At 57.7% G+C, this 115,343-nt stretch carries 100 protein-coding genes and 2 pseudogenes (1 of these 102 running past the window's edge); 54 read left to right on the top strand and 48 right to left on the bottom strand.

Annotation, left to right across the window (positions count from 1 at the left end):
• From QPL95_RS07370 to QPL95_RS07350, 5 genes are all read left to right on the top strand, one after another.
• On the top strand, window positions 1-349 hold the 3' portion of the coding sequence (locus QPL95_RS07370; RefSeq protein WP_303290340.1) for a PEP-CTERM sorting domain-containing protein. 257 nt of this gene lie to the left of the window's left edge; the window shows 349 of its 606 coding nt (coding positions 258-606); its start codon lies off the left edge, out of view; the stop codon is at window positions 347-349.
• 305 nt (window positions 350-654) lie between these two features.
• Window positions 655-1,992, top strand: coding sequence for an alkane uptake protein AupA (gene aupA / locus QPL95_RS07365; protein WP_303290339.1), 1,338 nt, complete (start codon window positions 655-657; stop codon window positions 1,990-1,992).
• Window positions 1,993-2,005: 13 nt separating this feature from the next.
• The gene (locus tag QPL95_RS07360; RefSeq protein WP_303290338.1) at window positions 2,006-5,266 is read left to right on the top strand and encodes an Ig-like domain-containing protein; all 3,261 of its coding nucleotides are present in this window, start codon (window positions 2,006-2,008) and stop codon (window positions 5,264-5,266) included.
• Between the two features lie 178 nt (window positions 5,267-5,444).
• Entirely contained in the window at window positions 5,445-7,742 is a 2,298-nt protein-coding gene (locus tag QPL95_RS07355; protein WP_303290337.1) for a molybdopterin-dependent oxidoreductase, read from the top strand.
• A 25-nt stretch (window positions 7,743-7,767) separates the two neighbouring features.
• The gene (locus QPL95_RS07350; RefSeq protein WP_303290336.1) at window positions 7,768-8,226 is read left to right on the top strand and encodes a DUF2489 domain-containing protein; all 459 of its coding nucleotides are present in this window, start codon (window positions 7,768-7,770) and stop codon (window positions 8,224-8,226) included.
• Window positions 8,227-8,504: 278 nt separating this feature from the next.
• Here QPL95_RS07350 and QPL95_RS07345 read toward each other — a convergent pair whose 3' ends face one another.
• From QPL95_RS07345 to QPL95_RS07335, 3 genes are all read right to left on the bottom strand, one after another.
• Window positions 8,505-9,872: an HDOD domain-containing protein gene (locus QPL95_RS07345; RefSeq protein WP_303290335.1), complete on the bottom strand. Its 1,368-nt coding sequence runs from the start codon at window positions 9,870-9,872 to the stop codon at window positions 8,505-8,507.
• A 114-nt stretch (window positions 9,873-9,986) separates the two neighbouring features.
• The gene (gene recG / locus QPL95_RS07340) at window positions 9,987-12,062 is read right to left on the bottom strand and encodes an ATP-dependent DNA helicase RecG (protein WP_303290334.1); all 2,076 of its coding nucleotides are present in this window, start codon (window positions 12,060-12,062) and stop codon (window positions 9,987-9,989) included.
• A gap of 8 nt (window positions 12,063-12,070) precedes the next feature.
• Window positions 12,071-13,030 carry a hydrogen peroxide-inducible genes activator gene (locus QPL95_RS07335; RefSeq protein WP_303290333.1) on the bottom strand — a complete coding sequence of 320 codons (960 nt, stop codon included), beginning with the start codon at window positions 13,028-13,030 and terminating at the stop codon, window positions 12,071-12,073.
• Between the two features lie 76 nt (window positions 13,031-13,106).
• Between QPL95_RS07335 and QPL95_RS07330 the strand changes: the two genes are divergently transcribed.
• Window positions 13,107-13,976: an NAD-dependent epimerase/dehydratase family protein gene (locus QPL95_RS07330; RefSeq protein WP_303290332.1), complete on the top strand. Its 870-nt coding sequence runs from the start codon at window positions 13,107-13,109 to the stop codon at window positions 13,974-13,976.
• Here QPL95_RS07330 and QPL95_RS07325 read toward each other — a convergent pair.
• From QPL95_RS07325 to gmk, 4 genes are all read right to left on the bottom strand, one after another.
• Window positions 13,969-14,355, bottom strand: a complete 387-nt coding sequence (locus QPL95_RS07325) for a RidA family protein (protein ID WP_303290331.1) — start codon at window positions 14,353-14,355, stop codon at window positions 13,969-13,971. The two genes, QPL95_RS07330 and QPL95_RS07325, sit on opposite strands and share 8 nt — an antisense overlap.
• 78 nt (window positions 14,356-14,433) lie before the next feature.
• Window positions 14,434-16,575, bottom strand: a complete 2,142-nt coding sequence (locus tag QPL95_RS07320) for a bifunctional (p)ppGpp synthetase/guanosine-3',5'-bis(diphosphate) 3'-pyrophosphohydrolase (protein WP_303290330.1) — start codon at window positions 16,573-16,575, stop codon at window positions 14,434-14,436.
• 175 nt (window positions 16,576-16,750) lie between these two features.
• Window positions 16,751-16,963 carry a DNA-directed RNA polymerase subunit omega gene (gene rpoZ, locus QPL95_RS07315; RefSeq protein ID WP_303290329.1) on the bottom strand — a complete coding sequence of 71 codons (213 nt, stop codon included), beginning with the start codon at window positions 16,961-16,963 and terminating at the stop codon, window positions 16,751-16,753.
• 110 nt (window positions 16,964-17,073) lie between these two features.
• On the bottom strand, window positions 17,074-17,706 hold the full coding sequence (gene gmk, locus QPL95_RS07310) for a guanylate kinase (protein WP_303290328.1): 633 nt from the start codon (window positions 17,704-17,706) through the stop codon (window positions 17,074-17,076).
• 147 nt (window positions 17,707-17,853) lie between these two features.
• Here gmk and QPL95_RS07305 point away from each other — a divergent pair, with 147 nt between their 5' ends.
• On the top strand, window positions 17,854-18,732 hold the full coding sequence (locus QPL95_RS07305; protein ID WP_303290327.1) for a universal stress protein: 879 nt from the start codon (window positions 17,854-17,856) through the stop codon (window positions 18,730-18,732).
• 46 nt (window positions 18,733-18,778) lie between these two features.
• Here the strand turns inward: QPL95_RS07305 and QPL95_RS07300 are convergent, their stop codons facing one another.
• Window positions 18,779-19,648 carry a YicC/YloC family endoribonuclease gene (locus QPL95_RS07300; RefSeq protein ID WP_303290326.1) on the bottom strand — a complete coding sequence of 290 codons (870 nt, stop codon included), beginning with the start codon at window positions 19,646-19,648 and terminating at the stop codon, window positions 18,779-18,781.
• 183 nt (window positions 19,649-19,831) lie between these two features.
• On the opposite strand from QPL95_RS07300, the gene rph reads away from it, so the two are divergent.
• Window positions 19,832-20,548, top strand: coding sequence for a ribonuclease PH (gene rph, locus QPL95_RS07295; RefSeq protein ID WP_303290325.1), 717 nt, complete (start codon window positions 19,832-19,834; stop codon window positions 20,546-20,548).
• Window positions 20,549-20,706: 158 nt separating this feature from the next.
• Here the strand turns inward: rph and QPL95_RS07290 are convergent, their stop codons facing one another.
• Window positions 20,707-21,513 (bottom strand): exodeoxyribonuclease III, encoded by an 807-nt coding sequence (locus QPL95_RS07290; protein ID WP_303290324.1) that lies wholly within the window; start codon window positions 21,511-21,513, stop codon window positions 20,707-20,709.
• Window positions 21,514-21,594: 81 nt separating this feature from the next.
• Between QPL95_RS07290 and pyrE the strand changes: the two genes are divergently transcribed.
• Window positions 21,595-22,233 (top strand): orotate phosphoribosyltransferase, encoded by a 639-nt coding sequence (gene pyrE / locus QPL95_RS07285; protein ID WP_303290323.1) that lies wholly within the window; start codon window positions 21,595-21,597, stop codon window positions 22,231-22,233.
• A 3-nt stretch (window positions 22,234-22,236) separates the two neighbouring features.
• Window positions 22,237-22,890 (top strand): DUF4124 domain-containing protein, encoded by a 654-nt coding sequence (locus QPL95_RS07280; protein WP_303290322.1) that lies wholly within the window; start codon window positions 22,237-22,239, stop codon window positions 22,888-22,890.
• 73 nt (window positions 22,891-22,963) lie between these two features.
• Here the strand turns inward: QPL95_RS07280 and QPL95_RS07275 are convergent, their stop codons facing one another.
• Entirely contained in the window at window positions 22,964-23,374 is a 411-nt protein-coding gene (locus QPL95_RS07275) for a hypothetical protein (protein ID WP_303290321.1), read from the bottom strand.
• 387 nt (window positions 23,375-23,761) lie between these two features.
• Here QPL95_RS07275 and QPL95_RS07270 point away from each other — a divergent pair, with 387 nt between their 5' ends.
• A complete protein-coding gene (locus tag QPL95_RS07270; protein WP_303290320.1) occupies window positions 23,762-24,208 on the top strand; it encodes a fibronectin type III domain-containing protein in 447 nt (148 codons plus the stop codon).
• Between the two features lie 24 nt (window positions 24,209-24,232).
• Here the strand turns inward: QPL95_RS07270 and QPL95_RS07265 are convergent, their stop codons facing one another.
• On the bottom strand, window positions 24,233-24,571 hold the full coding sequence (locus QPL95_RS07265) for a DUF2782 domain-containing protein (RefSeq protein ID WP_303290319.1): 339 nt from the start codon (window positions 24,569-24,571) through the stop codon (window positions 24,233-24,235).
• A gap of 87 nt (window positions 24,572-24,658) precedes the next feature.
• Between QPL95_RS07265 and polA the strand changes: the two genes are divergently transcribed.
• Together polA and QPL95_RS07255 are read left to right on the top strand one after the other, a co-directional pair.
• Complete coding sequence (polA, locus tag QPL95_RS07260; protein ID WP_303290318.1) at window positions 24,659-27,415, top strand: DNA polymerase I; 2,757 nt, start codon at window positions 24,659-24,661, stop codon at window positions 27,413-27,415.
• Between the two features lie 86 nt (window positions 27,416-27,501).
• Window positions 27,502-27,867 (top strand): hypothetical protein, encoded by a 366-nt coding sequence (locus QPL95_RS07255; protein WP_303290317.1) that lies wholly within the window; start codon window positions 27,502-27,504, stop codon window positions 27,865-27,867.
• A gap of 37 nt (window positions 27,868-27,904) precedes the next feature.
• On the opposite strand, the gene QPL95_RS07250 is transcribed toward QPL95_RS07255, so the two are convergent.
• The 3 genes from QPL95_RS07250 to QPL95_RS07240 all read right to left on the bottom strand — a co-directional run bounded on the left by QPL95_RS07250 (window position 27,905) and on the right by QPL95_RS07240 (window position 31,680).
• Window positions 27,905-29,335 carry an OmpP1/FadL family transporter gene (locus QPL95_RS07250; RefSeq protein ID WP_303290316.1) on the bottom strand — a complete coding sequence of 477 codons (1,431 nt, stop codon included), beginning with the start codon at window positions 29,333-29,335 and terminating at the stop codon, window positions 27,905-27,907.
• 151 nt (window positions 29,336-29,486) lie between these two features.
• Window positions 29,487-30,608, bottom strand: coding sequence for a PilT/PilU family type 4a pilus ATPase (locus QPL95_RS07245; RefSeq protein WP_303290315.1), 1,122 nt, complete (start codon window positions 30,606-30,608; stop codon window positions 29,487-29,489).
• A 37-nt stretch (window positions 30,609-30,645) separates the two neighbouring features.
• Window positions 30,646-31,680, bottom strand: a complete 1,035-nt coding sequence (locus tag QPL95_RS07240) for a type IV pilus twitching motility protein PilT (protein WP_303290314.1) — start codon at window positions 31,678-31,680, stop codon at window positions 30,646-30,648.
• Between the two features lie 52 nt (window positions 31,681-31,732).
• Between QPL95_RS07240 and QPL95_RS07235 the strand changes: the two genes are divergently transcribed.
• From QPL95_RS07235 to QPL95_RS07190, 10 genes and pseudogenes are all read left to right on the top strand, one after another.
• The gene (locus QPL95_RS07235; RefSeq protein WP_303290313.1) at window positions 31,733-32,446 is read left to right on the top strand and encodes a YggS family pyridoxal phosphate-dependent enzyme; all 714 of its coding nucleotides are present in this window, start codon (window positions 31,733-31,735) and stop codon (window positions 32,444-32,446) included.
• A 63-nt stretch (window positions 32,447-32,509) separates the two neighbouring features.
• Window positions 32,510-33,304, top strand: a pseudogene (gene proC, locus QPL95_RS07230) (pyrroline-5-carboxylate reductase); the annotation flags it as partial.
• A gap of 60 nt (window positions 33,305-33,364) precedes the next feature.
• Entirely contained in the window at window positions 33,365-33,949 is a 585-nt protein-coding gene (locus tag QPL95_RS07225) for a YggT family protein (protein ID WP_303290311.1), read from the top strand.
• A gap of 221 nt (window positions 33,950-34,170) precedes the next feature.
• Window positions 34,171-36,135 (top strand): dynamin family protein, encoded by a 1,965-nt coding sequence (locus tag QPL95_RS07220; protein ID WP_303290310.1) that lies wholly within the window; start codon window positions 34,171-34,173, stop codon window positions 36,133-36,135.
• A gap of 173 nt (window positions 36,136-36,308) precedes the next feature.
• Entirely contained in the window at window positions 36,309-37,457 is a 1,149-nt protein-coding gene (locus QPL95_RS07215; protein WP_303290309.1) for a homoserine O-acetyltransferase, read from the top strand.
• Window positions 37,454-38,056, top strand: coding sequence for a methionine biosynthesis protein MetW (gene metW, locus QPL95_RS07210; RefSeq protein ID WP_303290308.1), 603 nt, complete (start codon window positions 37,454-37,456; stop codon window positions 38,054-38,056). Before QPL95_RS07215 ends, metW begins: the two co-directional genes overlap by 4 nt.
• Window positions 38,056-38,505 carry a DUF4426 domain-containing protein gene (locus QPL95_RS07205; RefSeq protein ID WP_303290399.1) on the top strand — a complete coding sequence of 150 codons (450 nt, stop codon included), beginning with the start codon at window positions 38,056-38,058 and terminating at the stop codon, window positions 38,503-38,505. Before metW ends, QPL95_RS07205 begins: the two co-directional genes overlap by 1 nt.
• A gap of 3 nt (window positions 38,506-38,508) precedes the next feature.
• The gene (rdgB, locus tag QPL95_RS07200; protein WP_303290307.1) at window positions 38,509-39,108 is read left to right on the top strand and encodes an RdgB/HAM1 family non-canonical purine NTP pyrophosphatase; all 600 of its coding nucleotides are present in this window, start codon (window positions 38,509-38,511) and stop codon (window positions 39,106-39,108) included.
• Window positions 39,109-39,112: 4 nt separating this feature from the next.
• A complete protein-coding gene (gene hemW, locus QPL95_RS07195; protein WP_303290306.1) occupies window positions 39,113-40,261 on the top strand; it encodes a radical SAM family heme chaperone HemW in 1,149 nt (382 codons plus the stop codon).
• Window positions 40,261-40,809: a hypothetical protein gene (locus QPL95_RS07190; RefSeq protein ID WP_303290305.1), complete on the top strand. Its 549-nt coding sequence runs from the start codon at window positions 40,261-40,263 to the stop codon at window positions 40,807-40,809. The genes hemW and QPL95_RS07190 overlap by 1 nt, the downstream gene beginning before the upstream one ends.
• A gap of 12 nt (window positions 40,810-40,821) precedes the next feature.
• Here the strand turns inward: QPL95_RS07190 and trmB are convergent, their stop codons facing one another.
• The 3 genes from trmB to QPL95_RS07175 all read right to left on the bottom strand — a co-directional run bounded on the left by trmB (window position 40,822) and on the right by QPL95_RS07175 (window position 43,485).
• Window positions 40,822-41,547, bottom strand: a complete 726-nt coding sequence (trmB, locus tag QPL95_RS07185; protein ID WP_303290304.1) for a tRNA (guanosine(46)-N7)-methyltransferase TrmB — start codon at window positions 41,545-41,547, stop codon at window positions 40,822-40,824.
• 88 nt (window positions 41,548-41,635) lie between these two features.
• Complete coding sequence (locus QPL95_RS07180; RefSeq protein ID WP_303290303.1) at window positions 41,636-43,168, bottom strand: YifB family Mg chelatase-like AAA ATPase; 1,533 nt, start codon at window positions 43,166-43,168, stop codon at window positions 41,636-41,638.
• A 65-nt stretch (window positions 43,169-43,233) separates the two neighbouring features.
• Complete coding sequence (locus QPL95_RS07175; RefSeq protein WP_303290302.1) at window positions 43,234-43,485, bottom strand: accessory factor UbiK family protein; 252 nt, start codon at window positions 43,483-43,485, stop codon at window positions 43,234-43,236.
• 373 nt (window positions 43,486-43,858) lie between these two features.
• Here QPL95_RS07175 and glnK point away from each other — a divergent pair, with 373 nt between their 5' ends.
• Window positions 43,859-44,197 (top strand): P-II family nitrogen regulator, encoded by a 339-nt coding sequence (glnK, locus tag QPL95_RS07170; protein ID WP_224850878.1) that lies wholly within the window; start codon window positions 43,859-43,861, stop codon window positions 44,195-44,197.
• 70 nt (window positions 44,198-44,267) lie between these two features.
• Entirely contained in the window at window positions 44,268-45,539 is a 1,272-nt protein-coding gene (locus QPL95_RS07165; protein WP_303290301.1) for an ammonium transporter, read from the top strand.
• Between the two features lie 55 nt (window positions 45,540-45,594).
• Here QPL95_RS07165 and speE read toward each other — a convergent pair whose 3' ends face one another.
• Window positions 45,595-46,476 carry a polyamine aminopropyltransferase gene (speE, locus tag QPL95_RS07160; protein WP_303290300.1) on the bottom strand — a complete coding sequence of 294 codons (882 nt, stop codon included), beginning with the start codon at window positions 46,474-46,476 and terminating at the stop codon, window positions 45,595-45,597.
• 139 nt (window positions 46,477-46,615) lie between these two features.
• On the opposite strand from speE, the gene speA reads away from it, so the two are divergent.
• On the top strand, window positions 46,616-48,526 hold the full coding sequence (speA, locus tag QPL95_RS07155) for a biosynthetic arginine decarboxylase (protein WP_303290299.1): 1,911 nt from the start codon (window positions 46,616-46,618) through the stop codon (window positions 48,524-48,526).
• A gap of 3 nt (window positions 48,527-48,529) precedes the next feature.
• Here the strand turns inward: speA and QPL95_RS07150 are convergent, their stop codons facing one another.
• Entirely contained in the window at window positions 48,530-49,576 is a 1,047-nt protein-coding gene (locus QPL95_RS07150; RefSeq protein ID WP_303290298.1) for an AraC family transcriptional regulator, read from the bottom strand.
• A 257-nt stretch (window positions 49,577-49,833) separates the two neighbouring features.
• Between QPL95_RS07150 and QPL95_RS07145 the strand changes: the two genes are divergently transcribed.
• Both QPL95_RS07145 and QPL95_RS07140 read left to right on the top strand, forming a co-directional pair.
• A complete protein-coding gene (locus QPL95_RS07145) occupies window positions 49,834-50,433 on the top strand; it encodes a sigma-70 family RNA polymerase sigma factor (protein ID WP_303290297.1) in 600 nt (199 codons plus the stop codon).
• On the top strand, window positions 50,430-51,068 hold the full coding sequence (locus QPL95_RS07140) for a ChrR family anti-sigma-E factor (protein ID WP_303290296.1): 639 nt from the start codon (window positions 50,430-50,432) through the stop codon (window positions 51,066-51,068). Before QPL95_RS07145 ends, QPL95_RS07140 begins: the two co-directional genes overlap by 4 nt.
• 51 nt (window positions 51,069-51,119) lie before the next feature.
• On the opposite strand, the gene QPL95_RS07135 is transcribed toward QPL95_RS07140, so the two are convergent.
• Window positions 51,120-51,857, bottom strand: coding sequence for an SDR family oxidoreductase (locus tag QPL95_RS07135; RefSeq protein ID WP_303290295.1), 738 nt, complete (start codon window positions 51,855-51,857; stop codon window positions 51,120-51,122).
• A gap of 192 nt (window positions 51,858-52,049) precedes the next feature.
• On the opposite strand from QPL95_RS07135, the gene QPL95_RS07130 reads away from it, so the two are divergent.
• Window positions 52,050-53,825: an acyl-CoA dehydrogenase C-terminal domain-containing protein gene (locus QPL95_RS07130; protein WP_303290294.1), complete on the top strand. Its 1,776-nt coding sequence runs from the start codon at window positions 52,050-52,052 to the stop codon at window positions 53,823-53,825.
• Window positions 53,826-54,023: 198 nt separating this feature from the next.
• Here the strand turns inward: QPL95_RS07130 and QPL95_RS07125 are convergent, their stop codons facing one another.
• The gene (locus QPL95_RS07125; protein ID WP_303290293.1) at window positions 54,024-55,181 is read right to left on the bottom strand and encodes a helix-turn-helix transcriptional regulator; all 1,158 of its coding nucleotides are present in this window, start codon (window positions 55,179-55,181) and stop codon (window positions 54,024-54,026) included.
• A gap of 232 nt (window positions 55,182-55,413) precedes the next feature.
• Here QPL95_RS07125 and QPL95_RS07120 point away from each other — a divergent pair, with 232 nt between their 5' ends.
• The 3 genes from QPL95_RS07120 to QPL95_RS07110 all read left to right on the top strand — a co-directional run bounded on the left by QPL95_RS07120 (window position 55,414) and on the right by QPL95_RS07110 (window position 59,529).
• On the top strand, window positions 55,414-56,700 hold the full coding sequence (locus QPL95_RS07120; protein ID WP_303290292.1) for a hypothetical protein: 1,287 nt from the start codon (window positions 55,414-55,416) through the stop codon (window positions 56,698-56,700).
• 141 nt (window positions 56,701-56,841) lie between these two features.
• On the top strand, window positions 56,842-57,648 hold the full coding sequence (gene tcdA / locus QPL95_RS07115) for a tRNA cyclic N6-threonylcarbamoyladenosine(37) synthase TcdA (RefSeq protein ID WP_303290291.1): 807 nt from the start codon (window positions 56,842-56,844) through the stop codon (window positions 57,646-57,648).
• Between the two features lie 21 nt (window positions 57,649-57,669).
• On the top strand, window positions 57,670-59,529 hold the full coding sequence (locus QPL95_RS07110; protein WP_303290290.1) for a sodium:proton antiporter: 1,860 nt from the start codon (window positions 57,670-57,672) through the stop codon (window positions 59,527-59,529).
• A gap of 22 nt (window positions 59,530-59,551) precedes the next feature.
• On the opposite strand, the gene QPL95_RS07105 is transcribed toward QPL95_RS07110, so the two are convergent.
• The 4 genes from QPL95_RS07105 to QPL95_RS07090 form a co-directional block, all read right to left on the bottom strand.
• Window positions 59,552-60,532 (bottom strand): NADP-dependent oxidoreductase, encoded by a 981-nt coding sequence (locus QPL95_RS07105; protein WP_303290289.1) that lies wholly within the window; start codon window positions 60,530-60,532, stop codon window positions 59,552-59,554.
• 81 nt (window positions 60,533-60,613) lie between these two features.
• Window positions 60,614-61,084 (bottom strand): thioesterase family protein, encoded by a 471-nt coding sequence (locus tag QPL95_RS07100; RefSeq protein ID WP_303290288.1) that lies wholly within the window; start codon window positions 61,082-61,084, stop codon window positions 60,614-60,616.
• Window positions 61,081-62,166: an SMP-30/gluconolactonase/LRE family protein gene (locus QPL95_RS07095; RefSeq protein WP_303290287.1), complete on the bottom strand. Its 1,086-nt coding sequence runs from the start codon at window positions 62,164-62,166 to the stop codon at window positions 61,081-61,083. Before QPL95_RS07095 ends, QPL95_RS07100 begins: the two co-directional genes overlap by 4 nt.
• A 65-nt stretch (window positions 62,167-62,231) precedes the next feature.
• A complete protein-coding gene (locus tag QPL95_RS07090) occupies window positions 62,232-63,023 on the bottom strand; it encodes an alpha/beta fold hydrolase (protein ID WP_303290286.1) in 792 nt (263 codons plus the stop codon).
• 389 nt (window positions 63,024-63,412) lie between these two features.
• On the opposite strand from QPL95_RS07090, the gene QPL95_RS07085 reads away from it, so the two are divergent.
• Genes QPL95_RS07085 through QPL95_RS07075 form a run of 3 tightly spaced genes read left to right on the top strand, consistent with a single transcriptional unit; the run spans window position 63,413 to window position 66,618 of the window.
• Window positions 63,413-64,456 carry an AraC family transcriptional regulator gene (locus tag QPL95_RS07085; RefSeq protein WP_303290285.1) on the top strand — a complete coding sequence of 348 codons (1,044 nt, stop codon included), beginning with the start codon at window positions 63,413-63,415 and terminating at the stop codon, window positions 64,454-64,456.
• Window positions 64,453-65,889: a cardiolipin synthase gene (gene cls, locus QPL95_RS07080; protein ID WP_303290284.1), complete on the top strand. Its 1,437-nt coding sequence runs from the start codon at window positions 64,453-64,455 to the stop codon at window positions 65,887-65,889. Before QPL95_RS07085 ends, cls begins: the two co-directional genes overlap by 4 nt.
• A gap of 21 nt (window positions 65,890-65,910) precedes the next feature.
• Entirely contained in the window at window positions 65,911-66,618 is a 708-nt protein-coding gene (locus QPL95_RS07075; protein WP_303290283.1) for a GntR family transcriptional regulator, read from the top strand.
• Here the strand turns inward: QPL95_RS07075 and QPL95_RS07070 are convergent.
• Both QPL95_RS07070 and QPL95_RS07065 read right to left on the bottom strand, forming a co-directional pair.
• Complete coding sequence (locus QPL95_RS07070) at window positions 66,612-68,879, bottom strand: patatin-like phospholipase family protein (RefSeq protein ID WP_303290282.1); 2,268 nt, start codon at window positions 68,877-68,879, stop codon at window positions 66,612-66,614. The genes QPL95_RS07075 and QPL95_RS07070 overlap by 7 nt on opposite strands.
• The gene (locus QPL95_RS07065; RefSeq protein ID WP_303290398.1) at window positions 68,836-69,441 is read right to left on the bottom strand and encodes a hypothetical protein; all 606 of its coding nucleotides are present in this window, start codon (window positions 69,439-69,441) and stop codon (window positions 68,836-68,838) included. The genes QPL95_RS07070 and QPL95_RS07065 overlap by 44 nt, the downstream gene beginning before the upstream one ends.
• 240 nt (window positions 69,442-69,681) lie before the next feature.
• Between QPL95_RS07065 and QPL95_RS07060 the strand changes: the two genes are divergently transcribed.
• Window positions 69,682-70,047 (top strand): hypothetical protein, encoded by a 366-nt coding sequence (locus tag QPL95_RS07060; RefSeq protein ID WP_303290281.1) that lies wholly within the window; start codon window positions 69,682-69,684, stop codon window positions 70,045-70,047.
• Window positions 70,048-70,053: 6 nt separating this feature from the next.
• Here the strand turns inward: QPL95_RS07060 and QPL95_RS07055 are convergent, their stop codons facing one another.
• The 8 genes and pseudogenes from QPL95_RS07055 to QPL95_RS07020 all read right to left on the bottom strand — a co-directional run bounded on the left by QPL95_RS07055 (window position 70,054) and on the right by QPL95_RS07020 (window position 81,313).
• A complete protein-coding gene (locus QPL95_RS07055) occupies window positions 70,054-72,777 on the bottom strand; it encodes a transporter substrate-binding domain-containing protein (RefSeq protein WP_303290397.1) in 2,724 nt (907 codons plus the stop codon).
• A gap of 69 nt (window positions 72,778-72,846) precedes the next feature.
• Window positions 72,847-74,244 (bottom strand): GGDEF domain-containing protein, encoded by a 1,398-nt coding sequence (locus QPL95_RS07050; protein ID WP_303290280.1) that lies wholly within the window; start codon window positions 74,242-74,244, stop codon window positions 72,847-72,849.
• An 11-nt stretch (window positions 74,245-74,255) separates the two neighbouring features.
• Window positions 74,256-75,200 carry a tyrosine recombinase XerC gene (gene xerC, locus QPL95_RS07045; protein ID WP_303290396.1) on the bottom strand — a complete coding sequence of 315 codons (945 nt, stop codon included), beginning with the start codon at window positions 75,198-75,200 and terminating at the stop codon, window positions 74,256-74,258.
• 23 nt (window positions 75,201-75,223) lie between these two features.
• The gene (locus QPL95_RS07040; protein WP_303290279.1) at window positions 75,224-75,979 is read right to left on the bottom strand and encodes a DUF484 family protein; all 756 of its coding nucleotides are present in this window, start codon (window positions 75,977-75,979) and stop codon (window positions 75,224-75,226) included.
• Between the two features lie 17 nt (window positions 75,980-75,996).
• Window positions 75,997-76,911 (bottom strand): diaminopimelate epimerase, encoded by a 915-nt coding sequence (dapF, locus tag QPL95_RS07035; RefSeq protein WP_303290278.1) that lies wholly within the window; start codon window positions 76,909-76,911, stop codon window positions 75,997-75,999.
• A 14-nt stretch (window positions 76,912-76,925) separates the two neighbouring features.
• Window positions 76,926-78,176: a diaminopimelate decarboxylase gene (gene lysA, locus QPL95_RS07030; RefSeq protein ID WP_303290277.1), complete on the bottom strand. Its 1,251-nt coding sequence runs from the start codon at window positions 78,174-78,176 to the stop codon at window positions 76,926-76,928.
• 119 nt (window positions 78,177-78,295) lie between these two features.
• Window positions 78,296-78,376, bottom strand: a pseudogene (locus tag QPL95_RS07025) (lipoprotein); the annotation flags it as partial.
• 87 nt (window positions 78,377-78,463) lie between these two features.
• Window positions 78,464-81,313, bottom strand: a complete 2,850-nt coding sequence (locus QPL95_RS07020; RefSeq protein ID WP_303290276.1) for a class I adenylate cyclase — start codon at window positions 81,311-81,313, stop codon at window positions 78,464-78,466.
• Window positions 81,314-81,443: 130 nt separating this feature from the next.
• Here QPL95_RS07020 and QPL95_RS07015 point away from each other — a divergent pair, with 130 nt between their 5' ends.
• Complete coding sequence (locus QPL95_RS07015; protein ID WP_303290275.1) at window positions 81,444-83,897, top strand: EAL domain-containing protein; 2,454 nt, start codon at window positions 81,444-81,446, stop codon at window positions 83,895-83,897.
• A gap of 58 nt (window positions 83,898-83,955) precedes the next feature.
• On the opposite strand, the gene argH is transcribed toward QPL95_RS07015, so the two are convergent.
• Window positions 83,956-85,365, bottom strand: coding sequence for an argininosuccinate lyase (gene argH, locus QPL95_RS07010; protein ID WP_303290274.1), 1,410 nt, complete (start codon window positions 85,363-85,365; stop codon window positions 83,956-83,958).
• A gap of 183 nt (window positions 85,366-85,548) precedes the next feature.
• Between argH and QPL95_RS07005 the strand changes: the two genes are divergently transcribed.
• From QPL95_RS07005 to QPL95_RS06980, 6 genes are all read left to right on the top strand, one after another.
• Window positions 85,549-86,538, top strand: coding sequence for a sensor histidine kinase (locus tag QPL95_RS07005; RefSeq protein WP_303290395.1), 990 nt, complete (start codon window positions 85,549-85,551; stop codon window positions 86,536-86,538).
• Window positions 86,535-87,290, top strand: a complete 756-nt coding sequence (locus QPL95_RS07000; RefSeq protein ID WP_303290273.1) for a LytTR family DNA-binding domain-containing protein — start codon at window positions 86,535-86,537, stop codon at window positions 87,288-87,290. Before QPL95_RS07005 ends, QPL95_RS07000 begins: the two co-directional genes overlap by 4 nt.
• Before the next feature lie 96 nt (window positions 87,291-87,386).
• Window positions 87,387-88,328, top strand: a complete 942-nt coding sequence (gene hemC / locus QPL95_RS06995; RefSeq protein WP_303290272.1) for a hydroxymethylbilane synthase — start codon at window positions 87,387-87,389, stop codon at window positions 88,326-88,328.
• Entirely contained in the window at window positions 88,309-89,124 is an 816-nt protein-coding gene (locus QPL95_RS06990; protein ID WP_303290271.1) for a uroporphyrinogen-III synthase, read from the top strand. Before hemC ends, QPL95_RS06990 begins: the two co-directional genes overlap by 20 nt.
• Window positions 89,125-89,134: 10 nt before the next feature.
• Complete coding sequence (locus tag QPL95_RS06985) at window positions 89,135-90,244, top strand: uroporphyrinogen-III C-methyltransferase (RefSeq protein ID WP_303290270.1); 1,110 nt, start codon at window positions 89,135-89,137, stop codon at window positions 90,242-90,244.
• On the top strand, window positions 90,241-91,482 hold the full coding sequence (locus QPL95_RS06980; RefSeq protein WP_303290269.1) for a heme biosynthesis HemY N-terminal domain-containing protein: 1,242 nt from the start codon (window positions 90,241-90,243) through the stop codon (window positions 91,480-91,482). The genes QPL95_RS06985 and QPL95_RS06980 overlap by 4 nt, the downstream gene beginning before the upstream one ends.
• Window positions 91,483-91,486: 4 nt before the next feature.
• Here QPL95_RS06980 and QPL95_RS06975 read toward each other — a convergent pair whose 3' ends face one another.
• The 3 genes from QPL95_RS06975 to rho all read right to left on the bottom strand — a co-directional run bounded on the left by QPL95_RS06975 (window position 91,487) and on the right by rho (window position 95,618).
• Entirely contained in the window at window positions 91,487-92,479 is a 993-nt protein-coding gene (locus QPL95_RS06975; RefSeq protein WP_303290268.1) for a 2Fe-2S iron-sulfur cluster-binding protein, read from the bottom strand.
• 13 nt (window positions 92,480-92,492) lie between these two features.
• The gene (gene ubiD, locus QPL95_RS06970) at window positions 92,493-93,980 is read right to left on the bottom strand and encodes a 4-hydroxy-3-polyprenylbenzoate decarboxylase (RefSeq protein ID WP_303290267.1); all 1,488 of its coding nucleotides are present in this window, start codon (window positions 93,978-93,980) and stop codon (window positions 92,493-92,495) included.
• Window positions 93,981-94,355: 375 nt separating this feature from the next.
• Complete coding sequence (gene rho / locus QPL95_RS06965; protein WP_303290266.1) at window positions 94,356-95,618, bottom strand: transcription termination factor Rho; 1,263 nt, start codon at window positions 95,616-95,618, stop codon at window positions 94,356-94,358.
• A 359-nt stretch (window positions 95,619-95,977) separates the two neighbouring features.
• On the opposite strand from rho, the gene moaB reads away from it, so the two are divergent.
• Genes moaB through QPL95_RS06945 form a run of 4 tightly spaced genes read left to right on the top strand, consistent with a single transcriptional unit; the run spans window position 95,978 to window position 98,487 of the window.
• Complete coding sequence (gene moaB / locus QPL95_RS06960; protein ID WP_303290265.1) at window positions 95,978-96,550, top strand: molybdenum cofactor biosynthesis protein B; 573 nt, start codon at window positions 95,978-95,980, stop codon at window positions 96,548-96,550.
• A gap of 11 nt (window positions 96,551-96,561) precedes the next feature.
• The gene (gene glp / locus QPL95_RS06955) at window positions 96,562-97,776 is read left to right on the top strand and encodes a gephyrin-like molybdotransferase Glp (RefSeq protein WP_303290264.1); all 1,215 of its coding nucleotides are present in this window, start codon (window positions 96,562-96,564) and stop codon (window positions 97,774-97,776) included.
• A gap of 2 nt (window positions 97,777-97,778) precedes the next feature.
• Window positions 97,779-98,039 (top strand): molybdopterin converting factor subunit 1, encoded by a 261-nt coding sequence (gene moaD, locus QPL95_RS06950; RefSeq protein WP_303290263.1) that lies wholly within the window; start codon window positions 97,779-97,781, stop codon window positions 98,037-98,039.
• A 1-nt stretch (window position 98,040) separates the two neighbouring features.
• On the top strand, window positions 98,041-98,487 hold the full coding sequence (locus QPL95_RS06945; RefSeq protein WP_303290262.1) for a molybdenum cofactor biosynthesis protein MoaE: 447 nt from the start codon (window positions 98,041-98,043) through the stop codon (window positions 98,485-98,487).
• Window positions 98,488-98,556: 69 nt separating this feature from the next.
• Here QPL95_RS06945 and trxA read toward each other — a convergent pair whose 3' ends face one another.
• Complete coding sequence (gene trxA / locus QPL95_RS06940; RefSeq protein WP_011784020.1) at window positions 98,557-98,883, bottom strand: thioredoxin TrxA; 327 nt, start codon at window positions 98,881-98,883, stop codon at window positions 98,557-98,559.
• A gap of 320 nt (window positions 98,884-99,203) precedes the next feature.
• Here trxA and ppx point away from each other — a divergent pair, with 320 nt between their 5' ends.
• The gene (gene ppx / locus QPL95_RS06935) at window positions 99,204-100,685 is read left to right on the top strand and encodes an exopolyphosphatase (RefSeq protein ID WP_303290394.1); all 1,482 of its coding nucleotides are present in this window, start codon (window positions 99,204-99,206) and stop codon (window positions 100,683-100,685) included.
• 27 nt (window positions 100,686-100,712) lie between these two features.
• On the opposite strand, the gene QPL95_RS06930 is transcribed toward ppx, so the two are convergent.
• Complete coding sequence (locus QPL95_RS06930; RefSeq protein WP_303290261.1) at window positions 100,713-102,659, bottom strand: ATP-binding cassette domain-containing protein; 1,947 nt, start codon at window positions 102,657-102,659, stop codon at window positions 100,713-100,715.
• Between the two features lie 17 nt (window positions 102,660-102,676).
• Between QPL95_RS06930 and QPL95_RS06925 the strand changes: the two genes are divergently transcribed.
• The 3 genes from QPL95_RS06925 (at window position 102,677) to QPL95_RS06915 (ending at window position 104,379) form a co-directional block, all read left to right on the top strand.
• Window positions 102,677-103,174 (top strand): DUF2390 domain-containing protein, encoded by a 498-nt coding sequence (locus tag QPL95_RS06925; RefSeq protein ID WP_303290260.1) that lies wholly within the window; start codon window positions 102,677-102,679, stop codon window positions 103,172-103,174.
• Window positions 103,168-103,551 (top strand): DUF4124 domain-containing protein, encoded by a 384-nt coding sequence (locus QPL95_RS06920; protein WP_303290259.1) that lies wholly within the window; start codon window positions 103,168-103,170, stop codon window positions 103,549-103,551. The genes QPL95_RS06925 and QPL95_RS06920 overlap by 7 nt, the downstream gene beginning before the upstream one ends.
• Window positions 103,552-103,674: 123 nt before the next feature.
• Complete coding sequence (locus tag QPL95_RS06915) at window positions 103,675-104,379, top strand: FKBP-type peptidyl-prolyl cis-trans isomerase (RefSeq protein ID WP_303290258.1); 705 nt, start codon at window positions 103,675-103,677, stop codon at window positions 104,377-104,379.
• 87 nt (window positions 104,380-104,466) lie between these two features.
• Here QPL95_RS06915 and rsd read toward each other — a convergent pair whose 3' ends face one another.
• Window positions 104,467-104,946: a sigma D regulator gene (gene rsd, locus QPL95_RS06910; protein WP_303290257.1), complete on the bottom strand. Its 480-nt coding sequence runs from the start codon at window positions 104,944-104,946 to the stop codon at window positions 104,467-104,469.
• 104 nt (window positions 104,947-105,050) lie between these two features.
• The gene (locus tag QPL95_RS06905) at window positions 105,051-105,557 is read right to left on the bottom strand and encodes a disulfide bond formation protein B (protein ID WP_303290256.1); all 507 of its coding nucleotides are present in this window, start codon (window positions 105,555-105,557) and stop codon (window positions 105,051-105,053) included.
• Window positions 105,558-105,616: 59 nt separating this feature from the next.
• On the opposite strand from QPL95_RS06905, the gene QPL95_RS06900 reads away from it, so the two are divergent.
• Complete coding sequence (locus QPL95_RS06900; protein WP_303290255.1) at window positions 105,617-106,087, top strand: flagellar basal body-associated protein FliL; 471 nt, start codon at window positions 105,617-105,619, stop codon at window positions 106,085-106,087.
• A gap of 4 nt (window positions 106,088-106,091) precedes the next feature.
• Here the strand turns inward: QPL95_RS06900 and QPL95_RS06895 are convergent, their stop codons facing one another.
• The 4 genes from QPL95_RS06895 to QPL95_RS06880 form a co-directional block, all read right to left on the bottom strand.
• Window positions 106,092-106,310: a ribosome modulation factor gene (locus QPL95_RS06895; protein WP_303290254.1), complete on the bottom strand. Its 219-nt coding sequence runs from the start codon at window positions 106,308-106,310 to the stop codon at window positions 106,092-106,094.
• A 113-nt stretch (window positions 106,311-106,423) separates the two neighbouring features.
• The gene (gene gshA / locus QPL95_RS06890) at window positions 106,424-107,980 is read right to left on the bottom strand and encodes a glutamate--cysteine ligase (protein WP_303290253.1); all 1,557 of its coding nucleotides are present in this window, start codon (window positions 107,978-107,980) and stop codon (window positions 106,424-106,426) included.
• Between the two features lie 66 nt (window positions 107,981-108,046).
• Complete coding sequence (locus tag QPL95_RS06885; protein WP_303290252.1) at window positions 108,047-110,374, bottom strand: Tex family protein; 2,328 nt, start codon at window positions 110,372-110,374, stop codon at window positions 108,047-108,049.
• A gap of 50 nt (window positions 110,375-110,424) precedes the next feature.
• Window positions 110,425-112,158, bottom strand: a complete 1,734-nt coding sequence (locus tag QPL95_RS06880; RefSeq protein ID WP_303290251.1) for a bifunctional diguanylate cyclase/phosphodiesterase — start codon at window positions 112,156-112,158, stop codon at window positions 110,425-110,427.
• Between the two features lie 142 nt (window positions 112,159-112,300).
• Between QPL95_RS06880 and rep the strand changes: the two genes are divergently transcribed.
• Window positions 112,301-114,319 carry a DNA helicase Rep gene (rep, locus tag QPL95_RS06875; protein WP_303290250.1) on the top strand — a complete coding sequence of 673 codons (2,019 nt, stop codon included), beginning with the start codon at window positions 112,301-112,303 and terminating at the stop codon, window positions 114,317-114,319.
• Window positions 114,320-114,370: 51 nt separating this feature from the next.
• Here the strand turns inward: rep and QPL95_RS06870 are convergent, their stop codons facing one another.
• On the bottom strand, window positions 114,371-114,787 hold the full coding sequence (locus QPL95_RS06870) for a cytochrome c5 family protein (RefSeq protein WP_303290249.1): 417 nt from the start codon (window positions 114,785-114,787) through the stop codon (window positions 114,371-114,373).
• A gap of 206 nt (window positions 114,788-114,993) precedes the next feature.
• On the opposite strand from QPL95_RS06870, the gene QPL95_RS06865 reads away from it, so the two are divergent.
• The gene (locus QPL95_RS06865) at window positions 114,994-115,332 is read left to right on the top strand and encodes a hypothetical protein (protein ID WP_303290248.1); all 339 of its coding nucleotides are present in this window, start codon (window positions 114,994-114,996) and stop codon (window positions 115,330-115,332) included.
• Window positions 115,333-115,343: the final 11 nt, after the last annotated feature.

Here is a 115,343-nt window from a genome sequence, read left to right as displayed (position 1 = left end):
GGGCGATCTGGCCGGCTTCACGCTGACCGCTGGCAGCGGTAGTAACGGCTACCTGTTTTCTTACACACTCACCGTTCCCCAGAGCTGGGTAGGTACAACCGTCGACTGGGTTCTGGGCATCAAGCAGTCCAATGACAGTTTCGTCAGCTACCTGTTCGAAGGCGTCGTTCTTGGCATTGATGGCAACTTCAACAACTACTGGTTGAACCCTCAAGGCAAGCCGGTCAACGACTACTCGTTTGCAGCAGGCTTCATTCGCACGGTCACCGTGCCTGAGCCTGGCACTCTGGCTTTGTTTGGTTTAGGTCTTGCAGGTCTGTTTGTTGCCAGGCGCAACCGTAAAGCCTAACCCTGACTTGTCAGAATTTTTTACATCCTGAAAGCTCCCTGCGGGGAGCTTTTTTATGCACTAGATCCCATCCCCCGAAACAATTCGCAACAAAAAAATACACGCCGGGCCCATTAAGCCCATGAGATTCCGTCATTTTTACTCAATACTCAGGCATACGTGGTACTGCAGACACGACTCTGTGTCAAAAATGCCAACGTCCTGATGTAACAAGCCCAATACACTTAAACCTGAACAAGCGTACCAGTCCCCGTTCCCAAACTGCGGGGCTGAGCACAACAACAAAGAGCGAACGGAGTGTATCAATGGTTCTTCCCACCCGATTTTCTGTACGGGCGGTGTCCCTTGCAGTTGCAGCAGTTTCCGCCACCCTCTCCATGACCGCCAGCGCCAGCATGGGAAACCTCGGTACCAGCTATGGAGTTATGCCTGTAGATGTTGCCACGGCCCAATCGCTGTCCATGTTTAATGATCAGGTTTCCGCCACCTACTACAATCCTGCGGCCCTGACCAAAGATAGCCGTGGTGAACTGACCACCGGCATTCTGCACGCAGAGCAGGAACTCCGCTCGGCCAACCCGAATGCCAGTGGCGATGTGCTGTCCAGCTCACCCAGCCAACACGTTCTGATTGGTATGAAAACCAATCTTGGCTCTCTTACCCGGTTCAAGCACCCGCTTTACCTGGGGTTCATTGCCGGCGTTGAGAAATACGGTAAGGAAATGCTGGCGTTCAGCTCCGAGACCACCGAAACCGGCCAGTACCTGCAATACGGGAAGGAACCCCTGTTCCTTAACGTAGGTGGCGCCACCCAGCTGTGGCGAGGTATCTCCGGAGGCGCTTCCGTACGCGTCACACTCGACGCCGCAGCACAGCTCGACGCGGTTTCCACCCTAGGTGGTGAAACCAGCCGAGAGCGGCTCTCGGTGAACGCCGAACCCTCCCTGAAAACAATCCTGGGTACGAATATTGATTTCGGCAGCACATTTTGCCCGGACAGCGAGTGCTTCATGACCGGGTGGGAAGCCGCAGTTACCTATCGGACCAAGTCTGCTGCCTCTACCTCCGTCGATTCGAACATCATCGTGACCCAAACCATCCCGGACCCGGGTCTGAGCCTGGCGGTGTCCACCATCGATTCATTCCAGCCGGAAACCCTGGCCATTGGTGCACAGTACTCCGGCGACGGCTGGCGTATCGGCGGCAGCGTTGAGCAGCAGAACTGGTCTGAACTGGAAAAAGAGTTCGGTAATGACAGCATCAAAGACCAGGGCTCAGTGTCCCCCGCCAACCGTATCGGCTTCGACGACATTCTGGTTCCCCGGCTGGGTGCGGAGTACCAGCTCAACAAAAATTTCGCGGTACGGGGCGGACTGGCGCTCGAAGAATCACCACTGAAGACCACCCGCAATCCGGAACTCAACTACCTGGATACTGACAAGATTGTGGTGGGCCTCGGCATCAGCGCAACCTATGATCGCACCCGCCTGCTCGCCCACCCGGTGCGGCTGGACCTGGGTTACCAGTATCAGCAACTGCAAGAGCGAGATTTCACATTGGTCGACTATGACGGCACGGAAACCAACGTCACTGCCGATGGCGAAATCCACGTAATCAGCGGCTCCATCACCCTGAAGTTCTGAGGAGAAGCAGGCCATGAAATACAATAAAACACTGGCACTGATCCCCGCCATTCTGCTTGCAGCCTGCGGGGGCGATGAACAGGTCGTCAAAGAAAAAGTCACTCCCGGCTCCGTCGTGTACTCCTACCCCATGGACGGGCAGGCGGATGTCAGCCCGAAAGCCGACATCGTTCTGCGCTTCTCCCACGCCATTGTGGATGATGAAGAAACACTGGCAGGGAAGATTCAGCTTGCGACCGAAACCGGCTCGCCCACGTTCACTGTCAAAAAAATAGACGGTGGCAAAAGCCTGAAGCTGGAAATCGCGGACGACCAGAAACTGGCAAGCAAAGCCAGCTACGCTGTAACCTTCAATGAGCCTCTCGCTGCCGAAGGCGGGCGTGCTATTGGCACCCCCAACGCGAGCGGCGAAGCAGGCATTCAGTTCAACACACGTGCTGAGTTTTCTGGCATTGCTGACCTGGCAACCACGGCCGACCGGTTCCAGGTCGCCTGGCAGGTGCCGGCTACGGGCAGCCAGTTCCAGGCTATGAATTTTTCCACATTCCGGTTAGCCATGACCCACCCGGTTCACCCCCGGTGGAAAGACCTTGAGGGATCTATCGAGCTGCTGGATGGAAACGGAGCAACCGTTCCTGCCACGGTTCTGGTGAAAGGCAATCGCATTACCGTTGACCCCTGCATAACGGAAGACCCCCAGCAGTGCGGCAGCAAAGCCGACATTCTGAATGCCGGCGAAGCTTACACCCTGAAGCTCAGCAATCTGGCCAGCCTGACCAACGGCCCAGATGGTGAGCGCTTCAACCAGGAATTCACCTTTACGCCCCGGGATACCGGCCCGACGGTTGTCCTGCAGCAGTCAGCTGTCGACTCAAACGGCGGGGCGGTCAGCTCGGTGCTGAACGACCAAGCCATCAACGCTGTTACTCTGAACTCAGTTCTCCAAGGTGTTGCGGGCCCGTCGCAACAAACCGGTGATTTGTTTGCCGAACTGGCCTACGCCCCGGCTTTTGGGGCTGACGAGGCATTGCCCTTGCGCATTCCGAAAGGCAGCGTGTTAACGAGCACCAGCCTCGATGTGCTGGTTGGCGGCAAAGTGCCGGTACTCGATGCCGCAACCGGGCTGCTTCAGACCACAGGTGATATCAAAGTCACCATGCTTTCAGATGCCTCCGGCTACATGAGTCCAAACCAATACACGGACGATATCAACGCACCGCGCCACATTACCCTGTTTATGGACGTTTCCATGAACACGGTCGAAGCACAACCCAACGCCGCCCTGTCCCAGGATCTGATGGGCGTTGAGCTAAGGGGCATCGCCATGGTGCAGAACGGCGTGTTGACGATCGACGCCATCGGCATGGTCGAGCCCAACCTGCTTGGCCAGGAATACACCGATTCAACCATCGCCTTTCACCTGCAGGCCGCGACGGACGTCGACTCCGTTCTCGATGCCGAAATGCTGCGCGAGATGGACAATACGCCACCTCAACTGGTGAGCTGGATGCCCGGGGCAGAAGACGCGATTCCGGCCACCCGCCAGTCCATGCAACGGCCGGGAGACCCGGTGATTCTGTTTTTCGATGAGCCGCTGGATCCAGCGTCGATCGAAGGCTCAGTCGTACTGTTTGGCGATAATCAGGAAGTTGGATCAGTGCGCGCGCAACTGGACGGGACTACATTGGCTCTTCAACCAAGCGATGGCTTACAGCATGGAGTAGAGTATCAACTGCAAATAAGCGGCATTACCGACATTGCGGGTAACGCTGCATCCCTTTCACCACTGACGTTTTCTTTACCTGAGACTGATGACGATAGCGGGACAATTACCCAGCAGTCACCGTTTGCCCTGACGACCTACCCGGGGTACCCCTGTGTAACAGAAGGATACGATCTGGCGAATAATTCACACGGCTACTGTAAGGACGCCGCCGGTGAAAATCTGCCGAACGACAACTCAGGTAACGCACAAAGCCGTGAGGTTCTGCCCCTCACAACACTCCCGGCAGACCGACCCATTGTCGTCGTTTTTTCACAGTCCATGGACATGGACTCAATTCGGCTAAATGATACCTTCCTTGTTGAGAAAGTGGACACCAATGGCAACGTTGAAACCTCTGTGGCTGGGCGCCTGGAGAAGAACCATCAACGTATCCGCTTCTACCCGGATGAACGATGGGAACCAGGTGCTTTGTACCGCTACACTCTTGTTTCAGCGGTAAATGGAAATTGCCAAGAAGTAATCTGTGGAGCTAACGGCCGCGCATTTCAGACCGATCTTTTGCTCGATCCAGAAGACAATGGCGGTGCGCCGCTGACCATATTCTTCCGGGGCAATGAAAGCGTATCCACGGTTTTCACACCTTTAAGGAATCTACCAATCCGGGATGCCAACTCCAACTACTATATTGAAGAGTTCGAGACCTTTAATTTCGTAAACGCAAAAGATGAAACGGGGCAACTCCTTGCGAATTACGAAACACCCCCAAATGCAGCACGACTTGCGATGAACGGAAACGCTGTTGTACTGGGAAATAATGGTGGTTCGGATGCGAACGCACGAGTTGGCTGCTCCTATGAAGAAAGCGAACAGTGCTGGGATAAAAAATACATATACCAGACCTATGGACTGAATACCGAAGTTGTCGGACCGGAAATCGACCCGGAAACAGGGAAGGAAACAGGCAACATCAAGGTTCTCCTATACCCAACGATGCTTGTAACCACCCCAGCAAAAGTCTGGTACAACCTTCTCGGCCCCTCAGAGTCCGACACTGGTCCCCAGATTCTTAGAATGCGATACCAGGAGCCGTCAGGAGACAACCCTCTAGGTTTAGTTGAGGGCCTCATCATAACCGGTGAAAACGGTGCCCCACGCTTCCAAGTCAACGCGGATCTTCTACTTGATGCGCCAAATCTTCACCTACCGATCGAAGGGTTACTGGCTCATAACCTATTCAGCTATCCATTCACTTTAGAACTCGATGGTGCGATCACATTCTTTGACGATGGCCGGATGCAGATCGAGCAAAGAAACACCAATACACCACTCATTACTGTAGATGTCGCGGGCTCTAGCGATGCCACATCAGGGCTCCTTGGTTTCGTGAGCTGCCTCGGGAGTATCTTCACAGGCGGTGGCTTAGGAGCCTGCGAGGAACTCGCCAGCGGCACAAGCAAGGCTGTACAGCTTCCATTGAAAATTCCGCCACAAGGCGTCTACCTCAATTTCGTCTCCAACCCGGTAAAAGACCTGCCCGCCCAGCAGTAATTCAGGCTTCCCTCTCCTCTGGCCAGCCCCTTCGGGCTGGCCTTTTTTAGGGCATTTTCGTGATTCATCCGGCAATCACTTTTTCACCTTGCCATCATTTCCTGCTAATCTGGTTTCACTTTGAAACCAAGATCACAGCAGCCTGCGAAATCAGCACAAAAACAATTCGGGAGTTTCCATGGAAAACGGCACCCATTACCGCACCTGCCACCTTTGTGAAGCCATGTGTGGCGTTGCCATTGAAGTTCAGAGTGGCAAGATTGCAACCATCAAGGGTGATGACAACGACCCGCTGAGCCGTGGCCATATCTGCCCGAAGGCGGTGGCGCTGCAGGATCTGCATGAAGATAGGGACAGGTTGCGCAAGCCGATTCGCAAAACCGCCACTGGCTGGCAGGAAATGTCCTGGAACGACGCCTTTGATCTGGTTGCACGGCGCCTCCATGAAGTCCGCAAAGCCCACGGCAAGAACAGTGTCGGCGTTTATCTGGGCAACCCGAATGTGCACAATCACGGCGCACTGATGACCACCACCACGCTGCTCCGGGCGATTGGCACCCAGAACCGTTTTTCGGCGACATCAAACGATCAGCTGCCACACATGCTGGCCAGCCTGGAGATGTTCGGGCACCAGGTGCTCTTTCCGGTACCGGATATCGACAACACCGACCTGTTTATCTGCATAGGCGCTAACCCGATGGCGTCCAACGGCAGCCTTATGACCGTGCCGGATGTCCGCGGACGTTTGAAGGAGCTGAATCAACGCGGTGGCAAGCTGGTGGTGATCGACCCTCGCCGCACGGAAACCGCCCGTATTGCGGACGAGTTCCATTTTATCCGCCCGGGCACCGATGCTCTGCTGCTGATGGCCATGGTCCATACGTTGTTTGAAGAGAACCTGGTGAACCTGGGCGCCAGCACGCCACTGGTCAAAGATTCAGACCTGTTACAACTGGCCTCCCTGAGCTTCACTCCGGAGCTGGTTGCTGAGCGTACGGGCATCAGTGCCGAGACCGTTCGCCAGCTGACCCGAAAGCTGGCCACCACCCCCAAAGCTGCGCTTTACACCCGCATGGGCACCAGCACGCAGGCCTTCGGCGGCACCACTACCTGGCTGGCCTATTGCCTGAACATTCTCACCGGTAAGTTGGACGTTCCCGGTGGCATGATGTTTACCCAGCCAGCAGTCGATCTGGTGGCCTTGGGCGCCATGGCGGGGCAGGCTGGGCATTTTGGCAAACGTCACAGCCGGGTGCGCAAGCTGCCGGAGTTTGGCGGCGAGTATCCCGCCAGCACCATGGCAGATGAAATGCTGACCCCGGGCGAGGGGCAAATCCGTGCCTTTGTTTCCATCGCCGGCAATCCAGTACTCTCAAATCCCGACGGCCAGAGAATGGATGAGGCTCTCGCCGGGCTGGATTTTATGGTGTCGGTGGATTATTACCTGAACGAAACCACCCGTCATGCCGATGTTATTCTCCCGCCTACCGCCGCCCTCGAGCGCAGCCATTACGATCTGATCTTTAACATGGTGGCGGTGCGCAATGTGGCCAAATACAGCGAAGCCCTGTTCGAGCCGGCGCCGGATTCCCGCCACGACTGGCAGATCATGCTGGAACTGACGCACCGACTGGAGCGACAGCGTAAGGGCGGCAAATTACCCTTGAGAACAGAGTTGGGCTGGAAGGCTTTCAAAAAACTGGGGCCTGACCCGCTGCTGGATATGATGCTGCGTACCGGCCCCTACGGTGCCGACCCTGGCCGGATGGGCGCGATAATCCAGCCCGCCGTAGACCTGGTGCTGGACATACTGCCTGACCGCCACCCACTCAAAGCCCTCGCCCGCCTGAGCCCGCTCAACCGGCACTGGCACAATCTGCCCAAAGGGCTGTCACTGTCCGCACTGAAGCAAAACCCCAGTGGTATCGATCTGGGCCCAATGCAGCCCACCCTGCCCGACCGATTGTATACCCGGGATGGCAAGATCAATCTGGCACCACGCCGTTACCTGGCCGATATGGAACGCCTGCAGGCTCTGCTGGAAAATTCTTCCAAAGGAGACAGCCTGACGCTCATCGGCCGACGGCATGTGCGCAGCAACAATTCCTGGATGCACAACAGCCGCCGACTGGTAAAGGGCAAGGACCGCTGCACCCTGATTATTCACCCGGACGATGCGCGGGCGCGGAAACTCGAACCGGGCATGCAGGCACAGATCTGCAAGGGCGAAAAGTTCATCGTGCTGCCCGTCGAGGTTTCCGAAGACATCATGCCAGGTGTGGTGTCTATTCCTCACGGCTGGGGCCACAACCGGCCCGGCACAGGGCAATCGGTGGCCGCGGCCCATGCCGGGGCCAGCATTAACGATTTGCTGGATGACACCCATATAGATCCCGTATCCGGCACTTCCGTGCTGAACGGGCAGGCAGTGGAGGTGAAAGTCTGGCACACTGACGCCCTTGCCAAACAGGCCTGATTCATCCAGTACAGGGATATTTATAATGCCGAGAGGACTGCAACTGAGCTTTATTATTTTCGGGCTGGTGGTTATCGGCATCCTGCTGTTTTATATCTGGCGGCAATCGCGGGTTCTCGCGGAAGAGCGCCTGCGCCAGAAGAAAGCGGAAGAGTTTCAGGCCAAACGCCGCGATGAAATGATTGAAAGCATCCGGATTATTGCGATGGCCATTGAGGAGAAGCAGGTCGAGTATTCAGAAGGCTGCCTTCGCATCAAGGGGCTGCTGGATTATGTGGCGCCCGACCTGCTTACTCAGGAGCCCTACCGGGTGTTTCGGGAGGTTCATGACAAGCTCAGCCATATGCCCACACACCGGGCAAGAAAAACCGCAGAGCCAGAGGTGATCCAGAAAATGGACATGGAACGGTTTGAGGTAGAGAAAGCGCATGCCGACGATATTCGCCGCGCCGCGACCGCCATTCGCCACTTTCGCTTTGATTAACCCGGAAGTTTTGTAACGCTTTGTAACGAGAAAAGAGCCTGTTTACTATTTTTTCACGTTAATTCAATGGGTTTGTCGCCGGACCAAAATTGAGACGCCGTTCACCTTTTTTCCGGCAGTCATTGTCCCTTTCCTTTTCCGAAGCTTTGTCTAAATTTAAATCAGGAGTGTGGCCTTGGCGCTTAAGGCGCGGCTCCTGCGTTGTTTTCTCCTGATAAGTTGGGACGACTCTGTAAAATGCGGATGATCTTGCCGGCCTTTTGAGCCGGCTTTTTTCATCAGCCTGGCGTCATCATGCCAGCCATCGCCATGATGCTGTCTTTACTGCGCACCAACTCATCAAAGTGGCTTTCCACCGCTTCACGATCCAGCCCCAGTTCTTCGAACACCTCATCACCCACAGGCTCTCCCGCACCGAGCGCGACACCACGGCTGGTCAACAGCTGACGGCCTAGCCACAGTATCCGGGCATAGTCACTGTGAGGGCCGTCATAGGCCGGGTTCTTCTGGTAGCGGATGGCCAGGGTGACTTCATCCGGCATGCCCCAGTTTTCCATGAGTTGCGCCGCAATCTGTTCCCGGGTGATCCCCAGCAGGTAATGCTCAATCACACTCGAATCGATGTTCGGATTAACTTCCAGTGACCGGCACACCAATTTGAAGTGCGGCGGAAACACCTGAGCTAACACGAGGTGGCCAAAGTTGTGCAGTAAACCAGCCAGGTAGGCCAAACCGAATAGTGGCCGCTTACCCCGGGGCATCAGGCTGGCCAGAATGCCTGCCGATTGCGCCTGCCAAATGGCCTGCTGCCAGTAATCCACATAGCCGTCCGGGTGGTCTTTCGGGTGTTTCAGTGCCCGGCCGAGCGCCAAGCCCATGGCCAGGTTCATCACCAGATCAAAGCCCAGAACCCTTGAGACGGCATCGTGTACCGAACTCACCTGCCCGGCAGCGGCATAAAAGGAAGAGGAGGCCCAACTGACAACCTGCGCGGCCAGGCTCGGATCACTCTCTACAACATCGACAAGGTCACCCATGACGGCATTCGGATTTACCCTCAAGTGAATGATGCGCTGCGCCGTCTCCGGCAAGGGCGGAAGCTCCAGGGTATCTTCCAGCCTTTGCTGGATGCGCAGCCCAGTAAACTTTTTCAGGGCCGAGTGGAGCTGGTCCCGGTCTGCGCTGTGATTATCCAGGTTGACGGATATCGAGTGGGTTTCCACCGCAAAATCATCCCGGTCGGCCTTGGCGGTCAGCTGCTGGAAATCGTCGATCGGCATCATGATGGCAAGGCCCTGCTCAGTCAGCTCAAGGGCGATACATTCAAGCTGGTCTACCCGGCGATCAATCACCGTCGGCCAACCGGTCAGTGACGGCAATGCTGGCAGCTCCTGGAGGCCTGCACGCTGGCGCACGCGGACTTGCTCACGGCGCTGCATCAAACGCAAATCACGGCCGAGGCTTTTGTTCAGCGCTTCCAGATCAAGCAGGTCGTCACGGCGGCAGATGGCCTGCAAATTACCCTGGCTATCATTCAGCAGCACCATTCTTAACAAATGGCCTGGTTTAACCTGGCTCACGCTTCGCAGAGAGACGCCCAAGGCGCTCTCACCTAAAGCTTGTTGAACCACAACGGGGAGTTCCATTGATGCCTCCGTGTGAGCATTTAAATTCTATGTAAGTGCATTCTGCAGTGAATATACGGCCATTAACAGGCAAATATTGGCAAGAGGAGGCCAAAGTCACGATTTCCCCGGGGCTCAGACTTCGCCGTAACGGATTTTCTCGCCCAGCCAGCGCCGAATCAGGGCGTCAACCACCCGGGGCTGCTTCATCAAAGCCGGCGCCATCTCTTTAACCGGCTCGATCCAGCCTTTGTCTCGCTCAAAATCCGCCAGCCGGAATTGCATCAAGCCGGTCTGCCGTGTACCCAGCACTTCGCCGGGCCCCCGGATTTCCAAATCTTTTTCAGCAATGACAAAACCATCCTGGCTGTCTCGCAATGCCTGCAGCCGGGCCTTGCCATTGCTGGACAGCGGGGGATGATACATCAACACACAAAAACTGGCCTGCTCCCCCCGGCCGACCCGCCCCCGGAGCTGGTGTAACTGGGCAAGCCCCAGACGCTCCGGGTTCTCGATAATAATAAGGGAAGCATTGGGCACGTCGACACCCACCTCAATCACCGTGGTTGCCACCAGGAGGTCCAGCTCACCATTTTTAAAGCATTCCATGACATCCGCTTTTTCCTGAGCTTTCAGGCGGCCGTGAACCAACCCCACTTTAAGGCCTGACAGGCGCTCCGTTAATTCCTGAGCCGTCACTTCTGCCGCCTGACATTGCAGGGCTTCAGATTCCTCAATCAGAGTGCAGACCCAATAAGCCTGACGACCGGCGCGACAGGCACCGCGCACCCGTTCGATGATATCTTCCCGGCGACTGTCCGGTAACACGATGGTTTCGATTGGCTTACGGCCAGGGGGCAGCTCATCAATGATGGACGTGTCCAAATCGGCGTAGGCGCTCATGGCCAGGGTGCGCGGAATGGGGGTGGCGGTCATGATCAGTTGGTGGGGCGCCAGCGTTCCGCCCACGCCTTTTTCCCTCAGTGCCAGGCGTTGATGGACACCAAAACGGTGCTGCTCGTCCACAATCACCAGTGCCAACCGATGAAACTGCACGTCATTCTGGAACAGCGCGTGCGTGCCAATAGCCACCTGTGCCACGCCATTTGCTACCGCTTCCAGCGCCTGCTGACGGGCCTTGCCTTTTACCTTGCCAGATAACCACGCCAGCTGAATCCCCAACGGCTCTAACCAGCCCCGGAAGTTGTTGTAATGCTGCTCGGCGAGTATTTCAGTGGGCGCCATCAAGGCAACCTGAGCGCCGGCCCCCAAGGCTTGCAGTGCAGCCAGAGCGGCCACAACCGTTTTGCCTGAGCCAACATCACCCTGTACGAGGCGCAGCATCGGTATTGGCTGGCTGAGATCCTGCCGGATCTCACGCATAACCTGCCTCTGGGCACCCGTAAGGCCGAACGGCAACTCTTCCAGAAAACGCTCGGTCAGATCTCCGGTTGGCAGCAACGGCAATGCTTCCCTGGCCTGAATCTGTTCCCGCACCTGCAGCAGGCTGAGCTGGTGCGCGAGCAGCTCCTCCATGACCAGCCTTTGCTGAGCGGGATGGCGCCCTTCCACCAATTGATGAACGGGCGCACCCGCAGGGGGAGAGTGCACGAGTTTTACGGCATCGGTAATGCCCGGCAGCTGATAATCCGCCAGTAGTTCAGGCGGCAGCCAATCTTGGATCGGATAGCGTTCGAGATACTGCAGGGCTTGCTGGCACAGGCTTCGCACCCTCGGTTGCTGAATACCCTCGGTCAGCGGATAGACCGGGGTCAGCGTGGCTTCGGAGGCCGGAGGCATGGGGGGTGGGTTGATCTGATACTCCGGATGGTAAAACTCGTAACCGGCCCGGCCGGGACGAACCTCGCCGAAGCATCGAACCCTCGCACCGTCACTCAGCTGGTTTTTTTGTGCTGCATTAAAGTGAAAGAAACGCATCACCAGAAACCCGCTGCTGTCCTTCAGGGTTACCTGAAGGCTGCGCCGACGGCCCATAATCAGGTCGGCTTTCATCACCTCCCCTTCCACCACCGCGATATCACCAATACGCAGGCTGCCCATGGGCACAATCCGTGTTCGGTCTTCGTATCGATAAGGCAGATGGAACAGGAGGTCCTGCATGGATTGGATGCCCAGTTTGGCAAGCTTCTCTGCCAGGGCGCTTCCTACGCCCTTGATCTGGGTGACGGAAATGTCGTCCAGTGACGTCATGGGGGGCCTCAGGCTTTCCTCGGGGCCACCGGCGTGTCTTTCTTCGCCTTCTCAATGACACGACACTGGCTGGCCGCCAGAGACAACACATCGATCGCCTTGGGCCGCGGAAAGGTTACGCGCCAGGCCAGAGCCACCGTGCGGAAGGGCACAGGAGCCGCAAATGGGCGAACCGCCAGAATATCTTCCTGATACTTGATCGCCGTCGCCGCAGAGAGTGGCAGTACCGTAATGCCCAGTCCAGAGGCCACCATGTGACGGATGGTTTCCAGGGAGCTACCTTCAGTCACGAGTGCCGGCCGGCCGTTATCGGAACGCTTGGTAATGGCATCCACCAGAGGTGGGCAGGATTCAAGCACCTGATCACGGAAACAATGGCCGGGGCCCAGCAACAGCAACTGTTCTTTCGCCAGCTCTTCTGCCGTCACCTCGTCCTTCTCGGTCAACGGGTGGTCCGCTGGCAACAGCACAACAAACGGCTCGTCATACAGTGGCAGGGTGACCACTTCCGGCTCTTCAAACGGCAACGCGATAATGATCGCGTCGAGATCTGAGTGCCGCAGCTTCTGGCGCAGATTCGCGGTGTAGTTTTCCTCAATGTACAGCGGCATTTCCGGGGCCGCCCGGCGCAACTCAGGTAACAGGTGCGGGAACAGGTAGGGGCCGATGGTATAAATGGCACCCACTTTCAGCGGCGAATTGAGCTGGTTCTTGCCATCCTGAGCCATATCACGGATAACGCCAACCTGATCGAGAACCCGCTGGGATTGTTCAATGATCCGCTGCCCCACTTCGGTAACCCGAATGCTGCTTTTGCTGCGCTCGAACAGTGAAATACCGAGCTCGTCTTCCAGTTTTTTCACCGCCACGCTCAGAGTAGGCTGGCTGACGTGACAACGCTCCGCGGCGCGCCCAAAATGCCTTTCCCGGGCAAGCGTAACAACGTATCGTAACTCGGTGAGGGTCATGGTGGGCTCCGGTCGGATTGTTCAGGTCGAAGTTGCACTTACTTTATCAGCCAAAGGATAAGGATTGAAATTGTCTATGGCAATGACGAAGCACAAGCAATTGACGCGAATTCTGGTGGCCGGCTGCGGCAAACTCGGCGGAGACATTGCCAGGGAGCTTTCCGGCACCGGGCAGGTGTTCGGGCTGCGCCGCAATCCAGACAAGGTTCCAGAAGGTATAACCGGGATCGGCGCTGACCTCACTCGGCCCGAAACCCTGCAGGGCAAACTCCCGGAAAACCTCGACATCGTCATTTACTGCCTGACGCCATCCAGTTATGACGAGCAGGGTTACCACGATGCCTATGTGACCGGATTACAGAATTTGCTGGACGCGATCGGGGACAAACCTCTTACCCGCCTGTTTTTTATCAGCAGCACCAGCGTATACGCCCAGAACGACGACAGCTGGGTGGACGAAACCAGCCAGACCAACCCGGACAGGTTTACCGGCAAACAGATTCTTTTGGGTGAACAAACGGCGATTAACAGCCTGCACCCCGCAACCGTTGTGCGGTTCAGTGGCATCTACGGGCCCACGCGGCAACGCTTTCTGGAAGAAGTTCTCGAAGGCCGGATGAACCCGCAACCACCGGCCCCTTTCAGCAACCGGATTCATGAACAGGACGCCGCCAGAGCCGTGGCGTATCTGAGCGAGCAGGCACTGAGCGGCAAGGCTCTGGAGAATCTGTATATTGCCAGTGACTGCGAGCCGGTGAGGCTGGATGACGTGGTTGAGTGGGTTCGGCAACAGGTGCCGTGCAAAGCTCCGGTGGAGGGCGCACGCAAGGGCGGCAGAGCAGGAAGCAAGCGGTGCAATAATGAGCGTTTACGGGCGAGCGGGTTCGAGTTCCGGTACCCCGACTATCGGGCAGGGTACCGGGAAATGATCAAGGGCCTTAGCTGAGCACCATGACGGCTTCCATTTCCACCGGAACCCCTTTCGGAAGCGCGGCCACACCGACGGCGGCGCGAGCCGGATAGGGTTCCTGAAAGTAAGTCGCCATCACTTCGTTGACGGTGGCGAAATTGGCCAGGTCGGTCATGTAAATGTTCAGCTTTACAATATCCTTCAATTCACCACCGGCCGCCTCACAAACCGCCTTCAGGTTTTCAAACACCTGACGGGTTTTGGCTGCGAAGTCGCCCGCCACCACTTCCATGGTTGCCGGGTCCAGCGGAATCTGGCCAGACAGATACACGGTATCTCCGGCTTTCACTGCCTGGGAGTATGTGCCGATCGCCTGTGGGGCGTTTTCGGTCTGGATGACAGATTTGTTGCTCATGACCTGTAATTTCCTCTCGTGCAAAACGCCAATCGTCACCCTTCACCGTGGCCACTGTCAACCACGCGAAGGTCGCAATCAGTGGCGAACACGGCTTATGTGGGTTACCGCACGAATGTTCCGCACACGCCGCATCACACGGGCCAGGTGCCGCCGGCCATGGACATGCACAACCAGACTGACGATGCCGAATTTCGCATTCTGATCCTCAACGTTGATCCGCTCGATGTTGCCATCGGCCACGGCTACCGCGTTGGCCACTTCGGCAATAACACCGCGCTGGCGTTCAAGCTCGACTCGCAACTCCACTGAAAACTCGTCGGTAATATCCTTGGCCCATTTGAGATGGGTTAACCGGGCCCTGCCTTCGTCATCTTCGGGCAGCCGCGAGCAAGTATCAGAATGAATGACCATGCCATTACCGGAATCCATAACACCCACCACCGGGTCGCCGGGGATGGGTTTGCAGCAAGAGGCAAAGCGCAGCAACAGGCCTTCGGTTCCTCGGATCGTAACCGGGCCTGGCTGGTCTGCCCGCTGGCTCTCAAGGCTCACCGGCGCTTCCGCGCCGTCATTTCCGGTAATCAGCTGGCGGGCAACCAGGTAAGCCATCCGATTGCCAAGGCCAATGTCGCTGATCAGATCATCAAAACTGTTCACCTGGTTATGGTTCACCACCGCCTGCTTCTGTGCATCGCTGATGTCCGCCAGCCTGGCGCCGAAGCCCTTGAGGGATTTCTTGAGCAGCGCGCGGCCTAACTCCAGAGACTCAGCCCGCTTACGGGTTTTCAGAACGTGCCGGATGCTGCTGCGAGCCTTACCGGTGGTCACAAAACTGAGCCAGGCCGGATTAGGCCGGGCACCGGGCGCAGTGATCACTTCCACAGTCTGGCCACTTTGCAGCGGCTGACTGAGCGAGGCCAGGTTGCGGTTAATGCGACAGGCTACCGTGGCATTGCCAATATCCGTGTGGATAGCATAGGCGAAATCAACCGGGGTAGCACCGCTGGGCAACTCCATAATCCGCCCTTTGGGTGTGAACACATAGATTTCATCCGGGAACAGATCAACTTTTACGTTCTCGATAAACTCCATGGAGTCATCAGCCCGCTCCCGCATTTCCATCAGCCCTTTCACCCAGCGGTCTACTCTGGACTGATTGATGTTAGTGGCACCCGGCTCCTCGTGCTTGTACATCCAATGGGCCGCAATGCCGTTGTTGGCGATGTGCTCCATTTCTTCCGTGCGGATCTGGATTTCGATATTCACATGCATACCAAACAAAGTGGTGTGCAGAGACTGATAGCCATTAGCCTTGGGCATGGCAATGTAGTCTTTGAAACGCCCGGGCAGCGGCTTGTAAAGGCTGTGAACGGCGCCAAGAATGCGGTAACAGTCGTCTTCGGTGTCGGTGATGATACGGAACGCGTAAACGTCCATGATTTCATGGAAGGACTTCTGTTTGAACTTCATCTTGTTGTAAATGGAGTTCAGATGCTTTTCACGGCCCAGAATGCGCCCGGGCAGACCGCGCTCCTCCAATTTTTCCTGGAGCTTCCCACGAATGTCACCGATGATTTCCCGGTGGCTGCCCCGCAGTTTTTCGACCGCCTTGGAGATGTATTTCGACCGCATCGGGTACAACGAGGAGAACCCCAGATCCTCCAGCTCTGTGGAGATAGAGTGCATGCCTAACCGATTGGCGATGGGGGCATAGATATCAAGGGTTTCAGTGGCGATGCGCTGGCGCTTTTCATAGGGCATGGGGCCCAGAGTACGCATGTTGTGCAGGCGGTCTGCCAGCTTCACCAGGATAACGCGAATGTCCTTGGCCATAGCCAGGGTCATTTTCTGAAAGTTTTCGGCCTGTGCTTCGGCCCTGGAACGGAACTCAATCTGGGTGAGCTTCGACACGCCGTCCACCAGTTCAGCGACGTCTTCACCAAACTGCTCTGACAGGGCATCCTTGGCAATGCCGGTGTCTTCAATAACGTCGTGCAGCATGGCGGCCATCAAGCTTTGGTGGTCCAACCGCAGATCCGCAAGAATGTGGGCTACCGCCAGCGGATGAGTGATGTAGCGATCGCCACTTTTGCGCATTTGCCCCTCATGGGCTTGCTCAGCGTAATAGTAGGCCCTTCGCACCTGATTGATGCGACTGGTATCCAGATATGAACTGAGCTCTTTGGCCAGCTCTTCTACCGTTGCCTCTACCGACACCGCGCCTCCACAACATTCTGTTTACCAGGGACAAAAAAAGCCCGAATGCATGCATCCGGGCTCTTCCTTGTCGTTCCGGCTGGTTTCTATAGTGACACTATAAAACCGCAGAGACAGATTTCAATGTTTCTCAACCGCAAACAGGTGATTCTACGAACACCTGCCGCATGCCGCTTTACTCGTCGTCGTCTTCGGTGAGCAAGCTACGGGAAACCTTGCCTTCGGCAATTTCGCGCAAAGCGATAACCGTTGGCTTGTCGTTCTCTTCCGGCACCATCGGCTCAGCACCCTTGGTGGCGATCTGGCGCGCGCGCTTGGTAGCCAGCATAACCAGCTGGAATCGGTTATCTACGTGTTCCAGACAATCTTCAACGGTAACTCGTGCCATTATCTTCCCCGAAAAAATAACAAGTGCTTATACAAGACCGCGTAGTTTACTGCTCACGGCTCAATTTGTATACAGTGGAAACGATCGTCGAAAGGATGTGCCGGCAACCGCTAGCCCTGTGACGACAATCCCGCAAGCAAGCTTCCGTGCCGCACTTGCTGAACCGCCATCTTCAGCCGATGGCTGCGCACAATTGCCAACAGATCCACCAGGGCATCCTGGAAGTCGTCGTTTACCACCAGGTAATCAAATTCCACAGCGTGGCGGCACTCTTCTTCCGCTTCAGCCAGACGGCGCTCCACCACGTCCGCGGCATCGGTACCCCGCCCTACAAGGCGTTGGCGCAGCACGTCCGCTGACGGCGGCACGATGAAGATACTGACGCATTCCGGCAGCAAACGTCGAACCTGCTCGGCACCCTGCCAGTCAATTTCCAAAATGACATCCTGCCCTTTGGCCAGGGTGTCACGCACCCACACCTGAGATGTGCCGTAGTAATTGCCGAAAACATCGGCGTGCTCCAGAAAATCACCCTGACCGATCATCGCCTCGAATTCGTCACGGCTGACGAAGTGGTAGTTCACGCCGTCATGTTCCCCTTCGCGCATGGGGCGGGTGGTGTGAGACACCGACACACCCAATTTCGAATCCTGACGGAGCATTTCCGACACAAGGCTGGTTTTACCCGCTCCCGAGGGCGCGGAAATCACAAACAGGGTACCCTGCCCACCGGCCTGACTCATGCTTCATGCCTCCTGAACGGCGATTTACGACCACTGACGCGGCCAGAAAGCGGCAAATTATACGGGGTTTGACTTATCTCCGCATCCCGACCGGATTCCAGCTGATACTATTGAGTGAAATACCCCGAGAACGAACGGATCAAGAACATGGAAAAACTGCTGATCATCATGGACCCCACACAGAAAAACCAGGTAGCCCTGGCCCGGGGCGCGGATCTGGCCCGGGCCACCGGTGCCAGCCTGGAAGTTGTGGCGTTTGTGCATGAGTATCTGGACGCCCTGCCGGCAGACCCGGTAGTCCAGAACACCGCCAAAGAAGCGTTGATTGAGCACCGGCAGAAATGGCTGGAGCAGATGCTGGCACTGGCTGACTACGGCGACCTGACCGTCAGCGCACAGACAGTATGGGAAAAGCAGATTCACCTGTGGATTATTGCCCGCTGCCAACGGGAGAACATCAGTGCGGTGGTGAAAACCGGCAACCGGTCGGAAACCTTTCTGTACACGCCCACCGACTGGCACCTGATCCGCGAATGCCCGGCCCCGGTGATGCTGGTCGCAGACCACAAGTGGAACAAGGCGCGCCCGGTACTTGCCGCCGTCGACCTCAGTTCAGACAAACCAGTGAAAAAAGCTCTGAACAACCACATTATTGACCGCGCCTGGCACCTGGCCAAGGCCATGGGCACCGAGCTGCACCTGGTCCATGCCCTGCATACGTCGGTAGTGCTGGCCGACCTGGACATCATCGACCCCGTCGCTCATGCCCGCAAACGGGAACAAGCCCTGAAACCGAGGATTGAACACCTGCGCAACACCTGGCACCTGACGCCGGAGCAAATACACATCGTCTCCGGCCCAGCCCAGAAGGTAATTCCCAGCGTGGCCAACAAGATCAAGGCCGACATGGTGGTGATTGGTACCACTGGCAAAACCGGCCTGACCGCACGGGTCATTGGCAATACCGCGGAGAAAGTGCTTATTCACTTGCGGACGGATTTGCTGGCGATCAAACCGGCGGAATAACCGGTGGGCATCCTACGGGGCAGGCCAGCCTGCCCCGAGCTCTGCGTTACTCAAGATTCTGCACCTGCTCCCGCATCTGCTCGATCAACACCTTCAGATCCACCGCAATGCGGGTTACTGCGGCATCGATGCTCTTGCTGCTGAGGGTGTTGGCCTCACGGTTCAGCTCCTGCATCAGGAAATCCAGGCGCCGCCCGATGGCATCGTCGTTCTTCAAGGTATCGGTGACCTCACTGACGTGGGCATCCAGCCGATCCAGCTCCTCCGCCACATCACTTTTCTGGGCCAGCATCACCATTTCCTGGGCAACACGTTCCGGATCCAGTTCCACGTTCGCCTTCTCGAAACGGTCTTTCAGATTCTGCTCCTGCGCCGCCAGCAGATTCGGCATTTTCTCACGCACCTCCGCCACCAGCTTGGCCATGGTGGTCAGACGATCCTCGAATAGCGGTCTAAGGCGCTCCCCTTCCCGCTCGCGCACACTCATCAGCTCAGCCACCGTGTCTGCAAACAGGTCCGCCGCCGCATCTTTCGCCGCGCTATAATCCTTTTCCGGCAGAGACAGCACGCCCGGCCAGCGCAAAATATCCAGAGCATTGATGTGGGCCGGGTTATCCAGCATGCGGTTGATATGATTTGCCGCCTCGTTCACTGCCCTGGCCATCTCATCACTGATTTCAAAGCTCTGAACCTCATTCTCAGTCGACTGCAGGCGCATGGAGATATCAACCTTGCCCCGCTTCAGCCCCTGCGAGCGCAACTCCTCCCGAAACCTGTTTTCCAGCTCACGGAAAGCCTCCGGCAGCCTGAACGATGGCTCCAGATAGCGGTGATTCACGGTACGAATCTCACAGGTGAGAGTACCCCAGTCACCACGGGTGTCTTTGCGGGCAAAAGCAGTCATGCTGCGGATCATACTGGCTCCAATACGGGTCAATGATTGCTTAAGTCTAACAGGCTCCCGCCCCGAGCGGCGAACCCGACCAAAGATGAAAGACCAGCCGCCGCCCCCTTGCCTCACCGTGCTATACTCGCCGACCTTTCAACGATACCGACCGGCGCCACGCCGGACACTCACCATTCACAAACAGGACACACTATGCGACCCAGCGGCAGAACGCCCGAGCAACCCAGAGACGTCCGGATCACCCGCAACTACACTCGCCACGCCGAAGGCTCGGTACTGGTTGAGTTTGGCGACACCAAAGTGATCTGTACCGCCTCCGTGGAAAACAAAGTACCGCCTTTCCTGCGCGGCGAAGGCAAAGGCTGGATCACCGCCGAATACGGCATGCTGCCCCGCTCCACCGGCAGCCGCATGGGCCGAGAAGCCGCCCGCGGTAAACAAGGTGGCCGCACCGTAGAAATCCAGCGCCTGATCGGCCGTTCCCTTCGGGCAGCCGTCGATATGCAAGCCCTGGGCGAGCACACCATCACCATCGACTGCGACGTCATTCAGGCCGATGGCGGCACTCGCACCGCAGCCATCACTGGCGGCTGCGTAGCACTGGTTGATGCACTGAACCACCTGGTTGCTACCAAGCGCCTGAAAAAATCACCGCTGAAGCAGATGGTGGCGGCAATCTCCGTGGGCGTTTACAAGGGCACTCCGGTCGCCGATCTGGACTACCCGGAAGACTCCGAAGCCGAAACCGACATGAACGTGATCATGACCGATCAGGGCGGCTTCATCGAGATTCAGGGAACGGCAGAAGGTGCGCCGTTTGAGCAGTCCGAGCTGGACAGTATGCTGGCACTGGCACGGCAGGCGATTGATCAGTTGTTTGAAATTCAGAAAGAAGCTCTGGCTTCCTGATCATTTAAGATCGGCGCCCGCGGGCCCGGAGGGGGAAACCTTTCCGGGACACGCTACAAGCACATCCCTGTGCGCTCGACTCCGGCCGTCCCTGGCCGGAGACGGTCCCGGAAAGGTTTCCCCCTCCGGGCCCACTACGTCACACTATGCCATCAGGCTCAGATGCCAATCTCGATATCGTAATCCATGATCACCGGAGCGTGATCAGAAAAGCGGGTATCGTCGTCAATCCAGCCATCGCGGATGGCTTTACGAATACCCGGCGTCAGCAAGTGGTAATCCACCCGAATACCCGCCTTCTTGCGAGAACCTTCGGTCTGCTCCGGCCACCAGGTGAACTGACTGCTTTGCTTGTTGATCTCGCGGAACGCATCCACGCAACCCATCTCATCAAACAAACGGTCCAACCAGGCACGTTCGTGCGGCAGGAAGCCAGAAAAGTCGGTCTTATGGTATAGCGGGCTGGCATCTGTTACGTGGTGAGCCGTCTGCAGGTTCGCACAGACAATAAACTGGCGGCGCTTACGCAACGTCTTCTGCATGTGAACGCCAAACGCTTCCATGAATTCGTCCTTGTGATCAAGAACGGTCAGATCGTCCTCGCCAACAAGCTCTTCCTCGCGACCGAGCGCACACGGGGCCAACACACAGGCCACAGACACCTTGTCGAAATCCGCCTGAATAAAGCGACCTTCGCGGTCAGCCTGCTCATTGGCAAAACCGTACATAATCGCTTTTGGGAAATGACGGGTATAAATACCCACTCCACCATGCTCATTCAGCTCACCGTCGATAAAGTAAGCCTCATAACCTTCCGGAATCAGATTTTTATCTTCAACCTCATAAGCGCGCATACGGTGATCCTGCACGCACACCACGTCTGCATCCTGCTCCGCCAGCCACTCGAAAAAGCCCTTTTCAACAGCCTGCTCCAGACCATTGACGCTGATTGATACTACGCGCATACGTGTTCCCTGATTCGGTTTGTGTGTATGATACCGTTTTTACGCTTTAATTAAAGATCAAACCCCGCCAGAAGCCTTGTCATGCACGACTATCAGCAAAAATTTATCGAGTTTGCCATCCAGCGGAATGTTCTGCGTTTTGGAGAATTCACACTCAAATCCGGGCGCACCAGTCCGTACTTTTTCAATGCCGGACTGTTCAACACCGGAGACGACCTGTTGCAGTTAAGCAGGGCCTACGCCGCCGCGATAGAACGCAGTGGTCTGGATTATGACATTATTTTCGGACCCGCCTATAAGGGCATTCCGTTGGCCACGGTCACCGCCATGGCCCTTGCAACAGACGGTAACAGCAAACCATTTGCCTTTAATCGAAAAGAAAAGAAAGATCATGGCGAGGGTGGCAACATCGTTGGCGCCCCGCTAGAGGGTAAGGTGTTGATTGTTGATGATGTCATCACCGCCGGCACCGCCATCCGGGAATCCATTAACATAATCCGTGGTGCCGGAGCCGAGCCGGCCGGCGTGCTGATCGCCCTGGATCGCCAGGAAAAAGGCAATGGCGAACTTTCAGCCATTCAGGAAGTCGAACAGGAGTTCAACATTCCCGTGGTGAGCATCATTCGCCTTGAACAGGTACTGGACTACCTGAAGTCCAACCCGGAGTTTGCTGGCCACGCGGAGAACGTAGCCAACTATCGGGACCGCTACGGAGTCTGATAAATGCCACATCGCCTGACCATTTCTCCGGTTGTCGCAGGGCTTGCCGGCCTCGGCCTGCTTGTTTCAGCCAGCGTACAGGCCGGCATGTATCGTTACACGGATGACAACGGCCAGCTGGTAATCAGCAATACCATTCCGCAAGAAGCCACCAAGCGTGGCTACGACATTCTCGGCAACAATGGCCGGGTGGTAGAAACGATCCCACCGGCACCGACCGCCGAGGAGCTGGCTGCCCGTGAAGCAGAAAAGGAACGGCTCAAACAACTGGAACGCCAGGCAGAGCAGGATCGGCAATTACTGAAACGTTACAGCCATCCAGACCAGGCCGTCCGTGCCATGTATCGAAAAATTCGGGAGATGGAAGGCCTTATCCAGCTCAAGCGCGGGAACATTTCAGTTATTTCAAGCCAGCTCGACAGCGAACAAAGCCGTGCAGCGGATTTGGAACGTGCCGGCCGAGACATTCCGGAGTCCACCCTTGAAAAGATCCGAAGGCTGGAGTCACAAATACGGGATATCGAACGGGAAATATCCGCTCAACGACAAGACATTGATGCCATAACGAAAGGCTTCGTGGAAGATATCGAGCGCCTGGAAGAGATCACCGATTCAGAACGAACCCTTCCCCTGAATCCCGCCTCAGAAAATCAGTAACAACAGCGCACACAAAAAAAGAGCGCTTACAGTGAAGCGCCCTTTTTACATCTACCGGCTGCCCTGGAAGTGATCAGGCAGAAGCAGTTTCCTGCTTGGCAGGTGCTTTACGTGCAGGCTTGCGCGCCGGCTTCTTGGCAGCTACCGCCTTCTTTGCGTCTTGAGCGGCATCAGACACGTCGTCAGCGAGCTCAGAAACGGCATCAGCGCCTTCAGCAGCTTCTTTTTCAAGCTTGGCAACCAGCTCAGCGGCAAAGTTGCCGAAACGGCTGTTCAGGCTGCGCAGCTGGCCAAACAGGTTTTCGGAATAGCCGTTGTAGCGCTTGCGCAGAGTTTTGACGCTGTATTCGCGAGCTTCTGCTTCAAGCTTTTCAGCGTACTCAAAAGGCTTTGCTGCCAGTTTCTTCTGCTGCTCTTCAGCGGCATCGATACCCTTCGCAACGATATCCTGAAGTTGTTCCTGGTAGGATTTCAGCTTACCCATGATAAATCTCCTTGGTTTGTCGTTTCTTTGCGGCCCTGGTTCCGGAGTCATTCCGGTGGCCTTTGGTAACTTTCATGATCCAAGGTACGGGTAAAAATTAGAATGTTCATACTAAAAGAACTGCTTCGGGTTTTACGGATAATTCACTTGAACGCATTTCGTCGGCTGGCATAATCGCAAGCTGATTTTTCAAGCCCGTCTCCCGGTATTATTCAGGCTTCATACGCACAAACCAGAGGGCCACCTACAGGCCCCGAATGCGAGTGAACCATGAGCTTCCCCAGACTTCGTGCACGACACAAATCCTTGCGCGCGCTGCCAGCGCTTGCCTTCGTTTTGACTGCTTTGACCATGGCAGGTTGTCAGGAGGACACCCGAGCTTCAAAAATGGACGCCCAACGCGCCTCCCAGGTGGCAGATTCCAGGCTAAAGCAGGCTCAAAGCAATCTGCTGGCAACGTTCGAAAAACCGGCTACTGCGGATTCAGGGCAAGCTGCAACTCAGCCTGCACAGAACGCTGACAGCCCCGCTTATCGCGCACCGGCAGATCAGGAGCGCATCGCCGACGCACCGCCAAAGACACTGGTGTGGAGCGCCCCGCTAACCCGCGAAGACGGCTCGTCTCTGGCCCCCGGGCAGATTGCCGAATACCGGATTTATTACCGGCTTAAGTATAGAGACAGCTTCGATGTGATTGCCCTCAAGGACGCAGGCATAACACGTTACGTTCTCGACGCCATGCCTCCCGGTGCCTATGAGTTTTCCATTACGACAGTCGATGTGGAAGGGCTGGAAAGCCGCCGTTCCGATCCGGTCGAGATTAACCTGATCTGAACGGCAGGGTGAGAGGCGGCCCACTTACCAGCGAAAAATGACCCAGCTGGGGACCAGCAGATCAGAGTCGGTATCCTGGACCCAGCCACCACCATCGGCTGGCACCAGGTAGTACTCCGGGCCCACCTCCGGCACCACTTTGATTTCCATCAGCTGGCCATTCACCCGGTATTCATAGAACACTTCCTTGTCACCCGGGCGAATGACAATTTCCGGCCCACCCTCTGGCGCCTGATAATCCGAAATCACCACCGGCGCCTGCGGGGTAACCACTGGAGCAGCATCCAAAGCCCCGTCATCCTGGGCTAACAGGGGCGTAGACAAACAGCCCAGCAGCAGGGCAGAACAGGCGATTCGTTTCATTTTCGTGGTACCCTTCAAGTCACTTTTATACTGACAGATTTGCACAAGCCAACCCACGCTTCAATCAGAATCCGGACCTGTTTTGACATGACTGACAAAAAAGCCCCACCCGTGGTCCTGGTAGATGGATCATCCTACCTGTTCCGTGCCTACCACGCGCTGCCACCCCTGACCACCAGCAAGAACCACCCCACCGGCGCCATCAAAGGTGTAATCAGCATGCTGCGCCGGCTGGATCAGGACTTTCCGGGCTCTAAAGTGGTGGTGGTATTCGACGCCAAGGGCAAAACCTTCCGTCATGACATGTACGAGGAGTACAAGGCCAACCGGCCCCCCATGCCGGAAGACCTGGCCATGCAGATTGATCCGATTCACCAGATCGTTCGCGCCATGGGTCTGCCGCTGTTAATCGTGCCCGGCGTGGAGGCCGACGATGTCATCGGCACCCTGGCCCATGAGGCAACCAGCAAGGGCATCGACGTGGTGGTGTCGACTGGCGACAAGGACATGGCTCAACTGGTGAGCGATCACGTTACCCTGATCAACACCATGACGGAAACCGCCATGGACCGGGATGGCGTATTTGAAAAGTTTGGTGTGAAGCCGGAGCAGATCATCGACTACCTGGCTCTGGTAGGTGACAAGGTGGACAACATTCCGGGCGTGAACAAGTGCGGCCCGAAAACCGCCGTGAAATGGCTCGAGACCTACAACAACCTGGACAACCTGATCGAGCACGCCGCTGAGATCAAAGGCAAGATCGGCGAATACCTGCGGGATGCCACCGACACCCTGCCCCTGAGCCGGGAACTGGCCACCATCCGCCTGGACGTCGATCTGGATTTTGGCCTGGAAGATCTGCAGGAGCGTGAACAAAACGATGCATCGCTGCTTGAACTGTTCCGCGAATACGAATTCCGCGGCTGGATCAACGAACTGGAGAATGCAGGCTCCCATCAGAGTAAACCAGCGGCTGACGGCGCCGCAGCCGATTCCGCAGGGCCCGCCCTGCAGAGCACGCCCGAAGCCCCAAACAAAGAATACTCCGTCATCACAGATCAGGCCGAGCTGGATCAATGGCTGAAGCGCCTGAGTGCCGCCGACCGGTTTGCCTTCGACACCGAAACCACCAGCCTGCGCTACATGGATGCGGAGATCGTTGGCGTCTCCTTCGCCATCGAACCCGGCAAAGCGGCCTACGTACCGCTCGGCCATGATTACATGGGCGCCCCCGACCAGCTTGACCGGGACGACGTGTTAAGCCAGCTCAAACCGCTACTGGAAGACCCAAAGCTGAACAAGATCGGCCAGAACCTGAAGTACGACAAAAACGTGCTGGCCAACCACGGCATTCACCTCGAAGGCATCGCTGACGACACCATGGTGGAGTCCTACGTGCTCAATTCGGTAGCCACCCGCCACGACATGGACAGCCTGGCCCGGGAGTATCTTGGCGAGCAGACCATCACGTTTGAATCCATCGCCGGCAAGGGCGCCAAGCAGCTCACCTTCAACCAGATTGATCTGGAAAAAGCGGGCCCCTACGCCGCCGAAGACGCCGACATCACCCTGCGCCTGCATCAGGCCCTGAGCCCGAGGCTGAAAGAAACCGGCAAACTGGAATCCGTGTACCGGGACATCGATCTACCCCTGGTGCCCGTGCTGTCTCACATGGAACAGCGAGGCACCCTGATCAGCGCCAGCACCCTGCGCCAGCACAGCCAGGAACTTGCCGAGCGCATGGCGGAGCTGGAGAAGGAAGCCCACGAAGTAGCCGGCGAAAGCTTCAACTTAGGGTCTACCAAGCAGCTGCAGGCGATTCTGTACGACAAGTTCGGCCTGCGGGTGATCAAGAAAACCCCCAAGGGCGCGCCATCCACCGCCGAGCCGGTATTGCAGGAACTGGCCCACGAGCACGAACTGCCCCGGCTGATTGTGGAACACCGCAGCCTGAGCAAGCTCAAATCGACTTACACCGACACCCTGCCGGAACTGATTCATCATCGGACCGGCCGGGTGCACACGTCGTATCATCAGGCAGTCACCGCCACCGGCCGGCTGTCGTCCTCTGAGCCGAACCTGCAAAACATCCCCATCCGTACCCCCGAGGGCCGTCGTATTCGTCAGGCGTTTATTGCGCCGAAGGGCTACAAACTGCTCGCGGCGGATTACTCCCAGATTGAGCTCAGGATCATGGCACACCTGTCTGGCGACAAGGGCCTGCTGAAAGCGTTTGAGCATGGTGAGGACATCCACAAAGCCACGGCAGCCGAAGTCTTTGGCGTGAGCCTGATCGAAGTCAGCTCCGACCAACGCCGCAGCGCCAAGGCCATCAACTTCGGCCTGATCTATGGCATGTCGGCCTTCGGCCTGGCCCGCCAGCTGGGCGTAGAAAGAAAAGTCGCCCAGGAGTACATCGACCGTTATTTCGAGCGCTACCCGGGCGTACTCAAATACATGGACAACATCCGCAAGCAGGCCCACGACGACGGCTACGTGGAAACGCTGTTTGGCCGCCGCCTTTACCTGCCGGAAATCAACGCCCGCAACAAGCAGATGCAGCAGGCCGCCGAGCGCACCGCCATCAACGCGCCCATGCAGGGAACCGCTGCAGACATCATTAAGCGGGCAATGATTGACGTGGACCAGTGGCTGCAAGCCGAGCACCATGATGACGCATGCATGACCATGCAAGTGCACGACGAACTGATCATTGAAGTGCAGGAAGATGCCGTAGACAAGGTGCGCGAGGGACTGGTGAAACGTATGTCGGCCGCGGCAAAGCTGGACGTACCACTGCTGGTAGAAGCCGGCGTGGGCGATAACTGGGACCAGGCCCACTAACCTGGCGCTCGCATGGCATAAAAGCTGCACCGGCCCCAGGGTCCGGGGTAACACCCGATGCAGTGACATCCATGCGAGGCCTTTCCATGAATTCCGTAACGAGTGAACGCAACTGGTTGTTTGACCCCTCCTTGTTGAAGCTGGTGCACCAGTGCCGGCGCCTGATTCAGTCCGAGTTCGGAGTAAAGCTTCATCTCAATGAAGCCGGGCTGGAGCATCACCTGGCCGACTACGCCGGCAAAACCCGCTCAACGCACCTGGTCCATACCTGGGAAGCACTTAAGCAACGAGTACCGGAACTGAACACGAAGCATGAAGAAAGCCCTGCACCAAGAATGTACCGGGGGCAACCTATCTTTGAGGATGTGAGCAAAAGAGGAGAGGATACTGCGCAGCCTGAACCCTGCTCCCGGCAGAAGAAAGTGATCTACCGGGGGCAGGTGGTGGGCTGATTTCGAAGGGAATCAGCCCAAGGCTGGGTTCAGCACATTAGAAAGCCTTGCTGAACTCAATGGCGGCGCTCCAGGCACTCAGATCGTATTCGGCCTGGTAATTGGACGCACCGGAAGCCGGATCTTTAGTGGCAGGAGCGTCGTGGAGATACTGGTATTCGTCAACCTTGGCATCATCTGCAAAGATCAGCGTGCCAATAGCCGCGTCAATCGTCCAACCACTCTGCGCATCTTTCCATTGAGTTCCCAGGGCCAGCCAATGGCGATCCTCTGAGGGAATCCGCGCAGTAACGTATTGATCAACTGGCGATTCATCAAAGGCATAACCGGCCTTGACGGCCCATTCTGGTGTTGCCTGCCAGATACCACCAAGGTTGAACTGCCAGGTATTTTTCCATTCTTCAGTAATGTGGGTGATCGGGTCGCCAACCATTCCTGAGATCTGGCCGCCACCACCTTCACGGCTATTGATATCAAGCTCTTCAAAGCGACTCCAACGAGCGTAAGTCGCACCGGCCAGGAGGGTCACGTCACCTGTTAACTGGTGGCGAAGGCCGAGGGTAGCGCTCTCGGGAATGGCCAAAGGAACCTCTACGCGTTCATTTAGCGTGACTGGGCTTATACCAAGAGGGGGTTGCCCGGTAGCAACTGGGTAACCTGAAAGCTCGATATCGCCTTTCAAATTAAATTCGGTACCAGTCTGACCCGTAAAGCCGATCTGGGTTTCCTCCGACAACTCGTACAGAAAACCGACCCGAAAATTAACGGCAACATCATCACCTTCTATGTCTGCATAAGGTGCTCCGAACGCGGCCTCATACTGACTGGCGGCCTGGCCCGCAGCCTGTGGCGACAACCCTTGCTGCACAAGGCCAAGACGGATATCTTGATACTTCGTCAGGCGCCCTTCAGCATACATAATATTCAGAGCCACCCCCATCGAGAGGCCCTTCCCATTATTTACGGAGACTGCGGGCGTAAATGAAATCGCTGTCAGCTCAGTCTTGTCAGCAAAATAGCGCCCCACAAAGTCATCTTCATAGTCCGCAGCCAGCCCATATGGGGCATGAATACCAAAGCCGACGTCGATGGAATCGTTGATCTCGTGAGTAAGATAAAAATTCGGGAGTACCGCTGGATCAGCAATATCCCCTCCGGATGACCCTGTTACAGCGCCTCCGAGCTGATTGCGTGCTGATGCACCGTCTTTCGCCTCAGCATCAATATCCAGAACCGCCGCACCAAACGAAATATTGGTGCCAGACAACTGGCTCATACCCGCAGGGTTGAACAGCACAGTGGTGGCATTTTCAGGGTTGGCAGCAGCACCTGCGTTGGCAACGCCCATCTGGCTGGCGCTCTGCTCGTTCAGTGAGAAACCACCGGCCATTACGCTGGCGGGCGCGGCAACGGCGGCCAGGGTTGCAAGGCGGATGGCTTTTACGAGTGCGTTGGTATTCTTGTGCATGGTGTCTCCTTTTAGTTTCGCGCGGAGTATACGCAGCACAGGGTAGCGGCCTCAAATGCTATACCTACCTATTCGCCAGGCTAATCATTTACGACTTTCGTCTTAACCAAAAAAAAGCCCCTGATCGGGGCTTTTTTAACGGGCAAATAACTCAATCGTCCTGAATGGTGAGCTTGTCGACCGAAGACGACAACTTGTCTGCCCCCTGGGCATCCGCACCCAGTTTGATCATCAGACGCAGATCGTTCGCTGAGTCTGCATGGGCAAGCGCATCTTCATAGGTGATGGAGCCCTCAGCATAGAGCCGGTATAGCGCCTGATCAAAGGTTTGCATTCCGGACTCATTAGATTTGGCCATCAACTCTTTGAGCTTGTGGACTTCGGCCTTGCGAATCAGGTCCGCCACCAGCGGTGTATTAATCAAAACTTCGATAACCGCTTTCCGGCCTTTACCGTCCGGTGTGGGCACCAGCTGTTGGGCCACAATGGCTTTCAGGTTGAGAGACAAGTCCATCCAGATCTGGTTGTGCTGCTCCGGCGGGAAGAACTGGATGATCCGGTCCAGCGCCTGGTTGGCGTTGTTCGCGTGCAAGGTGGCCAGACACAGGTGGCCGGTTTCCGCGAACTGCACCGAATACTCCATGGTCTGGCGGGTACGCACCTCACCAATCAGGATGACATCGGGCGCCTGGCGAAGCGTATTCTTCAAGGCGACCTCGAAGTTTTCGGTATCGATCCCCACTTCGCGCTGGGTCACGATACAGCCCTGGTGCTGATGCACGAATTCGATAGGGTCTTCGATGGAAATGATGTGCCCGCGGCTGTTCCGGTTTCGGTGGCCAAGCATGGCCGCCAGCGAGGTGGACTTACCGGTGCCGGTGGCACCCACAAACATGATCAGGCCGCGCTTTGTCATCGCCAGGTCTTTCACGATTTCAGGCAAGGACAGGTCGTCGATCTGGGGAATTTTCACTTCAATGCGACGTAACACCATGCCGCACAGGTTGCGCTGGAAGAAAGCACTTACCCGGAAACGACCTATGCCGCGTGCGCTGATGGCGAAGTTACACTCGTGCGTCTCTTCAAATTCAGCGCGCTGCTTCTCGTTCATGGCGCCGTAGACGAACTCTCGTGTCTGCTCCGGCGTCAGGGCATTCTTGGTGACGGGCAGCACTTTGCCGTTCACTTTCATGCTCGGCGGCACACCTGCAGTGATAAACAGGTCGGAGCCCCCTTTTTCCACCATCAGCCGCAACAGTTTTTCGAATTCCATGTATCTACCTACTCATCAACGTGTGGTGCCAACCAACCTAGAAGTTATCCGGCATTTTGGCTTTGGCCCGGGCTGCATCGCGGGAGATCAGGCCCTTTTGAAGCAAGCGCTCCAGGCACTGATCAAGCGTCTGCATACCAAGAGACCCACCGGTCTGGATCGACGAGTACATCTGGGCAATCTTGTCTTCCCGGATCAGGTTACGGATGGCCGCCGTACCAATCATGATCTCGTGAGCCGCGATGCGGCCGCCGCCCATTTTCTTCATCAGCGTCTGGGAGATAACCGCCTGCAAGGATTCCGACAACATGGAACGAACCATGGATTTTTCTTCAGCCGGGAACACGTCAACCACCCGGTCAATGGTTTTGGCGGCGGAGGTGGTGTGCAGAGTGCCGAATACCAGGTGGCCGGTTTCCGCCGCGGTCAGTGCCAGGCGGATGGTTTCCAGATCCCGCAACTCACCCACCAGGATGATGTCCGGATCTTCCCGAAGCGCTGAGCGAAGCGCCTCGTTGAAGCCGAGGGTGTCCCGGTGCACTTCGCGCTGGTTGACCAGGCACTTTTTGGATTCGTGGACGAATTCGATGGGGTCTTCGATGGTCAGCACGTGCTCGTAGCGGGTATCGTTGATGTAGTCGATCATCGCCGCCAGGGTTGTGGACTTACCGGAACCTGTTGGCCCGGTCACCAGCACAAGCCCACGGGGAACCGAAGATACATCCTTGAAAACCTGGCCCATGCCCAGATCTTCCATGGTCAGTACTTTCGAAGGGATGGTACGGAAAACCGCGCCGGCGCCACGATTCTGATTGAAGGCGTTCACCCGGAAACGGGCAACACCGGGCACTTCGAAAGAGAAGTCGGTTTCGAGGAATTCTTCGTAATCCTTGCGCTGCTTGTCGTTCATGATGTCGTAAATCAGCCCGTGCACTTCTTTGTGCTCCATGGGCGGAAGGTTGATACGGCGCACATCGCCGTCAACACGAATCATCGGTGGCAGGCCAGCAGACAGGTGCAAATCCGACGCACCCTGTTTGGCCGAAAAGGCAAGCAGTTCAGTAATATCCATAGGATTCCTCGGAAGGCTTTTTCTTTTAGTCCAGAAGCGGCAAACTCACACTATGAGCAGCATAGCAGACAACATCGAGAGCGTAACCCGACGCATACAAAAAGCAACATTGCAGGCGGGCCGGGAGCCCGGCAGCGTGCGGCTTCTGGCCGTCAGCAAGACCCGCCCTCCGGAAGATTTACTGGCCGCGACCCAGGCCGGGCAAATGGCGTTCGGGGAGAATTATGTACAGGAAGCGCTGGATAAAATGACCGCTCTGAACGCTGTTGAAGGCATTGAGTGGCACTTTATCGGGCCTATCCAGTCCAACAAAACCCGGCAGATTGCGGAGTCGTTTTCCTGGGTACACAGCGTGGATCGCCTGAAAATTGCCCGAAGGCTCAGTGAGCAAAGACCCAAGAGCCTGGGGCCGTTGAATCTGTGCCTGCAGGTCAACGTTAACAGCGAAGACACAAAGTCAGGCTGCTCACTGGCGGAACTGCCAGAACTGGCGGCAGCCATAGGCGAGTTACCGAACCTGAATCTGCGGGGTCTGATGGCCATCCCAGATCCCGACCAGAGCGAAGCCGAGCTCCGGAAGAGCTTTCGGCAGCTGGCCAACGCACTGACTGATCTGAAAGAAAAATATCCCGAAGCAGGGCAATTCGATACCCTATCGATGGGCATGTCAGATGATCTTGAGGCGGCCATCGCGGAAGGGGCAACCTGGGTCAGAGTCGGTTCCGCACTGTTCGGGAACCGGCCAACAAAACAGAGCCAGAGCTGAATCAGCCCGTTCCTGCTATCATCCTGAACAAAGAATCAACCGGGCAACCCCCTGGAGTGAACCTTGAGCAAATCACCCACCATTTCGTTTATCGGTGCCGGCAATATGGCCAGCGCCATCATCGGAGGCATGCTGGACAGCGGCTTCCAGGCCGGAGACATCTGGGTCAGCGCCCCGGACGACAGTCATCTGCAGTCCATCCGCAATCGATTTGGCGTGAGCATAACCACCGACAACCGTTATTGCGCCCAGCAAGCTGACATGGTGGTACTGGCCGTAAAACCCCAGGTAATGGCCGACGTATGTCGGGATATCGCGCCAGTGGTACAGAACACGCAACCCCTGATCGTCTCCATAGCTGCTGCCCTGAATGCGGACACTCTCGATGAATGGCTCGGCGGTGGGCTTCCGGTGGTACGAGTCATGCCGAACACGCCTTCACTGGTCGGCAAAGGTGCCGCAGGGCTGTTTGCCAACGAGAAAGTGTCGAAAGAACGGAAAGCCATGGTGCAGACTGTTTTTGAAAGCATCGGCACGGCACTCTGGGTGGATGATGAAGCCCTGATTCACGGTGTGACAGCGCTTTCAGGCAGCGGCCCTGCGTACTTTTTCCTGATGCTGGAAGCACTGGAAGCTGCCGCTACGGACGCCGGCATAGAGCCCGCCACGGCCCGCAAACTGGCCATACAGACCATGGCCGGTGCCGCCGAAATGGCCGCTCGCAGCGAGCATGACCCGGCTCAGCTCAAGCGCAACGTAATGTCTCCCGGAGGGACCACCGAGCGGGCCATCAATACCTTTGAGGATGGCGGCATGAGGGATCTGGTCAAGAAGGCCTACGACGCCGCCTTCGAACGCTCCCAAGAGATGTCAAAAGAACTGGCAGATAAACAGTAACCGTTACGGAGACACAGCTTCATGCTGGCAGAAATTCTGATTACGATTCTGATGATCGCATCCACCTTCTACATGACGGTGGTGCTGCTGAGATTCCTTCTGCAACTGGCCCGGGCTGATTTCTACAACCCCATTTCCCAGTTTGTTGTAAAGGCCACCAACCCTCCGCTACGCCCGCTGCGCCGGATCATCCCGGGCTGGGGTGGCATTGACGGTGCGGCGCTGGTATTGGCCATCATCATTCAGGCCATCACCCTTTTCCTGATCGTGATCGCGTTGAACAGTGGCATTCCGTCCATCAACCCTCTGACTGTGCTGGTCTGGGCGGTACTGAACGTGGCCAGCCTGATCGTCAAGATCTACTTCTGGTCGGTCATCGCGGTGGTGGTTGTCAGCTGGATAGCCCCGCAGAGTGGCCACCCCGCCATTCAGCTGGTTGCCCAGATCACCGAGCCGGTCATGCGCCCGGTACGCAACATCATGCCGTCCATGGGGGGCCTTGACCTGTCGCCCATCGTGGTCTTTCTGATCCTCAACGTTCTTGATGTGGTGCTGAACCACATGAAAGTGGCCGCAGGCATGGGATTTCTGGGCGCAGGAATGTAACCTGTGTCCCATATATACATTTAGTTACATTTTACACAAGTGCCGAATATCAGCAGGCCAGTTGATCAAGCCATTGATTAACTGGTCTTTTTTGTTTTCGAACACATCGATGCCTGGAATAACGCCGGCGCCCCGCAGGTAAACGTTTGGGCAAACACGCTATTATTACTGCCATTTAATTTGGGGCTAAATGCCCGGAAGTCGCGCAGAAGGATTATCCAATGAGTCAGCAGGGAACTCTGTCGCAGCAGGTTGAAGCCTATCACGACTGGAAAAAGGATCTTATCCGGCAGATTGGCCGCTATCGGCTGTGGTTGCAGGACAACAATCTCTTCTCGGAAGACATCAGCACCCGTATTCGCCACGGCTTGGAGTTGCTGATTGAAGACGAGCTCACCATTGCCTTCGTCGGCGAGTATTCCCGCGGCAAAACGGAGCTGATCAACGCCCTGTTCTTCGCGGACTATGGCCAGCGCATGCTGCCCTCACAGGCGGGGCGCACCACTATGTGCCCCACCGAGCTGTTTTTCGACCGCAGCGCCAACCAGAATTACCTGTTGCTGCTGCCAATCGAGACCCGCACCGGTGAGCTCTCCCTGCAACAACAACGCAAACGGCCAGACAATTGGATAAGGCACGAGCTGGACGACCGTGATCCGGACGTTATGCGCGAAGTGCTGGCCGAAGTTGCCCGGGTTAAAAGCGTCACCATCGACGAAGCCAGAAAGCTCGGCTTTGATGAAGACATGCTGGAACAGGACCGGGATAACCCGGGTAACGTTCTTGTACCGGCCTGGCGCAACGCCCAGATCAGCATCCGACACCCCCTGTTTGAACGAGGCCTGCGGATTCTCGATACGCCGGGCCTGAACGCCCTGGGTTCCGAGCCGGAACTGACCATCAGCATGCTGCCACGCGCTCACGCGGTGATCTTTGTCTTGAGCGCCGACACCGGCGTGACTGCCAGCGACATGACCATCTGGAAAGAGCATATCAATACCGAACACGCCGACCACCGGGCCGGTCGCTTTGCGGTACTGAACAAGATTGACGTGCTGTGGGATGACCTGCAGGGCGAAAAGCACACCCAGGAATCCATTGAGCGCGTACGCACCTACACGGCCAACCACCTGGGCATCCACCAACAGGATGTTATCCCACTGTCTGCCAAGCAGGGCCTGCTGGCCAGAGTGCGCAATGACACCAACCTGTTCGACCGTTCCAATCTGGGCCTGCTTGAACAACTGATTATCCAGCGCATCCTGACCCACAAAGAACAACTGATCACCCAGAATCTGATCAGTGATCTGCTGGGCATGCTGCAGAACAGCCAGGCCGCCATGCAGTACCGGCTTGAGGCCCTGGAAGAAGAACGCAAAGCCTGCGCCGGCGCAACCATGGACAAGGCCGCACTTGGCCGGCTGGCGGAACGGGCTCAGAAAGACTACGACTTTTACTACAAGAAGCTGATTACGCTGCGTTCTTCTCGCCGATTAATGGGTTCTCAAGGCGACATTCTTAACAAGCTGGTCAGCGAAGAGCGCTTTGAAGAACACGCATCCAAAGTTCGTGAAACCATGTCCAAAAGCTGGACGACGGCCGGCATGAACCGTGCCATGGACCACTTCTTTGAACTATTGGAAAGCGACCTGACCAATTTGCTCGCCGAGGGCAAGCTGGCGGAAAAGATGGTGGGCGCCATTTACCGTCGGTACAACGAGGATACCCGGGCCAGGCATCTTGAACCCATCCCGCTGAGAGCCGGGCGCCACGTTATTGCCATTCGGGAATTGCGCAAGAAAGCCAGGCGCTTCCGCATCAGCCCGAAAAATCTACTCACCGAGCAAACCATACTGGTACGCCGATTCTTCAACGTGATGGTCGGTGAAGCCCGAACCCTGCACGGCCGGGTACGCAGCGATGTTGAGCGCTGGCCCCAGGAAGCACTGCTGCCGATCATGCAGTATTCCATGGAGCAGAAACAGCTTCTTGAGCACCAGATTCGCCGGCTCCGGGACATGGTTCGCACCGACCGCGACAGTCGCTCCGAGCGGGAGCGCCTGGACAATGCCATTACCGATCTGCGCAAGCAGCTTGAACTGGCCGACGCCATGATGCGCCAGATTCGCAAACCTGCACCCACGACCATCCAGCAGAAAGTCGTCAACATCTACGGCACTGTCTGAGCATCAGAGGGCTGCAGCAGTGAGAGCCTGCAGCCCTCTGAAGGTCACAACCCGCACACGCTGGTTGCAGCAACCCACCCCCGCCTTTAAACTGCCATGCTGGTGCGGATTTACGCGCCATCCAAGGCCTGTGGCCTGATACATGTGGACCGGACCAGGAAATCAACACACTCATGCCCGACTCCCTGCCCTCGGATTCCCTGGGCCTAGTTAGCCCGCAAACCATACACTTCGGAGCTCCCATTGAACTGGCCTGCGGCCAGACTCTGGAAAGCTATGACCTGGTAGTTGAAACCTACGGCAAGCTCAATGCCGACGCCAGCAACGCGGTGCTGATTTGTCATGCGCTCAGCGGTCACCATCATGCCGCCGGCTACCACACGCTTGACGATAAAAAGCCGGGGTGGTGGGACAGCTGCATAGGTCCGGGAAAACCCATAGATACCAACCGTTTCTATGTCGTAAGCCTGAATAACCTCGGTGGCTGCCACGGCAGCAGCGGCCCAAGCTCAGTGAACCCCGCCACCGGCAAACTTTACGGTCCTGACTTCCCGGTGATTACCGTTGCTGATTGGGTGAAGAGCCAGGCCCAGCTGGCCGATCACCTCGGCATACAGCAATGGGCGGCGGTGGTTGGCGGCTCCCTCGGTGGCATGCAGGCCCTGCAGTGGAGTCTGGATTATCCGGACCGCGTCCGGCACGCTGTAGTTATCGCGTCCACACCCCGGTTAACCGCCCAGAACATTGCTTTTAACGAAGTCGCTCGTCAGGCCATCACCTCTGACCGGGAGTTCTTTGAGGGCCGTTACTACGACGCCGACACCCTGCCAAGGCGAGGCCTGATGCTGGCGCGCATGGTGGGGCACATCACCTACCTTTCCGACGCATCCATGGGCGAAAAGTTTGGCCGCGAGCTCCGGGAAGAGGCCTACAAATTTGGTTATGACGCCGAGTTCCAGGTAGAGAGTTACCTGCGCTATCAGGGCGAACGCTTCTCCGAAAGCTTCGATGCCAACACCTACCTGCTGATGACCCGAGCCCTGGACTACTTTGACCCAGCCTACGAGTTCGGCGGCGATCTCGCCAAAGCCCTGGCGCCCGCCCAATGTGAGTATCTGGTGCTATCCTTTAGTACGGACTGGCGTTTCTCGCCGGCCCGCTCTGAAGAAATGGTGAACGCCATGATTTCTGCCCGCAAGAAAGTCAGCTACGCGGAGATCGATGCCCCATGGGGTCACGATGCGTTTCTGATCCCAACGCCGAGATACACCGACGTGTTTACCGCGTATATGGACCGGGTTGCACGGGAGGTAGGCGCATGAGAGCTGACCTGGAAATCATTCAGCAGTGGGTGCAGCCGGGCCACCATGTACTCGACCTCGGCTGTGGTGACGGCACCCTGCTGCACTTCCTGCAGCAGGAGCGCAGTGCCACCGGGTTCGGGCTGGAAATCAACCCAGACCACATCACCACCTGCATGGGCAAAGGTGTGGCTGTCATCGAGCAGAACCTGGACACCCAGGGCCTGGAGAATTTCGATGATGGCATGTTTGATATCGTACTGATGACTCAGGCGCTGCAGGCCGTTCGCAGGCCGGACAAGGTCATCGATGAAATGCTGCGGGTTGGCCGTGAAGGCATCGTCACCTTCCCCAACTTTGCGCACTGGCGTTTGCGTTGGGGGCTGACTCTGAGTGGCCGTATGCCGGAATCAGATGCTTTACCCTACAAGTGGTATAACACGCCAAACATCCGCCTGTGCACCTTCAAAGACTTTGAGGCGCTGTGCCGGCAAAAAGGAATCAGCATCAAAAGTCGCCGGGTAGTAGACGGCCAACACCAGAACAGCTGGCTGGCTCGCCTATGGCCAAATCTGCTGGGTGAGATTGCCATCTATCGAATCACACGGGAGAACACATGATGAACATTCGTTCTTTTACCAGCGTTATCACCCTGGCGCTCGGCCTGCTGCTGATCACCAGCCACAGCCAAGCCGGGGAAAAGGATTTCGGCAAATACCAGGTGAACTGGAGCGTCTACCCAAGCACCTTCCTGACACCGGAAGTCGCAAAAGCAAACAACCTTCAGCGCAGCAAAGGCATTGGTGTCGTCAACATTGCCATCATGAACGACGATGAGCATGGCCAGCCCTCCCCCGTTGGCGGCCAGGTTGAAGGCCAGGTAGCGAATGATATCCAGCAGATTAACTTTCTGGCGTTCCGCCGGATTCAGGAAGGCGATGCCGTCTATTTCATCGCCCAGTATCAGTACCCGTCTGGCGGCTTGATGACCTTCAACATCACCGCCAGGCCCACCGGGCATCAGCAGGACCTGAAGGTGCGCTTCGCTCACACCCTGTTTAACGACTGAACCATGAAACAGAACCTCGTTATCGCCAGCAACAACAAAGGCAAGATTGCCGAGTTGACGGAACTGCTCAGCCCCCTGGGTTTTGAGCCTGTCGCCCAGGGCTCGCTGGGGGTCAGCGAAACTGAAGAACCGGCCGTCACGTTTGTCGAGAATGCCATCCTGAAAGCCCGCCATGCCGCCCGGGAAACCGGTTTGCCGGCGCTGGCCGACGACAGCGGGCTGGCCGTGGACGCCCTGGCCGGTCAGCCTGGCGTGCGCTCGGCGAGGTATGCCGGTGATGGCGCCAGCGATGCCGACAATATTCAGGCGCTACTGCAAGCCATGAAGGATGTCCCGGAACCGGAACGTGACGCACAGTTCCACTGCGTGTTGGTTTACCTGCGCCATGCGGACGACCCGACTCCGGTCATCTGTCACGGCCGCTGGCCTGGCCGGATTCTGAACGCTCCCCGTGGCGAAGCAGGCTTTGGCTATGATCCGGTATTTTTCGCACCAGAGCACGAATGCAGCGCCGCCGAGCTCACGCGCGAACAAAAAGGGCGCATCAGTCATCGGGGCCGCGCCCTGGCCAGTCTGCTGGAACAACTCAGGGCAAAGGCCTGAAGCCATGACCGCCACCTCCCCCGTGACGGTCTGCCCGCCCCTGAGCCTCTACATTCACGTGCCCTGGTGCGTACGCAAGTGCCCCTACTGTGATTTCAATTCCCACGCGATCCGCGGCGACATCCCCGAAGCCGCTTATCTTGACGCACTGCTGGAAGACCTGGAGCACGACCTGACCCTGGTTCGTGGCCGCCCCATTGAAAGCGTATTCATTGGTGGTGGGACACCCTCGTTAATGACGGGTGACTTCTACCACCGGCTGTTTGAAGCCCTGCATCAACGGCTGAGCTTCGCACCAGAGGCCGAAATCACTCTGGAGGCCAACCCGGGCACACTGGAAGAAGGCCGCTATGAGAGCTTCCGGCAGGCCGGCATTAACCGGCTATCGATTGGAGTTCAGAGCTTCCATCCGGAGCATCTCCAGGCGCTGGGCCGTATTCACGATGCCCAGGCCGCCCACCGGGCCATTGAGACCGCCAGGGCCGCAGGCTTTGACAACTTCAACATCGACCTGATGCACGGCCTGCCGGGCCAGACACCCGAGCAGGCGGTAGAGGATCTGCAGCAGGCCCTGGCCCACAAACCGACACATCTGTCCTGGTATCAACTGACCATCGAGCCCAACACCGAGTTTTTCTCCAGGCCGCCAGATCTGCCGGATGATGACCGGCTGTGGGAAATCTACCGGAAGGGGTCGGAATTTCTCAGAAGCCATGGCTTTGATGATTACGAAGTCTCTGCCTGGAGCCAGCCTGACCGGCAAAGTCGCCACAATCTGAATTACTGGCGATTTGGCGATTATTTGGCGCTGGGTGCCGGTGGGCACGGCAAGGTCAGCCTGGCTGACGGCCGCATTATCCGCTACTGGAAGACTCGCCAGCCGGACGCCTATCTCAACAGGATTGGCTCAAGAACCGCAGGTACCGAAGCAATAGAACCGGAAGATCGGCCACTGGAGTTCCTGATGAACGTTCTGCGGCTCAAAGAAGGGGTCGAAGAGGACCTGTTCACGAAGCGTACAGGTTTACCCCTGACGCCGGTTGCGGTACAACTTGAGACGTTACGTACCCAAAATCTGCTGGCCAGGCACCGGATACAGGCGACTGAACAGGGCCAGCGTTATCTGAACAGTTTGCTGGAGCAATTTCTCTGATGGACCCGGCTCAGTTCCCACCCATGAGGCCGATGCGCCTGCCCATGAAGGCCTCGATGGTGATTGCTGTGGCACTCTTTCTGGTGCTGGTTGCGATCAATCAACCTTTGCAAACTCTGGCTGCGCCTCAAGGCATCGTCAGCTTACAGCTGGCGGGTTCCGCTGAGCACGCCCAGGCCATTCTGGCCAGCTGGGGTGAAGAGGGCCTGATGCTCGCCCGGTTGTCCTTGTGGCTGGACTTTCTGTTCATCGTCGCTTATCTGGCCGCCCTGCTCCAGCTCACCAGGCACTTCACCAGAGATCGGAGGGGTGTTCGGGAACGGATGATCGCCCGCTGGATTCGCGTGTTGTTTGTTGTTGCGGGCACCAGCGATATGGCGGAAAACATCGTGTTATTGAACAACTTCAGCCCGCCAGACGACTCCATGGGCCTCGCCGCCAGCATTCTTGCCCTGATCAAATATACCGGGCTCATGCTGGGCGCGGCGGGTCTGGTGGTCATTCGGGCTGCCCGAAGGCAGCCCCTGACCCGAGCCTCCCGAAACTAACGCCTGCAGCGCTCAGTTTGTCCGGTGAAAGAGCAGGTCCCACACGCCATGCCCCAGCCTTTCGCCGCGCTGCTCAAATTTGGTGATGGGGCGATCATCCGGGCGTGGCGAATATCCACCCTGCTCCTGGGTGTTGGCAAAGCCTTCAGATTCAATCATCACTTCCAGCATGTGCTCGGCGTAATTTTCCCAGTCCGTTGCCAGATGCAGAATGCCACCAACCCGTAATTTGTGGCGAATTCGCTGAATAAATTCGTGCTGAATCAGGCGGCGCTTGTGGTGCTTCTTTTTGTGCCAAGGGTCAGGGAAAAATACCATTACGCGGTCCAGAGAGGCATCCGGCAGGCACAGATCGATGACATCATTGGCATCGATGTTATACACCCGAACGTTCTCCAGGCCCCGGTCTTCAACCTCCTTAAGCAGTGCTCCGACACCCGGCAGGTGCACTTCCACGCCGATAAAATCCTGTTCCGGCGCGGCTTCTGCCATATCAGCCAGTGACCGCCCCATGCCGAAACCAATTTCCAGGTTCAGCATGCTGTCACGGCCAAACACTTCTCGCGGATCGATCACGCCGTTTTCGCGAGTCAGGCCGTACTTCGGCCAACTGCGCTCAAAGGCCTTTTTCTGGCCCTCGGTCATTCGCCCCTGGCGCAACACAAAGCTACGCACCCCACGGCGAGTGGTAATCGGGTTTTCACCGTTGGAATCCTGAGTTTCGTTCTGGTCGGTCATCTGTTGTCCTCAACCGCCACAGCAAGTCTGATGTCTGGGCGGATCTGATGTCTGGAATGTACCGCACAGTTTACCAGAGTCCGGCGCCTCAGGCGGAGACCAACGCACTCTGCCCCTGCTGGCGATCCAGTTGCCGATAGCCCAGCGCTTCCATCAGGTGGTGACGGGCGAGCGCCTCCTGCCCCTCAAGATCCGCCAGCGTGCGGGCAACCCGCAGAATTCGGTGCAGTGCCCGGGCAGACAACCCGAGCCGCTCCATGGCACCCGCCAGAAGCTTTTCGCTGTCGGCTTCAAGACGACAGGCCTCGTCCAGAGCCTTGCCCGCCAACGACGCGTTCAGGCACCCCCTCGCACTCTGCCTCGCCCTGGCCTGGAGCACCCGTTCCCGGACCCTGGCACTGCTTTCGCCCGACTCGCTCCGGCTCAGCAAAACCTCTCCCGCCTGCACCGGTACTTCCACATGCAGATCGAACCGGTCCAGCAGAGGCCCGGAGATTTTTGACCGATAGCGCACAACCTGACCGGGAGAGCACTGGCACTCGATACTCGGATGGCCACTGTAACCACAAGGACACGGGTTCATTGCGGCAACCACCTGAAATCTGGCCGGAAATGTAACCTGACGAGCGGCACGGCTGATGGCAATTTCACCGGTTTCCATGGGCTCCCGAAGTACCTCGAGTACGCGGCGCTCGAACTCAGGCAGCTCATCCAGAAACAGTACACCTCGATGGGCCAGGGAAATCTCTCCGGGCCTGGGGCTGCTACCCCCGCCAACAAGAGCCACAGCCGATGCAGTATGGTGTGGCGACCGGAACGGCGGCAGACGCCAGCCACCCGGCTTCAGTGGCCGACCCGCCACTGAGTGCACACTGGCGACTTCCATCGCCGAGGCATCGTCCAGTGCCGGCAAAATACCCGGCAAGCGACTGGCCAACATACTCTTGCCGGTTCCGGGCGGGCCAAAAAACAGCAGATTGTGACCGCCGGCCGCGGCCACCTCCAACGCACGGCGCGGCACCTGCTGCCCCCGGACATCCGAGAGATCCGCCACATCCGCCACCGACGATTGCCCGGCATCCGTTTCAGGGCGCGGAACAGGAACCAGCCGGGCTCTGCCGGTCAGATGCTCACATACGGTGAGAATGTGGCTGGCCGCCAGAACATCACTTTGGCTCGCCAGGGCCGCCTCCTCCGCATTGGCCTGGGGAATCAGCAGTGAACGCCCTGCCTCCCGGGCAGCCAGTACGGCCGGTAGAATTCCTTTCAGAGGGCGCAGTGCACCATCAAGGGACAGCTCGCCCATGAACTCCAGTTCAGCCAGGCTTTCAGCGGGAATCTGGCCGGAGGCCGCCAAAATACCCAGCGCTATGGGCAAGTCAAAGCGGCCGCCTTCTTTGGGCAAATCGGCGGGAGCGAGATTGATGGTGATCCGGCGGGCGGGGAATTCGAAGCCGGCATTGAGCAGTGCACTGCGTACCCGGTCTTTACTTTCCCGGACGCCGGTTTCCGGCAGGCCTACAATCGACAAGGCTGGCAATCCGCCGGACAAATGCACTTCAACGGTTACTTCGGGGGCAGATACGCCAATACTGGCGCGGGAATGAACAATAGCAAGCATGATCACCATCCCTGGCGTGGCTAAAAGATTCAGGGCGCATCCTGCACCCGACAAATTTCAACAGATCAGGGCTGAGCTTTCTGTTCGAGCTCAGCCACCCGCTTTTCCAGTGCTTCCACTTTTTCGCGGGTTTTCATCAGTACCGCCTGTTGGGCGTCAAACTCTTCACGGGTTACCAACTCCAGACGGGACAATACCGACATCACCGTCGCTCTGGCCTGGGTTTCAAAATCCTCCCGGGCCGCCCGGGCCATATCCGGAACAAACTGGCCAAACTGGCCCTGTAACTGCGCAAAAAAATCCTGTGGCCCTTTCATTACACACCTCGTGAAATCATTCTTCCGGCTTGTTCATTGCCGATTACTGTCGTGGCGGGGAGTGTATCACACCGCAGCCCCTGCCATACTGTACCCGGTCGGCATTATAATGGCCGCCGCGCCGTGCAGGTTGCCTGCTCTGTTTTGACTCAGAGCGGGGCGCAGCGCCCCAAATTGGTGCAATCGTTTGCGCCATTCCGGGACACCAAACAACCAACTCACTGTTTATAATCATTTTTTTTGCGTTGGCACACCCGATGCTAAAGCTCTCGTACGCAATCCGCACAATTGATGTGCGAGGTGGCAGCATCCCGAGCTCAACAACCGGCCGGCGGGCCCTCACTGTTGGGACGGCTTTACCAAGGAGAAAGCAATGAAACTTGTGACAGCGATCATCAAGCCTTTCAAATTGGATGATGTCCGTGAGGCACTATCCGAGATAGGCGTGCAAGGCGTAACCGTAACGGAAGTTAAAGGCTTCGGGCGGCAGAAAGGCCACACAGAGCTATACCGTGGCGCAGAGTATGTGGTGGATTTCCTACCGAAAGTGAAGGTTGAAATTGCGATTGGCAACAACCTTCTCGACCAGGTGATTGAAGCCATAACAAAAGCAGCCAACACCGGAAAAATCGGCGACGGCAAGATTTTTGTGACCGAGCTGGAGCAAGCCATCCGAATCCGGACCGGCGAGACAGGCGAAGAAGCAGTCTGACACCGGCCTGAACCGGAATCAGCCAACGCAAAATCTATTTACCTGAAGGGCCTTGTGCGGAGGGCTTCCCATGGAAAGCAATATATTTCACCTGCAGTACGCTATAGATACCTTTTATTTTGTCATTTGTGGCGCATTAGTCATGTGGATGGCGGCTGGCTTTGCCATGCTCGAATCCGGTCTGGTGCGCGCCAAAAACACCACTGAAATCCTGACCAAGAACGTGGCGCTATACGCCATTGCCTGCACCATGTATATGATCTGCGGTTACGCGATCATGTATGACGGCAGCATCTTCCTCTCCGGCATTGCCGATGTGGACGTTGAAGGCGTGCTGGGCGAGTTCGCCGGCCGTGAAGATGGCTTCGAGGGTGGCTCCATCTACTCGGGCGCATCGGATTTCTTCTTCCAGGTTGTCTTTGTGGCTACCGCCATGTCTATTGTGTCCGGCGCTGTTGCCGAACGCATGAAACTCTGGGCATTCCTGGCCTTCGCCGTCGTTATGACTGGCGTCATCTACCCGATGGAAGGCTCATGGACCTGGGGCGGCAAAGACGTCTTCGGCATGTACAACCTCGGCGACCTTGGCTTCAGTGACTTTGCCGGCTCAGGCATTGTGCACATGGCCGGCGCAGCTGCCGCACTTGCTGGTGTGCTCCTGCTGGGTGCCCGCAAAGGCAAGTATGGCCCGAACGGCGAAATCCGCGCCATTCCGGGTGCCAACATGCCGCTGGCGGCACTGGGCACACTGATCCTGTGGATGGGCTGGTTCGGCTTTAACGGTGGTTCTGTGCTGAAGCTCGGCGATATCGCCAGCGCCAACTCCGTGGCCATGGTGTTCCTGAACACCAACGCGGCCGCCGCCGGTGGCGCCATCGGCGCCCTGATCCTCGCCCGCATCATGTTCGGCAAAGCTGATCTGACCATGCTGCTGAACGGTGCCATTGCCGGCCTGGTAGTGATCACCGCTGAGCCTTCAACTCCGAGCGCGCTGACTGCGACCATCTGGGGTGTTCTGGGCGGCATCCTGGTCGTACTGAGCATTGTCACTCTGGACAAACTGCGCATTGATGATCCGGTTGGTGCCATCTCCGCCCACGGTGTGTGCGGTCTGCTCGGTCTGCTGCTGGTCCCGGTCACCAACAGTGATGTGACCTTCAGCGGCCAGCTGATCGGCGCTCTGACCATCTTCGTTTGGGTGTTCGTCGCCAGCCTGGTTGTCTGGGGCATCCTCAAAGCAGTGATGGGCATCCGGGTGAGTGAAGAAGAAGAGTATGAAGGTGTAGATCTTTCGGAGTGTGGCCTGGAAGCCTATCCGGAGTTTGTCAGCGGCAAGCAGTAATACCGCTGAAGGTAAAACAAGAAGGGCGCCAATTGGCGCCCTTCTTGTTTATGGGTCAGCCCTCTTCCGGGCGAACCTCGTCTTCCAGTGCATCCACCATGAACTGCGGCATGGCCAGGGCCCCGTGGTGAATGCCGGCGTTGTAGTAGCGGGTCACAAACGGGCGGTTGTTGGCATCTTCTTCACGGAAGTATTTCAGCGGGTTGTCCTTGCTACCCATGGTGCAGCTCCACCAACCTGTCGGGTACACCGGCTGCGGAAAAGGCAAAGTCTTCACATGGCCAAAACCGGCCTGGCGCATGTCGTTGTGGATGTTTTTGATGATGGAGTCGGTGTGCAGCAAGGGCGACTCACTCTGCTGAACAATAATCCCGCCGTCACGCAGAGCCGCCATGGCATCCCGGTAGAAGTCCAGGGCAAACAGGCCTTCGGCCGGGCCGACGGGATCGGTTGAATCAATGATAATCAGGTCGACGCTTGCAGGTTCGATGTCCCGCATCCAGGCGATGCCATCGCCGAAGAAGAAGTTGGCGCGGGGATCACTGTTGGCTTCACACAGTTCGGGGAAGTACTTTTCCGCCATGCGGGTTACCCGCTCGTCAATTTCCACCTGCCAGGCTTCTTCAACACCCGGGTGCTTGAGCACTTCTTTCAGGGTGCCGCAATCACCGCCGCCTACAATCACCACTTTCTTCGGGTCTTTGTGGGTAAACAGCGCCGGGTGGGTCATCATTTCATGGTAAAGAAAGTTATCCCGGGTGGTCAGCATCACGCAGCCATCCAGCACCATCAGGTTGCCGAAGGTTTCGGTTTCATAGATTTCGAGTTTCTGGAACGGGGTCTGTTCCTCGTGAAGCCTGCCTTTTACCTGCAGGGAAAAGGCCGTGCCCTGGTCCTGGAATACCTCGGTAAACCAGCCTTCGTTCAATGCTGTCATGTCTGTCTCCCACTGTGTGCCGCCGCAACGCGCCCTGGCATCTTGAAAGAGGCGTATTGTAGGGGCACCGGTCAACTCCTACAATGCAGCCTGTTACCGGCTTGCCGGCCGCCCCGGGTTTCCTGACAGGATAGCAACAATGGTTGAAACCGCAGCATCACCTGCCCATAAGGTCTATAACATCGCGCACTGGAGTGACGGCTACATTACCGTCAATGGCCAGGGTGAAGCAGAAATCTGCCCGGACCGCGGCCGGAGCGATGCACGCATCAACCTGCCCAGCCTGACACGCTCACTGGCCGAGGCCGGCATTGCGCTGCCTGTGCTGATCCGGTTTTCCGACATCCTGCACGACAGGGTCAACAAACTGTGTGGCGCTTTCAATAAAGTCACTCAGGAGCACGGCTACCAGGGCCGGTACACGGCGGTTTATCCCATTAAGGTCAACCAGCAGCGCCGGGTGGTTGAAGAATTGCTGGCCGCAGAGCCTGCAGCTTCTGCCAACCAGGTGGGCCTCGAAGCCGGCAGCAAGCCGGAGCTGATGGCGGTTCTGGCTCTGTCGCGCCAGGCTGGCTCGGTGATTGTCTGTAACGGTTACAAAGACCGCGAATACATCCGCCTGGCCCTGATCGGCCAGAAGCTCGGACACCGGGTGTTTATTGTGGTGGAGAAGCAGTCCGAACTGCCGCTGATCCTCGAAGAGGCCAGGCACCTCGGTGTTGAACCGCTGATTGGTGTGCGGGCGCGGCTGGCCACCATCGGTAAAGGCAACTGGCAGAACACAGGCGGTGAAAAATCCAAATTCGGCCTGTCTGCCAGCCAGATCCTGGATGTGGTCAACACCCTGAAACACGCCGGCGCGCTGAACACCCTGCAGCTGCTGCACTTTCATCTGGGCTCGCAAATAGCCAACATCCGCGATATCCAGACTGGCCTGAAGGAATGTGCCCGGTTTTACAGTGAACTGCGCCAGCTTGGCGCCCCCATCGGCACGGTCGACATTGGCGGCGGCCTCGGCGTAGATTACGAGGGCACCCGTTCACGCAGCAGCTGTTCGATGAACTACACGGTGTTCGAATACGCCTACAATGTGGTGCATGTACTGCAGGCCGAATGCGATCGCCTGAATCTTCCCCACCCGGACCTGATCAGCGAATCTGGCCGGGCGCTGACCGCCCACCATTCGGTATTGATCACCAACGTGATCGACCGGGAAACCCCGGACCACCGAGAGGTACATCAGCCTGCAGATGATGCCCCCGCCCCGCTGCAGGATCTATGGCGGGACCTGGACAGCCTTCAGGATGACCAATCACCGCGCTCGCTGGCCGAGATCTACCACGATGTGCTGCACGCCATGATCGACGTTCATGCCCAGTTTGCCCACGGCTTGCTGTCATTACAGGAGAGAGCCCAGGCCGAAACGCTCTACACGCGCTGTTGCCGCCTGCTGCGGGCGCAACTGGACAGTGCCAATCGCGCGCACCGGGAAATTATTGACGAACTCAATGAAAAACTGGCCGAGAAGCTGTTTGTAAACTTTTCCCTGTTCCAGTCCCTGCCGGATGTCTGGGGTATTGACCAGATTTTTCCGGTGATGCCCATTAACGGCCTGAACCGACCCCTTAACCGGCGGGCGGTGATCCAGGACATTACCTGCGATTCCGATGGCCGGATTGATCAGTACGTGGATGGCCAGGGCATCGAAACCACCCTGCCACTGCCCGAGGAGGACCCGGACGAACCGTTGCTGATGGGGTTCTTCATGACCGGCGCCTATCAAGAGATTCTGGGCGACATGCACAACCTGTTCGGAGACACCCACTCGGTGGATGTGCGGTTAAACGAACAGGGTGAGTATGACATCGGCGAACCCATCACGGGCGATACCGTAGCCAAGGTGCTGCAATACGTAAACTTCGAGCCCGCCAGCCTGCTCAAAGCCTATCAGGATAAATTCCAGGCCAGCAACCTGGCGGAAGACCTGCAAACGCAACTACTGGCTGAACTGTCCGCCGGGCTTGAAGGTTACACGTATCTGGAAGAATAAATGTCAGGCGGGGCCTTCTGAGTGCAGGCTGCGCCAGGCGGAGGGCGAAATGCCCTCCCACTTGCGGAACGCGCGGCCAAAGTTGGAGGGGTCGCTGTAACCAAGTTGCTCGGCGATTTCATCGATGCTCATCTGGCCGTTGCGCCGCAGCAGATCCAACGCGCGGCGGTGACGCACACCCTCCTGAAGACTCTGAAATCGCGCACCTTCAGCGGCCAACTGCCGGCGCAGCGTTCTGGCTGAAACATGCAGTTGCGCCGCGACATCCTCCAGGCCCAGCAAACGCCCGTCGCGAACCGACTCCAACAAGCGTGCCACCTGTTCCGTAACCGAGGTAGACGCCTGCAACTGACGCATTTCCTCTTCACACTGGGCTTCAGCGACCCGCCTGGCCACCGGATTGGCCAACAGCATTGGCAAATCCAGAAAGTGCTTTTTAAAACGTAGCTGATTGACCCCCGCCGAGAAACGCACCGCATCGCCAAACAACCTGGGGTAAAGCGCAGCGCCTTCGGGGCGTGGGTAGTCCACCAGGCAGCGCCCGCCTTCCAACAAGCGAGAGCCAAACAGCAAGGTACTCACATCCACCAGGGAGGCCAGAAAGACTTCAATGTTGAAACGATACAAATCGTGGTTATCGTGCAGGACATCCAGCGTGATGACCGCTTCGTCGCCCTCGGTGGACAGGTTCAGCGTGACATACGAGAAGCGGATGTGGAGGTATTTCATCAGCACCTGAAGCGATTGCTCCAAGGTGTCACAGCTGATCGCTGCCTGAGACATGGCTCCGTGCGTCGTGAATTTCAGCCGCAACCCGAATTCCAGCCCCAAGCCATTGTCGCCACAGCGCTCCAATGCCTCCCGGCACAATGCAGAAAACTGATCGACCGTGATGAGGTTTTCCGGGTGGCTAAGCAGACTGCTGCGTATACCCGCTGCCGCCAATAGATCACCGGGCCGAACGCCTTTATCTGCCGCCAGCTGGCAAAGAATGTCTGCATAGTGGGCACGCATCACCTGCAAGGTGCCCCGGTTGGACGTCGGATTCATGGTCTGGAGCTATCGGTTGATCGTGTGGGGCCACTCGCGGGCCTGATACTTAGAGCCTAGCCCCAAGGCGGGCAACCGGCAATTACCCCCGTGACACAAAAATCACGACTACCCGGCCAGCCAACACGCAATTTCTTCCTGGCAAGAAATCTGTTTGTTCGAGGGTGGCGTACAAACTCTCACTGACAAACATGTGGTGAGTGCATAGAATGATGACCGTAGCCAGATCAAATCATGCGACTGTCAAGGAGCGTCCGGTGACAACACTGGATCAGCAACCAGCAAAAGCCGAGGGCCGAAAGGATCCCTGGGGGGTATTGCTGGAAAAAGTAGGTAAAACTCAGGACAGGGCCGCGTACCAAGCTTTGTTTGAACACTTTGCGCCACAGATAAAGTACTACGCCATTTCCAACGGTATCGCCAGCCATGCCGAGGAACTGGTGCAGGAGGTCTTTATTTCAATCTGGCGGCGGTCCTGCCTGTACGACTGGCGCAAGGCCGCGGCATCCACATGGATTTTTACTATTGCGCGAAACCAGCGCATCGACATGCTGCGCAAGATGAAGCGCAGCAGTGCCGAAATGGCCATAGAGACTGAAGATCTTTGGCAAATCCCCGGCGAAAATGAAGATGAGCCGGTCACCTCCCTGCATCGGCTGATGTCAGAGCGGCGAATCCGCGAGTCTCTGAGCCTTTTGCCGGAAGAGCAGATTACCGTAATCGCCAAGGTCTACATGGAGCACAAGTCGCACCAGATGGTTGCTGACGAGCTCGATATTCCCCTTGGCACCGTGAAAAGCCGGGTACGCCTGGCACTGAACAAACTGAAAGTGATTTTGCAGGATCAGAACGTATGACACGGCATCATCCCGACAGCCTGAGCCTGATGGAATACAGCGCGGGCAACCTGAGTGAGCCCCACGCCCTGTGCATCAAATTGCACCTGGATCAGTGCCCTCATTGCCGAAGCAGGGTGGACACCCTGAACAGCCTGGGTGCCGTCATGATGGACCAACAGCCCAAGGTAACGGTGTCAGAAACCAGCTTTGCGCAGTTGCTGGCTCGCATTGACGAAGCGCCGGAAAGCAACACTCCCATGGTTGAGAGCCCCCGCCTCAGCCCGCTTCAAAAGTTGCTGGGTGATGACATCAACGCTCTGCCCTGGAAACGCCAGCTCGGCGACGTGAGTGTGCTGGATATCAGTGAAAAATTCCCGGGCCAGGAAGAACGTGTGGTGCTCCAGAAACTGGTGGCGGGCGGCAAGGCGCCGGCTCATACGCACCGGGGAACGGAAACCACCATTGTGTTGCAAGGAGCATTCTCGGATGTGAAAGGCGTATTCAATCAGTGGGATTTCGTTGTTCTCACTGACGAAGATGTTCACAAGCCGGTGGCCATCGGTCACGAAGACTGCATCACTTTGTCCATTCTCAGCGCGCCACTGAAACTGACGGGCACGTTTGGACGGTTACTTAACCCGTTCATGCGCTGAAAAAGCCTTCTTTGCAGGTGGCGCTTAGTCGTCACCTGCAAAGAAGCGTTCTCACCACGGTAGATCGCTGCCATCCCAACTGATAAACCGGCCGTTGTCCGCCTCACTCACATTCGACATTACCCGATAAAGGTTCAACGCCGTTTGCTCAGGCGTGTGCACCGTTAATTTTGCCAAAGATTGAGCGAAAGGCTCACTGAGGGCAGACCGCGTCGTACCCGGATGCAACGCCACACAGGCAATGGGCCCGTAGCGCCGGGGCAGTTCTACCGACAGGTTCTTCACCATCATATTCAGCGCCGCTTTCGAGCACCGATAAGCGTACCAGCCGCCCAACTGGTTATCGGTGACCGAGCCCACTTTCGCAGAAACCGCCGCCACCCGCGTCAGCTGCCGGCCGCGAAACCAGGGCGCCAGTGCCTGCACCAGCACACCAAAGCCGATGCAGTTCACCTCGAAGGCCCGCATCAGGTGCTGTGAGTCCAGATCCTCCAGACGTTTTTCCGGAAACATCTGACGATCATGCAACAAACCGGCGGTATAGATCAGGTTGTGCACACCACCCGACGACGCCAGAACCTCTGACAAACTCGCTTTAACCGACGGTTCAATCGGTTCTGCTGCCCGCCAGGGCAACAAATGCAGAGCGGGGTTTCGCCGCAGCTCGCCTGTCACCTGCTCCGGATGGCGGCAAAGGCCAATAACGGGTTGCTCTGGCTGCTGCGCCAAATAGCGCTCGGCCAGTGCCTGGCCAATAGCCCCGGAAATACCCGCAATAACAGTCGTCATCTGCGCCTCCTCAGTGTTGATCAATCAAACGCATTTCAACCATACGAAAAAACAATCCATTCAGGCTGTGTGCAGAAAAACCAAATCATTCAAACACCCGTATGAATGACCATCTTTCCTTTGCGCACTCATGGCTGCAAAGCAAGAACCCAACGGCAAATCTTGCCGATCTCAAAAAACAGGAGAGTGTCCATGCAATACCAGGCGCCCGCGAACGACCTTCGCTTTTTGCTGTTTGATGTACTGGGAGCAGACAAGCTGCACGAACTGGAAAAATACGCCGATGCCACGCCGGATCTGATTTCGGCGGTCATTGACGAGGCCGGCAAACTGGCCGCCGAAGTTATTCAGCCCACCAACCAGATTGGCGACCGCCAGGGCTGCCACTACGACCCGGAAACCAAAACTGTCAAAACACCCGACGGCTTTAAGCAAGCCTACGACAAATTTGTAGAAGGCGGCTGGACCGCGCTCGATGCGCCCCTGGAATTTGGCGGCCAGGGTCTGCCGCACACCCTGAAATTTGTCGTGGATGAAATGGTGTGCTCCACCAACCTGTCGCTCGGCATGTACCCGGGGCTGACCCACGGAGCCATCAGTGCCCTATACGCCCACGGCTCAGACGAACTCAAGCAAACCTATCTGGAGAAGCTGATTTCCGGCGAGTGGACCGGCACCATGTGCCTGACCGAGCCCCAGTGTGGCACCGACCTGGGCCTGATTCGCACCAAAGCAACACCCAACGACGACGGCAGCTACGCCATCGAGGGAACCAAGATCTGGATTACCGGCGGTGAACACGATCTGGTGGACAACATCGTGCATCTGGTTCTGGCCAAACTGCCCGGCGCACCGGACACCACCAAAGGCATTTCCCTGTTTGCCGTGCCCAAGTTTCTGCCGGAGTCCGGTGAACGGAACCCGGCCTTCTGTGGCGGCCTGGAACACAAAATGGGCATCAAGGGATCCGCTACCTGCGTGATGAATTTTGAAGGCGCCAAAGGCTGGCTGGTGGGCGAGCCCAACAAAGGCATGAGTGCCATGTTCACCATGATGAACGAAGCCCGCCTGATGGTCGGCATGCAGGGCCTGGGCCTGGCCGAAATGGCCTACCAGGAAAGCCTTGCCTTTGCCAAAGAGCGCCTTCAGAGCCGCTCGCTGAGCGGCCCGAAAAATGAGCAGGGCCCGGCCGATCCGATCATCGTACACCCGGACGTTCGGCGAATGCTGATGCGCCAGAAGGTACTTAACGAAGGCATGCGGGCTTTAGCCCTGTTCACCGGCCACCAGTTGGACCTCTCTGTTGCTCACCCGGATGATAAAGTGCGTGAAAACGCCGATGACCTGGTACAGCTGCTGACGCCGGTGGTGAAAGCCTTCCTGACCGATGAAGGCTACAACAACGCCAACTGGGGCCAACAAGTACTGGGCGGCTCCGGCTTCACCCAGGACTGGCCGCTGGAGCAACTGGTGCGCGACGGCCGTATTGCCCGTATCTATGAAGGCACCAACGGTATCCAGGCCATGGATCTGGTGGGGCGTAAGCTGTCCCTGAAAGGCGGCCAGCTGGTGCGGGCCCTGTTTACCGAACTCACCGGCTATTTGAAGGACAACCCGGACGCGCCCTACCGAGAGGAACTCAAAGGCGCCATCAAAAACCTGGAGCAGGCCACAATGTGGCTGGCCCAGAACGCCCCGAAAGATCCAGAGCAGGCGGGCGCTGCCGCCACCCCTTACCTGCGGGTAATGGCACTGACGGTGATCGGCTACCTGTGGTCACGCATGGCCGGCGTTGCCAGCCGCCAGCTGGAGGCCGGGGAAGGCAACACACCCCTGCTGCAAGCCAAGCAGGTTTCCGCCCGGTACTACTTTGAAAAACTGATGCCGGAAATCGACTGGTTGGTGAAAGACATTCAATCCGGCAAGGACAGCCTGATGGCGTTCGAAGACGAGCATTGGGTGTCTTAAGCGGCATTCTACCGGTCAAACCAAAAAACATGACCGGAAATGACCGACCGTTGGCAGCTTGTGACCTTCATCGCGACAGATGAAAAATTGATAATGGTCACGTTGATTAGTGTCTCTGAACTAGTCCAGCCCGTCTCTAACCGAGCCGGGCACCTTCTTGAAGCCGCGCCTTGCGCGGCTTTTTTTATGGGCAGAAAGTCAAACAGAGGTGCAGGCCCGGGACAACAGTGACACCAACTCGCCCTGACGACGGGTGCCGGTTTTCCGGAATATATTGTTGAGGTGATACTTCACGGTTTCCCGTGACCGCCCCGAGGTTTCCGCAATATCCGACAAACTCTGGCCACCAACCAGCTCAGCAGCAACCACGGCTTCCGCATCCGTCAGATCGAACAGACTCTTAATCAGCTCGTCACTGATTTCGTTGCTCCAGCTCCAATCGTGCAAGGTAACGAGCGCCCCCTGCGCCAGGCTCCCTGCCTCAGCCGTTCCCTGCAGGGGAGTCACCACCAGCGTGATACGCTGCAGCCCCTGTTCAAGGCTGAAAACCTGGTCATCAAGCTCACGCCTGGCGATTGACGCTTCAACAGCAGCCGATAAGAGGACGGCAAACTGCCGCGCGCTCTCGTTGCCATGGGCCACCAGCATGCCATCACTGTTTACCCTTAACCCGGCGTTGCGTTTCAGGATGTCATCCGCTTTGCCATTCCTGAAGGCCACCCGGAAGGATGCATCACAAATGATGATGCCTCGATTAACACGTTCGAGTACCAACCGCTCAACCGCCGGACCACACCGCCGCTGCATCAGCCGGGTATACAGGCCCACAGCTCGATGCAGGTGGGGTAAGAATCCATCAAAGACATTGAGTTCTTCATAACTGAATTCAGGTTGATCCGGAGAGCGCTGCATTCCGAAAAAGTTGAGGTAATGCCCGTCCATATAGGCAATCGCTCCGGCAGCTTCACAAGCCCCGTAGCTTTCCAGCCACTCTCCTGCCCGGGTATCGCGCCGCAAGCGCTTAACATCCGGGCCAAGATCGAGGTTACTGGCGACAAACCTGCAGTTACCTTCGCGATTGACCGATATCGCTTTTTCAACCAGTACGTCCCTATGGGAAACATGCTCGGAATAGAAACGCAGAGCCTCTTCGGGAATATTCACGGTCCAGGCACCGAGAAGAGAGTTTGCCGCAGTGTCATAGATCGCGAACGATGCACTGTGGCCGTTAAAAACCTGAATAAACCTGCTCAGAAACGGAAAAAACCCCTGTTCCGAGGTGACCGAATCGTAGATCAGGCCAATCAGTTCATGGAAGTCGTGGTTAAAAAAGGTTTCCCGGTCGGAGAAATGCACAGCAAATCACTCTTGTATTTTTGTTTACTACGCAACTTAGCTTAGGTTTTAAAGATATTCCAATAGCTCATAGTTACACATTTCATACAAATCACTGCCCCGGACTCCCCAAACGGGTGGGGCGCCCCCCAACTCCCCTTGCTATATCTCAAGGACCCTTCATCAGGGAGCCTTCGGGCAGAGCCTGGTTCACAGGGCGAGCCAAGGTACTTTGTTGAATCAAGGAGTTGTTATGAACGGTTTTAAAAAACTGGCGTTGGCCGCAGCAGTCTCTTCAGTCGTTGGTCTTGCGGGATGTGGAGGAAGTAGTGGTGGTGGGGGCACACCCACGACAACAGGCTCTACTGCGGAAACCGGAGTGTTCGTCGATAGCCCGGTGGGCAATATTGGATATCGCACGGCAACAAAGGAAGGTGTCACCAATGCGAGCGGCGAGTATGAATACGAAACGGGAGAAGAGGTTACCTTCTTCATCGGTGACCTGGAATTCCCGCCGGTTCCTGCTGCGGGTGTTGTTACACCACTCGATATAGCAGGCACTACGGATACCTCAAACGATACCGTGGTAAACATCGCCAGGTTGCTTCAAACCCTTGATACGGATGGCGACCCAAGCAATGGCATTGCAATCAGTGACACCGCCAAAAACAATGCGACACAAGTTGATTTCGGCATTCCAGCAGCCGATTTTGAAAGCTCTTCCGCTGTCGTCACGCTAATTCAGAATGGCGGCCAAGACACTGCAACTACTGCACTGATCAGTGTGGCAGAGGCAAAGTCTCACCTTGAGGGCACACTTGATAACGAGGGGGTCTCGTTCACCAATGAGACCTCGATTACCGGGGGTTGGATCCTGGACACAAGTGCCGAAACAGGAAATGGTACAGAGCACTTTATTTTCTTCGCTTTCGATGCAAGCACTAACACCTACGTGCATGTTGAGGAAAAGGAACTGCAAACCGAAACTGAGGAAGGTATGGAGTTTGGCACGTTCAGCGTGGATGAAAACGATGTTCTGACCGCCTCCGAAAATTTCTTCAACGAGAACGGCGATATTGGAATTTTCCCCGCCACCGCCGAAGAAAGCGTCGAAATATCCATTAACGGAAATGCGACTTTGAGCGTTTATGAAGAGGGCAATACAGAGCCTGTAGAAACCATTCCAGTAATAAGAATTGAATCTGACGGAATTGTTGGCACCTGGATCTATGAGAATACCAACCCAGCAGATCAAGAAGTCCTCTTGCTGGCTTTCCTGCGAGACGGCACCTATGTTCAAGCGGAATTCTTGAAAGATGGTCCCGAAGAAGGTAACGGCGCCGAGGTAGGAAGTTACAGCTACGATACAAATACCACCGTGATCAGCCCCAGCAACATTATTGTCGACACCAACACCGATGCGGGCCTTTCAGACTTTGTTGGCTCAGCGGATCTCAAAGGCTCAGTCAGTGGAAACACTTTAACACTGACTGTGACAGAGGACGGTACCACTGAAAACCTTACCTTCAAGAGGCTCTAACTCCGAGGCGGACCTAAACTAACCACGGACGAACTCCAGCCGGAGTTCGTCCTCTCCTTTCCTGTAGTTCCCACCGTAAGCTGCGTTACAATTCATCCTTTACTCTCCCAGCGCAAGCCAACAGATCATTACGAGCAACCAATGAGCGCAATGAATCAGCCGACCGACGACTACGCTTTCCGCTTCGGCGGCATAGAGCGCCTCTATGGCCGCAAGGCCCTGAACGCTTTTCGCAATGCCCACATCGCCATTGTCGGCCTGGGCGGCGTAGGCTCCTGGGCGGCAGAGTCCCTGGCCCGCAGCGGCATCGGCACCATGACCCTGATCGACATGGATGACATCTGCGTGTCCAACACCAACCGCCAGCTGCACGCATTGCAGGGGCAATATGGCCGCACCAAAACCGATGCGATGGCAGAACGATTGCGGGCGATTAACCCCCACGCGGATATCCGGATTCACTTTGGTTTTCTGACCACAAAAAATGTGTATGAGCTGATCACCGACGACATGACCGGGGTGGTGGATGCCATCGACAGCGTCAAGGCAAAAGCCGCACTGATCGCCCACTGCCAACGGCGCAAAATTCCGGTGGTCTGCTCGGGCGGCGCAGGGGGCCAGATGGACCCAACACAGATTCAGGTAACCGACCTCAGCAAGACCACACAGGATCCATTACTGGCGAAAGTGCGTAATATGCTGCGCCGGGACTATAATTTTTCTCGCAATCCGAAGCGGCGTTTTGGTATTGAGGCAGTATACTCACTGGAACAGTTGACCTACCCGGCTCCCGATGGCCAGGTCTGCCACCAGAAGCCCGTCACTGACGGCCCAGTCAGGCTCGATTGCGCCTCCGGTTTTGGTGCAGCCAGCCCTGTTACCGCCAGTTTCGGTTTTTTTGCGGCATCCAGACTGCTCAACCGTATTGCCCGCCGGGCCAATCTCTAAACTTATCAACCGGGGCCCACTATGGCCGCAAGCACAGCTCTGATTCTCGCCGGTATCGGTGTCACTTCCCTGCTCTGCCAATGGGCAGCCTGGCGGGTTCGAATGCCCGCCATCCTGTTTCTGCTCGCCGGAGGTATTATTGCCGGCCCGGTGGTCGGCTTTCTGCGGCCAGACGAAGTGTTTGGCGACCTTCTGTTTCCGATGATCTCATTGGCGGTCGCCATCATTCTTTTTGAGGGCAGCCTTACCCTGCGCTATGAGGAAATCAAAGACCACGGCAAGATGGTGCGCAACCTCATTCCCGTTGGGACAATCGTCACCTGCACCGTCGGCACACTGGCGGCACGCTGGGTTTTAGGTGTTTCATGGGAAGTGGCGTTGCTGTTCGGGGCTATTTCCGTGGTCACCGGGCCAACGGTTATTGCACCGCTGCTGAGGGCTGTGCGCCCGACCTCAAAACTCGCCAACATCCTGCGCTGGGAAGGCATCATTATTGACCCGGTGGGCGCGCTGCTGGCGGTACTGGTTTTCGAAGGCATTGTCTCCTGGGGCCAGGGCAATGTCTTTGGCCACTCTCTCTACATTTTCGGAAAAACCCTGCTGGTAGGATTCCTGATTGGCGCTGCTGCGGGCTACCTTAATGGCCTGGCCCTCAGAAAACACTGGCTTCCCCAATACCTGCATAACGCTGGCACACTCACCTTCATGCTCGGTGTTTACGCGATCTCCAATGAGCTGGCACACGAATCCGGCCTGCTGACGGTCACGGTGATGGGCATCTGGATGGCGAACATGAAGCAGGTGCCGGTGGAAAGCATCCTGGAGTTCAAGGAATCGCTGAGTGTGCTGCTGATCTCCGCCCTGTTCATCATTCTGGCTGCGCGAGTGGAGTTTGCAGCCATCGCCGACCTGGGCTGGGGCCTGATTGCGGTGCTGGCCTGCCTGATGTTTGTGGCCCGTCCGATCAGCATTTTTCTGTCGGCGATCGGCACATCGGTGAGCTTGCGGGAAAAACTCTATCTGAGCTGGATTGCACCAAGAGGCATTGTGGCCGCCGCAGTTTCTGCCCTGTTCGCCTTCCAGTTGGAACGGCTCGGATATGAAGGTGCCGAGGCTTTGGTTCCGCTGGTGTTCATGCTGATCATTACCACCGTAACACTGCAAAGCCTGACCGCCCGCCCGATTGCAGACCTGCTGGGCGTGAAGGAACCACCCGCCCACGGCTTCCTGATTCTGGGCGCCAATCCGATTGCCCGGCTGGTCGCCAAGTCCCTTGGCAAGCATGACGTGCCAGTGATGCTCACAGACACGAACTGGGAAAACGTCCGTCAGGCCAGGATGGAAAACCTGCCTGTGTACTTTGGCAACCCGGTATCGGAACACGCCGCAACCCATATGGACCTGACGGGCATCGGCAACTTGTTGATTCTTTCGCCTTACAAGCAGATGAACAGCCTGGCCACCTACCATTTCGTGGACTGGTTTGGCGACGATTCGGTATTCGGCCTGACCGAGGGCGATCAGGATCAGCGAGCCCGGCTGCAAACCGCCGGCAAGGTGCAGCGAACCCGGGGCCTGTTTGATGGGGTCAGCTATGCCAAGCTTGCCAGCCTGGTCAGCCAGGGCTACAGCGTCAAGACCACACAGTTAAGCGATGAGTTCAGCTATCAACAGTTTCTGGATCAATACCAGAGGCAGGCTTTGGTCATGTTCGTGATCGATAGCAAGGAGCACATTTACCCGGTCAGGGATATGGAAACCCTGGAGCCTGAAGATGATTGGGTGTTGATCAGCCTGGTGCCACCGCAGCCGCAAAAAGAGCGAAAAGAACGGGAAAACGGCACCGGCAATCAGGAGGCTGCAGGCACCCCGGTCAACTGACCGGGACCTCTGGCGAATCCGTCTAACGGCAATCCAGAACCAGCTTGCCTCTGACATGACCTGCCTCGAGCAGGTCATGGGCCTCACCGGCCCGCGCCAGTGGAAAGGCCTGCTCGATGTGCACTTTTACATCGCCATCCTCAATCAGTTCGGCAATCTCATCCAGATGAAACACATCCGCCCGGCATCTCATGCCGTGTGCCCGGACCCCCATGGCTTCGGCCGCACTGATTACCTCATCTGCTGTAACCGTCGGAATCGTGACCAGTACGCCGGAATCTGACAGTGTGTGCAGTGAGCGCTTTCCAGCCTCGCCGCCAATAAGATCGAGTACAACATCCAGGCCGTAGCACTCATCGGCAACGTCCGTGGTGTGATAGTCAATCACTTCGTGAACACCCAGCTCCGCCAGAAAATCCCGGTTTTTAGCCGAGGCTGTGGCAATCACATGAGCCCCTCGCTCAAGGGCAAACTGGACTGCAAAGTGGCCAACCCCTCCTGCACCGGCGTGGATCAGAATTTTCTGGCCAGCTTCGAGGCGGGCCACCTCAAACAGCGCTTGCCAGGCCGTCAACGCGGCCAGCGGAACGCCTGCCGCGGTCACCAGGTCGAGCTCTTCGGGCACGATAGCCAGCTCATCGGCCCGGGCGACAGCGTATTGCGCATAGGCACCCCCGGCGGTCGGGAAGCCAATCATACCCATAACCCGGTCGCCCCTGGCCAGTGTGGTCACGTCATCAGCAACCTCGACGACCTCCCCCGCGGCGTCATAACCCGGAACCCAAGGCAGGCTGTTTTCCAACTGGGTTGCCACAAAACCCAGGCCACGACGGGTTTTCCAGTCAATGGGGTTGAGCCCTGCGCCGTGGATACGAATGAGCACCTCCCCGTCACCGGGTACCGGTATCGGGGATTCCGCTACCCGCAGCACATCACTGTCACCAAACCGGTCATAGACCACACGGTGCATGGTCTTGGTGTCCGTAACTTCAGAGGGTTCCATGGGAGTCTCCACACAGGCGTGCATTGGGGCCCAAAGGGGCAGATTTCAGTTTTAGACTAGCAGAAATTCCGGCGATCGGCGTCAGCCCGCAAGGCCCCTGCCACCCGGAACCATAGCGCCGGACAATATTGCAACAAACTCAGCGGGCGCACGGGAGGGCCGCTGAGTTTTCAGATCCACACAGGCATGGGTAGAAAGCCCTCTAAGCAGAGTCTTGCCATCCGCGACCCGAATCAGCTGAAACTGCCGGGCAGAACGGAAACGGCCATCCCAGTCCGTCAGCCAGGTGCCCAGCACCAGCTCGTCGCCAGTATTGGCGGAGGCCAGGTAGTCAACCTCGGTACGTGTAATGGCCATGGCCTTGCCGGTTGCTTCATGCAGGGCCCAGGTCATACCCAGGCTCTCAATATGGGCCCAGCTGATGTCTTCCAGCCAGCGCACGTAGACAACATTGTTGGCATGTCCCAGTCGGTCGGTATCTTCCGGACGGACGGTAATACCCAGGGTAAACGGATCGGGCAGGTCCCAGGCAAAGACCGGTGATTCGCTCATGGTGTTTCTCCCAAACCGGGAATGACCTGCAACGGTAGCCGGCCAATTCGGTCGTTGTGAAGTGAACCAAAATACAGAAAACCCTCATGAGGGTTCACCGAGGTAATTTCCTGAAGATGTGTTCCCTTGGTGTCATGCAGGCTCACCAGCATCTTGCCACCGGCATCAAACGCGACAACCAGGCCATACTCTTGCGGTTGGGGTTTCAGGCTGTCCGGAAGCTTAGCCACAAGGTCCTTGAGCCAGGGGGTTCGGTGCATGGCATCCACCTGGGCATTGCGCAGGGTTGGAAAGGCTACCCAATAGCGCCCTTCATCATCCACCGCCAGGTTATCCGGGAAACCTGGCAGGTTGTTGGCAAATACCTCGGCCCGGCCGGCCTTGGGGCCTGAAATCCAGTATTTAAGAATTCGGTATTTCCAGGTTTCGTTAACCAGCACGTAGTCGCCCTCCGGAGACACAGCCACGCCATTGGGGAAATACAGGTTGCCCAGTAGCACCTCCGTTTTGCGGGTTTTCGGGCTGTATCTCAGCAACCGACCGTGGGGCCGCATTTCCAGTAAGTCCAGCAGGTAGTCAGGCTGTCGAAAGCGGGAACTGGCATCGGTAAAATAAATGCGGCCGTCCGGGGCAATGACGACATCATCGGTAAAGCGGAACGGCGTGCCTCCGGCTTCCCGGGTGAGCACGGTTGTGTCACCGTCTGGCGAAATCGATAACAACCCCTTCCAGGCATCGGCAACAATCAGGTTGCCCTGACCATCCACCACCATCCCTAATGGTCGGCCTTCGGTTTCCAACCAGTTGTCGACCGTGCCATCCGGCCGTACACGGACAATTTTACCGTCTTGGGTACCGGTATAAAGCACACCATTTGCGTCGATTGTTGTATCTTCCGGTCCGTAAACCTGTCCCAGCGCAAGCAGGTCTGCCTGGCGCAAATAATCATTGGGCTGCATAACGCCGGTCATCGCGGGAGGTGTTGGCGCTTCCCACGCCTGGCTGTCAATCGGCGAGGGCGTTAACAAAGCACCACCCAGAAGCAGAAAGACCACCAGCGCGCCTATCAACAACCATTTCATAATGCACACCTGCCTGTTGTTATGATTTTATCCTTCGGGACCCAGCCACCGGCCAGGACAACATTCTACTGCTGCAGAAAACGCCGGCACAGCGAGGCAAAGGTTTCTGCTTTCTCAGCATGCAACCAGTGACCCGTACCTTCAATAATGTTCAGCTCAGCGTTGGGGAATAAGCCCCGGATGGTGCCTTGGTGCTTTTCCTGTATGTAGGCTGAATCCGCACCTTTGATAAACAGCACCGGCCCCTCATAGGGGCCGTCACCCTGGGGTGCAGCGGCCAGGCTCCGGTAACTGGCATCAATGACCGGCAGGTTCAGACGCCAGCGATACACTGTGTCGTCCTGCGTTTGCTCGTCGGCGGGAATGCGTTCCAGGTTCTTCAGCAGAAATTGGCGAACCCCGGCGATTTCAACATACTCTGCCAGCCGGGCGTCCGCGTCGCTGCGGGATTTCACGCCACGGAGGTCCAGGCTTTTCATACCCTCAAGCACCGCATCATGGCGGGGTTCATAGGTTACCGGAGCTATGTCGGCCACAATGATGGCTTTCACTCGCTGCGGATAACTCAGCGCGACCTGCATAGCCACCTTACCACCCATAGAGTGGCCCAGAACGACTGCCTTATCGATGCCCTGAGTATCGAGGTACGCTACAACGTCCGCCGCCATTGCGGGGTAGTCCATATCATCGGTGTGGGGGGAGCTGCCGTGGTTGCGTTGGTCCAGTGCGTGAATCTGCCAGGTATCTTCCAGCCGACGGGCAACCCCGCCCAGGTTTTCGAGAGAGCCAAACAGGCCGTGCAGTAAAATCAGTGGTTCTCCCTGGCCGGAAATCCGGTGATTCAGTTCAACGCTCATACGCAGGCAGCCTCCGGTTCATGTAATGTAGCGGACTACACTAACACTGCCAGAGAACAGAGCAAGAGGAAATCAGGGTGGGGCATCACTTGGAAAAAAGCCGGGCTTGAGCCCGGCTGAAAGGTCACAGACGTATGGCCTGATGGCTCAGCAGTAGAAAATGCTGCCCAGGTATTCTGCAAGGGCAACAACGTTTTCCCGTTCCATTTCACTGTGGGGTACAAAAATTTCCTGTTTCATACAACGTCTCCTGCTTTGATCTTTGGGTTAATTCAACCTGATGGAACACATGCTATCGTTTAAGGGGTGGGCCGCCGTTGACGCGCCGTGCCATTCGTTTGACATTTTGTAACACGATCACCAGATACCCTCGGGAGCCAGGCGTCGGCATGATTGATGCGCAATCAGAACAAGAACATACGCCTCATGTGGCAGCCTCCAGTACGCTGGCGCTCGTACATTACCTGGAGACCCGGGGGCTGTTGAATCGCGTGAAAGTTGAGCAGGAAACCGGACTGACGTTAAGCACACTGAACGATCCGGATCTTCGCATTCCCGCCGAAACCCATTACCAGCTCTGGGAGCTGGCCGAACAGTTAACCGGAGACCCGGGCGTTGGACTGCACGCCGGCCAGGTCATCGATCCTGAGCGCATGGGGTTGGTGGGCCATGTGTTCTTCAACTGCGATACGCTGGGTGAAGCAGTGATTCAGTACGTGCGACTGCACCGGCTGATTAACGAATCGGTCACCCTCAGTTTTGAGCAGACACCCGACCAGGCAATACTCACCTGGCAACCGGACAGGCCCGATCACTACTGCCGTCAGGATATGGACCGAACCCTGGCTGCAGCACTTTGCCGCACGCGGCATTTTATTCACCGGGGCATCGAGGCCGACTGGCTCGAAATTGCCCACCCGGAACCCGAGTACGCGCAGGAATACCGAAAGCTGTTCGGCGGTCAGGTTTTGTTCGGCTGCGGCATAACCCGTATGGCGTTCTCCAGCAGCCACCTGGGGCATGCCATTCCACACCGGAATCCCTATGTCTATTCGGCGGTGCTGAAGCAGGTCAACGCCGTTCTCGCTCGCCTGCAAACCCGCCGGTCTTTTAGCCGGAAAGTACGACGCCTGATATCCCGGCAGATGGCCACCGATAAAATTGATGCCGACACTCTGGCCCGGCAGTGCCACATGAGCCGGCAAACGCTGTATCGCAGACTGAAAAAAGAAGGCCTGAGCTTCCACGATCTGGTGGAACAGGTGCGCAGAGACAAAGCCTTGCGTTATGTCGCCGAGGACCAGTATGCACTGGGGGAAATCGCTTTCTTGCTTGGGTTTTCCGAGCTCAGCGCCTTCAGCCGGGCCTTCAAGCGCTGGACCGGCGCAGCGCCTGCCCAGTTCAGGGCAGAGCACAGGGAGGGCAAACCATGAGTACCGATACCCTGACGTTATTCGCCATCCCGATTGCTCTGCTTTACATGGCTTCACTGGCCTGTATTTACCGCATCCTGCTGACGTACCGGACGGCTCAGGGCGCGATCGCCTGGATCATTTCCCTGATTGGCCTGCCCTACATTGCCGTTCCCATGTTCCTGCTGTTCGGCCGTTACCGCTTCGGCGGTTATCTGAAAGCACGACGAATGGGCAACGAGGCACTAAGCAGCCTGCTGGATCAGTTTGAAAACCAGACGACCTCAATCTCCAACCCGGGCCAGGAGCACTTCAGTGATGAACTACAGGTGCTCTGCAAGCTAAGCCGTCAGCCATTTACCAGCGGCAATGACTGCAGGCTGTTAAGGGACGGAACGGCCACCTTCGAGGCGCTTTTCCAGGCTATGGAAGAGGCCCGCCACTACATCCTTCTTGAGTTCTACATCGTTCGTTCGGACAAGGTTGGCCACCGCATCAAATCCATTCTGGAGCGCAAGTTGGCGGAGGGCGTAGCGGTCTGGTTTCTCTACGACGACATCGGCAGCGTATCGCTGTCCCGGCGCTGGCTTAAAGAGTTGTCAGCCGCCGGTGCACGGGTGGCATCATTCGGAGACGGCAACATTCGCCGGCGGCGCTTCCAGATCAACTTCCGGAACCATCGAAAGCTGCTGGTATGCGACGGCCGCATCGGATTCGTGGGGGGCATCAATCTGGGAGATGAATACCTCGGCACGGCGATGGACCAGGAACCCTGGCGCGATACCCATTGTCGCATCGAAGGGCCGGCGGTAACGGGCCTGCAGCTGGCCTGGCTGGAAGACTGGAACTGGGCAAGCGACACTCGCCCTGAGCTGGATTGGTCGCCGGTTTCAACACTGCCGGGTGAAGACGAAGTTCTGGTGTTACCAACGGGACCGGCGGATACCTGGGAAACCTGCACGCTGTTTTTTCTGAACTGCATCAACAACGCCCGCAGCCGGATCTGGATCGCGTCTCCCTATTTCGTGCCGGACTTCCAGGTGATGAACGCGCTGCAGCTGGCAGCCCTTCGTGGTGTGGATGTTCGCATACTGATCCCGGAGAAATCCGACAGCCGGCTGATTCGGGTGGCGGCTTATTCCTACCTGGTTCAAGCCTGCCAGGCTGGCATTGGCATCTACCGATACCAACCCGGGTTCATGCATCAGAAAGTGGTCATGGTGGATGAACGGTACGCGGCGGTGGGCACTGCCAATCTGGACAACCGGTCGATGCGCCTGAACTTCGAGATTACCGCCATCAACACCAGTGCGGCTTTTATCCGGCAGGTCGAAAGCATGCTGAAAGAGGATCTGGAACAGTGCCGCCTGATGACCGAAAGCGATTACCGGGATCGGTCCATCCTGTTCCGCCTTTGGTGTCGCGCTGTACGCCTGCTCGCGCCGCTGCTTTGAACTGGTTCTCAGTTAGCGCTTGTGCGACTATGGGCAACCCGAAAACAGTCCGTGCAGTTACTGGTGCCCATGAACGCATTCAAGCCCAAAGAAACCCTGACCGAACAGGTTGCCCGACACATCGAGAACCTGATTGCCTTCGGGCAACTGCGCTCCGGAGAGCGCATCTACGAGAGTGCCATGGCAAAAGAGATGAACGTAAGCCACGGGTCGATCCGGGAAGGCTTGCTGTTGCTCGAGAAACGGCACCTGGTCAAAAACGTGCCCCGCAAAGGTGCCTTTGTCACCCCACTGGACGAGCACTTTGTTCATAGCCTGTATGAAACGCTGGAGCTGTATCTCACCCACACCGGCCAGAAGCTTGCCAGGCAATGGCAACCAGACGACATGGCAAGGCTGGAGTCTCTGCACGAACAGATGCAAAGCTGCTACGAAAAAAACGAGCTGATGGCGTTTCTTGAGCTGGGCATTGAATACACCAAAGCGTCACTGGTGTACGCCGACAACTACTTCATTGTGTCTGCGATAGAAGACCTGTGGCCGTCCGCAAAACGGTGTGCTTTCGTGGCTTTCCGCCAGGGTGGCAAGCAGGTGCTTGAGGACAACCTCGCGCACATGGAAGAGTCCATCCAGGTTATTCGCGCCAGAGACGAACAAGCCCTGGCCGACATTCTGCACCGGTACGCCATCCAGCAATGCCAGCAGGTACTGGCGGCCCTCGATCAGTAGAACAGCTGGGTAAACGAGAACCCGATGTTCAGATAAGCGGTCCAGTTATCTTCATTGTTGTAGGCCGTAGACAGCTGCACCGGGCCCAGGAAGGTGTCGATACCGGCAAACAGGCTCCAGGATCTCACCAGATTCGACCAGCGGGCATCGTCCATGCTTTCCCAGGCATTGCCCGTCTCAAAACCAACCCCGGCAAACCAGGGCAGCACCGGCCCACCAAACTCCCGGCGTGCGTAGGCCGAAGCGAGAACGGAATCATTACCCGTCAGTTCGCCGGGGGCGTAGGCCGATAATCGTCTGAAGCCCCCCAGCCGGGCAGCGTTTTCCAGGCCCGCATCGCCACTCAATACCTGTCGCGTAAACAGCAACCCGGTCACATTGAAGCGCTGCCAACTGGCGGTGCCCAATACCATACCGGTGACGGCATCAAAATCCCGATCTGAACCCAAGCTGTCCCGTTCGAACCGCCCCCGGATGCCGGCAAACGCACCGGATTTCGGGTAGAACGCATCACTCAAAGAGTCGTGTACCAGCTGCACACTGGCATAGCCCTGATGAATGCTGCCCGCAGGAGCAACCGGCTCACCCACTTCATCATCAACCCGGGCATAACCCCGCACATAGCCCAGGCGAACCTCACCGTTGCCACCAAGCTCCATACCCACCGCGGCATCAATCTGACGGAACGCCACATCAATTTGTGAAATCCTCGTACCGTCACGATAGATACTGTAATCGTCCCGCCGGTATTCCACGCCAATGACGGCGAACCGGTCGTAGCCGTAATCCAGCGGTTGATACCACTGGCTACGAACCCAGGGCTGAGTGCCAAGCTGCAATCCCGTTTGCCACTCTGCGCCAAGGCGATTCAATTCCGTCATCCTGAGGCCCGAGGCCAGATTGAACCGGGTATCACCGTCAAAGTTGTCTTCATAATTCAGGCCGAACGACAGGTAGTTCGGCCCCCAGCTTTTTTCGCGGGCCTGAATGTGCAGCACCGGGCCCTGCTCTGACGGAAACAAAGACCAGGACACGCTTTCGTAATAGCCAAGGCCGTATATGCGTTTGAGATCTGATTCCAGGCGTTCCACATCCAGTTCCTGCCCTGGTTGCTGACGGATACGCTCTCGGAGGAAGTCGTTGGCCAACCGGCGGCCCTGAGTAAACTCAATCCGGGCCACCGGGCCAGGCGGCTCGCTTTTGCTTTCCAGGGCAGCTCGGTAGGTGCGCCATTCATCAGCCGACACCGCCAGGCGGTTCAGTGCGACCGCATGTTCACGGGCAGCACTTGCACCCAGTTCAAAGAGCACCGGGCCGTCAAAAAAATCTGCGGATCCATATCCCTGCAAGTCAGGTTGAATGAGAGTGTCCTTGTCGGTGAGCAGTGCCAGCTGATTCTCGGTGTTGCGGCGGGTCATTAACGTGGTCAGCTGACCAACTACCGAGAACGCTTCTTTCATCTGCTCGGTTTTCAGCAGAGGGTCGGTTATGTCGACAGCAATGACGATATCCGCCCCCATATCCCGGGCCACGCTCACCGGCAGGTTGTTTGCCACGCCCCCGTCAATAAGCAGGCGCCCGCCCCGTTCCACTGGAGCATACACCCCCGGGATGCTCATACTGGCGCGAATGGCATCCGCCAGGTTACCGCTGTCAATGACGACTTCCACACCGGTTTCCAGGTCCGTCGCGACGGCACGAAAGGGAATCGGAAGTTTGTCAAAATCATCCACCAGCGCGGCATTTCGAGTGAGCTCATTCAGGATAAAGCCCAGGTTCTGGCCAGTGACCAGACCGCCGCCGACATGAATACCGTCCTCACTGATGCCCAGCCCCGGTGCGAGCGGCAAGCGCCAGTCTGACTGCTTGCGCCGTAACGGCTTGTAGACTCGGCCCGGGTCGTCACGGAAGCTTGCCAGCCAATCCAGGCCAATAAAACGTTGTTCAATTTCATCGACCGGCATGCCGGATGCGTACAACGCCGCAACCGCGGAGCCGGCGCTGGTGCCGACCACCATATCGACCGGCACCTTCATTTCTTCAAGCGCCCGCAGTACCCCGACATGGGCCATGCCTTTTGCTCCACCGCCGCTCAGCACCAGTCCGACCTTCGGGCGTTCCTGACCAGCGCCTGGCGTCGGCACCACTGCAAGCAGGACCAGAACTGACAGCCATAGAAAGAACCGGGGGGCGGTGCTCAGAATGTCACTGGTCGGATTATTTATGTGGATCATCATCGGCCAGTGAAAGATGAGACACATCAGGCACCACCGGCGGAGGCAGGTCACGCTTGACGCCGAGATCGGAGCCCGGGGGTGCCAGGCTCCACTCATCCAGATGTTCAAACATCGGGGCTTCGGCCTCCTGGTGTTCCGCCAGAGTCACGCCAACCGGGTCCAGGCCCAGGCCGGACCCGGCAAGAATGTCATCCACTCTCTCACCGGCGACCGGTAGCCGGTCGCCCGGCTCCACTTCTGGCGCCTTACCGGCCCTGGCCGGCGCTTCCGGCCGGCTTTCCACGGCAGACTCAGGACTTACCTTGGGCACAGACGGCGCGGCAGCTGGCTGACGTGCCGGTGCCTGGGGCTCAGGCGTGGTCGCGGCCATCGACTGCACATAAGCAACCATGCCGTGCTTTTCCAGTACCGACTGATATTTCTCGGCCTGCACCTGCTCCAGTTTGTTGCGGATCACCACCGGCTGACCGCTGAACATGCGGTCCAGCTGCTCCACACTGGCTTTAAAAAGGGCTCGGGCGTTTGCACGGGCCGTTTCAGGGTCCGTACCTGGCGTACACTCACCCTTGAACACGAGCTGGAACATGGCGTTACCTCTTTTTCTTTTCAAAATGGCTCTGTTTTCATCATAGCTGAAAACACCCTGGGCGGCAGTTCTGTGGACTCGTGTTAATCCTCACCCCGCAAATCGTGTCAGCTTTGCAAACAATTGAAAAATCGCTTCGGTATGTGCAGAAAATAACGACACTCTCTGCAATAATCTAAAGTAACGAGATTTTACATTTGGTTACACGGAAGCTGACTAACTCCCCGGCGAGATGCACCCATGAACATTCGATCACTGGCCCTGACATCGACCCTTGCGGCTTGCCTTGCCGCTCCTGGCGCACAGGCAGAGAACCTCGATGTGCTGATGCAGCAGGTCTTTCCAACCGCTGAGGCCACTTATATCGGCTATGAAAGTATAGAGCGGGAGGACATCCCCGAGCCGGCTGCAGTCGATCGCAAGTATCTGGTGGTGGATTTTCGCTTCAAAGGCCAGCAACCTCCCGCAGAGCAGTTGCAAGCCAGCGTACACAAGGTGTGCATGACGCTACTCAAAGACCGGCAACTGATCCGGTCCCTGTCAGACTCGGGGTACGACATGGTGGCCGTGGCGTTTGATCGCCAGTCCCAGTTCGACTGCCTTTGAGCCCGGCTACCCACCCTGGCCCAGAAGCCGGGGGAATGCCTCAAGCGCCGTATTGACCGCATCCAGATTAAACGCTTCCACATCCGACAGCAGTTTTTCGCCATAACGGGTAACCGACAGGGAGCGGTGGCGCTGGCCCCAATCGATGATTCTCAGTGCAAAAGCTTTCATCTGCTCCGGGTCGCCGCTCTCACGAACGTCCTGCCATTCGTCACCGAAGTCTTCCGCAAGGCTTTCCCGCAGCCAGCCACGCTCCTGCATACTCATGGTCTGGGCCAGCAAACGCTCGGATTCCTCAGGAGCTCCGTCATCTTCGGCTTCTTCTACGGTGGCCTCCACTCTCGGCAACACGACTTTGAAGGTGGAGCCAGCCCCTGGCTCACTTTTCACCGTCAGCTCTCCGCCCATCATTTCCACCAGCTTACGGCTGATGGCGAGACCAAGCCCTGTGCCACCATAACGCCTGGAACTCTGGCCTTCCTGCTGCTCGAACGCATCAAAAATACGGTCCCGCTGGTCTGGCGCAATACCAATACCCGTGTCGGATACGGTCACGACCAGACGGTAATACCTGACCTCTGACTCCTCTTCGTCAGGCTCTCCCAGCAGTTTGGCCACCGCACGAACGGTGACCTCGCCTTCGTGGGTAAACTTGATGGCATTGCCCACCAGGTTGAACAGAACCTGCCGCAGTCGGGTCTCATCCAGCATCATGGCCGAAGGCATTCCCGACCCCACACTGACTTCCAGGGTTATGCCCTGCTCGGTGGCCCGCAGGTCAAAGATGTGCCGGACGTCACTGAGCAACCGGCGCACAGACACCGGGCCAAAATCCAGGCGCATTTTACCGGCCTCAATCCGCGACAGGTCCAGTATGTCGTTGATCAGCATCAGCAAGCTTCGGCTACCCGCACGGATCGCATTCAGGTAATTGCGCTGTTGGGGATCGGTTACCGAGTTAAACAGCAGATCACTGTAGCCGATAACGGCGTTCATCGGGGTTCGGATTTCATGGGACATGTTGGCCAGAAATTCACTTTTGGCCCGGCTTGCGGTCTCTGCCTCCCGGGCCAGTCGCTCTGCCTCCAGCTTTGCAGCCCGCAGCTCATCTTCGCTGCGGCGCAGGGCATTCTCAGAGCGAATGCGTTCATCCACTTCCAACGACAGTTTTCGGTTCCAGTACAGGAAAATCAGCACCACCACCACGGCAATCAGGATAATCCGGCGCACGACGGTGTAATCTGTCTCCTGCTCGATATCCAGGTGAATCCAGCGGTTATAAACGGCTTCCGCTTCCGAAGCGGGCAGGCTGCCCAGGGCTTTGTTGAGAATGCGATGAAGCTCCGGGCTGGATTTTCGCACCGCCAGCCTCAGGTCGTATTGGTAGGGCGTGATGCTGGTTATTCTGAGATTAGAAAGCCCAAGCCTTGCGACGGTGTAGCTGACCGCCGGGATGTGGGTAACCATGACATCAAGATCACCATTGGAAAGCGCTAACAGGCCATCTTCGATCGTTTGTTGTGGGTAAAGATCCAGGTCCGGGTGGTTGATCAGCAGATAGTCATGGCTGGCCTGACGGTTGACCACGCCCACTTTTTCATTCCGCAGTTCTCTGAGATCACCGATAAAACGACCACTATCCCGGATGGCCAGGGCAATCGGTACCGACACATAAGCACGGGTAAACAGGAACTCCTGTTCCGTTCGCGGCGTCCGGGACATGCCCGGAAGCACATCAACATCACCGTTTCTCAGCTGGTCTTCCGCTGAAGCGCGGGTGGCAATCAGCTCTCTGGTGAAGCGTGTACCCAGGGTCTCTTCCAGCCGGGTGACGAGATCGGCCACCAGCCCGGCGGCGCGGCCATCCTGCTCGAACTCAAAAGGTGGCCAGTCGCTTCTCAAGCCCACCTTGAGACCCGAATTATTTTTCAGCCACTCCTGCTCCGCCGCCGTCAACGCAACACCCCGGCCCTCAAGCGCCGGCATGCTGGCCTGTAACCAGGATTGACGGATCTCCCGATGTTCATTGTGGCTGAGGGATGCGATTGCGCGCTCAACAATTCTGAACAGCTGCCCCTCTTCAACCGGCACCTGCAGCACCACATCAACCGGCCGGTTATCCAGCAACACCGCCAGCCCGACACCATTGATCATGGCCGATTCCAGATAATCGGAAACCACGGGCACTGGCGCCAGGAAGGCATCGGCCTCGCCAGAAAGCACCTGGCTGACGGCCTCACCGAGACTGGCAACCGGCACCGGGGTAAAACTGTCCACCGGGTCCAGCAATGGAAACTGGTTGGGGTCGTCGCCGATGATCGCCACATTGGCCGATTCCAGGTCCGACAGCGTGCGAAATGCCGCATCACCGGCATTCACAAAAACCCCATAGGTCAGGCTCATCAGCGGAGTTGTGTGGCGCAAACCCGGAATCACCGGGGAGCCTGGAATCCGGGTGGTCAGCACCAAGTCGGAGGGCAGGTCCTGCGCTGTCGCCATAAACGGCTGAACAGGCAAGTTCAGTTTGTCGGATAGCCTGGCTAGGTAGTCGGCCCAGATACCGACCAGTTCGCCCTGGCCGCTGTCAAAAATCAACGGCATCTGACTGTGGCGAATTTCAACCCGGATGCTTTCCTGCCGGCTCAACCACTCCAGATCCTCCAGACCCAGAACCGGCGCCGGTGACACTTGCGGGGGGTCGGCCAGTGCAACGGCCGCCAACAGGCCCATCACCAGACTTAACAACAGCCGGGAAAAAAACGTCACTGCATATCCTCTTGATTCAAAGGGTTGCCTGCGTCAGTTTGCAACTGCGCAATTGCGCCCGGCCTCTTTAGCCTGGTAGAGCGCCCGGTCGGCGCGATCGAATACCGTGTCTTCCGTGTCACCATCCACCAGTTCCGACAACCCTGCCGAAAAGGTGATGGTGACCGGCTTGCCTCCGAAATGAAAAGGTAACCCTGCAACGTATTCCCGAAGCTGATCAATCACCACCACCGCATCCTCCACCGACGTTTCCGGCATCAGCAGAACAAACTCTTCACCGCCATACCGTGCAATAAAATCCGTGGTTCTCAGGCGACTGCTCAGCTCGCGGGCGACCAGCTGCAGAACGCGATCGCCGGCCTTGTGGCCATAGGAGTCGTTGATGCGTTTGAACAAGTCAATGTCAATCACCGCCACAGTGAGCGCGTGGTGATAACGCTGCCACCGGTTGTACTCAAAGGACAGGCGTTCCTGCCAGGCTTCACGATTGGGTAGCTGGGTGAGCAGGTCCGTCATTGCGCGTTCCCGCTCTTTACGGACTTGAGTCTTCATCTGCTCGGAGTGGGCTTCCATGGCCGCAATTTTGTGCTGCATGGCCTCCAGCTGCTGGGACTGCAGGGTTTCCCGCTGTTTTTCACGCAGCCGGAAGCGCCCCAGGGCGTTGCCGATAAACTCCAGGCGCTGGCTGACGGAGACTTTCAGGCCATCCAGATCCTGGCTTTTGGTGATATCGTCGCTGACTCGGCTCAGCTCATCCCGAATTTCCCGATCCAGCGTCTCGGTGTCATCCTGCCTCGATATCTGCGTTACCGACTGCTGAGAAAAATGCTGACGCAAGGTTTCGAGGCGATCATCCAGGCGTTTCAGGAAGGCCTCGAATTCCCGCTGGCTGCGGGTAACGGCCTCGATGACCAGCTCGGCCACCTGGTTCAGGCCCTGGCGCAGAACCGACCAATCGTTGCTGGACAGCAGCGTATTCTGAAGCTCCCGGGCTTTGGCTTCTGCCTCTGGCCCCAGTGTTACCTGACCTAGCAGTTGCCCCAGCAACTGGCCGACACGACGGGCAATTATCAATCGATTGTCGGTATCCGAAATGTCGGTGCTGTCACCTGCCACAACCGATTTGTGCTGCTCCGAAACCGGAACATGGGAGGTTGCAGGCGGCTGTGGATCATCCAGAAGGGCGATCTGCCGGTCGATCTGTTCTTGCAACTGCCGCCAGGTTTCCACATCGATGGTCTGGCGACGGATGTCTGATCTCAGGCGACCCAGAAGGCTATCGAGCTCAGGCCGCTGACCTTCTGACGCCAGGCTGGTACGCACCAGCATTCGCTCCAGCAGTTCCCGTTGCGTCTGCCATTGGTGCTCGTGCCGCTCTGCCTCACTCAGGGCCTGAAGGTATTTCTCCTTCCAGGACTCTTCCGATGCCATGAATTACTCCCTCAGTGGCCGGCAGGATCACTGAATTTATCCGATGAACCGGCAGGTGATCGCCGACGGGCCCGGGGATGGCTCTGGTCATAAACCCGGGCAAGATGTTGAAAGTCAAGATGAGTATAGACCTGAGTCGTCGCGATGTCCGCATGGCCCAGCAGTTCCTGAACGGCCCGCAAGTCACCACTGGATTCCAGCATATGACTGGCAAATGAATGGCGTAGCATATGCGGGTTCAGGCGCTGGTCTGCACCCTGCACGACCCCCCATCGAGCCAGGCGGGCCTGGATACTGCGGCGGCTCAGACGGCTCCCACGCTGACTGAGAAAAACCGCGGGTTCACCTTCGCCCGCAAACGCCTTCCGGCACGCCAGCCAGCGACCGAGGGCGGCAGCGGCCTTACCGCCCACAGGCAGGATTCTCTCCTTATTACCTTTACCCAGCACGCGAACCTCATGGCCTGACAGATCCAGGGCGGTCAGATTGAGGCCCGCCAGCTCCGACAGCCGAAGGCCAGACGAATACATCAGCTCAAACATCGCCAGGTCCCGTATTTCCAGAGGGTCATCCGGGTTAACGTCAAGCAGGTGATTGAGCTGATCCACGTCGGCGACCTTGGGCAGGCGGCGACCGCTTTTCGGGGCACGGATATCGAGAGCAGGATTGTCTTTTACCAGGCCCTCCCTGAGCAGGTACTGGTAAAAACGACGAATAGCGGACAGGTGCCTTGCGATACTCCGGCCGCCAAGGCCGTCTTTGCTGAGCCGGGCCACGTAGCGGCGCACTTCATGACTGGTCAGGTTGCCCCAGCGCTCCGTGCCGCTCTCAACAAGCCAGACCGCCAGGCGCTGGAGGTCACGCAGATAATGCTCGCAGGTGCGAGGGGAATGGCGCTTTTCTGACTCCAGATGGCTGGCAAAATCGGCCAGCGAGCCAGACAGCGATTGCGGCAGATTGTCTGAGGACTCCGCCACGGTCACCCCTGACCGCTCTCCACGGTCAGATCTGACACGGTCGCGGCTTCAGTGCCGTGGCGCTTAAGCACGGGCGGCAACAAGCGGCTCAGCGTGTCGCTGATGTAACTCAGAAACAGCGAGCCCATGCTCTGATCGAAGTATCCCTGTTTGCAACTCCCCACCGCAAACACCCCGACCAGCCCCTCATGACGAAGGGGCATCAGCGCCACCGAGGCAATGGGTTCGTCCCGGTTGGGAAACAGAAAAGCGCGTTCGCTTTCACCGAAGTGGCCGCACACGGCACGGTCGCCCTCCAGTAACGAGCCCAGTCGTTCCCGAGCCTGCTTTTCATCGACGATGTGCAACGCACCCTGTGACTGGCCGGCCTTATCGGCGTCACTGAATAACAGAACCGAGGCAGCATCGAGGCCAAAATCACCACGAATGCTGTCATCAATAGCCGAGGCCATATCGGTCAGGTTTCTGGCCTCGATCACCTGCATAAGCAAGCGTTTGCTCTTCTCGAACAAGCGATCGTTGTGACGGGCGATGGACACCAGCTCAACCAGCTCACTGCGCAGTGTGTCCCGCTGCTCGCGAAACAAATGCACCTGACGTTCCACCAGGGAAATGGCCCGACCGCTGTCGTGGGGCAACGTCAGGCTTCGAAGCAGTTCGTCCTGCTCAACGAAAAAATCAGGATTGGCGCGCAAATAGTCGGCAACCTGTTCCCGGGTGAGTTCGCCGGCCTTCTGGCGGGCCGTTTGTTCTGTCATGGAGTTCTCCTGAACCGTCAGGGCCTGGTTTTATGGGTTCTCGGGCTTCGTCTGCGGCGGGGCGGAACCTCGCCCGGCAGCCGCAACTGGCCTTCAAATACGGTGGACGCAGGGCCCTCCATCATAACAGGGGTACCCTCCCCCTGCCATTCGATCACCAGCGGGCCTCCTCGCAGCTCAACGTTTACCCGTGCATCCAGCAAACCCCGAAGCCTGCCGGCAACCACGGCGGCGCAAGCGCCACTGCCACAGGCCAGTGTTTCACCGGAGCCTCGCTCAAACACCCGCAAGCGGGCGTGGGTGCGATCGATGATCTGCAGAAAACCAATGTTGGCCCGGGCCGGAAAGCGCGGATGCTTTTCCAGCAATGGCCCCAGCGACTCCACCGGGGCTGTGTCGATATCAGACACCACCAGGACACCGTGGGGATTGCCCATCGACACGGCAGAGAGTTCGACGCTCTGGCCATCCACATCGACGGTGTAGACTGTTTTCTGGCTATCGGCAGCAAACGGAATCGCGGGCGGATTCAGCTCCGGCACACCCATGTTGACCAGAACCAGGCCGTCTTTGCCGATCTTAAGCTCTATCACGCCTTTGGCCGTCTGAACCCGGATCACCCGCTTGTTGGTCAGACGCTGATCCCGAACAAACCGGGCAAAACAACGCGCACCGTTGCCGCACTGCTCCACTTCCGAACCATCGGCGTTGAAGATGCGGTAACGGAAATCCACGTCCGGCAGGCCCGGAGGCTCGACCACCAGCAGCTGGTCAAAGCCGATGCCAAAATTCCGGTCCGCCAGTTCCCGGATCATCTCCGGGCGCAGGCGAAACTGCTGGCTGATTGCATCAACCACCATGAAGTCATTGCCCAGCCCGTGCATTTTGGTGAACCGGAGCAGCGGGCCCTGCCCCCGTCTTTGCTGAGTCATGTCAGGCTCCCCGTTCATTCCGGCAGGCAACTTTCCGGCGCCAGCTGGTCTTCCAGAGTTTCCCGGCGGCGAACCACATGCACCTGATCGCCATCAACCATCAACTCGGGCGGGCGGTTACGGGTATTGTAATTGGAGGCCATCACGAAGCCGTAGGCGCCCGCCGAACGAACCGCCAGCAGATCACCGGGCTGCAGCCTGAGGTTTCGGTCTTTACCCAGGAAATCGCCGGTTTCGCAGACCGGCCCCACCAGATCCCAGGCTTTTTCCTCACCGTCCTTATGGGGGCGGACCGGAATAATGGCCTGCCAGGCACTGTAGAGCGCAGGGCGGATCAAATCATTCATGGCGGCATCAATAATCGCGAAGTTTCGGTGCTCAGTACACTTCAGGAATTCCACACGGGTGACCAGAATACCTGCGTTGGCCGCAATGGAGCGGCCCGGCTCCAGAATCAGTTCAAGCGTCCGGTCGCCCATTCTTTCGTCGACGGCTTTCACGTAGTCGGCTGGCTGAGGCGGCTGCTCCTGGTTATACGTCACGCCAAGACCTCCCCCCATATCCAGATGGCGGATATTAATACCCTGCTCCGACAGCGCATCAATCAGTGCCAGCACCCTGTCGAGCGCGTCAAGAAATGGCGACACTGTGGTCAACTGGGAGCCAATGTGACAATCCACACCATGGACATCCAGGTTGGGAAGACTCGCAGCGCGGGCATAGACCCGGGGCGCATCGGCGATATCGATACCGAACTTGTTCTCCTTCAGGCCCGTTGAAATGTAGGGGTGTGTGCCGGCATCAACATCCGGATTCACCCTCAGAGACACCGGCGCCTTCACGCCCAGCTCTCCGGCCACCTGGTTCAAACGGTCCAGCTCGGTGTCGGATTCAACATTAAAGCAGCGCACACCGGCTTGCAGTGCCTGCTTCATTTCCCATTCCTGCTTACCAACACCGGAAAACACCACCTTGCCGGCGTCGCCACCGGCCCGCAGCACTCGCTCCAACTCACCGGCAGACACGATATCAAAGCCAGCGCCCAATCGGGCCAGCACATTCAAAACCGCGAGATTGCTGTTGGCTTTGACCGCATAGCACACCAGGTGCGGGCGCCCGCTGAGGGCATCGTCATAGGCACGATAATGGCGCTCCAGGGTAGCGCGGGAATAGACGTAAGCCGGCGTGCCAAAGCGCTCCGCAATATCGGCGACGGGTACATCCTCGGCGTAAAGCTCGCCATGACGGTAATTGAAATGATCCATGCTGTTCCTGAACTCTTTGGGCAGGGTAAAAGTGGTACTCAGGGCTCTGGCTGCTCGCTCTGCCCGCGGTCATCGCTGGCTGGCTGAGCCTCCTGGAGCACTTCCGGCGGCAATTCCCGGTATAACGGCCCTTTCTGGCCGCAACCGGCAACAGCGAGCACAGCCAACAGCAAAAGTGCGGCAACGCCCGGGCGACGCATCTGTACAGCCTGCATACCCTTACCCCTGTGTGAATAATGCCCGAAGTATACCCGACACCCGCCCCGCATCGCGAGGAACGCATGCGCTCAGAGCAGATGTCGGTTCAGAGCGTCTTCGAGCAGACTACGGTAGTGCAGGTACTGACTGGTCTGGATGTCGCGCTGATACCCTTGCGAAGCCATATCGTGGGGCAAATGCAGGTCGGTCAGGTAGACCGGATAGGGCTCGTTACTTCGGCGCAGCGAGCGAATGTAGTGGGCAACTGCCGGAATCAGGCGGTCGCCGTACTCCTGGGCGGTAAATTCCTGGTCGTCACAATACAGGTCGAATCGTAAATTATTCTCGCCTTCCTGCACGCCTACGGCCTGAACCTCCAGCCCGGAAGCCGGCAAGCTGGCCGCGTAGGACGGTCGGGCTTCAGCCTGCCAGCGGCCATCGCGGCAAATCATTTCATAGCACCGGATTCCGCCCAGCGCATGCTGGTTGTCGGCCTGGCGCAACTGCCTGCGCTCCACCAGGTTATCCAGGAAACGCAGCAGCGGGCCCAACAAGTGGCGACGATTTTCCGCCTGCTGGGTTTGCGTCCAGATACTGCCCTGTTCATCCACCACCCAGAGCTGGCCTTCCGAGCCATTATGCTGCCAAAACACCTGTATGCTCCCCGCCTCGGATGCCGCGCATACGGCCCTCAGCGCCGGCCGGTCCTGCAGAGCGTAACGATCTGGCACGACGGGCAGGTAGTGTTCCTGAGGCTGCAAAAGGGCATCCATCAGTGCCTCGTGGCTTTCGAGTGCCAGAAACCCCGGCTCCCGGCCCGAAAACTGCAGCAGAAAGTACCGGTGGTCCATCTCGATAACGTAACGTAGCGGATGCGGCCCCGCCCCGCCCGCAAAGAACTGCCTCAGCACATCGGCAAACAATTCGCTGACCCTGCGAGCTATGGCATTTCCGTGCCCCCGGCTGGGCGCCCACACCCGAATCGCCGGCAACTCTGCAGGGCTCATGGCCACCTGGGCCAGCACATTCTTCAGACACTGAATCAGCGTGTCGCCGGCCGCGTAATGTTGCAGGCTGACTTCGTGCCAGCTGTTCAAGGTGATCTGGTCCAGCGTCATCACCAGATTATCCCGGCCGCCACTGAACCCCAGGGAATCGTTTCGGGCACTTAGTTTGTGCAGTCCGCGCTCGGTCAGGTGCTCCTGAGGGTCTACGCCCACGTTGACCAGCAACAGGCTCGCCAGGGGGCGCACACCTCTGGCGAGCGCTTCCCGGTGTGCGGGTGCTATGGGAAATGGCAACGCCTCTGCCAGCACGCCCAACACTTCCCGTAGCTCCGAAACCGTTGCCGCGCTGGTTCCGGCCCGGACATTCAGCCGCGTGGTCCGGTTAAGCAGCCCATTGCTGTAGCTCCAGACCAGCAACTCAGCAAGGTTACCCGCGCGCCGGATGACCGGCTGCCAGAACGCATCGGAAGGGTCCTCAAGGTCACGATACAGCAGCCAGCCATTGCCCTCACCGCCTTGCTCGGATTGATGATGGAACGACAAGTTCTCTTCCGCCAGCGAAGGCACCAGCCCGGGATTGATGAGCTCTACTTTTCCGGCCTTGCGCTGGAACGCGGCATACAGCTTGCGGCCCAGAAGATTGATATCATTTGGGCTGATCGCGGCGTCTGTGCCCTGTTCCCGCGCCATCCGGGACAACAGCCGGTAACTGTGGGTCAACTCCGCCACAATGTGCCTGCGCAGTCCGGTGACGTCTTCTGCCCTCCAGCGCTGACGGTCATCCATGGCCTGCACTTCACCGTCGGTCCAGCCCCAATGGCGCACCAGGCTCAGCAGCAAATTGATTCGCCACTGGTCGCCGGCCGGCCCCACTCTGGACAAGGGCAAACCGGACTTCAGATACAGGCTCCGGCGCACCAGTTCCAAGCGTTCCGGTGACTCCTGGGCCAGAAGCCAACGCTCCAGACGTCGGTAAAGCATGATGTAAGGGTCCAGGTCATCAGCGTCTATCCGGCCCTCATACACCGCGCGTTTGAACGCCGCCGATAGCAAAGGCTCACCTTCGGCGGTGGCGTAACACTCAATAAGCAGGAGTTTGAGGATAGATTTCCAGGGGGCGTCGATCCCCTTGTACAGCTGCCAGATACCGGCGCCAGGAAACTCCTCAGCGGGAATGTTTGGTACTGCTCCGAAATCGATGTAGTCACTGGCTTTAATGAACCGGCACTCGATCAACCTGCGCCGGCACTGTTCGTAGTCCACCTCAAACTCGGCCGGGATCAGCCACCACAAAGGGTACTGGCCCGCCAGATGAATGCTGGTGCGGTAGAACTCATCCAGCAGAAGAAAATGCTGGGCACTGCCGCAGTTCTCACCGGCAACCTCAGCCCGCTGCCGGCCCTGGCGCCAGTCGGCGGCAGAGAACACAAATACATGCAGCTCCACCCCCAGGCCCGCGGCCCATTCCGTGAGCTTTTCTGCCTTGCGCTCCAGGCAGCGAATACCGTGCCCGGAAAGATCCTCCCGATGGCATAGCCATACATCCAGATCGCTGGCGACTGAGTGTCCGAGAGTGCCGGGGCTGCCCATCAGAAACAGGCTGTCCAGATCCGGCTTTCTGATGCCTTTATCCCGATCACTGAAACTGCGGGCAAACCGTCTGGCAGCACTGAGCTCACGGCTTGACGGGGTATAGTTGCTCAAACCCTGGGGACAGTCGCCGTCCAGGTACCCGGGCAGCGCCGGATGATTGCGATGAAAAACCATCGGCAACAGTTCCAGTACAATCTGTTGCCGGTACGTCAGCGCCGAACAGGCTCGCTCCCAGCGCTGCCGGTTCACCGACAGAAACCGGTCCCGCAGCCGCCGCAGGGTTTTGCGATCAATGCCATCCTCAAAGTCGAGAACAATAGGCAGTGCTTGAACGGTCAAGGGAGCTCCGGCAAGAGGTTATTTTCGGACTGATAGTCAGTATGATGGACGAATCGTGGCAAAACCGGCAAACAAATAAAAGAACGACCGGTTTCCGGATGTCTCCGGAACCGAAAGATCCCGATGAGGCATGTGCGCTGTGAAAGAATTCCTGATTGAACGCTATCGACCCGATCCTGCAGGCCCGCCGATCCACGCAACCCAGCTTCGGGTCGACGACGACGGCCGGATCATTCAGGCTGACCGCCATGCTGAGGCCATGTTCGGCTATGATTCCGGTGAGCTTGTTGAACTGTCTGTTCAACGCATTCTGGCCTCCCGGCAGGATGACCCGTTTGCCCCTGCTCACAGACACCTGCTTGATGACGGGCAAACGGTACTGGTGACCTTCCGGCACAAGGACGGCTTTTTCTTTACGGCCACGCTTGGCCTTCGCCTTGAAACCCGCGACGCGGATCACGCCGCCAGTGCCTCAATCGTCCTCAAAGACAGCGCCGACATGGATGATCGCCTGCTCAGGCTCGCCGAGCAGGGTGCCGGCTTCGGTCTTTGGGAGCTGGACATTCCATCCAACGAGCTTTCCTGGTCAGAAGGCATGTACCGCCTTCTGGAACTTCGGCCCGGCACTGAACTTTCTCCCGAGCAGGCCTTGTTTTATTGCCAGGTAAGCCAGAACCGCGTGCGCGCCCTGTTCCGCCGATGCATACGAAGCGGGCAGCCCTTCAGCATGGTATTACCGGTAATGACCAGCCGACAGCGCATGTTGCGCGTTACCCTCGCGGGGCGAGCCCTTAAAAGCGGCGGCCGGGTGCAGAAGCTCGGCGGCGTAATGATCAACCACAGCGAGGCCATGCGTCATGATCTGCAGAAACAACAGGCCCAGCGGTTACTTGAAGCTACAGCAACCGCTACCCCCGACCTGATGGTTGCGGTCGACACCCACTTCAACCTTCTGCACTTCAACTCGCCCTGGGCACAACAATTCAAAACGGCATTCAACCTTGAGCCTCAGCCCGGCGACAACCTGAAATCACTGCTCAGCGACTTTCCGAACGAGCGCCGCCTGATCGAGCGTTTGTGGCAACGGGCGTTTGACCGCGACCATTTCGTTGCCGAAATGCCGCTGAATCGTCAGGGCGAAGGATTTCCGGTCTTCGAGTTTCACTTCCAAAGTATTCGGGGCACCCAGAATGAGGTGGTAGGGGCGGTCCACATAGCACGGGACATCACCAGTCGTGTGCAGCAAAGCAGCAGCGGCGACTACCGCATGCGCCATGATCCGGTCACCGGCCTGATGAACCGCCGCTCGTTCATCGAGCACCTTGAGCGTGCCATGAGCCACAAGCGCAAGCGACAGACAACGGATGGCCTGCTGTTTCTGGACCTGGACAGTTTTGAGCAGTTCAACGACATCGCTGGCAGTGGCACCTGCGACCGGTATTTACGCGAGTTGGCCGGCATGCTTGGCCTTCGCGTTCGACAACGGGACGCGCTGGCGCGACTGGCGGGCGACACCTTTGCGCTGTTTATTGAAAACTGCCCGGAATCCCGCGCCCGCAAGATTGCCGACGACGTGCGGGAGCAGATCAGCCAGTTCCAGTTCGAGTGGCAAGGTCAATTACTTCAAACCACCGTCAGTGGGGGATTGCTGGTCATGGGCAACGGCACCCCGGAGCAGCCAGAACTGTTGCTGACTCAGGCTGCCGACCTCTGCCATACGGCAAAAACCTCTGGCCGAAACCGCATTCACACCGCGCATGCTCTGCCCCCCGAACAGAACAAGGAGGCCGGGAGCGACTGGCAGCTCAAGCAACTGCGCGAGGCTCTGGATGAAGGTTCCCTGATTCTGGCATATCAGGCGCTCAAACCCGTTGCCAGTGTTACCTGGGGCGATCATATCGAAATTCTGTGCCGCATCCCCGCAGGCCCGAACCACGCCCCCCTGAAGCCAGACCATTTCCTGCCCGTTGCCGAGCGCTTCGACCTGGCAAAAAAACTCGACCGCCAGGTGATTCGCCAGACCATAGAATGGCTTGGCCAGCACCGCTTGCTGGAGCCCCGGCTTAAATACTGCGGTTTTAACCTGTCCCTTGCGACAGTACTGGACGACACTTTTGCTGATTTTATGGAGCAGATGATCGCCCAGTCACCTTTTCAGGCTCGTTGTTTTTGTCTGGAGATCCGGGAGTCCCATGCCACTCAGTACCCGGATGAAGTCGCCGTGCTGTGCGACGCCCTGCATCAGGTCGGATGTCGGGTTGCTCTGGAAGGTGCGGGAGCCTCGGTTGAAAGCTATAGCCTGGCGGCCAACCTGCCGGTGGACATTATCAAACTGGACCGGCGCATCATGAACCACCTGGAAGATGACCCCGTGCAACAGATCATGGTGGACGCACTGCACCGGATTGCGGAAGCGGCAGGTAAGGAAACCGTCGCCACGTTTATCGAAAGCGACAAAACGCTGCAAAAAGTCCGTACGCTGGGCATTCACTTCGGACAAGGTTATCGACTGGCGGAGCCCAGGCCACTGGAGTCACTGGCACCCGCAGCGGTGGAACTGAGCACCGGCCGCATTGGCGGCTGAAAAACCCGGCGGGGGGGGGGTGTAGGCACCCCAACGCCGGGCTCCGGCGGCTTGCTCGTTACTTAAGTGCCGCCCGCGCGCGAGCGACTGCAGCCCGAACCTGAGCCGGCGCGGTGCCACCCAGGTGATCACGGGCCTGCACCGAGCCTTCCAGCGTCAGCACGTCAAACACATCGTCCGCAATCACGTCCGAAAACTGCTGCAGCTCTGCCAGCGTCATTTCCGACAGATCGCGGCTTTCGGCAACACCAAAGGCCACGGACTTACCGACGATTTCATGGGCATCGCGGAACGGCACGCCCTTCTTCACCAGGTAATCCGCCAGGTCCGTCGCCGTGGAGAAGCCGCGCTTGGCCGCTACTCGCATGTTGTCGGCTTTCGCCCGGATCGCCGGAATCATGTCCGCGTAGGCTTTCAGGCAGCCTTTAATGGTGTCAACGGTGTCGAACAGCGGCTCTTTGTCTTCCTGGTTGTCCTTGTTGTAGGCCAGCGGCTGGCTTTTCATCAGGGTCAGCAGGCTGATCAGATGGCCGTTTACCCGGCCGGTCTTGCCGCGCACCAGCTCCGGCACATCCGGGTTTTTCTTCTGGGGCATGATGGACGAACCGGTACAGAAACGATCCGGCAGATCGATGAAATCGAACTGGGCCGAGGTCCACAGCACCAGCTCTTCACTGAAGCGGGACATGTGAGTCATCAGCAGTGCAGCAAAGCTACAGAACTCGATGGCGAAATCCCGATCGCTGACCGAATCCAGGGAGTTTTCAGAGGCGCGCTCGAAGCCCAGCAACTGGGCCGTCAGGTTGCGATCAATCGGGTAGGTCGTGCCGGCCAGTGCTGCGGCACCCAAAGGCATCACGTTCACCCGCTTACGGCAGTCCTGCAGGCGATCGGCATCGCGTACCAGCATTTCGTACCAGGCCAGCAGATGATGACCAAAGGTCACCGGCTGGGCGGTCTGCAAATGAGTGAAGCCAGGCATAATGGTGTCGGCTTCACGCTCGGCGAGGTCCAGCAAACCGGATTGCAGCCGCTTCAGCTCTTCAGCGATGACATCGATTTCGTCGCGCAGGTACAGGCGGATATCGGTCGCAACCTGGTCGTTCCGGCTACGGCCGGTGTGCAGCTTCTTGCCGGTAATACCGATGCGGTCGGTCAGCCGGGCTTCGATGTTCATGTGCACGTCTTCCAGACTGACGGACCACTCGAACCGACCGGCTTCGATGTCTTCTTTAACGCCCTTCAGGCCGTCGATAATCTGATCGCGCTCGTCATCGGTCAATACACCCACTTTCGCCAGCATGGTGGCGTGGGCAATAGAGCCGGTAATATCATGGTGATACAACCGCTGGTCAAAACCGACCGATGCGGTAAAGCGCTCGACGAAGGCATCGGTGGGCTCGCTGAAACGGCCGCCCCAGGGTTTTTCGGAGGTTGTGGTCTGGTCAGACTTTTTCTGATCCGTCATGGTCTATCTTTCCTGCTGACAGCCCGGCAACATCGTAGCCGGTAATAGGTAAGTGAAAAGTGGCGAGAGTATAGCATTCCGACCCGTGTTAAGGAGACACCCCTGAAACCAGACAAAGGCATCAGCAAACGGGAGACCGCCGGCTTCTATGTACCGGACCTGTGCCGGGTGCGCGCCGTGTTCATGATGCTGATCACCAGCGAACTGCTGGTACTGGTGCTGTCCATTGTTCAGGCCGAAGCCAGCTGGATTGACTGGAACTATTTCGGCCTGCTTTCTCTGTTTGTCCAGTGGACCACCCTCACCAGCGCCGCTCTTATATGCCTGTTGCGACCCTGGTTGGCGCAGCGAAGCGTTGCTCACGCCACGCTCGCCATCATCAGCCTTGTACTGCTGGATGTGCTGGCATTCAGCCTGTTCGCCGACAGCGTTCTGCACTCTCAACCCGGCATAACGCTTTGGCAAAATGTTGCAAAAAAGCTATTACTGGCATTGCTGATAACGCTCATGGTGCTTCGTTATTTCTACCTTCAACACCAATGGCAGCAACAAAGAGAAGCCGAGATGCAGGCAAGACTGACCTCACTACAAGCCAGAATTCAGCCGCACTTCCTGTTTAACAGCATGAACACCATTGCCAGCCTGATCGCAACCAATCCGGATCAGGCAGAAGACGCGGTACTGGATCTGTCCGAACTGTTTCGCGCCAGCCTTCGCACCGATGATCAGCTGGTCCCCCTCAAACGGGAGCTGGACCTGTGCCAGCGTTATCTGGCCATAGAAGCGCTGCGCCTCGGCGACCGCCTTGCTCTGCAATGGGAGATACAGCCAGGGCTGGAGCAACAGGCTATCCCACCGCTGACCCTGCAACCGCTGGTGGAAAATGCCATCTACCACGGCATTCAGCCAAGGCCTGCCGGCGGCACCGTGCGCATAGAAGCCTATGCCAAAGCGAATTTTGTCTACCTGGTGGTGCAGAACCCGAAACCGGAGACGATTGAGCGGCAACACCAGGGCAATCAGATTGCCCTGGCCAACACCCGGGCCAGACTGGTGGCGCTGTTCGGCGAGCCGGCCGTTCTGAAACAAAGCCAGCACAACGACATTTACACCGTAACGCTCCGTCTGCCGCGCAGAACCGTCAACCACCTCAGCCATCAGAAAACACCATGAGCAAAGATCCCCAACGCATCCTGATCGCCGACGACGAACCTTTGGCCCGGCAACGAATCCAGCGATTGCTGGAAACCTTGCCTGGTTACCGGGTGTGCGGCGAAGCCTCTGACGGCAACGACACTCTGCAGAAGGTCGCTGCACTGGAACCGGACATTGTGTTACTGGATATCCGTATGCCGGGTATGGACGGCATGGAAGCGGCAGAAAAACTGAGCCAACTGCACAACCCTCCGGCGGTCATTTTCTGCACCGCTTACGATCACTACGCCATCCAGGCGTTTGATGTCCGGGCTATTGCCTACCTGCTCAAGCCAGTGCGCCGGGAAGCCCTGGCCGACGCACTGGCGCGGGCGGGCAAGATCAACAGGGTGCAGCTTCAGGCACTGACCCGCGAACCCGACAGCAGTACCGGGCAACTGGCCGTGCGCACCCACCGTGGCACAGAACTCATCGAGCTGGCCGACATTCATTACTGCGAAGCCGACCAGAAGTACGTCACCCTTCACCACACCCGCGGTGAAACCGTGTGCGACTACACCCTCAAGGAGCTGGAGCAGGCCTACCCGGAACACTTGCTGCGCATTCACCGGCACACCCTGGTAGGCGCCCGGTTCATTCAGGCGCTGCGCCGAAACCCGGATGGCCAAAGCGTACTGATACTCAGAGACCTCCCCACGGCCCTTGCGGTCAGCCGCCGACACACCAGTCACGTACGCGAATGGCTTCAGGAGCACCAGCCCTCCCCCTGACGGGGTACATAAGGGGTACAAAACCCTCTCCCACGGGACTTTTTTGCCATCACGAGGTAACCTTGGGGCACATTTTTCCGAACGACAGTGAGTGCCATGTCCAAACGTATCCTTCGCATCGCAACCCGCAGCAGCGCCCTGGCATTGTGGCAGGCAGAATTCATCAAATCGGAGCTGGAAAGGCTTCATAGCCACGTCAGCGTTGAGCTGATCAAAATCAAAACCCAGGGTGACAAGATACTGGATGTCCCTCTCGCCAAGATTGGCGGCAAAGGGCTGTTCGTCAAAGAGCTGGAAGAGGCCATGCTGGATGGCCGCGCAGACCTCGCCGTACACTCAATGAAAGACGTGCCGATGGAATTTCCCGAAGGCCTGGGCCTGGTCGCCATCTGCGAGCGGGAAGACCCCACCGATGCCTTCGTCAGCAATCAGTACGACAACCTGGAGCACCTGCCTCAGGGCGCGGTCGTTGGCACCTCGAGCCTTCGTCGCGAAACCCAGCTCCGGGCCAATCGTCCGGATCTCGAAATCAAGATGCTGCGCGGCAATGTAAATACCCGCCTGGCCAAACTGGACGCCGGCGAGTACGACGCCATTGTCCTCGCCAGCTCCGGCCTCAAACGCCTGGGCTTCCACGACCGCATCCGTTACTGCATGCCAGACACTGTATCGCTCCCCGCCGTCGGTCAGGGAGCACTTGGCATTGAATGCCGGCTGGAAGACAGCGAACTGCTGAAGCTGCTGGAACCCCTGAATCACACAGACACCGCTGACCGGGTCAAGGCAGAGCGCGCGCTGAACCGCCGCCTGGAAGGAGGCTGTCAGGTGCCTATTGCCGCATACGCATTGCTGGAAGAAGACAACACCGTATGGCTTCGCGGCCTGGTAGGGGCGGTTGATGGCACACAGATCTTCCGTGTCGAAGGTCGCGCACCCAGAGCCGAAGGCGAACGCCTCGGCCGTGAGTTAGCCGAGCAGTTGTTGGCCATGGGCGCCGACAAGGTACTGGCTGAAGTTTATGGCCACACGCCAACCTGATCCTCAACACACCCGGGCAGGCCTCGAGGGTCGTCGAATTCTGATTTGCCGGCCAGAGCCGGAAGCGTCTCGCCTTGCCGAGGCGTTCCGGACGGCCGGTGCAGAATGTCGGCTCATGCCTCTGGTTGCCAGGGAGCCACTTCCGGAAACCCCTGAGCGACGCACCCTGCTGCAGGAGCTGGACAACTTTCACCACATTATAGCGGTCAGCCCTTTTGCTGCTCGCCTGCTGCTCGATGAGGTGGACCACTGGTGGCCACAGGTACCGATGGGTATCCAGTGGTACGGCGTCGGTTCCGGCACGGCGGCGGTGTTTTTCAGCCACGGGCTCAGACCGCAACAGCCAGAGCAGGGCTGGACCAGCGAAGCACTGCTGGCGCTGCCGTCACTGCAAAACCTGGCAGGCGAGAAAGTTCTGCTGGCCAGAGGTGAGCATGGCCGTGAGCTTATACGCCAGACCCTGGAGCACAGGGGGGCCAAAGTCACCGCTCTGCCCCTGTACCGGCGCATCCAGCCGTACTATCCTCCAGAGCAGGTGCAGGAGATTTTCGACGGCTTTCAGCCTGAAGTGATCATTGCGCTTTCGGGCGAAACCCTGAACAATCTGAATGAAGCAGCGCCCGAATACCGTCAGAATCGGTGCAGCGCGCTCGTGGTCGTCCCGGCAGAACGCGTTGCAGAACAAGCCCGGGCTAACGGCTACCGGAACCTTTTTGTTCCCGATGGCCTGGACGACAAGAGCCTGGTCGCCAGTGTGACTTCAAGGTTGTCGTCCGAAGCCGGTAACAACGGATAAACCAGTAAGGATGCCCGTGACTGAAACTACAAAACAATTACCCGCCCCGGTTGAGCCAACCCAGGCCCGCAAGCCACGATTGTGGCCAATCTGGCTGGTCACCGTTATTGCGCTGATACTCGTTATCGCACTGGCCTTCTGGAACTGGCAGCAGTGGCACACACAGAAAGCCGGCCTCCAGGCCATTCAGGACCTCAGGGCGGATACGGCCCAGCTAGAGGACCTTTATGGCAGCCGCGGCGGCGAACAGAACCTGCGGCTCCAGGCGCTCGAAAGCAAACTGTCCGAACAGCGCGAGCTGATTGCCACCCAACAACGGCAGATCGATCACAACGCGCGGGCACTGCTTGAGGCCGGCAACCGCACCCGCACAGACTGGCTTCTGGCCGAAGCCGAGTACCTTCTCAGGGTTGGCAACCAGCGGCTGATGATTGAGAAAGACATCCGGGGTGCCCTGTCGGCACTGGAATCTGCCGATGAGGTTCTGGCCGAGTCTGATGACATTGGCGTATACCCGGTCAGGCAACAACTGGCAAAAGAAATACTCTCCCTCCGAAGCATTCAGGGCGTCGACCGCACCGGGCTGTACCTGAAGCTCGAAGCTGCGATTGCAAGCATCAACGAGCTGACCGACCAGGCTCTGGTTCATGATCAGGCACCGGGTTTCGACATGACCGAAAACCCTGCCGCGCCGGAAGATGGCAGCAACAGATTCGTCCGGGGCTGGAATCGATTCCTGGCCACATTGAAAGAAGTGGTTGTCGTGCGCCGCATGGACGAGCCGGTCAAACCGCTGCTGTCACCAGACCAGAGCGCCTGGGCCAGGCTGAACCTGCAATTGATGCTGGAAGAAGCTGAAATGGCCGTGCTCCGTGGCAATCAACCCCTGTATGAGCGGGCGCTGAACAAGGCCCGGACCACTGTCAGCGAATGGTACGACGCCACCAACCCTGCCATTCGGGGGCTTTCCGATACCCTGAGCGATCTTGCGGACAAGAATGTTGATCCAGATCTGCCGGATATCAGTGAATCCCTGAACCTGCTGAAAGAACGCCTGGCGGGCCGCCTGGGGGCTGACAGTGAGCCCTCCGCCAGTGCCAACGGGGGCAGTGACTCATGATTCGCCTGCTGCTGATTATTCTGATCGCGTTGCTGGTTGGCACCGGGCTATCCCTGGGCCTGACCTATGACCTGGGCTATATCCGTATCAGCCTGGGCAACTACCTGATTGAAACCAATTTCTGGGTAGGGCTGGCGCTGATTGTTGTGCTGGTTGCTTTGAGTGTTTTTACCCTCAATACCCTCAGACGCTTCCGCGAGGGCACCGGGCTGGTCGCAAACTGGGTAGCCCGGGGTAACGAGCGACGTGCCCGGCGCCGCACCACGCAGGGGCTGCTGTCACTGGCCGAAGGCAACTGGCCAAGAGCAAGAAAATTATTGTCCAGCTCCGCCGGCCACGCCGACACCCCGCTGATCAACTACCTTGCTGCGGCTCAGGCCGCCTTTGAGGCCGGTGATCACGAGGGAGTCGACGACCTGCTGCGAAAAGCCTACGAGAGCACGCCCGGGTCCAGCCTGGCGGTTGGCCTGACCCAGGCCCAGCTGCAACTGGGAGGTAACCGACTGGAGCAGGCACTGGCGACGCTGCTGAGGCTGCGCAAAGAATCACCGCACCACCCTTTTGTACTGAAACTGCTGAAAAACACCTATCTCAGGCTGGAAGACTGGCGTGAACTGTCCAGACTGATACCGGAACTGCGTAAACGCAGCGTGCTGTCGGAGAAAGAACTGGACGATCTTGAGCGGCAGGTTTGGCACAACCTGCTGGAGCGGGCAGCGGAAGACTGTGAGCGCGAACAAAAGAACCGCCCGGAGGCGTCATTGGAGCCACTGACCCGATTGTGGGACGAGCTGCCACGATTTGTGCGCCGGGACGAATACACTATCCGCGATTACGCGCGTTTACTGGCGCGCCTGGGCGATGAGGCCCAGGCTGAAACCCTGTTGCGGAAGGTGCTGAGAAATCATTGGAGCGATGAGCTGATCAACCTTTACGGCCGGCTGAAGGGCGACCAGCCTGATGAACAGCTGCTGGTTGCAGAACAATGGCTGAAAGAGCGCCCCAACAACCCTGAATTGTTACTGGCTCTGGGGCGCCTGAGCCTGCGAAACGAGCTTTGGGGTAAAGCAAAAGGGTATTTCAAGACCAGCCTGCAGCTCAAGCGCAGCCGGGAAGCCCTGGCCGAGCTGAGCCGGCTGAATGCCCATATGGGCGAAGAAGAAACCAGCATCAAGCTGCTCATGCAGGGCCTGGAAACCGACAACGGCCTGCCTGAACTGCCCATGCCCAAGGCCTGAAAGCTCAGGCCCTTGGGGCGTACTCGAGTACATCCGAGAAAAACGCCCCTTCGGGCAGCCCTTCCGCTAGCAGTGCGTCCATCAGCGTGTACACCATGGCCGGCGAGCCACTGGCGTGAACTTCCGTATTGCGCCAATCCGCCCCGGAGGCCAAGACCGCCCGAACCAACTGATCATGGTGGCCGCCCCAGTCGTTGTCTTCGTCGTCGCCGACTACCGGCACGAAGGTAAAGGCATCCCAGTCTTCGTGCCATTGCTGCGCCAGAGAGCGCAGGTACATATCCTCATGCTTGCGTACGCCCCAGAACAACTTGACCGTATGAGTGAACGTGGTTTCCTTCAGGTATTCCACCAGGCTCTTCATCTGGGCAAAGCCGGTGCCGGCTGCCACCAGCAGCAAGGATTTTTCCGGAGCAGCTGACAGACAAGCCTTGCCATGGGGCAGCTCGACCGTGACATCCTGGCCGGAGGTCAGCGCGTCAATCACTTTCTGTGCCGACACCCAGTCCGGCGACGCCTGTATGTGCAGTTCAATGTTTTCCGCCGCAGGGCTACTGGCAATGGAGAAATAACAGGGATCTGCACCCGGCAAGAGCACCGACAGGTACTGCCCGGCATGAAAGGCGATATCACGGCGCCGGGGCAATGCCAACGCCACCCGGTAAACGTCGTGGCTGATGGAACGAACGTCCACGACTTTGGCCTGAAATTTCCGGGGCTGATATTGTCCTGATGCCATAACGGCAGGTATCTCCAGTTCTAGATCGGTGAGCGCCAGTGTCCGACACATCATCAGGCGCTGACCAACGGGTATAGGTTGCTGATTACGGGTATTCAAAGCCTGACCACTGTTCAGCCGGGCTTCACAGATCTCGCACACGCCATTACGACAGGCGGCAGGCACGCGAATGCCGGCACTCGCGGCAGCAGACAACAGGTCCTCCTTTTCCAACGCCTGAAAGACGATCCCGGAGGGCTGCAGACGAATCCGAGTCAAAACCGTCCTCCTGTCAATCGGGGCGCGGAGACCGAATTTCAATGCCCAGGCTGTCCCACAGATCATCGACCCGCTGCTTCACTTCGTCGGTCATGGCAATCGCCGTGCCCCACTCCCGGTCGGTTTCCCCGGGCCATTTGTTGGTGGCGTCCATTCCCATCTTCGAGCCGAGACCGGACACAGGAGAGGCAAAATCCAGGTAATCGATGGGCGTACTCTCCACCAGCGTGGTGTCACGGGCCGGGTCCATGCGGGTGGTCATGGCCCAAATCACGTCTTCCCAACTGCGGGCGTTCACATCGTCGTCGGTCACAATCACGAACTTGGTGTACATGAACTGCCGCAAGAATGACCATACGCCCATCATCACCCGCTTGGCATGGCCGGGATACTGTTTTTTCATGGTGACGATGGCCAGCCGGTAGGAACAACCTTCCGGCGGCAGGTAAAAATCGACGATTTCCGGAAACTGCTTCTGCAGGATCGGAATAAAGACTTCGTTCAGCGCCACCCCCAGAATTGCCGGTTCATCGGGTGGCCGGCCAGTGTAGGTACTGTGATAGATCGGGTCGCGACGGTGGCTGATGCGCTCCACGGTAAACACCGGGAACTGATCCACTTCGTTGTAGTAACCGGTGTGATCGCCGAACGGGCCCTCCGGGGCCATGTCATCCGGATAGATAAAGCCTTCCAGCACGATCTCCGCACTGGCGGGAACCTGTAGATCACTCAGTTCGGCCTTCACCAGCTCGGTCCGGGCACCCCGCAGCAGGCCAGCAAACGCGTATTCCGACAAGCTGTCTGGTACCGGCGTGACGGCCCCGAGAATAGTCGCCGGATCGGCACCCAGCGCCACCGCCACCGGGTAAGGTTTATCCGGATTGGCCTTACGGAATTCCTGATAGTCCAGCGCACCACCCCGATGGCTGAGCCAGCGCATGATTAATCGATTTCGGCCGATCACCTGCTGCCGATAGATGCCCAGGTTCTGACGTTCTTTATTCGGGCCACGAGTAATCACCAGCGGCCAGGTCACTAACGGCCCGGCGTCTCCGGGCCAGCAGTGCTGAACCGGTATCTGGTACAGGTCGACCTTGTCTTTTTCGATCACCACGTCCTGACAGGGTGCGGAACGGAGCACTTTCGGGCTCATGCGCATTACCTGCTTGAAGATCGGTAGTTTCTCCAGAGCGTCTTTGAAGCCCTTGGGGGGATCAGGCTCTTTCAGAAAGGCGAGCAGCTTGCCCACTTCCCGCAGGGCCGCAACATCATCCTGCCCCATGCCCAGAGCCACCCGTCTGGGGGTGCCGAACAGGTTGGCCAGTACCGGCATGTCGTAGCCTTTTGGGTTTTCAAACAACAACGCCGGCCCACCGGCCCGCAAGGTGCGGTCGCAGATTTCGGTCATTTCCAGGTGGGGGTCGACTTCTACGCTGATGCGTTTGAGCTCGCCCAGCTTTTCCAGCTGGTCGATGAAGTCTCTGAGGTCGTTGTATTTCATGCTGTGCTCCGTTTCTGGTCTACGGTACTACGGAGTTTGGGCGGTTCTGGACTGCCCTTCGCTTGGGGGTCGTGTTTTGGAGCTGGAACGACGCAGGGAGGGGGTGCCAAAACGGAAAACGTGGTTTCCCTGATTGTTTTGGCACCCCCTCCCTGCCTCGTTCTTCGAACTTTGGGAATGACAACCCCCGGATTAATCGACGCGCGCAGGGACTCTGAACGGCGTTATCGGGGGCTTCCTCCGGAGACCGTGTCTTGCCAGGGATGGCAAGACCGAGCCCCCAGGGATGGGTTCACGGCGTGTCTCCGGAGGAAGCCCCCGATAACGCCTGCCCCGCATCTCAAAGCGCGGAGCGAACCATGCCCAAGTTCAGTATTAGCGACGCTTCATAGACTGGAAGAATTCGTCGTTAGTCTTGGTGTCGCGCAGCTTGTCCAGCAGGAACTCCAGTGACGCAGTGTCGTCGTCCATGGAGTGCAGCAGTTTGCGCAGAATCCATACGCGCTGGATGTCCGCTTCCGTCATCAGCAAATCTTCACGGCGGGTGCCGGAACGACGGATGTTGATGGCCGGGTAGACACGCTTTTCAGCAATCTTGCGGTCCAGGTGGATTTCCATGTTGCCGGTACCCTTGAACTCCTCGTAGATAACCTCGTCCATCTTCGAACCGGTATCCACCAGAGCCGTGGCCAGGATGGTCAGGCTGCCGCCTTCCTCAACATTACGGGCTGCACCAAAAAAACGTTTCGGCTTCTCAAGCGCGTGAGCGTCAACACCACCGGTAAGTACCTTGCCTGAAGACGGGATAACCGTGTTGTAGGCACGAGCCAGACGGGTGATGGAGTCCAGCAGGATGATGACATCCTTCTTATGCTCAACCAGGCGCTTGGCTTTTTCGATCACCATGTCTGCCACCTGAACGTGACGGGCCGGCGGCTCGTCAAAGGTGGAGGCGATGACTTCGCCGCGCACGGTGCGCTGCATTTCGGTGACTTCTTCCGGGCGTTCGTCGATCAACAAAACGATCAGATGGCATTCCGGATTGTTACGCACGATGGACTGGGCAATACCCTGCATCAGCAAGGTTTTACCGGCCTTGGGCGGGGAGACGATCAGGCCACGCTGACCTTTGCCGATCGGCGACACCAGGTCGAGCACCCGCGAGGTCAAATCTTCGGTGCTGCCGTTACCCGCTTCGAGCACCAGGCGCTCATTCGGGAACAGAGGAGTCAGGTTTTCAAACAGAATCTTGTTACGGGCATTATCCGGCTTGTCGAAGTTAATCTCGTTAACTTTCAGCAGAGCAAAGTAACGCTCGCCGTCTTTCGGTGGCCGAATTTTACCAGCGACGGTGTCACCCGTGCGCAGGTTGAAGCGGCGGATCTGACTGGGAGACACGTAAATGTCGTCAGGGCCGGCCAGGTAGGAGGCGTCGGCAGAACGAAGGAAGCCGAAACCATCCTGCAGAATCTCCAGTACACCATCACCGTAAATGTCTTCGCCGCTCTTGGCGTGCTTCTTCAGAATGCTGAAGATAACGTCCTGTTTGCGCGAACGGGCGAGGTTGTCGAGGCCCATTTCTTGCGCGATTTCGAGCAATTCGGGCACAGATTTCTGCTTGAGTTCAGTAAGATTCATAATTTGTAGGATTTATCAGGAATGGAAGTAAACGACGGTTGATGTGACAGGGGTGCCCCTGAACGCGTTGATCAAAAAAAGCTGAAACAAGGTGCTGGCTAGATGGAGCTACCGGTGCAGATAAACGCCGGTTATATTTGCTGGAGCCAGAGAGTGGGAACAACTGTTCGCCGGGCAGCCCGCATAATCGACCACCTTGAAGGCGTGTGTCAAGACCCTTGGCTAAAATTAAGCCACCCTGATGACACCGGTCATGGTTTTTCAGCCTGATTATCTGCGAGGTGCCCGCCACTTCCCATACCCCCCATTGTTACGGATACTAGGGCATGACCTTCATCCGAACGATCCGGAGCCTTACTATGAGCAGCGTTCCCTCCACCGCACTTCAGCCACTCAATATCGCCCTGTTGACGGTTTCTGACACCCGCACGGCGGAGCAGGACACCTCCGGCCAGTTTCTTGAAGACAGCGTGATCGAGGCAGGCCACCGCCTGGTCTCCCGCCGGATACTGCCTGACGACATTTACCTGATGCGGGCATTGGTCGCGCTGTGGATCGCTGACCCAGAGATACACGCGGTGATCATCACCGGCGGAACCGGATTGCTTGAACGCGACAGCACACCAGAAGCTATCGCACCGCTGCTGGACAAACTCATTGAGGGATTTGGCGAGGAGTTCAGGCGTTTGTCGGCCGAGGAAATCGGCTCCTCAACCATTCAGTCCCGGGTCTTTGGCGGCATGGCCAATCACACCGTCGTTTTCTGCCTGCCGGGCTCCACCGGCGCCTGCCGCACGGGCTGGAATGGCATCCTGAAAAGCCAACTCGACAGCCGCCATAGCCCCTGCAATTTTTCGGGGCTGGTGCTGCGCAAGCCAGAACGTGCCTTCCATCGTATCCAGGAAGTCATCAGCACACGCGCTGAACGGTAACAGGAGATAGCATGGCCAGCCCAAACCTGACGTCGGTCGACGACGCCCTCACCTACCTTCTGGCGCAGGCGACCGCGATCACCCGGACTGAAACGGTGTCCATTGCGGACAGCCTGGGCCGGATTCTTGCGGAAGACCACTCAGCGCCCGCCGATGTGCCGCCAGCGGATAACAGTGCCGTCGACGGCTATGCCATCTGCCAGGGCGATACCAGCCCTGACCAGTGGCTGCGGGTGTCAGACCGGATACCCGCCGGCATGGCGCCCCGCCCACTGCAACCGGGCACCGCCGTCAGGATTTTTACCGGTTCCGAGATTCCTGAGGGGGCAGACGCGGTGGTCATGCAGGAGCGGGTCGAGCACATCGACGATGGCATTGTCATTCAGGGCGCGGTTGAGCCGGCACAGAACATTCGCCGTCGCGGCCAGGATCTCGCCAAAGGCAGCCTGGCTCTTGCCCGCGGTACCCGTATCCGTCCGCAGGAAATGGGCCTGCTGGCCTCCATGGGCGTCAGTCAGGTGCCGGTGCTGGCCCGCCTGAAAGTGGCCATTCTCAACACCGGCGATGAACTGGTCGAACCGGGGAAGCCACTGGGGCCCGGGCAGATATACAACTCCAACCGTTTCACCATGCTGGGGCTGCTGGCGGAAGCAGGCTGCGAAGTCGTGCTGTGTGAAACCCTCGAGGATACCCGCAAGGAGACGCGTGCCACACTGCAACGGGCCGCTACCCAGGCGGATTTAATTCTGACCAGTGGCGGTGTTTCCGTGGGCGAAGAAGATCACGTGCGGGCGGTGCTTGAGGAATCCGGCAAGCTGTCACTCTGGCGGCTGGCGATCAAACCCGGCAAACCCCTGGCCTTTGGCGAGATTGGCGGCACCCCCCTGCTGGGCCTGCCCGGCAACCCGGCAACGGTGCTCGTCACCTTTATGATGGTGGCCATGCCCTATATCCGCAAACGCCAGGGCCGCCCAGAGGTTTACTGCATTGGCGAGCGCCTGCCGGCGGACTTCGAAATCACTTCACCTTCGATACGCCGGGAATTTATCCGGGCCCGTAAGAACGTTTCCGGCACTGAAATAACCGTGGCGGCCTATCCAAACCAGAATTCCGGCGTGCTCAGTTCCGCCTGCTGGAGTTCTGGCCTGGCGGTGGTGCCGGAGCACACGACGGTGAAACCGGGCGATTTACTGACCTACTACTCATTTGCCGACTTGTTGAGCTGACCATGACCGACGCGACTGTGACTGTTCGTTTTTTCGCCCGCTTGCGGGAGGAGCTAGGCACTGACAGCCTGAAGCTGTCAGTAACACCGGGCCAGACCGTAGGCGATGTGTTGTCTGAACTGGCAAGCCGTGGTGGCGCCTGGAGCCAACTACAGGGCCATCAACCGGTGATGTTGGCGGTCAATCAGGCGATGGCCAAACCAGCCACGCCGGTGCAGCCCGGCGATGAAGTGGCGTTTTTTCCGCCGGTGACCGGAGGTTGAGATGATTTCGATCCAGACTGAAGATTTTGATGTCGGTGAGGAATATAAGGCCCTGAGAGCCAGCGGCCCGGGCACTGGCGCAATTTCTACCTTTTCCGGGCTGGTTCGGGATTCCGGTGATCTGTCCGGGGTGACGGGGTTGTTTCTGGAGCACTATCCAGGCATGACCGAGGCCGTGATCCAGGGCCTGATTGATGAAGCGTCCGAGCGCTGGGATGTTCGGCAGGCCCGGGTCATTCACCGGGTCGGGCGGTTGGAGCTATCGGATCAGATTGTGTTTGTCGGGGTGTGCAGTGCCCACCGGGGCGATGCGTTTTCGGCGTGTCAGTTCCTTATGGACGCACTGAAAACGTCAGCGCCTTTCTGGAAGAAGGAAATTGCTCCCGACAGCGAGCACTGGGTTGAGCAGAAAGTTTCGGATCTGAAACGCTCTCAGGGCTGGGAGTAGCTCGACTCAGGGCATTAAAAAACCGCCCGTGAACGTGGTTCAGGGGCGGTTTCAGTCAGCAATCCTGGATCAGAGATTGCTGTCGAGGAAGGCGGCCAGCTGAGACTTGGACAGTGCACCTACCTTGGTGGCGTCGACATTGCCGTTCTTGAACAGCATAAGCGTCGGGATACCACGAATGTTGAACTTGGGCGGGGTCTGCTCGTTTTCATCAATGTTGAGTTTGCAGACCTTGAGCTTGCCATCGTATTCGTCGGCGATTTCTTCCAGAACCGGGGCAATCATCTTGCACGGGCCACACCACTCAGCCCAGTAGTCTACCAGTACCGGAACGTCAGATTTCAGTACGTCTTGCTCAAAGGAAGCGTCGGTGACATTAACGATATTTCCGCTCATTACCTATTCCTGATTCAGGCGCTCCCGGGCTGTTTTTCCCAGCCACGGTGGAGTCGCTGTTGGCTATAGCAGACGATTGTTTCCGTGTTCGGCGAACCGTCTGCCCGGATTTCGATAGAGCATTACTTTACGCGATAGGCAGCGTGAATGTGAAGCAGGTTGTATCGTGTGCCGGCTTGATTCGTGTCAGTAATGACCGCAGTCAGTTACTGACACACCGATAAACTTTCCCTTATAGTACGGGCAAGTTCACATCACACAGGACGCCTATCAACGTGACGGCCGCATCTACCGCCGAGAACGCTGTATCTTCCCCGGACATGCTGGCAGCCATTGATATGGGCTCCAACAGCTTCCACATGGTGGTGGCCCGGCTGGTTCACGGTGAAATACGCACCGTTGAGAAGATGGGCGAAAAAGTCCAGCTCGGAGCCGGGCTGGATCAGTACAACCGCCTGACCGAGGAGGCCCAGCAAAAGGCCCTCGAATGTTTAAGCCGGTTTGCACAGCGGCTTCAGGGCACGCCCACCGAAGGCGTCCAGATTGTCGGCACCAACGCCCTGCGGGTAGCCCGCAATGCTCAGGAATTCATCGACAGGGCCGAAGCCGTGCTCGGCTATCCTGTGGAGGTCATCGCCGGGCGAGAGGAAGCCCGCCTGATTTATCTTGGCGTATCCCACACCCTTGCCGACGACGAAGGCCGCAGGCTGGTGATTGATATCGGTGGCGGTAGCACTGAGTTCATTATCGGCCAGCGCTTTGAGCCACAAGAGCTGGAAAGCCTGCACATGGGCTGCGTGTCGTTCCGCAACCGATACTTTCCTGACGGCAAGATCACCCGCCGGCAAATGGACAAAGCCATTACCCATGCAGAGCAGGAACTGCAAAGCATCCGCCGTCATTATCGCGCGGTTGGCTGGCAGAGTGCCGTCGGCTCATCCGGGTCTATCAAGGCCATTTGCAGTGTATTGTCAACCCTGAAACTCACCGACGGCACCATCACCCGCCCTGCCATGGAAGAGTTGCGCAAACGCCTGGTGGATATGGGCAAGGTCGAAAAACTGACCGAACTGGGCGTACGGGAAGACCGGCAGACTATTTTCCCGGCCGGTTTTGCCATTCTGCTCGCCGCCTTTCGCTCACTGGACATTCAGGATATGGCGTTTGCCGATGGCGCACTGCGGGAAGGTCTGCTGTACGATATTGTCGGGCGGATTCAGCATGAAGACGTGCGAGAGCGCACCATTGCAGCACTGCAGGAGCGTTACCACGTGGACCAGGCTCACGGTGCCGCCGTAGAGCAAACGGCGCTCGCGGCCTGGGAGCAGGTAGCCGGGCAATGGGGACTGCGAACCGCCGCCGATGAAGATGTCCTGCGCTGGGCCTGCCGGCTCCATGAAATTGGCCTGACCATTTCCCATAGCCAATACCATAAACACGGCGCCTACCTGTTGCGGTATTCCGATTTGCCAGGGTTCACCCAGCAGTTCCAGCGCGACCTTGCCACCCTGGTGCGAGGACACCGGCGCAAGTTCTCACCCGCCGTATTTGAGGGCGTGGAGCCGGAAGAGAAACCCCGATTGCGCTACCTCTGCGCGCTGCTGCGCCTGGCGGTGGTCATTCAGCGCTCACGGAACCTGGAGCAGCCTCCGGAGTTCAAGCTTCACGGCCATGAAAGCAAACTGGTTGTCGAATTTCCGGAAGGCTGGCTGGATAACCGGCCCCTGACCCTGGCAGATCTTCAGAATGAGCGGGACTTCCTGGCCCGACAAGACTTTGTGCTGGAAATCGGCACCCGCTGATCCCACAAAGCTGCCCGTTGCCGGCGGTTAACCGGCAAGTTCTGCTTCAAGGGTTTCGACCGTCTCACTGACGTCGAGCCATTCGGCTTCGGTATCGTCCAACTCACGTTTGAGTCGGGTTTGTTCCGCCAACAGCTCCTTCAACTTCACCTTCTGACGGTCATCGTAAACGGAAGGGTCAGCCAGAGCCTGCTCCACCGATGCCAGCTGCGCCTGCAGCTGATCCAGACGCGCTTCAAGGGTCTTCTGTTTCTTGCGCCAGGGGCTTAGCTTCTGGCGTAGCTCGGCCTCCTGCCGTTTACGAGCCTTACGTTCATCGGCACTCACGGTGCCTGCACCATTGCCCTGCTGAGACTGCCCGCCGTCTTCCGCGACTTGCCGCTTGGGCGGCTCCTCATCATCTTTTCGACGGTCCGCCAGCCAGCGCTCATAGTCTTCGAGATCGCCGTCGTATTCCTTCACGGCCCCATCCGACACCAACCAAAACTCATCCACCGTATTGCGTAACAGATGGCGATCGTGCGAAACCACCACAATGGCACCATCAAAGTTCTGCAGTGCCATGGTGAGGGCCTGCCGCATTTCCAGATCCAGGTGGTTGGTCGGCTCGTCAAGCAGCAACAGATTTGGCTTTTGCCAGGCAATCACGGCCAGTGCCACCCTCGCCTTTTCACCCCCGGAGAAAGAGCGGATGGGGCTGAGCGCCTCATCACCATGAAAATCAAAGCCGCCCAGAAAGTTTCGCACCTTTTGCTCGGACGCGCTGGGGGCCAGCCGCTGCAGGTGCAGGAACGGACTCGCATCCAGATCCAGAGATTCCAGCTGATGCTGGGCAAAATAGCCAATGGCCAGGTGTTCACCACAGGTTCGCTCGCCCGATAGCAACGTGCCGGTGCCTCGCAGGGCGTCCATAAAGGTCGATTTACCCGCACCGTTCGGGCCCAGCAAGCCAATTCGGGAACCCGGCAACAGCGTAATATTCACATTGTGCAGAATGGCCGTATCGCCGTGGCCGGCCACGCCGTTTCGGATCGACAACAACGGGTTGGACACCTTTTCCGCAACCGGAAATTCAAAACTGAACGGCGAATCCACGTGGGCCGGAGCGATGCGTTCCATACGCTCCAGCGATTTAACCCGGCTCTGGGCCTGTTTCGCTTTGGTGGCCTTGGCTTTGAACCGATCGATAAAGCGTTGGATTTCAGCAATCCGGGCCTGTTGCCGCTCGAAGCTGGCCTGCTGCTGGGCCAACCGTTCACTGCGTTGAACCTCAAAAGCGGAATAGTTACCGGTGTACAGGGCCAGCTTTTTCTGGTCGAAATGCACCAGGTGGGTGGCAACCCGGTCCATAAAATCCCGGTCATGGGAGATAAACAGCAACGTGCCCTGGTATTTGCGTAACCAGTTCTCCAGCCACAGGCAAGCATCGAGGTCCAGGTGGTTGGTTGGCTCATCCAGTAACAACAAGTCGGAAGGACGCATCAGGGCCTGAGCCAGGTTCAGTCGAATTCGCCAGCCACCGGAAAAGGCCGATACCGGTCGTTCAGCATCACTGTCCGCAAAACCCAGGCCCCGTATCAGGGATTCCGCCCGACGGGGGGCAGACCAGGCTTCGTGAATATCCAGCTCGCCGTGCAGGTGGGCAATCGCATGATCATCGCCCCGAGCTTCGGCTTCGGCCAGCTCTTTCTCCAGTCGCCGCAGCTCGAAATCGCCGTCCAGCACGAAATCTCTCGCTGAACGCGATGACGCCTTAACTTCCTGTGCCATATGCGCAATTCGGCAGCCACCCGGCAGCGATACGCTGCCCTGTTCGGGGGCCAGCTGGCCCAGCAACAGTTGGAAAAGACTCGACTTTCCGGCACCGTTGGCACCAACAATGGCGACCCGCTGGCCGGGCTGAACCGTCAGACTGACGTTTTCTAGCAACCAGACGCCGCCTCGTTGTAAACTGAGATCGGTTATCGTTAACATAGAGCTACTTTAAATCCATGGAACCGGACAATCCTCTCTGGCGTTATGCTCTGTCCTGCTGGCAACAACCAGAACTGGCCAAAGCCTGTCTTGACCTGCAAGAACATGGCTGGAGCGTAACCCGGATTCTGTGTGCCGGATGGCTGGGCGTGAACGGGCGCGTATTCACCGGCATTGAGGACGCTAAGGTAACAGAGTGGCGCGGTCGTGTAACCGGTCTCATTCGCTCGGCCCGAAAATCGATTCCCAAGCAACATGGTTATGGCCATGAACTCCGGGAGGCACTGGCCAACGCTGAACTTCAGGCCGAACAAACTGAACTGGCGCTGGCATGGCAAACGCTTAACGAACTCAACCCGGAGGCGGGCAGCATGCAGGATTGCAACACGATCATCGTGGAGAATCTGCTGGCGGCTGCACCTCTTCCGAAACGGGAACCGCAGCCAATGAACCACATTCGAAATCTCGCCCGCCTGCTGGCAACAGCGAGCACCGGGAGCAACGCGCCATGCTGATGAAATGGCTCATCCGTCTGGCGTTCCCGGCCCTGGGGCTGTTGCTGTTGCTGATGTTTTTCGGCCTCGGTGACCCCGATCAGGTGTCAACCCAGGCGCCTGCCCAACAGGCAAAGGTGATTCCCGCGTTTGAAGGCCTGCTGCCCTCACCGGCCCCGACAGATGGGCCCGACATCGTTTTTAAATGGCAAGATACCGATGGCAACTGGCACTACGCCGATCAACCGCCGGCTACAGGTCCCTGGAACGCACTGGCGATAGAACGCACCAGCCCATCACCCGTCGAAGAGCGCGCAACCGATCCAGACAACGACTGGCAATCTCCCTACCGTGCCCCCTTCTCTTTGAACGGCGCTCCTGCCAACAACGGGTCATGACGGTAACCAGGCCTCAGCCTTAACAACTGTTCAGTGGCATACTTGTGCCGAACCCGTTAACTTGTCCAATTTCCAATTCCAACAGAGCCACAGAGCCCTGTAAAACGCGCAAAGGACCTATTCATGAAGAAAACTCTGTTAGTCATCGCCATGGCCGGTTTCGTTGCCGGTTGCTCCACCACCGAGCAGGATCCGTCGCTCGAAACCACGTCTGAGAAAGTCAGTTACGGCATGGGGTTGGTCATGGGTGAGCGCATGAGCAATGACCTGCCAGATCTTCATATGCAGCAGTTTATTCAAGGCTTTGAGCATGGCCAGTCGGGAGAGGAAGACGCCAAGCGACTGAGCCGGGAGGAAATCCAGACAGCGCTGGTGGCCTATCAGAAAGACATGCAGGCACAGCAGGAGCAACAATACGAAGAACTCGCACAGAAGAACCTGGAGGCAGGTGAGGCATTCCTGGCGGAGAACGCAAAGCGGAATGGCGTTGAAACCACAGAATCCGGCCTGCAGTACGAAGTGATTGAAGAAGGTAGCGGTGAAAAGCCAACAGCTTCCGACCGGGTTCGGGTTCATTACACCGGCGAATTGATCAACGGTGAAGTGTTTGATAGCTCACGGGATCGTGGCGAACCAACAACCTTTGGTGTTGGCCAGGTCATTCCCGGCTGGATTGAAGGCCTGCAACTGATGAGCGAAGGTGCCCGCTATAAGCTCTATATCCCGGCTGACCTTGCTTACGGGCCCACCGGTAATCAGGCGATTGCACCGAATGAAACCCTGATCTTTGACGTGGAGCTACTGAAGATCAATCCGGAAGCGAACTAAGCTTCTTGGGCGCATAAAAAAACACCGGTCTGAGCCATCAGACCGGTGTTTTTAGAGCCACACCCTATCATGACACCGAGCTGACGCTCAGGCAGACGCCAGCTTGCCAGCGTGGGCAGTGTGCAGGTTCTCAATCAGGAAATCTTCCATTTCGAACCGGCTGGCCAGCACTTCTCCCAGGCTGGACAATTCTGCAAACAGAGCCTCGATTTCCTGCTCGCTCAGAATGCGCCCATCCACTCGGTCATTGAAGTTCAAGGCAACTTCTGTGGTTTTTTCAATCTGGGGGTACACTTTGGCCGCCAGTTCCAGGCCACCATCATTGAACTCGCGGGCTTCCTGAATCAGCTGTTCATATACCTCGAAGTGCCCGGCTGACACGTAATCCACCAACACTTCGCACAGGCGCACAAGCTTCTGCTTCAACGCATCGGTCTTGGAAAAGTCACTTTCCCCGGACAGCTCGCAGTAATGAACAAGCAACTGCTGGCGCTCTTTCAGCCAGCGATCTATCAATTCGCTGACGCCGCCCCAGCGCTCTCTGGCATTCCGGCAATTTTCCAACATGACGCCTGTCTCCCCTCAGTCACTCTGTCCGGTCAGTGGCCGTTCATCTGATTCTTACATCGAGCAGTCAAGTTACCCCATGGCCAAGGTGAGCCGCAACTATTTCAGCTCTGCACCCAACTGCTCGGGCGGTCGCGGCGAAACATCATGACCAATCCAAGCACAATCAACAGCACAAAAAACACGGCTGTCCAACCCGGAATACTCAAGCCCAGAAACCGCCAAACCACCTCAGCGCAGTCCCCAGTGCCGCGCAAGGCGGTTTTAAGCACGTCCAGCCACGGCAGAACCTGCAGCATGTAGTCGACCGACGGCCCGCAGGCAGGCACCTGATCGGCCGGCAGGTTCTGCAGCCAGAGTTGACGCCCGGCGACACCGAGGCCGGCGCCGGCCGTGAGAACCAGAAACACTCCGTACACCCTGCGGCCAAACCCGAGCGGGCCATGCAAAAAGGCCACGAGGCTGACCAGTCCGGCCCCCATAAAGCCGAAGCGCTGGAGCCAGCACAGGGGGCATGGTTCGAGGCCCATAACGTGCTCCATATAAAACGCCACCCCGAGCAGCGCCGCACAGACCAGAAAAACAAAGCCAAACACCCATCTGCTTGTCAAAACGTCACCCCGGAATCATGATGTTGGATACACATAGCTGATGGACCCAATCGTACCCCATGAATATCATCAAGCCCATGACTAGTCTCCGTAAATTTGCCCTGCATCTGGTATGGGCGCTTTCTGCCATACTGCTCTCGCACAATCCAGCACTGGCCGAAGAACCCGCAGAAGTTGAGGAAAGTGCATCCGAAGAAAAAGGCGTGACCGACTACATTGCCATGGAGCCGGCGTTCGTCACTCACGTCGGGGAGCCGGGCACCAAGATCAACTACCTGAAGGCGTCCGTAACCATCAGGGCATCGGGTGCAACCGTGCGGACGGCGGTGGAAGCTCACATGCCGCGGTTGCGACATGAGATGGTTATGCTGTTCGGGGAGCAGACCAATCTGGACACGCTGTCTTCAATGGAAGGTCAGCAAACGTTGCGAGACGAGGCAACCCGCCGGATAAATGCGGTACTGGAAGAGCAGAAAACCGGCGAAACCATCACCGGCGTGCTGTTTACAGAATTCGTGGTTCAGCGCTAGGCATTCAGGCAATACGTGAGAACAGGCTGTCTTCCTGGTGCTGTTTCTGGGCATGCACAGCCTGCTCAGCGTCATCCCAGCCGGCTTCCCACGCCGCAATGATGACCTCACCACGATAGGGGCAACGGGTTTTGTCCATACCCATTGTGGCCGCCATGTATCCCTGGCGGTAGGCTTTGTTCAGCGCTTCTACATCCCAACCGAGCTTGATATCTCTTGCCACAACGCATCTCCCTTACCTGATGTTAACAAAAGTAACAGCAGGTAACGGAGACGGCAAACTGTAATATGCGTTCTGTGCGGCACGTCCCTTTCGGACTGTGATGCCAAGAGGCCTCAGGACTTCAGGTAGTCCGCCAGAAACTCGGCAAAAGGCTGACTATCACTGGCTTCCATGGCTGCTTGCTCCGCCAGGGAGTCTCGAGTCATGGCTTCGAACTCAGCCTGTTGCTCCCCGGACATTGCTTCAGATCGCAGGGTTTCCTGGTGCGCTTTTGACAGCTCAAACACCCAGTCTCTGTGGCCCAGGCCGGAAGCACTCATGGCCTCGAGCACCCTCGCAGACGGCACCGACCAGTCCTGGCCCTGCAACTTGTTGCGCTGAGCCGACAGGGCAGACCGATAGGTCTCACTTCCGCCCCAGCCATCCAGCAATTCTGCCAGCGGCTGCAGGCGTTCCAGCAGCTCATGGGCAGCAGAACCCACTGGCACCCGCTGACCGCCCTGACACAGCGACAGTTCCTGCCAGCGACCTTTTGCGACCACATCTTTGTAATTGTCGTCGAGGCGCTCACACTCCGCATCGCCAATTCTGGGCGACTCTGTCAACAGGCAATCCAGCAGGAACAGGTCGAGGAAGTCGATCTGTTCACGATTGATCCCAATCGGCGAGAAGGGGTCAAGGTCCAGACACCGCACCTCGATGTATTCCACACCCCGTGCATCCAGGGCCTGTATCGGCTTTTCACCACGCTCAGTGGTGCGCTTCGGCCGAACCGCACTGTAATACTCGTTTTCGATCTGCAGAACGCTGGTGTTGATCTGAATAAACTCATCGCCCCGGCGAGTGCCTATCGCTTCATAGGCTGGCCAATTGGTATGAATGGCGCGGTCCAGGGTTCGGGTATAGGTTTCAAGCTCATTAAAGCAGATGTTCAGCGAGGCCTGCGCATTGTTGTGGTAACCCAAGTCTCCCATCCTGAGGGAAGTCGCGTGCTGACCTTGCCAGGTGCGGTCATCAAACCGTTCAAGATCGTGTTTCACGCCCGCGACAAAGCTGGCATCCAGCGCAGGAGAAGCGCCGAACAACAGCATCAACAGCCAGCTACGACGGCGAAAGTTCCGGATCAGCCAGAAGTACTGGTCGGATTTGAAATCTTTCAGCGTCGCTGTGTCACCGGTTACTTGCTGCCACTTCTGCCAGAAGCTGTCTGGCAGCGACAGGTTGTAGTGCGCACCCGCAATGCTCTGCATCACACGGCCATAACGCACCGATAGACCCTGCCGGTATACATGCTTTAGCTGGCCAATGTTGGAGCTACCGTATTCAGCAATGGGGATACTGTCATTACCATTAATTTCACAGGGCATGCTGGCGGCCCAGAACACTTCATCTTTCAAGTGCTGTTGCACAAACCGGTGGGTATCCCGCAAGGAGGCCAGCATGTCGGTGGTATTGCTGAACACCGGTGTAATCAGCTCCAGCAATGATTCCGAGTAGTCGGTTGTGATCCGTGGATGGGTCAGCGCCGAACCCAGCGCCTGGGGATGCGGCGTGTGGGCAATGAACCCGCGGGCATCCGCTCTCAGGCCTTCTTTTTCAACACCCTTGAGAAAACCGCCCCAATCAGAGGCAGCAAACTGGTGGAACAGGGAGTGGCGGGATACTGCCATGGTGAACTCCTGTTGGAGCGGTGCCCCCTTGTGGGGAGCAAACCGCTGCTGAATCAATATGTGGTGTTACCGGCCGCCTTTGCGGGCAGACGCCATGGCCTGAGCCAGGGCTCCGGCCATGGCGCCTTGCGGATTCTGGCCACCCTGAGGCTTGTTGCCGGAGGAACGCCCGCTGTTGCGATCGTTGCCTCTTGCCGGTTTGGCTGAGGTTTCGGCGCCCGGCTGGTCATCCATACGCATGGAAAGGGCAATCCGCTTACGGGGAATGTCCACTTCCATCACTTTAACCTTAACAATATCACCCGCCTTGACCACCTCGCGCGGATCTTTGACGAAAGTATGGGACAGAGCCGAAATGTGGACCAGGCCATCCTGATGCACGCCAATGTCCACAAAAGCGCCAAAGTTGGTGACGTTAGTGACAGACCCTTCCAGCACCATACCCGGTTTGAGGTCATTCAGGGTTTCCACTCCTTCCTCAAAACTGGCAAAACGGAATTCCGGTCGCGGATCCCGGCCCGGTTTTTCGAGTTCCGAGATAATGTCTTTCACCGTGGGCAAGCCAAACTGTTCGGTCACATAGTCCTGCGGGTTGAGGCTGCGCAGGAAGGCGGCGTCACCCATGACGCTCTCGACTTTGCGGTTGTTGCGTTTGGCGATGGCCTCGGCAACACCGTAAGCTTCCGGGTGAACCGAGGATCGGTCCAGCGGGTTCTCACCGCCAGCGATGCGCAGAAAGCCCGCCGCCTGTTCAAAGGTGCGCTCACCAAGCCGGGACACTTTCATCAACTGTTTGCGACTGGTGAACACCCCGTTCTGGCTCCGGAAATCAACAATGTTCTGGGCAATGCTCTGGCTCAGGCCAGACACCCGGGCCAGCAAAGGCACAGAAGCGGTGTTCAGGTCGACCCCTACACCGTTGACGCAGTCTTCCACCACCGCATCCAGACTGCGGGACAGCTGAACCTGTGAAACATCGTGCTGGTACTGGCCTACCCCGATGGACTTCGGCTCGATTTTAACCAGCTCGGCCAGCGGGTCCTGCAACCGCCGGGCAATGGAAACCGCACCGCGAATGGTCACGTCCAGATCCGGCAGTTCCCGGGAGGCAAACTCCGAGGCGGAATAGATCGAGGCTCCCGATTCGTTCACCACAATGCGGGCCAGTTTCAACTCCGGGTAACGCTTACTGAGATCGCCCACCAGCTTTTCGGTTTCCCGGGACGCAGTCCCGTTACCGATAGCGACCAGTTCGATGTTGTATTTACGGCACCAGACCGCCATCTGCTCAATCGCGCGATCCCACTGGTTCTGAGGGGCATGGGGGAAAATGGCACCGTGGTCCAGCACCTGTCCGGTCCCATCGATGACTGCCACCTTCACGCCGGTACGCAAGCCCGGGTCCAGGCCCAGAGTGGGTCTTGGGCCGGCCGGGGCCAGCAGCAACAGATCCTTGAGATTGGCCGCAAACACATTGATAGCCTCAGCTTCAGCTGCTTCACGCACCTGGGCCATCAGATCGGTTTCAATCTGGGTGGAAAGCTTGACCCGCCAGGTCCAGCGCACCACCTCACCCAACCATTTGTCCGCCGCGCGCCCGTTATCACGAATCCCCCAATGCGCGGCAATACGTTGCTCCGCAGGGTGCGGCTGACGGCGATCATCTTCTGCGTCGCCCATGGCAATGGAGAACGTCAGAATGCCCTCGTTGCGGCCCCGAAGAATGGCCAGGGCCCGGTGTGAAGGCACTTTTTTCAAGGGCTCTACATGGTCAAAGTAGTCCCGGAATTTGGCACCTTCGGCCTCCTTACCCTCGACCACGGTCACTTTCAGCTGACCCTCCTGCCAGACGAAGTTCCTCAGCGCGCCCAGCAGCTCTGCATCTTCCGCAAAGCGTTCCATCAGGATATAACGAGCGCCGTCGAGAGCCGCTTTGGCATCATCAACACCGGCCTCAGCATTGAGATAGCCTGCAGCGGTGGTTTCGGGGTTCAGCGTGGGATCTTCATACAAGGCATCGGCCAGAGGCTCCAGGCCCGCTTCCCGGGCAATCTGTGCCTTGGTGCGGCGTTTGGGCTTGTAAGGCAGGTACAGATCTTCCAGGCGGTTCTTGGTGTCCGCAGCCTGGATGGTTGCTCGCAGCTCGTCGCTCAGCTTGCCTTGCTCTTCAATGCTGTTGAGGATGGTGGTCCGGCGGTCTTCCAACTCTCGCAGGTAGCGCAGCCGCTCCTCCAGGGCTCGCAGCTGAATGTCATCCAGCGAGCCGGTGACCTCTTTTCGGTAGCGGGCAATAAACGGAACGGTGGCGCCTTCATCGAGCAGAGCAACCGTCGCATTAACCTGTTGCTCACGTACGCCAAGTTCGTCGGCAATGCGCCGGGAGATACTGTTCATGCAACCTCTGTGATATCGCTTGCGAAATTAATGCGCAAAGGTACAGCGGCTTACTTCTGCAGGCAAGCAGACTGATTCTGGCGGGTCAGGAATTGCACCAGGTCATTCCAGGGCATGGGGCGGGCAAAATAGTAGCCCTGAATCTCGTCGCAGTGGTACTGGCGCAGAAAATCGAGCTGGCCTTTGGTCTCTACGCCCTCCGCAACCACACTCATCTGCAGGCTGTGGGCCAGGCTGATGATCGCCCGGATAATGTGCTCAGCATCGGCGGAATTACCCAGCTCCTGAACAAACGACTTGTCGATTTTCACCAACGAAATGGGTAGGTGTTGCAGGTTGCTCAGGGACGAGAATCCGGTGCCGAAGTCGTCCAGTGCGAAGCTAATACCCAGCTGATTAAGCTCCCGCAGGCAGCGTTGGGCATAGTCCGGATCGTGCATCATGGCGCTTTCCGTCAACTCCAGCTCCAGCAGACTGGTATCAACATTGGCGTTGAAGATAATCCGGAAGATGGTCTCCGTCATTTTACGGTCGTGGAACTGACGGAAAGACAGGTTCACCGCAAACACCAGGCCAGGAAAACCCAGCTCGGCACTTTCCTGCAGACGCTTACAGGCTTGCTCGATAACCCAGTATCCGATCGGCACAATGAGCCCGCTGCGTTCGGCCACCGGAATAAATTCCTCAGGCCCGACAATGCCCCGCTCCGGATGGTTCCAGCGCAACAGGCATTCAACCCCCCGCGCCTCCTCAGTGGCCAGATCAATCCTTGGCTGATAGTAGAGCTCCAGTTCCTTGCGGCGAATGGCGTTGCGAAGATCTGCCTCCAGGCGGAGCTGATAACCGGCTGAGATGTGCAGCTGGCGGTCGTAGAAGCGATAGCTGGTGCCTGGGTCCCGCTTGGCTTCAAACATCGCGCGGTTGGCTCTGCGCAGCAATTCTTCCGGGCTGTCGCCGGCCTCCGGATAAGTCGCCACACCCAGGCTGGCACTGACCACCAGGCTTTGGCCGTCGACCGTTAACGGTTCATCAAGCGCTTCCACCACTTTCCGGATGATCTGACTGATATCCAGCGAGTCTTCGACCTTTTCAACGATGATCGCCAGCTCATCGCCACCGATGCGCATCAGCGAATCCACCCGGCGGAGCTTGTGCCGCAGCCGCTCTGCCAGCCGGAACATCAGCTGGTCGCTTTTTTGGTAGCCGAAGGTTTCGTTGATGTTCCGGAAATCATCCAGGTTCAGGTGCAACAGCGCCAGCCTGTGGCCGGCCCGCTCTGCTCGCAGCAACGCCTGTTGCAGGCGATCGAAAAACAGATCCCGGTTGATGAAGCCCGTCGCAACCTCCCGGCCCAACTGACCATGAGCCGAAGCTGACAACTGCTCCCGGTACCACAGGCATTTTACCGCCCGGCAAAAGCTCCAACCGTCGATCGCTTGCCGGCACAGGTAGTCTGCGGCGCCGGCCGCAACGAGTTCCGGGCCCTTTTCTTCACACGGAGACGCACTCAAGGCCAAAACCGGTTTGTCTTCACTGGACACGGTCAGGTACTGGAGAAAGCCGGATTCCGAGCCGCCGTGGAATACACAGTCCCATACGATGACATCAAAACTGGCGTTGCGGATCAGATCGTCACAATCAATGAGGTCCGGACACCAGGTGGCGTCCGGATCAATCTCAGGATCGCGCGACAACATGGCCCGATACCACAGAAAATCTACGTATTCCGGTGTCAGAACAAGAAGCCGCAAGCGGTCGTTCCTGGTGTCGGGAGACAAGGTCATCGAGCAGGGTCCATGTGTCGGTCAGCGTCGCATCCGTCTTATCAAGCATAGCCTATAGAACGGCAAGGTACATCGAGTTTCGCTGGTGTAGAATAGACAAACGCTTACTTTCTCCGCAGGGTTCCTTTTTGGCTTCGATATTGTGAACAAGCTCAACCCCAGACAACGCGAAGCGGTGCGCTATGCCGACGGCCCCCTGTTGGTCCTGGCGGGCGCAGGCAGCGGTAAAACCAGCGTGATCACTCGCAAGATCGCCCACCTGATCGAAGAACTGGGCATCCCCGGCCGGCACATTGCGGCGCTGACCTTTACCAACAAAGCCGCCCGGGAAATGAAGGAACGGGTCAGCCGGATTGTCGACCGCGGCAAATCCCGGGGCCTGATCGTTTCCACCTTCCACAACCTGGGCCTCAACATCATTCGGGAAGAACATCCCCACCTGGGCTATCACCCGGGCTTTTCCATTTTTGACGCAGAAGATGCCAAAGCCCTGCTGCAGGATCTGATGATGCGTGAAGCAAGCGCCGATGCCGGCGATGAGCTGAACGATGTCCAGATGACCATCTCATCCTGGAAAAACGCCCTGCGCAGCCCCTCTGAGGCGTATAGCAAAGCCGCAGACGAGCGGGAGCAACGCATTGCCATCGTCTACAAGCATTACAACGAGTACCTGAAAGCTTACAACGCAGTCGACTTTGATGACCTGATTTTACTGCCGGTACAACTGTTTCGGGACTGCCCGGACATCCTGACCAAATGGCGCAAGAAAATCCGCTACCTGCTGGTGGATGAGTACCAGGACACAAACGTGTGTCAGTACGAACTGGTCAAACAGCTGGTGGCTGAGCGAGCGGCCTTTACCGTGGTCGGCGACGACGACCAATCCATCTACGCCTGGCGCGGCGCTCGCCCGGAAAACCTGGCTCAGTTGAAAGAAGACTTCCCCAGCCTCAAGATTGTGAAGCTGGAACAGAACTACCGATCCACCGGTCGCATTCTACGCAGCGCCAACACGGTCATTGCCAACAACCCCCACGTGTTCGAGAAGGCCCTGTGGAGTGACCATACGATTGGAGAGGAAATCCGCATCATTCGTTGTCGCAACGAAGACGCCGAAACCGAGCGGGTGGCCACCGAAATTCTCGACCAGAAACTGAAGAACGGTCTGGAGTTCCGGGATTTTGCGGTGCTGTACCGGGGCAATCACCAGGCCCGGTTACTGGAAATGAAGCTGCAGGCGTACCAGATTCCCTACCGGATATCCGGTGGCCAGTCGTTCTTCTCCAAGAGCGAGATCAAGGACGCGATGTCTTATCTGCGGTTGCTGATCAACCCCGACGACAACGCTGCCTTCCTGCGGGTGGTGAACGTACCCCGCCGGGAAATTGGCCCACGCACGCTGGAGCAGCTGAGCCATTACGCCCGCTCACGCAATGTCAGCCTGTTCAAGGCACTGGGCGATATGGGTGCAGAAACCCACGTGACGGAAAAGGGGCTGGACCGGCTGCGCCGTTTTGCCCACTGGGTGGATAAAACCTGCGAGCGACTGTATACCGAAGACCCCGTTCCGGTCATCAAACAGTTGTTCACGGACATTGAGTACGACGAGTATCTGCACCAGCATTCCGGCAGCCCGAAGCAGGCGGAGCGGCGGATGGAAAACATCTGGTACCTGGTGGAGTCGATCCAGCGAATGCTGGATGACGGTAAGGGCACCGCAGACGAACTGGGCATCGAAGACACCATCGCCAAGCTGATCCTGCGAGACATGATGGAGCAGCGGGAAGAGGAGGACGACAGCGACAAGGTTCAGTTACTGACCCTGCACGCCTCCAAGGGCCTGGAATTCCCCCATGTGTTCATCATGGGACTGGAAGAAGAGATCCTTCCGCACCGGAGCAGCATTGAGGAAGGCAACATCGAAGAGGAGCGGCGGCTGATGTATGTTGGCATCACCCGGGCCAGGGAAACCCTGTCACTGACCTATGCAGCGTCTCGCAAACAGTACGGCGAGAAAATCGAAACCATTCCGAGCCGGTTTCTGGATGAGCTGCCCGAAGAAGATGTGAAATGGGAAGGCATGGGAGACCAGGACAAAGAAGCTAATCAGAAGAAGGGCAAAGCCACCCTCAGCGCCCTGCTCGGAGACCTGGGGCTCTGAAACAACAAAGCCCCGCGCAAGGCGGGGCTTTGTCAGGCAAACCCGACCGATTTACTGGCTGGCTTCAACCATGTGCTCAACCGCCGCGGTGATTTCCTCATCGGAGCAGCTACCACAGCCGCCTTTCGGAGGCATGGCGTTGAAACCGTTGATGGCGTGGCTGATCAAGGTGTCCATGCCCTGCTCAATGCGCGGCGCCCAGGCACCGGCGTTGCCAATCATCGGAGCGCCGGCAGCACCCGTGGTGTGACAAGCCATACAGGCGGAATCGTACACTTCACTGCCGGACCGGGCACCGGAGCTGGCCGACGCAGCCGGAGCCGCTGCCGCTTCACCACACTCTTCACCCTGCAGGCACACTTCGCCTATCGGCTGAATACGCGCACGAATCTCATCTTCAACACTTGCCAGTGCAGTTCCGGCAGCCAGGCTAAAGCCGAGCAAACCAACAGCCAGGACTCTCTTCATCTTCACAATGCACCTCGCATTTGAGCGTTATAATATTTCGGTCGCAGCATTATAGCGATTGAACCCCGGCAAAAAAACCAAACAGCAGAATCAGAATTTGATTTCAACCAGTTTAGTGACAGTTTCGTAGGTTGTCGCTCAACCGACTTCGTTTCCGGTTACCATGGGCGCCACTGTAACACTCTTCCAGACATCTGAGCCTGAACATGACCAATATACCTGCAGAACTGCCAGATAAAAGACGCAAACCACTGCTGATTACCGAGTTTACCTGCCTGGCCATTCTTTTGGTTTCCATGGGCTGGTTCAGCAGCCAGTCTACCGCTGAAAACCCCATCAACCCGGCATGGTTGTTGATTCCCGCCGTCGCCAGCCTGGGGGTGTTCCTCAGTTTTATCGGCCTGATGTATCTGCGCTGGGTCGCTACCGCCAGCGATGATCGCCGGACGAGACACCGGATTATTTTTGCGCTGTTGACCCTCACCCTTATTGGAGTCTGGGTATACGGCATTGGAAACACCTGGTCCAGCCTGACCGCGAGCTAGAGGGAACTGCC

It is taken from the genome of Marinobacter sp. SS5-14b (genome assembly GCF_030541005.1).
Taxonomy (GTDB): Bacteria; Pseudomonadota; Gammaproteobacteria; order Pseudomonadales; family Oleiphilaceae; genus Marinobacter.
Note: the sequence above shows the minus strand (reverse complement) of the source record. Positions and strands in the feature narration are given on the sequence as shown.

Bases quoted from the DNA above. Each gene is read 5' to 3' on its own strand.
- aupA (WP_303290339.1), top strand. From the start codon at position 655: ATGGTTCTTCCCACCCGATTTTCTGTACGGGCGGTGTCCCTTGCAGTT.
- QPL95_RS07360 (WP_303290338.1), top strand. From the start codon at position 2,006: ATGAAATACAATAAAACACTGGCACTGATCCCCGCCATTCTGCTTGCA.
- QPL95_RS07355 (WP_303290337.1), top strand. From the start codon at position 5,445: ATGGAAAACGGCACCCATTACCGCACCTGCCACCTTTGTGAAGCCATG.
- QPL95_RS07350 (WP_303290336.1), top strand. From the start codon at position 7,768: ATGCCGAGAGGACTGCAACTGAGCTTTATTATTTTCGGGCTGGTGGTT.
- QPL95_RS07345 (WP_303290335.1), bottom strand. From the start codon at position 9,872: ATGGAACTCCCCGTTGTGGTTCAACAAGCTTTAGGTGAGAGCGCCTTG.
- recG (WP_303290334.1), bottom strand. From the start codon at position 12,062: ATGACGTCACTGGACGACATTTCCGTCACCCAGATCAAGGGCGTAGGA.
- QPL95_RS07335 (WP_303290333.1), bottom strand. From the start codon at position 13,030: ATGACCCTCACCGAGTTACGATACGTTGTTACGCTTGCCCGGGAAAGG.
- QPL95_RS07330 (WP_303290332.1), top strand. From the start codon at position 13,107: ATGGCAATGACGAAGCACAAGCAATTGACGCGAATTCTGGTGGCCGGC.
- QPL95_RS07325 (WP_303290331.1), bottom strand. From the start codon at position 14,355: ATGAGCAACAAATCTGTCATCCAGACCGAAAACGCCCCACAGGCGATC.
- rpoZ (WP_303290329.1), bottom strand. From the start codon at position 16,963: ATGGCACGAGTTACCGTTGAAGATTGTCTGGAACACGTAGATAACCGA.
- gmk (WP_303290328.1), bottom strand. From the start codon at position 17,706: ATGAGTCAGGCCGGTGGGCAGGGTACCCTGTTTGTGATTTCCGCGCCC.
- QPL95_RS07305 (WP_303290327.1), top strand. From the start codon at position 17,854: ATGGAAAAACTGCTGATCATCATGGACCCCACACAGAAAAACCAGGTA.
- QPL95_RS07300 (WP_303290326.1), bottom strand. From the start codon at position 19,648: ATGATCCGCAGCATGACTGCTTTTGCCCGCAAAGACACCCGTGGTGAC.
- rph (WP_303290325.1), top strand. From the start codon at position 19,832: ATGCGACCCAGCGGCAGAACGCCCGAGCAACCCAGAGACGTCCGGATC.
- QPL95_RS07290 (WP_303290324.1), bottom strand. From the start codon at position 21,513: ATGCGCGTAGTATCAATCAGCGTCAATGGTCTGGAGCAGGCTGTTGAA.
- pyrE (WP_303290323.1), top strand. From the start codon at position 21,595: ATGCACGACTATCAGCAAAAATTTATCGAGTTTGCCATCCAGCGGAAT.
- QPL95_RS07280 (WP_303290322.1), top strand. From the start codon at position 22,237: ATGCCACATCGCCTGACCATTTCTCCGGTTGTCGCAGGGCTTGCCGGC.
- QPL95_RS07275 (WP_303290321.1), bottom strand. From the start codon at position 23,374: ATGGGTAAGCTGAAATCCTACCAGGAACAACTTCAGGATATCGTTGCG.
- QPL95_RS07270 (WP_303290320.1), top strand. From the start codon at position 23,762: ATGGACGCCCAACGCGCCTCCCAGGTGGCAGATTCCAGGCTAAAGCAG.
- QPL95_RS07265 (WP_303290319.1), bottom strand. From the start codon at position 24,571: ATGAAACGAATCGCCTGTTCTGCCCTGCTGCTGGGCTGTTTGTCTACG.
- polA (WP_303290318.1), top strand. From the start codon at position 24,659: ATGACTGACAAAAAAGCCCCACCCGTGGTCCTGGTAGATGGATCATCC.
- QPL95_RS07255 (WP_303290317.1), top strand. From the start codon at position 27,502: ATGAATTCCGTAACGAGTGAACGCAACTGGTTGTTTGACCCCTCCTTG.
- QPL95_RS07250 (WP_303290316.1), bottom strand. From the start codon at position 29,335: ATGCACAAGAATACCAACGCACTCGTAAAAGCCATCCGCCTTGCAACC.
- QPL95_RS07245 (WP_303290315.1), bottom strand. From the start codon at position 30,608: ATGGAATTCGAAAAACTGTTGCGGCTGATGGTGGAAAAAGGGGGCTCC.
- QPL95_RS07240 (WP_303290314.1), bottom strand. From the start codon at position 31,680: ATGGATATTACTGAACTGCTTGCCTTTTCGGCCAAACAGGGTGCGTCG.
- QPL95_RS07235 (WP_303290313.1), top strand. From the start codon at position 31,733: ATGAGCAGCATAGCAGACAACATCGAGAGCGTAACCCGACGCATACAA.
- QPL95_RS07225 (WP_303290311.1), top strand. From the start codon at position 33,365: ATGCTGGCAGAAATTCTGATTACGATTCTGATGATCGCATCCACCTTC.
- QPL95_RS07220 (WP_303290310.1), top strand. From the start codon at position 34,171: ATGAGTCAGCAGGGAACTCTGTCGCAGCAGGTTGAAGCCTATCACGAC.
- QPL95_RS07215 (WP_303290309.1), top strand. From the start codon at position 36,309: ATGCCCGACTCCCTGCCCTCGGATTCCCTGGGCCTAGTTAGCCCGCAA.
- metW (WP_303290308.1), top strand. From the start codon at position 37,454: ATGAGAGCTGACCTGGAAATCATTCAGCAGTGGGTGCAGCCGGGCCAC.
- QPL95_RS07205 (WP_303290399.1), top strand. From the start codon at position 38,056: ATGAACATTCGTTCTTTTACCAGCGTTATCACCCTGGCGCTCGGCCTG.
- rdgB (WP_303290307.1), top strand. From the start codon at position 38,509: ATGAAACAGAACCTCGTTATCGCCAGCAACAACAAAGGCAAGATTGCC.
- hemW (WP_303290306.1), top strand. From the start codon at position 39,113: ATGACCGCCACCTCCCCCGTGACGGTCTGCCCGCCCCTGAGCCTCTAC.
- QPL95_RS07190 (WP_303290305.1), top strand. From the start codon at position 40,261: ATGGACCCGGCTCAGTTCCCACCCATGAGGCCGATGCGCCTGCCCATG.
- trmB (WP_303290304.1), bottom strand. From the start codon at position 41,547: ATGACCGACCAGAACGAAACTCAGGATTCCAACGGTGAAAACCCGATT.
- QPL95_RS07180 (WP_303290303.1), bottom strand. From the start codon at position 43,168: ATGCTTGCTATTGTTCATTCCCGCGCCAGTATTGGCGTATCTGCCCCC.
- QPL95_RS07175 (WP_303290302.1), bottom strand. From the start codon at position 43,485: ATGAAAGGGCCACAGGATTTTTTTGCGCAGTTACAGGGCCAGTTTGGC.
- glnK (WP_224850878.1), top strand. From the start codon at position 43,859: ATGAAACTTGTGACAGCGATCATCAAGCCTTTCAAATTGGATGATGTC.
- QPL95_RS07165 (WP_303290301.1), top strand. From the start codon at position 44,268: ATGGAAAGCAATATATTTCACCTGCAGTACGCTATAGATACCTTTTAT.
- speE (WP_303290300.1), bottom strand. From the start codon at position 46,476: ATGACAGCATTGAACGAAGGCTGGTTTACCGAGGTATTCCAGGACCAG.
- speA (WP_303290299.1), top strand. From the start codon at position 46,616: ATGGTTGAAACCGCAGCATCACCTGCCCATAAGGTCTATAACATCGCG.
- QPL95_RS07150 (WP_303290298.1), bottom strand. From the start codon at position 49,576: ATGAATCCGACGTCCAACCGGGGCACCTTGCAGGTGATGCGTGCCCAC.
- QPL95_RS07140 (WP_303290296.1), top strand. From the start codon at position 50,430: ATGACACGGCATCATCCCGACAGCCTGAGCCTGATGGAATACAGCGCG.
- QPL95_RS07135 (WP_303290295.1), bottom strand. From the start codon at position 51,857: ATGACGACTGTTATTGCGGGTATTTCCGGGGCTATTGGCCAGGCACTG.
- QPL95_RS07130 (WP_303290294.1), top strand. From the start codon at position 52,050: ATGCAATACCAGGCGCCCGCGAACGACCTTCGCTTTTTGCTGTTTGAT.
- QPL95_RS07120 (WP_303290292.1), top strand. From the start codon at position 55,414: ATGAACGGTTTTAAAAAACTGGCGTTGGCCGCAGCAGTCTCTTCAGTC.
- tcdA (WP_303290291.1), top strand. From the start codon at position 56,842: ATGAGCGCAATGAATCAGCCGACCGACGACTACGCTTTCCGCTTCGGC.
- QPL95_RS07110 (WP_303290290.1), top strand. From the start codon at position 57,670: ATGGCCGCAAGCACAGCTCTGATTCTCGCCGGTATCGGTGTCACTTCC.
- QPL95_RS07105 (WP_303290289.1), bottom strand. From the start codon at position 60,532: ATGGAACCCTCTGAAGTTACGGACACCAAGACCATGCACCGTGTGGTC.
- QPL95_RS07100 (WP_303290288.1), bottom strand. From the start codon at position 61,084: ATGAGCGAATCACCGGTCTTTGCCTGGGACCTGCCCGATCCGTTTACC.
- QPL95_RS07095 (WP_303290287.1), bottom strand. From the start codon at position 62,166: ATGAAATGGTTGTTGATAGGCGCGCTGGTGGTCTTTCTGCTTCTGGGT.
- QPL95_RS07090 (WP_303290286.1), bottom strand. From the start codon at position 63,023: ATGAGCGTTGAACTGAATCACCGGATTTCCGGCCAGGGAGAACCACTG.
- QPL95_RS07085 (WP_303290285.1), top strand. From the start codon at position 63,413: ATGATTGATGCGCAATCAGAACAAGAACATACGCCTCATGTGGCAGCC.
- cls (WP_303290284.1), top strand. From the start codon at position 64,453: ATGAGTACCGATACCCTGACGTTATTCGCCATCCCGATTGCTCTGCTT.
- QPL95_RS07070 (WP_303290282.1), bottom strand. From the start codon at position 68,879: ATGTGTCTCATCTTTCACTGGCCGATGATGATCCACATAAATAATCCG.
- QPL95_RS07065 (WP_303290398.1), bottom strand. From the start codon at position 69,441: ATGTTCCAGCTCGTGTTCAAGGGTGAGTGTACGCCAGGTACGGACCCT.
- QPL95_RS07060 (WP_303290281.1), top strand. From the start codon at position 69,682: ATGAACATTCGATCACTGGCCCTGACATCGACCCTTGCGGCTTGCCTT.
- QPL95_RS07055 (WP_303290397.1), bottom strand. From the start codon at position 72,777: ATGGGCCTGTTGGCGGCCGTTGCACTGGCCGACCCCCCGCAAGTGTCA.
- QPL95_RS07050 (WP_303290280.1), bottom strand. From the start codon at position 74,244: ATGGCATCGGAAGAGTCCTGGAAGGAGAAATACCTTCAGGCCCTGAGT.
- QPL95_RS07040 (WP_303290279.1), bottom strand. From the start codon at position 75,979: ATGACAGAACAAACGGCCCGCCAGAAGGCCGGCGAACTCACCCGGGAA.
- dapF (WP_303290278.1), bottom strand. From the start codon at position 76,911: ATGACTCAGCAAAGACGGGGGCAGGGCCCGCTGCTCCGGTTCACCAAA.
- lysA (WP_303290277.1), bottom strand. From the start codon at position 78,176: ATGGATCATTTCAATTACCGTCATGGCGAGCTTTACGCCGAGGATGTA.
- QPL95_RS07015 (WP_303290275.1), top strand. From the start codon at position 81,444: ATGTGCGCTGTGAAAGAATTCCTGATTGAACGCTATCGACCCGATCCT.
- argH (WP_303290274.1), bottom strand. From the start codon at position 85,365: ATGACGGATCAGAAAAAGTCTGACCAGACCACAACCTCCGAAAAACCC.
- QPL95_RS07005 (WP_303290395.1), top strand. From the start codon at position 85,549: ATGATGCTGATCACCAGCGAACTGCTGGTACTGGTGCTGTCCATTGTT.
- QPL95_RS07000 (WP_303290273.1), top strand. From the start codon at position 86,535: ATGAGCAAAGATCCCCAACGCATCCTGATCGCCGACGACGAACCTTTG.
- hemC (WP_303290272.1), top strand. From the start codon at position 87,387: ATGTCCAAACGTATCCTTCGCATCGCAACCCGCAGCAGCGCCCTGGCA.
- QPL95_RS06990 (WP_303290271.1), top strand. From the start codon at position 88,309: ATGGCCACACGCCAACCTGATCCTCAACACACCCGGGCAGGCCTCGAG.
- QPL95_RS06985 (WP_303290270.1), top strand. From the start codon at position 89,135: ATGCCCGTGACTGAAACTACAAAACAATTACCCGCCCCGGTTGAGCCA.
- QPL95_RS06980 (WP_303290269.1), top strand. From the start codon at position 90,241: ATGATTCGCCTGCTGCTGATTATTCTGATCGCGTTGCTGGTTGGCACC.
- ubiD (WP_303290267.1), bottom strand. From the start codon at position 93,980: ATGAAATACAACGACCTCAGAGACTTCATCGACCAGCTGGAAAAGCTG.
- rho (WP_303290266.1), bottom strand. From the start codon at position 95,618: ATGAATCTTACTGAACTCAAGCAGAAATCTGTGCCCGAATTGCTCGAA.
- moaB (WP_303290265.1), top strand. From the start codon at position 95,978: ATGAGCAGCGTTCCCTCCACCGCACTTCAGCCACTCAATATCGCCCTG.
- glp (WP_303290264.1), top strand. From the start codon at position 96,562: ATGGCCAGCCCAAACCTGACGTCGGTCGACGACGCCCTCACCTACCTT.
- moaD (WP_303290263.1), top strand. From the start codon at position 97,779: ATGACCGACGCGACTGTGACTGTTCGTTTTTTCGCCCGCTTGCGGGAG.
- QPL95_RS06945 (WP_303290262.1), top strand. From the start codon at position 98,041: ATGATTTCGATCCAGACTGAAGATTTTGATGTCGGTGAGGAATATAAG.
- trxA (WP_011784020.1), bottom strand. From the start codon at position 98,883: ATGAGCGGAAATATCGTTAATGTCACCGACGCTTCCTTTGAGCAAGAC.
- ppx (WP_303290394.1), top strand. From the start codon at position 99,204: ATGCTGGCAGCCATTGATATGGGCTCCAACAGCTTCCACATGGTGGTG.
- QPL95_RS06930 (WP_303290261.1), bottom strand. From the start codon at position 102,659: ATGTTAACGATAACCGATCTCAGTTTACAACGAGGCGGCGTCTGGTTG.
- QPL95_RS06925 (WP_303290260.1), top strand. From the start codon at position 102,677: ATGGAACCGGACAATCCTCTCTGGCGTTATGCTCTGTCCTGCTGGCAA.
- QPL95_RS06920 (WP_303290259.1), top strand. From the start codon at position 103,168: ATGCTGATGAAATGGCTCATCCGTCTGGCGTTCCCGGCCCTGGGGCTG.
- QPL95_RS06915 (WP_303290258.1), top strand. From the start codon at position 103,675: ATGAAGAAAACTCTGTTAGTCATCGCCATGGCCGGTTTCGTTGCCGGT.
- rsd (WP_303290257.1), bottom strand. From the start codon at position 104,946: ATGTTGGAAAATTGCCGGAATGCCAGAGAGCGCTGGGGCGGCGTCAGC.
- QPL95_RS06900 (WP_303290255.1), top strand. From the start codon at position 105,617: ATGAATATCATCAAGCCCATGACTAGTCTCCGTAAATTTGCCCTGCAT.
- gshA (WP_303290253.1), bottom strand. From the start codon at position 107,980: ATGGCAGTATCCCGCCACTCCCTGTTCCACCAGTTTGCTGCCTCTGAT.
- QPL95_RS06885 (WP_303290252.1), bottom strand. From the start codon at position 110,374: ATGAACAGTATCTCCCGGCGCATTGCCGACGAACTTGGCGTACGTGAG.
- QPL95_RS06880 (WP_303290251.1), bottom strand. From the start codon at position 112,158: ATGACCTTGTCTCCCGACACCAGGAACGACCGCTTGCGGCTTCTTGTT.
- QPL95_RS06870 (WP_303290249.1), bottom strand. From the start codon at position 114,787: ATGAAGAGAGTCCTGGCTGTTGGTTTGCTCGGCTTTAGCCTGGCTGCC.
- QPL95_RS06865 (WP_303290248.1), top strand. From the start codon at position 114,994: ATGACCAATATACCTGCAGAACTGCCAGATAAAAGACGCAAACCACTG.